General features: G+C 71.9%; 91 protein-coding genes, 1 pseudogene and 1 riboswitch (1 of these 93 running past the window's edge). Of the genes and pseudogenes, 62 read left to right on the top strand and 30 right to left on the bottom strand.

The window, feature by feature from the left end; genetic code table 11:
• Positions 1–577 carry the 5' portion of a TetR/AcrR family transcriptional regulator gene (locus ACFYOP_RS27410; protein WP_356895840.1) on the bottom strand. 44 nt of this gene lie to the left of the window's left edge, so the window shows 577 of its 621 coding nt (coding positions 1–577); it begins with the start codon at positions 575–577; its stop codon lies off the left edge, out of view.
• A gap of 86 nt (positions 578–663) precedes the next feature.
• On the opposite strand from ACFYOP_RS27410, the gene ACFYOP_RS27405 reads away from it, so the two are divergent.
• From ACFYOP_RS27405 to ACFYOP_RS27395, 3 genes are read left to right on the top strand one after another with little or no spacing between them, the layout of a single operon-like run.
• Positions 664–2439 carry an ABC-F family ATP-binding cassette domain-containing protein gene (locus tag ACFYOP_RS27405; protein ID WP_388453154.1) on the top strand — a complete coding sequence of 592 codons (1776 nt, stop codon included), beginning with the start codon at positions 664–666 and terminating at the stop codon, positions 2437–2439.
• 19 nt (positions 2440–2458) lie between these two features.
• Positions 2459–3118, top strand: coding sequence for a histidine phosphatase family protein (locus ACFYOP_RS27400; RefSeq protein ID WP_356895842.1), 660 nt, complete (start codon positions 2459–2461; stop codon positions 3116–3118).
• Between the two features lie 12 nt (positions 3119–3130).
• The gene (locus ACFYOP_RS27395; RefSeq protein ID WP_356895844.1) at positions 3131–4054 is read left to right on the top strand and encodes an ADP-ribosylglycohydrolase family protein; all 924 of its coding nucleotides are present in this window, start codon (positions 3131–3133) and stop codon (positions 4052–4054) included.
• Between the two features lie 183 nt (positions 4055–4237).
• On the opposite strand, the gene ACFYOP_RS27390 is transcribed toward ACFYOP_RS27395, so the two are convergent.
• Positions 4238–5791: an MFS transporter gene (locus tag ACFYOP_RS27390; RefSeq protein ID WP_388453112.1), complete on the bottom strand. Its 1554-nt coding sequence runs from the start codon at positions 5789–5791 to the stop codon at positions 4238–4240.
• A gap of 121 nt (positions 5792–5912) precedes the next feature.
• On the opposite strand from ACFYOP_RS27390, the gene ACFYOP_RS27385 reads away from it, so the two are divergent.
• The 3 genes from ACFYOP_RS27385 to ACFYOP_RS27375 all read left to right on the top strand — a co-directional run bounded on the left by ACFYOP_RS27385 (position 5913) and on the right by ACFYOP_RS27375 (position 8018).
• Entirely contained in the window at positions 5913–6560 is a 648-nt protein-coding gene (locus ACFYOP_RS27385) for a TetR/AcrR family transcriptional regulator (protein ID WP_356895848.1), read from the top strand.
• A 52-nt stretch (positions 6561–6612) separates the two neighbouring features.
• On the top strand, positions 6613–7314 hold the full coding sequence (locus ACFYOP_RS27380) for a ribonuclease HII (RefSeq protein WP_356895850.1): 702 nt from the start codon (positions 6613–6615) through the stop codon (positions 7312–7314).
• Positions 7315–7397: 83 nt separating this feature from the next.
• Positions 7398–8018, top strand: a complete 621-nt coding sequence (locus ACFYOP_RS27375; RefSeq protein WP_356895853.1) for a hypothetical protein — start codon at positions 7398–7400, stop codon at positions 8016–8018.
• A 67-nt stretch (positions 8019–8085) separates the two neighbouring features.
• Here ACFYOP_RS27375 and ACFYOP_RS27370 read toward each other — a convergent pair whose 3' ends face one another.
• The gene (locus ACFYOP_RS27370) at positions 8086–8715 is read right to left on the bottom strand and encodes a hypothetical protein (RefSeq protein ID WP_356895855.1); all 630 of its coding nucleotides are present in this window, start codon (positions 8713–8715) and stop codon (positions 8086–8088) included.
• Positions 8716–8953: 238 nt separating this feature from the next.
• On the bottom strand, positions 8954–11125 hold the full coding sequence (locus tag ACFYOP_RS27365; protein WP_356895857.1) for a RecQ family ATP-dependent DNA helicase: 2172 nt from the start codon (positions 11123–11125) through the stop codon (positions 8954–8956).
• A 110-nt stretch (positions 11126–11235) separates the two neighbouring features.
• Between ACFYOP_RS27365 and ACFYOP_RS27360 the strand changes: the two genes are divergently transcribed.
• The 6 genes from ACFYOP_RS27360 to ACFYOP_RS27335 all read left to right on the top strand — a co-directional run bounded on the left by ACFYOP_RS27360 (position 11236) and on the right by ACFYOP_RS27335 (position 19853).
• The gene (locus ACFYOP_RS27360) at positions 11236–12585 is read left to right on the top strand and encodes a DUF4192 domain-containing protein (protein WP_356895859.1); all 1350 of its coding nucleotides are present in this window, start codon (positions 11236–11238) and stop codon (positions 12583–12585) included.
• 247 nt (positions 12586–12832) lie between these two features.
• The gene (locus ACFYOP_RS27355; RefSeq protein ID WP_356895861.1) at positions 12833–13597 is read left to right on the top strand and encodes an NUDIX domain-containing protein; all 765 of its coding nucleotides are present in this window, start codon (positions 12833–12835) and stop codon (positions 13595–13597) included.
• 146 nt (positions 13598–13743) lie between these two features.
• On the top strand, positions 13744–15756 hold the full coding sequence (locus ACFYOP_RS27350; RefSeq protein WP_356895863.1) for an ATP-binding cassette domain-containing protein: 2013 nt from the start codon (positions 13744–13746) through the stop codon (positions 15754–15756).
• A gap of 160 nt (positions 15757–15916) precedes the next feature.
• The gene (locus ACFYOP_RS27345; protein ID WP_356895865.1) at positions 15917–16804 is read left to right on the top strand and encodes a FadR/GntR family transcriptional regulator; all 888 of its coding nucleotides are present in this window, start codon (positions 15917–15919) and stop codon (positions 16802–16804) included.
• Positions 16805–17165: 361 nt separating this feature from the next.
• On the top strand, positions 17166–18722 hold the full coding sequence (locus ACFYOP_RS27340; protein ID WP_356895867.1) for an RNA polymerase sigma factor: 1557 nt from the start codon (positions 17166–17168) through the stop codon (positions 18720–18722).
• A gap of 297 nt (positions 18723–19019) precedes the next feature.
• Positions 19020–19853 carry a serine protease gene (locus ACFYOP_RS27335; protein ID WP_356895869.1) on the top strand — a complete coding sequence of 278 codons (834 nt, stop codon included), beginning with the start codon at positions 19020–19022 and terminating at the stop codon, positions 19851–19853.
• A 127-nt stretch (positions 19854–19980) separates the two neighbouring features.
• Here ACFYOP_RS27335 and ACFYOP_RS27330 read toward each other — a convergent pair whose 3' ends face one another.
• Positions 19981–20211 carry a hypothetical protein gene (locus ACFYOP_RS27330; protein WP_100109587.1) on the bottom strand — a complete coding sequence of 77 codons (231 nt, stop codon included), beginning with the start codon at positions 20209–20211 and terminating at the stop codon, positions 19981–19983.
• A 434-nt stretch (positions 20212–20645) separates the two neighbouring features.
• On the opposite strand from ACFYOP_RS27330, the gene ACFYOP_RS27325 reads away from it, so the two are divergent.
• The 5 genes from ACFYOP_RS27325 (at position 20646) to ACFYOP_RS27305 (ending at position 26887) form a co-directional block, all read left to right on the top strand.
• Positions 20646–22763: a DNA topoisomerase IV subunit B gene (locus ACFYOP_RS27325; protein ID WP_356895872.1), complete on the top strand. Its 2118-nt coding sequence runs from the start codon at positions 20646–20648 to the stop codon at positions 22761–22763.
• Between the two features lie 113 nt (positions 22764–22876).
• Positions 22877–24037, top strand: a complete 1161-nt coding sequence (locus ACFYOP_RS27320; protein WP_356895874.1) for a sensor histidine kinase — start codon at positions 22877–22879, stop codon at positions 24035–24037.
• Positions 24034–24708 (top strand): response regulator transcription factor, encoded by a 675-nt coding sequence (locus ACFYOP_RS27315; protein WP_356895876.1) that lies wholly within the window; start codon positions 24034–24036, stop codon positions 24706–24708. The genes ACFYOP_RS27320 and ACFYOP_RS27315 overlap by 4 nt, the downstream gene beginning before the upstream one ends.
• A gap of 95 nt (positions 24709–24803) precedes the next feature.
• The gene (locus ACFYOP_RS27310) at positions 24804–25286 is read left to right on the top strand and encodes a DUF485 domain-containing protein (protein ID WP_356895878.1); all 483 of its coding nucleotides are present in this window, start codon (positions 24804–24806) and stop codon (positions 25284–25286) included.
• Positions 25283–26887, top strand: a complete 1605-nt coding sequence (locus ACFYOP_RS27305) for a cation acetate symporter (protein ID WP_356895880.1) — start codon at positions 25283–25285, stop codon at positions 26885–26887. The genes ACFYOP_RS27310 and ACFYOP_RS27305 overlap by 4 nt, the downstream gene beginning before the upstream one ends.
• 43 nt (positions 26888–26930) lie before the next feature.
• On the opposite strand, the gene ACFYOP_RS27300 is transcribed toward ACFYOP_RS27305, so the two are convergent.
• Positions 26931–27611: a response regulator gene (locus ACFYOP_RS27300; RefSeq protein WP_356895882.1), complete on the bottom strand. Its 681-nt coding sequence runs from the start codon at positions 27609–27611 to the stop codon at positions 26931–26933.
• A complete protein-coding gene (locus tag ACFYOP_RS27295; protein WP_356895884.1) occupies positions 27608–29305 on the bottom strand; it encodes a sensor histidine kinase in 1698 nt (565 codons plus the stop codon). The genes ACFYOP_RS27300 and ACFYOP_RS27295 overlap by 4 nt, the downstream gene beginning before the upstream one ends.
• 159 nt (positions 29306–29464) lie before the next feature.
• On the opposite strand from ACFYOP_RS27295, the pseudogene ACFYOP_RS27290 reads away from it, so the two are divergent.
• A pseudogene (locus ACFYOP_RS27290) lies at positions 29465–29913 on the top strand (substrate-binding domain-containing protein); the annotation flags it as partial.
• A 104-nt stretch (positions 29914–30017) separates the two neighbouring features.
• Positions 30018–31106 (top strand): CobW family GTP-binding protein, encoded by a 1089-nt coding sequence (locus ACFYOP_RS27285; protein WP_356895886.1) that lies wholly within the window; start codon positions 30018–30020, stop codon positions 31104–31106.
• A gap of 12 nt (positions 31107–31118) precedes the next feature.
• Here the strand turns inward: ACFYOP_RS27285 and ACFYOP_RS27280 are convergent, their stop codons facing one another.
• On the bottom strand, positions 31119–33569 hold the full coding sequence (locus tag ACFYOP_RS27280; RefSeq protein WP_356895888.1) for a DNA topoisomerase IV subunit A: 2451 nt from the start codon (positions 33567–33569) through the stop codon (positions 31119–31121).
• A gap of 243 nt (positions 33570–33812) precedes the next feature.
• On the opposite strand from ACFYOP_RS27280, the gene ACFYOP_RS27275 reads away from it, so the two are divergent.
• From ACFYOP_RS27275 to ACFYOP_RS27260, 4 genes are all read left to right on the top strand, one after another.
• On the top strand, positions 33813–35162 hold the full coding sequence (locus ACFYOP_RS27275; protein WP_356895890.1) for a pitrilysin family protein: 1350 nt from the start codon (positions 33813–33815) through the stop codon (positions 35160–35162).
• A 17-nt stretch (positions 35163–35179) separates the two neighbouring features.
• A complete protein-coding gene (locus ACFYOP_RS27270) occupies positions 35180–36547 on the top strand; it encodes a pitrilysin family protein (RefSeq protein WP_356896011.1) in 1368 nt (455 codons plus the stop codon).
• A gap of 240 nt (positions 36548–36787) precedes the next feature.
• Positions 36788–36950: riboswitch (cyclic di-AMP (ydaO/yuaA leader) on the top strand.
• Between the two features lie 12 nt (positions 36951–36962).
• Positions 36963–37745 (top strand): M23 family metallopeptidase, encoded by a 783-nt coding sequence (locus ACFYOP_RS27265; protein ID WP_356895892.1) that lies wholly within the window; start codon positions 36963–36965, stop codon positions 37743–37745.
• 235 nt (positions 37746–37980) lie between these two features.
• The gene (locus ACFYOP_RS27260; RefSeq protein WP_356895894.1) at positions 37981–38658 is read left to right on the top strand and encodes a GntR family transcriptional regulator; all 678 of its coding nucleotides are present in this window, start codon (positions 37981–37983) and stop codon (positions 38656–38658) included.
• 202 nt (positions 38659–38860) lie between these two features.
• On the opposite strand, the gene ACFYOP_RS27255 is transcribed toward ACFYOP_RS27260, so the two are convergent.
• Positions 38861–39142: an HPr family phosphocarrier protein gene (locus ACFYOP_RS27255; RefSeq protein WP_005310999.1), complete on the bottom strand. Its 282-nt coding sequence runs from the start codon at positions 39140–39142 to the stop codon at positions 38861–38863.
• A gap of 166 nt (positions 39143–39308) precedes the next feature.
• Here ACFYOP_RS27255 and ACFYOP_RS27250 point away from each other — a divergent pair, with 166 nt between their 5' ends.
• From ACFYOP_RS27250 to ACFYOP_RS27235, 4 genes are read left to right on the top strand one after another with little or no spacing between them, the layout of a single operon-like run.
• A complete protein-coding gene (locus tag ACFYOP_RS27250; protein ID WP_356895897.1) occupies positions 39309–42626 on the top strand; it encodes a GNAT family N-acetyltransferase in 3318 nt (1105 codons plus the stop codon).
• A 36-nt stretch (positions 42627–42662) separates the two neighbouring features.
• Complete coding sequence (locus tag ACFYOP_RS27245) at positions 42663–43247, top strand: DUF5998 family protein (RefSeq protein ID WP_356895899.1); 585 nt, start codon at positions 42663–42665, stop codon at positions 43245–43247.
• Positions 43247–44440: a nucleotide pyrophosphatase/phosphodiesterase family protein gene (locus ACFYOP_RS27240; protein WP_356895901.1), complete on the top strand. Its 1194-nt coding sequence runs from the start codon at positions 43247–43249 to the stop codon at positions 44438–44440. The genes ACFYOP_RS27245 and ACFYOP_RS27240 overlap by 1 nt, the downstream gene beginning before the upstream one ends.
• Positions 44441–44477: 37 nt before the next feature.
• The gene (locus tag ACFYOP_RS27235) at positions 44478–45182 is read left to right on the top strand and encodes a thymidine kinase (protein ID WP_356895903.1); all 705 of its coding nucleotides are present in this window, start codon (positions 44478–44480) and stop codon (positions 45180–45182) included.
• On the opposite strand, the gene ACFYOP_RS27230 is transcribed toward ACFYOP_RS27235, so the two are convergent.
• Positions 45154–45921 (bottom strand): VOC family protein, encoded by a 768-nt coding sequence (locus ACFYOP_RS27230; RefSeq protein ID WP_356895905.1) that lies wholly within the window; start codon positions 45919–45921, stop codon positions 45154–45156. The two genes, ACFYOP_RS27235 and ACFYOP_RS27230, sit on opposite strands and share 29 nt — an antisense overlap.
• 238 nt (positions 45922–46159) lie before the next feature.
• Here ACFYOP_RS27230 and ACFYOP_RS27225 point away from each other — a divergent pair, with 238 nt between their 5' ends.
• Positions 46160–46990 carry a sulfurtransferase gene (locus tag ACFYOP_RS27225; RefSeq protein WP_356895907.1) on the top strand — a complete coding sequence of 277 codons (831 nt, stop codon included), beginning with the start codon at positions 46160–46162 and terminating at the stop codon, positions 46988–46990.
• Positions 46991–47070: 80 nt separating this feature from the next.
• Here ACFYOP_RS27225 and sepH read toward each other — a convergent pair whose 3' ends face one another.
• From sepH to ACFYOP_RS27210, 3 genes are all read right to left on the bottom strand, one after another.
• Positions 47071–48120: a septation protein SepH gene (sepH, locus tag ACFYOP_RS27220; RefSeq protein ID WP_356895909.1), complete on the bottom strand. Its 1050-nt coding sequence runs from the start codon at positions 48118–48120 to the stop codon at positions 47071–47073.
• A 454-nt stretch (positions 48121–48574) separates the two neighbouring features.
• Positions 48575–49894, bottom strand: coding sequence for a D-arabinono-1,4-lactone oxidase (locus ACFYOP_RS27215; RefSeq protein WP_388453150.1), 1320 nt, complete (start codon positions 49892–49894; stop codon positions 48575–48577).
• Complete coding sequence (locus ACFYOP_RS27210) at positions 49854–51104, bottom strand: MFS transporter (protein WP_356895913.1); 1251 nt, start codon at positions 51102–51104, stop codon at positions 49854–49856. The genes ACFYOP_RS27215 and ACFYOP_RS27210 overlap by 41 nt, the downstream gene beginning before the upstream one ends.
• A 155-nt stretch (positions 51105–51259) precedes the next feature.
• Between ACFYOP_RS27210 and ACFYOP_RS27205 the strand changes: the two genes are divergently transcribed.
• Together ACFYOP_RS27205 and ACFYOP_RS27200 are read left to right on the top strand one after the other, a co-directional pair.
• Entirely contained in the window at positions 51260–52387 is a 1128-nt protein-coding gene (locus ACFYOP_RS27205) for a ferrochelatase (protein ID WP_356895915.1), read from the top strand.
• Positions 52388–52410: 23 nt separating this feature from the next.
• On the top strand, positions 52411–53211 hold the full coding sequence (locus tag ACFYOP_RS27200) for an inositol monophosphatase family protein (protein ID WP_356896013.1): 801 nt from the start codon (positions 52411–52413) through the stop codon (positions 53209–53211).
• A gap of 450 nt (positions 53212–53661) precedes the next feature.
• Here the strand turns inward: ACFYOP_RS27200 and ACFYOP_RS27195 are convergent, their stop codons facing one another.
• Positions 53662–53829, bottom strand: a complete 168-nt coding sequence (locus ACFYOP_RS27195) for a hypothetical protein (protein WP_189888452.1) — start codon at positions 53827–53829, stop codon at positions 53662–53664.
• Between the two features lie 313 nt (positions 53830–54142).
• Here ACFYOP_RS27195 and ACFYOP_RS27190 point away from each other — a divergent pair, with 313 nt between their 5' ends.
• From ACFYOP_RS27190 to ACFYOP_RS27175, 4 genes are all read left to right on the top strand, one after another.
• A complete protein-coding gene (locus ACFYOP_RS27190; protein WP_355106214.1) occupies positions 54143–54796 on the top strand; it encodes a response regulator transcription factor in 654 nt (217 codons plus the stop codon).
• 4 nt (positions 54797–54800) lie between these two features.
• Complete coding sequence (locus ACFYOP_RS27185) at positions 54801–56036, top strand: HAMP domain-containing sensor histidine kinase (protein ID WP_356895918.1); 1236 nt, start codon at positions 54801–54803, stop codon at positions 56034–56036.
• Positions 56037–56417: 381 nt separating this feature from the next.
• Complete coding sequence (locus ACFYOP_RS27180) at positions 56418–56714, top strand: DUF4193 domain-containing protein (RefSeq protein ID WP_005310959.1); 297 nt, start codon at positions 56418–56420, stop codon at positions 56712–56714.
• 10 nt (positions 56715–56724) lie between these two features.
• Positions 56725–57708 carry a hypothetical protein gene (locus ACFYOP_RS27175; RefSeq protein WP_356895920.1) on the top strand — a complete coding sequence of 328 codons (984 nt, stop codon included), beginning with the start codon at positions 56725–56727 and terminating at the stop codon, positions 57706–57708.
• A 55-nt stretch (positions 57709–57763) separates the two neighbouring features.
• Here ACFYOP_RS27175 and ACFYOP_RS27170 read toward each other — a convergent pair whose 3' ends face one another.
• The gene (locus tag ACFYOP_RS27170; RefSeq protein WP_356895922.1) at positions 57764–58222 is read right to left on the bottom strand and encodes a DUF3093 domain-containing protein; all 459 of its coding nucleotides are present in this window, start codon (positions 58220–58222) and stop codon (positions 57764–57766) included.
• A 58-nt stretch (positions 58223–58280) separates the two neighbouring features.
• On the opposite strand from ACFYOP_RS27170, the gene ACFYOP_RS27165 reads away from it, so the two are divergent.
• The 8 genes from ACFYOP_RS27165 to ACFYOP_RS27130 all read left to right on the top strand — a co-directional run bounded on the left by ACFYOP_RS27165 (position 58281) and on the right by ACFYOP_RS27130 (position 65996).
• Positions 58281–58901: a PaaI family thioesterase gene (locus ACFYOP_RS27165; RefSeq protein WP_356895924.1), complete on the top strand. Its 621-nt coding sequence runs from the start codon at positions 58281–58283 to the stop codon at positions 58899–58901.
• The gene (dut, locus tag ACFYOP_RS27160; RefSeq protein ID WP_356895926.1) at positions 58901–59413 is read left to right on the top strand and encodes a dUTP diphosphatase; all 513 of its coding nucleotides are present in this window, start codon (positions 58901–58903) and stop codon (positions 59411–59413) included. Before ACFYOP_RS27165 ends, dut begins: the two co-directional genes overlap by 1 nt.
• Position 59414: 1 nt before the next feature.
• The gene (locus tag ACFYOP_RS27155; RefSeq protein WP_356895928.1) at positions 59415–60182 is read left to right on the top strand and encodes a DUF3710 domain-containing protein; all 768 of its coding nucleotides are present in this window, start codon (positions 59415–59417) and stop codon (positions 60180–60182) included.
• 147 nt (positions 60183–60329) lie between these two features.
• Positions 60330–61061, top strand: coding sequence for an ABC transporter ATP-binding protein (locus tag ACFYOP_RS27150; RefSeq protein ID WP_356895930.1), 732 nt, complete (start codon positions 60330–60332; stop codon positions 61059–61061).
• A gap of 454 nt (positions 61062–61515) precedes the next feature.
• Positions 61516–64074, top strand: a complete 2559-nt coding sequence (locus ACFYOP_RS27145; protein ID WP_356895932.1) for a sensor histidine kinase KdpD — start codon at positions 61516–61518, stop codon at positions 64072–64074.
• Positions 64071–64754, top strand: coding sequence for a response regulator (locus ACFYOP_RS27140; protein WP_356895934.1), 684 nt, complete (start codon positions 64071–64073; stop codon positions 64752–64754). Before ACFYOP_RS27145 ends, ACFYOP_RS27140 begins: the two co-directional genes overlap by 4 nt.
• Positions 64755–64787: 33 nt before the next feature.
• A complete protein-coding gene (locus tag ACFYOP_RS27135; protein WP_356895936.1) occupies positions 64788–65213 on the top strand; it encodes an OB-fold nucleic acid binding domain-containing protein in 426 nt (141 codons plus the stop codon).
• Between the two features lie 3 nt (positions 65214–65216).
• Positions 65217–65996, top strand: a complete 780-nt coding sequence (locus ACFYOP_RS27130; RefSeq protein ID WP_356895938.1) for a DUF3159 domain-containing protein — start codon at positions 65217–65219, stop codon at positions 65994–65996.
• A gap of 434 nt (positions 65997–66430) precedes the next feature.
• On the opposite strand, the gene ACFYOP_RS27125 is transcribed toward ACFYOP_RS27130, so the two are convergent.
• On the bottom strand, positions 66431–67114 hold the full coding sequence (locus ACFYOP_RS27125) for a TrkA family potassium uptake protein (protein ID WP_356895940.1): 684 nt from the start codon (positions 67112–67114) through the stop codon (positions 66431–66433).
• Positions 67114–67782, bottom strand: coding sequence for a TrkA family potassium uptake protein (locus ACFYOP_RS27120; RefSeq protein WP_356895942.1), 669 nt, complete (start codon positions 67780–67782; stop codon positions 67114–67116). The genes ACFYOP_RS27125 and ACFYOP_RS27120 overlap by 1 nt, the downstream gene beginning before the upstream one ends.
• 215 nt (positions 67783–67997) lie before the next feature.
• Between ACFYOP_RS27120 and ACFYOP_RS27115 the strand changes: the two genes are divergently transcribed.
• The 3 genes from ACFYOP_RS27115 (at position 67998) to ACFYOP_RS27105 (ending at position 73680) form a co-directional block, all read left to right on the top strand.
• Complete coding sequence (locus ACFYOP_RS27115; RefSeq protein ID WP_356895944.1) at positions 67998–70046, top strand: APC family permease; 2049 nt, start codon at positions 67998–68000, stop codon at positions 70044–70046.
• A gap of 124 nt (positions 70047–70170) precedes the next feature.
• On the top strand, positions 70171–71499 hold the full coding sequence (locus tag ACFYOP_RS27110; protein WP_356895946.1) for a class I SAM-dependent RNA methyltransferase: 1329 nt from the start codon (positions 70171–70173) through the stop codon (positions 71497–71499).
• Between the two features lie 942 nt (positions 71500–72441).
• Positions 72442–73680, top strand: a complete 1239-nt coding sequence (locus ACFYOP_RS27105) for a nucleoside monophosphate kinase (RefSeq protein WP_356895948.1) — start codon at positions 72442–72444, stop codon at positions 73678–73680.
• Between the two features lie 171 nt (positions 73681–73851).
• Here ACFYOP_RS27105 and ACFYOP_RS27100 read toward each other — a convergent pair whose 3' ends face one another.
• A complete protein-coding gene (locus ACFYOP_RS27100) occupies positions 73852–75198 on the bottom strand; it encodes a pyridoxal-dependent decarboxylase (RefSeq protein ID WP_356895950.1) in 1347 nt (448 codons plus the stop codon).
• 276 nt (positions 75199–75474) lie between these two features.
• Between ACFYOP_RS27100 and ACFYOP_RS27095 the strand changes: the two genes are divergently transcribed.
• Positions 75475–76218, top strand: a complete 744-nt coding sequence (locus tag ACFYOP_RS27095; RefSeq protein ID WP_356895952.1) for an amino acid racemase — start codon at positions 75475–75477, stop codon at positions 76216–76218.
• 69 nt (positions 76219–76287) lie between these two features.
• A complete protein-coding gene (locus ACFYOP_RS27090; protein WP_356896015.1) occupies positions 76288–77970 on the top strand; it encodes a helix-turn-helix domain-containing protein in 1683 nt (560 codons plus the stop codon).
• 12 nt (positions 77971–77982) lie between these two features.
• Here the strand turns inward: ACFYOP_RS27090 and ACFYOP_RS27085 are convergent, their stop codons facing one another.
• Complete coding sequence (locus tag ACFYOP_RS27085; protein WP_356895954.1) at positions 77983–78570, bottom strand: isochorismatase family protein; 588 nt, start codon at positions 78568–78570, stop codon at positions 77983–77985.
• Positions 78571–78764: 194 nt separating this feature from the next.
• Here ACFYOP_RS27085 and ACFYOP_RS27080 point away from each other — a divergent pair, with 194 nt between their 5' ends.
• From ACFYOP_RS27080 to menC, 11 genes are all read left to right on the top strand, one after another.
• Positions 78765–80090 carry a serine hydrolase domain-containing protein gene (locus ACFYOP_RS27080; protein WP_356895956.1) on the top strand — a complete coding sequence of 442 codons (1326 nt, stop codon included), beginning with the start codon at positions 78765–78767 and terminating at the stop codon, positions 80088–80090.
• 23 nt (positions 80091–80113) lie between these two features.
• Positions 80114–81055 (top strand): serine hydrolase, encoded by a 942-nt coding sequence (locus ACFYOP_RS27075; protein ID WP_356895958.1) that lies wholly within the window; start codon positions 80114–80116, stop codon positions 81053–81055.
• Positions 81052–81969 carry a serine hydrolase gene (locus ACFYOP_RS27070; protein WP_356895960.1) on the top strand — a complete coding sequence of 306 codons (918 nt, stop codon included), beginning with the start codon at positions 81052–81054 and terminating at the stop codon, positions 81967–81969. Before ACFYOP_RS27075 ends, ACFYOP_RS27070 begins: the two co-directional genes overlap by 4 nt.
• Before the next feature lie 210 nt (positions 81970–82179).
• Positions 82180–83781, top strand: a complete 1602-nt coding sequence (locus tag ACFYOP_RS27065) for an ABC transporter substrate-binding protein (protein ID WP_356895962.1) — start codon at positions 82180–82182, stop codon at positions 83779–83781.
• Positions 83778–84821: an ABC transporter permease gene (locus ACFYOP_RS27060; protein WP_356895964.1), complete on the top strand. Its 1044-nt coding sequence runs from the start codon at positions 83778–83780 to the stop codon at positions 84819–84821. The genes ACFYOP_RS27065 and ACFYOP_RS27060 overlap by 4 nt, the downstream gene beginning before the upstream one ends.
• The gene (locus tag ACFYOP_RS27055; protein WP_356895966.1) at positions 84821–86638 is read left to right on the top strand and encodes a dipeptide/oligopeptide/nickel ABC transporter permease/ATP-binding protein; all 1818 of its coding nucleotides are present in this window, start codon (positions 84821–84823) and stop codon (positions 86636–86638) included. Before ACFYOP_RS27060 ends, ACFYOP_RS27055 begins: the two co-directional genes overlap by 1 nt.
• Positions 86635–87327 carry an ATP-binding cassette domain-containing protein gene (locus tag ACFYOP_RS27050; protein ID WP_356895968.1) on the top strand — a complete coding sequence of 231 codons (693 nt, stop codon included), beginning with the start codon at positions 86635–86637 and terminating at the stop codon, positions 87325–87327. Before ACFYOP_RS27055 ends, ACFYOP_RS27050 begins: the two co-directional genes overlap by 4 nt.
• A gap of 88 nt (positions 87328–87415) precedes the next feature.
• Positions 87416–88438, top strand: coding sequence for a membrane dipeptidase (locus ACFYOP_RS27045; RefSeq protein ID WP_356895970.1), 1023 nt, complete (start codon positions 87416–87418; stop codon positions 88436–88438).
• A 249-nt stretch (positions 88439–88687) separates the two neighbouring features.
• A complete protein-coding gene (locus tag ACFYOP_RS27040; RefSeq protein ID WP_356895972.1) occupies positions 88688–89770 on the top strand; it encodes a M20 family metallopeptidase in 1083 nt (360 codons plus the stop codon).
• Complete coding sequence (locus ACFYOP_RS27035) at positions 89767–90525, top strand: GNAT family N-acetyltransferase (RefSeq protein ID WP_356895975.1); 759 nt, start codon at positions 89767–89769, stop codon at positions 90523–90525. The genes ACFYOP_RS27040 and ACFYOP_RS27035 overlap by 4 nt, the downstream gene beginning before the upstream one ends.
• A gap of 35 nt (positions 90526–90560) precedes the next feature.
• Positions 90561–91673 carry an o-succinylbenzoate synthase gene (menC, locus tag ACFYOP_RS27030; RefSeq protein ID WP_356895977.1) on the top strand — a complete coding sequence of 371 codons (1113 nt, stop codon included), beginning with the start codon at positions 90561–90563 and terminating at the stop codon, positions 91671–91673.
• A 306-nt stretch (positions 91674–91979) separates the two neighbouring features.
• Here menC and ACFYOP_RS27025 read toward each other — a convergent pair whose 3' ends face one another.
• Both ACFYOP_RS27025 and ACFYOP_RS27020 read right to left on the bottom strand, forming a co-directional pair.
• Positions 91980–92231, bottom strand: a complete 252-nt coding sequence (locus tag ACFYOP_RS27025; RefSeq protein ID WP_356895979.1) for a hypothetical protein — start codon at positions 92229–92231, stop codon at positions 91980–91982.
• Between the two features lie 483 nt (positions 92232–92714).
• Positions 92715–93131: a hypothetical protein gene (locus tag ACFYOP_RS27020; protein WP_356895981.1), complete on the bottom strand. Its 417-nt coding sequence runs from the start codon at positions 93129–93131 to the stop codon at positions 92715–92717.
• A 36-nt stretch (positions 93132–93167) separates the two neighbouring features.
• Between ACFYOP_RS27020 and ACFYOP_RS27015 the strand changes: the two genes are divergently transcribed.
• Positions 93168–94175 (top strand): FAD-dependent monooxygenase, encoded by a 1008-nt coding sequence (locus tag ACFYOP_RS27015; RefSeq protein ID WP_356895983.1) that lies wholly within the window; start codon positions 93168–93170, stop codon positions 94173–94175.
• Between the two features lie 21 nt (positions 94176–94196).
• Entirely contained in the window at positions 94197–94883 is a 687-nt protein-coding gene (locus ACFYOP_RS27010) for an FMN-binding negative transcriptional regulator (RefSeq protein ID WP_356895985.1), read from the top strand.
• A 66-nt stretch (positions 94884–94949) separates the two neighbouring features.
• Here the strand turns inward: ACFYOP_RS27010 and ACFYOP_RS27005 are convergent, their stop codons facing one another.
• The gene (locus ACFYOP_RS27005) at positions 94950–95594 is read right to left on the bottom strand and encodes a TetR family transcriptional regulator (protein WP_123190087.1); all 645 of its coding nucleotides are present in this window, start codon (positions 95592–95594) and stop codon (positions 94950–94952) included.
• Positions 95595–95743: 149 nt separating this feature from the next.
• Between ACFYOP_RS27005 and ACFYOP_RS27000 the strand changes: the two genes are divergently transcribed.
• Both ACFYOP_RS27000 and ACFYOP_RS26995 read left to right on the top strand, forming a co-directional pair.
• The gene (locus ACFYOP_RS27000; RefSeq protein WP_356895987.1) at positions 95744–97240 is read left to right on the top strand and encodes an MFS transporter; all 1497 of its coding nucleotides are present in this window, start codon (positions 95744–95746) and stop codon (positions 97238–97240) included.
• Positions 97241–97459: 219 nt separating this feature from the next.
• Positions 97460–98695 (top strand): cytochrome P450, encoded by a 1236-nt coding sequence (locus ACFYOP_RS26995; RefSeq protein WP_356895989.1) that lies wholly within the window; start codon positions 97460–97462, stop codon positions 98693–98695.
• On the opposite strand, the gene ACFYOP_RS26990 is transcribed toward ACFYOP_RS26995, so the two are convergent.
• The 8 genes from ACFYOP_RS26990 to ACFYOP_RS26955 all read right to left on the bottom strand — a co-directional run.
• A complete protein-coding gene (locus ACFYOP_RS26990; RefSeq protein ID WP_356895991.1) occupies positions 98649–101474 on the bottom strand; it encodes an AAA family ATPase in 2826 nt (941 codons plus the stop codon). The genes ACFYOP_RS26995 and ACFYOP_RS26990 overlap by 47 nt on opposite strands.
• A 265-nt stretch (positions 101475–101739) precedes the next feature.
• The gene (locus ACFYOP_RS26985; protein WP_388453068.1) at positions 101740–103833 is read right to left on the bottom strand and encodes a HelD family protein; all 2094 of its coding nucleotides are present in this window, start codon (positions 103831–103833) and stop codon (positions 101740–101742) included.
• 384 nt (positions 103834–104217) lie between these two features.
• The gene (locus ACFYOP_RS26980; RefSeq protein ID WP_356895993.1) at positions 104218–105759 is read right to left on the bottom strand and encodes a prenyltransferase/squalene oxidase repeat-containing protein; all 1542 of its coding nucleotides are present in this window, start codon (positions 105757–105759) and stop codon (positions 104218–104220) included.
• Positions 105756–106586, bottom strand: coding sequence for a glycoside hydrolase family 16 protein (locus ACFYOP_RS26975; protein ID WP_356895995.1), 831 nt, complete (start codon positions 106584–106586; stop codon positions 105756–105758). The genes ACFYOP_RS26980 and ACFYOP_RS26975 overlap by 4 nt, the downstream gene beginning before the upstream one ends.
• A gap of 23 nt (positions 106587–106609) precedes the next feature.
• Positions 106610–109765 (bottom strand): amino acid adenylation domain-containing protein, encoded by a 3156-nt coding sequence (locus ACFYOP_RS26970; protein ID WP_356895997.1) that lies wholly within the window; start codon positions 109763–109765, stop codon positions 106610–106612.
• An 86-nt stretch (positions 109766–109851) separates the two neighbouring features.
• Positions 109852–110682 (bottom strand): hypothetical protein, encoded by an 831-nt coding sequence (locus ACFYOP_RS26965; RefSeq protein ID WP_356895999.1) that lies wholly within the window; start codon positions 110680–110682, stop codon positions 109852–109854.
• A 192-nt stretch (positions 110683–110874) separates the two neighbouring features.
• Positions 110875–111651: an alpha/beta fold hydrolase gene (locus tag ACFYOP_RS26960; RefSeq protein ID WP_356896001.1), complete on the bottom strand. Its 777-nt coding sequence runs from the start codon at positions 111649–111651 to the stop codon at positions 110875–110877.
• A partial coding sequence (locus ACFYOP_RS26955; RefSeq protein ID WP_356896003.1) for a beta-ketoacyl synthase N-terminal-like domain-containing protein occupies positions 111648–115343 on the bottom strand: 3696 nt, incomplete at its 5' end. The genes ACFYOP_RS26955 and ACFYOP_RS26960, both read right to left, overlap by 4 nt.

Raw genomic sequence — 115343 nt, 5'->3', positions numbered from 1 at the left:
CGGCGGCCGCGGCCGCTTGGTCCGCGAGCTCGTGGCCTATCGGCTCCCGGGTGATGAACAGTCTGAAGTAGATGGGCGCCGAGACGGCTCTGACCACCGCGCCCGCGTCTGTCGCCGGCTCGGCCTCCCCGCGCTCGACCGCACGGCACACGATGCTCTCGCAGCGCGAGAAGCGCTCCGTGTAGAAGGCGTGCAGCGCGTCTGCCGCTCGCTGGGACTGGAAGGCCGCGGCGATGATCGCGGTGGGCGCGGCGGACTGCGCGGGATCGGTGAACGAATCGGCCGCCTCGCGTGCGAGCGCCCGTAGATCGCCTTCGAGGCTGCCGGTGTCCGGTGGGCTCCAGTCGTCCTCACCCGCCAGGTCGAGCGCGTCCGCGACGAGGCCCTCGATATCGCCCCAGCGCCGGTAGAGCGTCGTCTTGTGCACACCGGAGTGCTCCGCGACGTATTCGACGGTCAGGCCGGGGTATCCATGCTCGCCCAAGCCCGTGAGGACGGCGTCGCGGACCGCGGCGCGAGTGCGGGCGGTGCGGCCGCCGGGGCGGAGCGTGCCCGGAGCGGACTGTGTGGAATTCAATTGCTACTCCTGTTGCGTTAGGTGGTGCGAGTCTGTCACGCTCGACGTAACGCGACAAGAGTAGCGTTAAATTCTCGGAGGTGCCTTTGCCCACTCAGATGTCGATGCGCGGTGTGACCCTGTCCCGCGGGGACAGGCTGCTGCTCGACGACGCCTACCTCGCCGTGCGCCCGGGTGAACGGTTAGGCATCGTCGGGGAGAACGGCGCGGGCAAGTCCACGCTGCTGCGCCTGCTGGCCGGTATCGAGCATCCGGACGCCGGAGACGTGGTCACCGTCATCGAGAACGGGGCGGGACACCTCGCCCAGACTCCGCAACTGCCGCCCGGCAGCACTGTCGGTGACGCCGTCGATGCGGCTCTTGAAGAACTGCGCTCGATGGAGAGGAGGCTGCGCGACCTGGAGCAGGCCCTCGGCTCGGGACGGGCCGATGTTCTCGACGAGTACGGTGACCTGCTCACGCTCTTCGAGCTCCGCGGCGGATACGACGCCGACGCCCGAGTCGGCAAAGCGATCAACGGACTGGGTATCGCCCACATCGGCCGGCAGCGCACCCTCAGCAGCCTGTCCGGCGGGGAGCAGGCGCGACTCGGCATCGCCTTCCTCGTGGCAGCGGCGCCCGAGGTCATGCTGCTGGACGAGCCGACGAACCACCTGGACGGAGCCGCGCTCGACTGGCTGGAGAGCGCCCTGCTCGACCACACCGGGACGGTGATCGCCGTTTCGCACGACCGCACCTTCCTGGAGCGGGTCACCACCGCCGTCATAGAGGTGGACGCCGACCGCCGCACCGTCGTGCGGTACGGCGGTGGCTACGCAGGCTTCCGCGCGGAGCAGGCCGCCGCGCGCAGACGCTGGGCGCAGGCATACGCGGAGTGGACCGAGGAGACGGCGCGCCTCGAGGCGTTCGCGGCGACCACCGCGCACGGCGTCGCGGCCGGCAGGTCCATGAGCGACAACAACAAGATGGCGTACGACCGGGCCGGTGCCAGGGTCCAGGCGTCGGTGTCCGGACGGATCCGCAAAGCGCAGGAGCGGCTGCGCCGGCTCCGCGCGGAGCCCGTCCCCAAGCCGCCGGAGCCGCTGCGCTTCACGGCGGGGCCGGTCTCCGGCGCGGCGTCGGGCGAGCTGATCACCCTGTCCGACGTGCGTGTGGGGGACAGGCTCTCGGTCGGCCGGCTCACCGTCGAGGCCGGGCAGAAGCTGCTGATCCACGGCGGCAACGGCGCCGGGAAGTCCACTCTGCTCCGGGTCATGGCCGGTCTGCTCGCACCGGACGCCGGCGCCGTGCGGCGCAGGGGGAGGATCGGATTCCTCGCCCAGGAGATACCGGTCAACCGGCCGGCGGAGTCGGTCCTGGAAGTCTTCGGGAGGGGCCTGCCGCTCACCGACGACGAGCTCGAGCCCCTGCTGCTGTCCTACGGGCTCTTCCGCCCGCAGGAGCTGCACGTCGCCGTGGGAGCCCTCTCGGCCGGGCAGCGTCGCCGCCTGGCGCTGGCCGGTCTGCTGGCACGCCCCGCCGATACGCGGGCGTCCAGCAGCCCGGCGTCGAGGACGACACGCGCGGCGAGGCGGCGCGTCGCCGTGTCCCAGGTGGCGTCCCCGGTGCCGTGGACGCCGTCGAGCGCGAGGGCCGGGGTGGCACGCAGCGCTTCCCCGAAGAGATCGCGCGCCCAGGCGCCCTCGTCCGTGCTGCTGCTCGACGAGCCGGCCAATCACCTGGCGCTCGGGCTGGTCGAGGAGCTGGAGGAGGCCCTGTTCGCCTGGACCGGCGCGCTGGTGGTGGTCTCGCACGACCGCCTGCTGCGCCAACGCTTCGAAGGGAGGGTGCACCGGATGGCCTCCGGCCGACTGCTCGACTGAATGGCCCTAGGGTCGTCCTATGACGCGACCGCGACGTATCGTCCTCGTCCGGCACGGAGAGTCGGTGGGCAACGCCGACGACACGGTGTACGAACGCGAGCCCGACCACGCCCTCCGGCTGACCGCCGCCGGTCTGGCGCAGGCCGCGGAGACGGGGGCACGGCTGCGGGAGCTCTTCGGAGGCGAACGCGTCAGCGTCTACGTCTCCCCCTACCGCCGCACGCATGAGACGTTCAGGGCGTTCGGCCTCGACCCGGCGCTCGTACGGGTCCGCGAGGAGCCGAGGCTGAGGGAGCAGGACTGGGGGAACTGGCAGGACAGGGACGACGTACGGCTTCAGAAGGCGTACCGCGACGCCTACGGCCACTTCTTCTACCGCTTCGCCCAGGGGGAGTCCGGCGCCGACGTGTACGACCGGGTCGGCGCGTTCCTGGAGAGCCTCCACCGGAGTTTCGAGGCTCCTGACCACCCGCCGAACGTGCTCCTGGTCACGCACGGACTGACCATGCGGCTGTTCTGCATGCGCTGGTTCCACTGGTCGGTGGCGGACTTCGAGTCGCTGTCCAACCCGGGCAACGGCGAGACCCGCACACTGCGGCTCGGCGAGGACGGGCGCTACCGCCTCGACCGGCCCTTCAAGCGCTGGCGGACCCCGGAGCCGTACGGCACCACCGGTTAGAGTGGCAGGGAGATGACCGCTGATTCCGCATCCGACCGGCGCTTCGCACGCGCTCTGGACAGCCTGCGAGGCCTGTCCGTGGGAGACGCCCTGGGCTCCCAGTTCTTCGTTCCCTCCAACTATCCGCTGCTGAAACGGCGCGAGCTGCCGCCTCCCGTCTGGCAGTGGACCGACGACACGGAGATGGCCTGCTCGGTCCTTGCCGTCCTCGTCGGTCACCACCGCGTGGACCAGGACGCCCTCGCCCGGTCCTTCGCCGAGCACCACGACTTCGACCGTGGCTACGGCCCCGCGGTCAACCGGCTGCTCCGGCTGGTCAGAGAAGGCGGCGACTGGCGCGAGCTGTCGGCGGAGCTGTTCCAGGGGCAGGGCTCCTGGGGCAACGGCTCCGCCATGCGGATCGCGCCCCTCGGCGCCTGGTACGCGGACGACCCGGAACAGGCCACGCACCAGGCCGAGATCTCCTCGTATCCCACGCATCAGCACCGGGAGGCGGTGGTCGGCGCCATGGCCGTGGCCGCGGCGGCCGCGCTGGCGGCGGACCCCGCGGGCCCGCCTTCACCGGCGGACCTGCTGGACGGCGTCGTCGCCCTGGTGCCGCGCAGCGCCGTGGGCGCCGGCCTGCGCCGGGCCCGGGACATGCTCGACTACGACGACGCCGGGACCGTCGCCGCCGTACTGGGCAGCGGGCGGCGTACCAGCGCCCATGACACGGTGCCGTTCGCGCTGTGGTCCGCGGCCCGGTCGCTCGGGGACTTCGAGCAGGCGTTCTGGACCACCGCCCAGGTCGGTGGCGACGTCGACACCACCTGCGCCATCGCCTGCGGTGTCGTCGCCGCGACGAAGGCCGGACAGCCGCCGACGCACTGGCTGGAGGGAACCGAGGCACTGCCCGCCTGGCTGCCCGGGGCAGCCGGCGCGGAGCGCGCGAGCTGACACCGGACGGGCGAGCGGGCGCCGGCCCGGAGGCCGTAACTGCGCCGGCCTGCCCGATGAGTCGGCGCCCGGGCGTGGGAGAGCCTGCGCGGCGGCTCAGTAGGGCCGCCGACAGGTGGCGCCGGGTGCAGGCCGTACCCCCGTGGACGGCCTGTACCCGGCGCGCTCATGCGGCGGAGCGCGTCACGCGGCGTGTCCGCCGGGTCCCGCCGCCCCGCTGAGCGCTTCGAGGTCGCTCTTGCGGACCCGCACGACGAACAGGGCCGTCACCACGGCGAGCGCGACCAGACCCACCCCTGCCCAGAACGCGGTCGCGATGCCTTCGGCGAGCACCTGGTGGCCCCACGGGGGCGGCAGTTCGTGGGTCTTGGCGAAGGCCTCCTGCTGAGCGGGCGTCGCCTCGGCGAGGAACGACGGCAGCTGCCGCTCGGCCTCGTCGCGGCTCGCCGTCCCGAACACGGTCATGAGGATCGACAGACCGAGGGATCCGCCGACCATCTGCGTGGCATTGAGCAGGCTCGAGGCGGCGCCGGACTCGTGCTGCGCCACGCCGGACACCGCGGTCAGCGTCGCCGTCACGAACACCAGCCCCATGCCGAAGCCGAACAGCAGCATCGGACCGAGCACGCCGCTCCCGTAGGAGCTGTCGGGGGAGATGAAGGTCAGCCACGTGATGCCGGTGCCCGTGAACACGGTTCCCGCGGCGAGGAAGGGCTTGGGCCCCAGCACCGGCAGCAGTCTCGAGGAGAGGCCGGCCGCGATCACGATCATCACCGTGACGGGAAGGAAGGCGAGGCCCGAGGTGATGGGGCTGTAGTTCAGCACGTTCTGCACGAACAGGACGATGAAGAAGAACATGCCGAACATCGCCGCCGCGAGGCTCATCATGATCACATACGTGCCCGAGCGGTTGCGGTCGGCGAACATGCGCAGGGGTGTGATCGGGTCGCGCGCCGTGCGCTCGGTCAGCACGAAGGCCGTCAGCAGGGCCACCGCGGCGGCGAACGCGCCGAGCGTGAGCCCGTCGCTCCATCCCTCCTCCGAAGCCCGGATGAAGGCGTAGACCAGCGACGCCATGCCCGCGGTCGAGGTGAGCGCGCCCGTGACGTCGAACCGGCCCGGGTTGCGCTCCGACTCGTTGATGTACACCGGGGCGAGGACGGCGATGAGGATGCCGATGGGCAGGTTCACGTAGAAGACCCAGCGCCAGTCCAGCCACTCGGTGAGCATGCCGCCCGCCAGGAGGCCGATGGCGGCGCCGCTGGCGGAGACGGCCGCGAAGATGCCGAACGCGCGGGTGCGTTCCGGTCCTTCACGGAAGGTCGTGGTGATCAGCGCGAGGGCCGTGGGCGAGGCGATCGCTCCCCCCACCCCCTGCAGCACGCGGGCCGCGAGCATCTGCCACGGTTCCTGGGCGACGCCGCACAGCAGCGAGGCGAGGGTGAACAGCAGCACCCCGGAGACGAACACCCGGCGGCGCCCGAGGATGTCGCCCGCCCTGCCGCCGAGCAGCAGCAGACCGCCGAAGGTGAGCGTGTAGGCGTTCACCACCCACGAGAGCTGCGTCGTGGTGAACTCGAGCGCTCCCTGGATGTGCGGGAGCGCGATGTTCACAATCGTGGTGTCGAGGACCACCATGAGCTGCAGGGCGGCGATGACGGTGAGCGCGATGCCGGGGCGCCCCTGCCGACGGGCCGCTCCTGGTGGAGAAGGTGCTGTTAACTGAGAGGTTGTCACTACGAGTCCCCCACACATGAGTTAGTGAACGAAGGCGTTCACTTTTTCGTCAACCGTAGAGAGTCCCCGTCAGTGAACGCAAGCGTTCACTGAACCTCCCGTCCCCAACGGAGATATGACGATGGCCACTTCGCGCTGGACCGGTGCCGCACAGGCGCCGCCGGGCCCGCTGCGCCGGCGAGGTCCCGTGCTCGAGCGAGCGATCCTCGAAGCCGCGCTGGAGCAGCTCAGTACGGTCGGCTGGAACGGATTCACCATGGAAGGGGTCGCCGCCCGGGCGCAGACGGGCAAGGCGGCCGTCTACCGGCGCTGGCCCTCCAAGGAGGACCTGGTCGTCGACGCTCTCGAGGCAGGGCTCCCACGGCTGGACGAGGCCGCCGACCACGGGTGCGTACGGGAGGACCTCTTCCACGTCTGCCGCCGGGTGCGTGACGCGATGTTCTCCCGCACCGGGATCGCGCTGCGATCGGTGCTTTACGAATGCGACGCGGTGGCGGCCGAACGCTTCCAGGGTGTGATCATCAGTCGGGTCGTCGAGCCGTCCGTCGAGCTCTTCCGCGCGGTGGTGCAGCGTGGAGTGGCCCGTGGTGACGTCCGGGCGGACGCGGTCTGCGAACTGGTCCTCGATGTGGTCCCCGGCCTGCTGATGTACCGCTCGAAGGTGTGCGGGAGCGAATGGCCCGACCAGGACATCGCCAAGATGATCGACCAGGTCATGGTCCCGTTGCTCCGGCCGCACAGCTGCCGCCCGACCGTCGGCGGATCGTGACCTGTATCCGGTTGTCATCAGGCCACCCGGGCGGCGTACCCTTGCTGGCGCCATGCCCTACGAACCACCCACCCACGCAGTCGAGCGCTCGATCCGGGCGACCACCGGCGCCAAGATCGTCGCGGGTATCGACGAAGTCGGGCGTGGAGCGTGGGCCGGGCCGGTGACGGTGTGCGCCGCGATCACCGGACTGCGCAGGCCGCCCGTCGGCCTGACCGACTCCAAGCTGATCACTCCCAAGCGCCGCGAGGAGATGGCAGAGGTGCTGGAGGGCTGGGTCACGGCTCACGCCCTCGGTCACGCCTCGCCGGAAGAGATCGACGAGCTGGGGATGACGGCGGCCCTCAGGCTGGCAGCCGGCCGGGCCCTCGAAGGACTGCCGGTCCGTCCTGACGCCATCATCCTCGACGGCAAGCACGACTACCTGGGAGTGCCCTGGCAGGTGCGTACGGTGATCAAGGGGGACCAGTCGTGCGTGGCCGTCGCCGCCGCGTCGGTGATCGCCAAGGTGCGCAGGGACGCGATGATGGCGCAACTGCCGGAGGACTTCGCCGCCTTCGGTTTCGCCGAGAACGTCGGCTACCCCTCGCCCGTGCACAAGGCCGCCCTCCGGGAACGGGGCCCCACGCCGTACCACCGGCTCTCCTGGGCCTATCTCGACGCGCTGCCCCGGTGGCGGCACCTCAAGAAGGTCCGCATCTCGCCGGAGGCGGCCGAACTGGAAAGCGGGGGCCAGCTCGGCTTCGACTTCTGAACTCGCCCTGCCGTCAATCCGGTCGCACTGTTCGTACCCACCCGCCGATGCCCTCCGCACCGGCGTTTGATAGACATCCACCCATGCCTCTCATTCCCGAGGAGCCTCAGATTCACGAGAGCGCCCAGGGTCCCCGCGTCACTCCGGCCACCGGCCGCACCGCGTCGACCCCCCGTCCCGTCCCCGGTCCCCGTTCCGCGGCGTCGCCGCGCCCCGGTCACCCGGGTCCCGGCCCGTCCACGCCCGCACCGCCCGCGCAGCGCGCGTCCGGTGCGGCCGGCAAACCGAAGCCGTCCCGGCCGGAGAATCGTTCCGCGCCGCAGATCCAGCTGGTTCCCGCGCCCGCCGACGGTGCGCTGGACGCCGCCGACGAAGCGGTCGACCTGCTGCTCGACTCGGGCCGCGCCCCGGGCGACGTGCTGGTGTTCACCACCGGTGACCAGCATCCGTGGGCCGCTCACGAGCTGTCCTTCGGCGAAGGCGCGTACTGGGCCCAGCACGACGCCCGCGACGACGTCTTCTACGCCGATGCCGCGTCGGTGGACCGGGCCGCGGCCCGGCCCGTGGTGGTGGTCGCCGTCAACGGCGGCACGGACGGCACCGCCGCCAGTGCGCTGCCGGCCGCGCTGAAGAAGGCTTCCGCGCTGCTCATCGTCTGCGGTGACCCTCAGCGCATCAACGCCGTGCTCGGCGCGGGCGTCTGATGCCGACCGCCTGAACGCGCTGTACGTCGTGCTCCGGCTGCCCGGTCAGGGGCAGCCGGCGGACGGCTCAGCGGGCCGCCGAGCGCCGGAGCGCGTCCACGGCGCCGCCCGCCGTACGCAGGGGCACCGGCTCGGCGTCGGTCCCCGCGTCCGCCAAACGGCCGGGTGACGACGTCGAGTTGGGGTGCCGGCCGCCACGCCCCTCGCCCAGTACCTGCCAACCGCCGCGCGTCAGCGTGATGTACGCGCCGCAGCGCAGCCCGTGCAGCGTGCACGCGTCCCGCAGGCCCCACATCCACGCCCCGTCCTCCTCCGTCCACCGCTCGTCGCCCTCACGGCAGTAGAGCAGCACGGCGGTGCGCACGGGCGTTCGCCGGCGGAGGTCGTGGGGGATCACCCGGCGCAGATGGGCCAGCAGCGCGTTGCGGAACTCCCAGCCGTCCGCCGGCACGGCGCGTCGGGAGAACGACGCGCTGGCCGCGAGCCGTTCCTCGTGATCGAGCACGGCGACGACCGCCGTCGCGGGTGCGGGACGGTGCCGGGCATGCAGTCCACCGACCACCTCGCGGGGGTTGCGCAGCAGCGGAATACCGGCTGCCGCCCATTCGGCCGGCTCGAGCAACCGGGCAAGGCGGTTGGCGGAATTGGCCGATGCGGTGATCGAGGTGGCTGCGGACGAAGCGAATCCGAAGGTCACGGTCCTCCCTTCGCATACGCGCCCACAGTGCGGGCAGGGTCGGGTGAGGGCGCGCCACGGCATGGCCCTTGGGGACCGCGGACGGGCCGTGCGGGGGAGCACTCCAATTCTTCCTGGCGCTTGGGAATGCGGCAACGAGCAATTCGGCACCACCGGTGGAAAACAGTGGGTATGACGCTCATATCCCTTCCCCTGTCCATCCGGGACGACCCCTGTACTTCAGGACGTGATGGCGACTTCAGGACTGGATGGCAAGGACCAGCGGGAACACCCCCTCCGCGCCCGCCCTGCGCAGCAGCCGTGACGCCACGGCCAGCGTCCAGCCGCTCTCCGAGAAGTCGTCGACCAGCAGCACCGGTCCACCCGCGGCGGCCAGCGCCTCCGCCAGCTCCGGCGGCACGACGAGGGACTCGTGCAGAGCCCGCACCCGCTGGGCGCTGTTGGTGCGCGACATCCCCGTCTCGAGCGCCTCTGGCGCGTACTCGAGAGACCCCAGCAGAGGCATCCGCCCGACCTCCCCGATACGGCCGGCGAGGGAACTGATCAGCCGGGGCCGGGTGCGGGACGCGACCGTGACCACGCCGGCGGGGCGTTGCGGCGCGTCAGACGCCCCTGACGCCCAGCCGCCGGGCCCCCTGGCCCAGTCGGAAAGCACGGTCACGACCGCGTCGGCCATGTCGTCGGGCACCGGGCCGTCCGGTTCCTGGGGCGCGAACATCGGACGGAGCCGGTTGCCCCAGCCGATGTCCGAAAGCCGCCCCAGCGCCCGCCCCGTGAAGGACTGCTCACTCTGCGGGATACGGCCCTTGAGATCGATGCCGACGGCGGCCAGCCCCGTCGGCCACATCTTGCGGGGCTCGACCTCCGCACCTGGCCTGCCCAGCTCGCCTCTTGCCGCGTCCAGCGCCGCGGTGGACACCTTGTCGCTGAATCGCGCGCCGGAGCAGTTGTCGCAGCGACCGCAGCGCGTCGCCTCCTCGTCGTCCAACTGGCGTCGCAGGAACTCCATCCGGCAGTCGGTGGAGCTCACGTAGTCGCGCATCGCCTGCTGCTCGGCGGCGCGCTGCCGCGCCACCCACGCATACCGCTCGGAGTCGTAGGACCAGGGCTGCCCGGTGGTGGTCCAACCGCCCTTCACCCTGCGGACGGCGCCGTCCACGTCGAGCACCTTGAGCATGGTCTCGAGGCGGGTGCGCCGCAGCTCCACCAACGGCTCCAGCGCAGGCAGCGACAGGGGACGCCCGGCCTGCGCCAGCACGTCCAGAGTGCGCCGCACGAGCTCCTCCGGCGGGAAGGCGACCGAGGCGAAGTACTGCCAGATCGCCTCGTCCTCCTTGCCGGGCAGCAGCAGCACCTCCGCATGCTCGACACCGCGGCCGGCGCGGCCCACCTGCTGGTAGTACGCGATCGGGGAGGAGGGCGAGCCGAGGTGCACGACGAAGCCGAGGTCAGGCTTGTCGAAACCCATGCCCAGCGCCGAGGTCGCCACCAGCGCCTTGACCCGGTTGGCGAGCAGATCCTCCTCCGCCTGCTGCCGGTCGGCGTTCTCCGTGCGTCCGGTGTACGAGGTCACGGTGTGGCCGCACTGGCGCAGATATGCGGTGACCTCCTCGGCGGCGGCGACCGTCAGGGTGTAGATGATCCCGGACCCGGGCAGCTCGCCGATGTGATCGGCGAGCCAGGCCAGGCGCGTCGCGGCATCCGGCAGCTGCAGCACACCGAGGCTCAGGCTCTCCCTGTCCAGCGGGCCGCGCAGCACCAGGGCGTCGGTGCCGGCGCCCGTGCCCAGCTGCTCCGCAACGTCCGCCGTGACCCGTGCGTTGGCCGTGGCGGTCGTGGCGAGGACGGGGACGCCCCCGGGGAGGTCGGCGAGCATGGTGCGCAGCCTGCGGTAGTCGGGCCGGAAGTCGTGGCCCCAGTCGGAGATGCAGTGGGCCTCGTCCACCACGAGCAGCCCCGTCGCCGCGGCCAGCCGGGGCAGCACCTGGTCGCGGAAGTCGGGGTTGTTGAGCCGCTCGGGACTGACGAGCAGCACATCCACCTCGCCCTCGGCGATCTCGGACTGGATGGTCTCCCACTCCTCCGGGTTGGACGAATTGATCGTCCGGGCGCGGATACCGGCTCGCGCCGCGGCCTCCACCTGGTTGCGCATCAGCGCGAGCAGGGGAGAGACGATCACGGTGGGGCCGCTGCCGCTCGCCCGGAGCAGCGAGGTGGCGACGAAGTAGACCGCGGACTTTCCCCATCCCGTCCGCTGGACGACCAGCGCCCTGCGCTTGTCCGCGACCAGGGCCTCGATCGCCCGCCACTGGTCCTCGCGCAGCCGGGCACGACCCGAGGTGTCGGAAACGAGCCGGGCCAGGACGGAATCGGCGGAAGCCCTGAGCTCCGCGCGGTCTGCGTTGGTCATGCCCCCATGCAACCCGATGGCACCGACAAACCGCGAACGAGCCGCCAAGCCTGTGGACAAAGTTATCCACAGGGGTCGCGCGGTCCGGATCTTCGCGGGACCGTCGTCGCATGAACAAGCACCACGACCTCAGCGGCACCGACCAGCAGATCACCCTGCGCGGCCCGGCCGAACTGGCCGACGCGCTCCCGTACATGATGGGGTTCCACCCGACCGATTCCATCGTTCTCGTCGCCCTGCACGGCAGCAGCGGACGCTTCGGCGGACGGCTGCGGCTCGGCATCCCACCCTCGCCAGGTGAATGGGGTCCCGTCGCCGCGCAGCTTGCCGACTCCCTCATCCAGGGCTGCCGGCACCGCGGCCGCGGACCCGACGGCGTCGTCGCCTTCCTCTGCCAGGAACCGGCGGAGGGCGAGAGTGGACAGCAGGTCATGGAACGGCTGCGCCCGCTGGCCCAGCGACTGCGCACTGCCTGCGGCAGCCTCGACGTGCCCGTGTACGAAGCACTGTGCATCTCGGACGGTCGTCTGTGGAGCTACTGCTGCCCCGACGCCCGCTGCTGCCCGCCCGATGGCACGCCCCTCGCGCTGCCCGGTACGTCGGTGATGGCGGCCGCGGCCGCGTACGCGGGAATCGGGGTGCGCGGCAGCCTGCGTGACATGGAGCAGCGGTACTCCCCGTCGAACGCTTCCGAGGCGCAGAACCAGGTCCGGGCACTCGACGCGGCGGGTGCGGCGATCACCACCAGGATCCTCGACGTCCAGGGACGGCAGGAGGTCGCCGCAGAGACCGTGACGCTCGCCCGCCGTCTGCTGGAACGGATGGCGGACGACCCACGTGGCGACGACGATCCCGGCGCCGACGCGGCGGACGACCGGCTGATCTCCGCGGACGAGGCCGCGGCGGTGATCCTCGGCCTGCAGGACCGGGAGACCAGGGACCGGGCGGCGCAGTGGATGGAGGGCGCGGAAGCGGCCCCGGCACTCCGTGTCTGGCGGGCCCTGTCGCGCCGGTGCGTGCCCCCGTACACGGAGCACGCGGCGGCACCCCTCACCCTCGCGGGCTGGGTGTCGTGGTCCCTGGGTGACGAACCCGGCGCTCGCGTCGCACTGGGGCTCGCTCTGAAGGCCGATCCCGAGTACGTGTTCGCGCGGCTGCTGCACCAGGCGTGCAACGAAGGGCTGGACCCGGAGACCGTGCGCCACTGCCTGCGACAGGCACGCGACGCCCCGCCGGCGGCGGCGCCGTCCGCACCGTCTGCCCGTCACCCCCGCACACGGACCCGGCGGCGTCGCGCCAGGCTCCTCAGGGCGTCCGCGGCCAAGAGGGAGCGGTCGGACTCCAGGACCGAGGGCGGCCGTCCCGCCTCTGGCCGCCCCCGCAACGGCACGGCCGCCGCCAGGGCCCGCGCGCGTGCCGGGCGGCGGAGCGGACAGCGCGGCACCAGGAGCGGGCGGTGACGGCCTCGAAGGCGGTGACGGCAGCGACGGCAGCGACGACGGTGACGGTGGAGGGAGCGGCCGTGCCGACGCCGAGGGCCGCGGCGGCGTACGTGCGGTGCCGCCTCGCTCCCGCGAGCACGCTGTGGTACGGCTCCAGTTGGAGGTGCGAGCCGCCGGCGCCGGGCGGCCGCAACCGGGTGAGGAATCCGCCCGTGCAGGTGGCGAAGGGTGTCTTTATCGTCAGGCAGACGACTATGATCGCGGCATGTCGCCCTACGACCCGTCGGCCTTTCCGCCCTTCGCCGTCACTGTCGATCTGGTCGTGCTCACCGTGCGTCGGCACGCGCTCTGCGCTCTGGTCGTGCGGCGTGGGGAGCCGCCGTTCCAGGGCAGGTGGGCGTTGCCCGGCGGCTTCGTCAGGGGCGACGAGGACCTGGCGGCGGCAGCGGCGCGCGAGCTGTCCGAGGAGACGGGCCTGTGCGCGCACGACCCGGCGTCCCCGGGCGCTGCCAACGGCGCCCACCTGGAACAGCTCGCCACCTACGGCGACCCCAGGCGTGATCCCCGCATGCGGGTGGTGAGCGTCGCGCATCTCGTGCTCGCTCCGGACCTGCCGGCACCCCGGGCGGGCGGGGACGCCAACAGTGCGCGCTGGGCGCCGGTCGAGGAGCTTCTCGCCCGTGACAGCGTCTTCGCGCGCGAGGAGGAACAGCCGGCACCGCTCGCCTTCGACCACGCGCTGATCCTGGCGGACGGCGTGGAGCGCGCCCGTTCCAAGATCGAGTACTCCTCGCTGGCCACCGCCTTCTGTCCGCCGGAGTTCACCGTGGGGGAGCTGCGGCGGGTGTACGAAGCGGTGTGGGGCGTCGCCCTGGACCCTCGTAACTTCCACCGCAAGGTGACCGGCACGCCGGGCTTCCTGGTTCCGGCCGGAGGCACGACCACCCGGCAGGGCGGCCGCCCTGCGCAGCTCTTCCGGGCCGGTGGCGCCACGGTGCTGAACCCGCCGATGCTGCGCCCTGAGGTCTGATCACGCGGAGGTCGGCGCATCGGTCGCGTTCTGACACCCTGGGCTGCCGACCATGCGCAAGAAGTCTGAAATGTCGCGTTATCTTGCTGCGGTACCCGTGCTGCCGCTGAGCGGTCTCACCTTCCGCGAGAGAGGCGAGAGAAGCGATGCTCCAGGCCGTCGGACTGACCAGTGCCCGCCGCCGGGAGCGTCGGCCCGCCGTCGACGACCTCACGTTCGAGGCCGGGCCGGGCCGCGTCACGGTGCTGCTCGGCGCGTCCGGCGCCGGGAAGACGACAGCGCTGCGACTTGCCCTCGGGCTCGAGGCCGGCCGGGGAGTCGCGTACTTCCGCGGGAACCCGCTGCATCGCATCGCCAACCCCGCATGCGAGGTGGGCGTCCTGCTCGGTGACGTGCCGGGGCACCCCGCCAGGACGGCCCGCAGCCAACTGCGGATGCTGAGCGCGGCCGTCGGGGTGCCGGCCTCCCGCGCCGACGAACTGCTCGACGTCGTGGGCCTCGGCGCTCTCGCGCAGGAGCAGCTGGGGCGGCTGTCTCTCGGCATGGACCGCAGGCTCGGTCTGGCGTCCGCCCTGCTGGGGGATCCGCAGACGCTCGTCCTCGACGAGCCGTTCCGCGAGCTGTCCCCGCGCGACCGGAGCTGGCTGTCCGCGCTGCTGCGGGCGCACGCCGCGGATGGTGGAACGGTCCTGTGCACGATGCGCGACCCCAAGGAGGCCGGGAAGCTCGCCGATCGGGTCGTCACGCTCCACGAGGGCCGCCTCGTGGCGGACCAGGAAGCCGCCGACTTCTCGCGGACCCGGCTCCGCCCCCGTGTCGCCGTCCGTACCCCGCACGCCGCCCGGCTCGCGGCCGTCCTGGCACGCGAGGCCCGGGCCTCGCGACGGTCGGTGGAAGTGGTCGCCGAACACGGTGGCGGGCTGGCAGTCTTCGGCAGCAGTTGCGCCGAGGTCGGTGAGGCGGCCTTCCGGCACGGAGTACTCGTCCACCGCCTCACGGACGAAGTCGGCGACACCAGGCCCGCCCTGGACCCGGCCCCCGGGGCGAGCCTGCCCGCCACGGCCACGGCCACGGCCACCGCCACCGCGGTCCCGGTCCCCACGCCCGCCGCCTCCGGCGAGCCGTCGCCCGCCCCCGACCGACCGACCACCTCCGACGCCCGCTCCAGTACCTCTGGCGAGCCGTCGCCCGCCCCCGACACCCTGCCGGGCACCCCGGACACCCTGCCGGGCACCCCGGACACCCTGCCGGGCACCCCGGACACCCTGCCGGGCACCCCGGACACCCTGCCGGGCACGCCCGACGTCAGGTCCCCTGCCACCTCCGACGCAGGACCCTGCCCCATCGATCCCGTCCCCGTCGCGCTCCCGAAGCCCGCCCGCCCGGTGCGCAGCCCGCGATGGCCGCTGCGCTACGAGGTCCGCCGCCTGCTGGGCGTCCGCACCGCCCCCGTGATCGCCCTCGCCGCGCTCGCCGCCTCCCTCGCCCTGTGCGTGCTGCTGGCCCGGACGGAAGGAGCTCTGCACCCCCGGGCCGTCGTCGCGTGGCCCGACTACCTGCCGCTGCCTCCGGCTGCGTTCGGGGCGGGTCTGATCGGGGCCCTCGCCTTCGGCGAGGAGTTCCGCTACCCCGCTCTCGCCGCCGCCCGGGGGACCGTGCCGCGCCGACTCGGCCTGCTCCTGGCCAAGCTCGGTGTGACCGCGGTCGCGGCCCTGGTCCTGGCGGGTCTCGTCGTGGCCGCCGACTTCCAGGCGCTGCGCCTCATGTACGGGCCCGACTTGATGGCCGTGCCCGGCAACTGGGCGGGCACGGCGGCTGGTTGGGGCGGTCTCTGCGTCGGCAGCGCCTGGTCCGGCCTGCTGGCCGCCGGCGTCTTCCGTGTCACGGCCGCAGGGGTGGCCGCGGTGCTCGCCGCACCGGTACTGGTGGCGCCGCTCGTGCACAAGGTGATCGTCGTACCGGCGGCCCGCTCGATCACCGGACTTCCCGGCAGACTGCGCGACCTGGCCTGGCTCGAGCTCCCTCAGCAGGCCGACCGATGGTTGATCGCCGCGGGGCGGCTGCTGGCCCAGCCCATGGGGGCCGCGATCGCGCTGTCGCTGGCGGCGCTCGTCTGCGCGTACGCCTTCACCGGTCTTCGCCGGAGGGCCTTTTGGTGACCGAGGGGTGACTGTCTGTTCGCGAACTGCCCACGACGACTTGGGTAATGCCCGTTTCCTTACGATAAGTCGTCAATTGAGGGGCGAGCGCCGATCACCCTTTCGTGTGCTTTTCACCAAAGACCTCAAGGGGCTCGGAAGCGGAGCCGACAAAGGATGCGTGAGTACCCTTGCGCACACCATGATGACCGCCGCCCGCCCCACCGAGAACGGCCTTGCCGGTCCGGGGGAACTCGACCGCTACGGCTACGGCGGATCGCCCGTCGCCGACCGCGTCGGCCCTCCCTCGTGGGACGGCTCGGACGCGGAGTTGGGCCGGGTCGGCCGCCGCAGCGCGGGCAGCCGCGGTCGCGGCCTGCACGGCCAACTCGTCCAGCAGCTCGGCCAGATGATCGTCTCCGGCGACCTCGGGGCGGACCGCCCGCTCGTACCCGAGGAGATCGGCCAGCGCTTCGAGGTCTCCCGCACCGTGGTGCGGGAGTCGCTCCGGGTGCTCGAGGCGAAGGGGCTGGTCAGCGCCCGGCCCAATGTCGGCACCCGCGTCCGCCCCGTCAGTGACTGGAACCTTCTCGACCCCGACATCATCGAGTGGCGCGCCTTCGGCCCGCAGCGCGAGGACCAGCGCCGGGAGCTGGGCGAGCTGCGCTGGACGATCGAGCCGCTGGCCGCCCGGCTCGCCGCCGGTCACGGCCGTGAGGACGTCCAGCAGCGCCTCGGCGACATGGTCGAGATCATGGGCCACTCCCTGGCCCAGGGGGACGCGCTCACGTTCTCGCGCGCCGACGCCGAGTTCCACTCGCTGCTGATCCAGCTCGCGAGCAACCGGATGCTGGAGCATCTGTCCGGAATCGTTTCAGCGGCGCTCCAGGTGTCCGGCGCCCCGGTCACCGGCTGTGACCGGCCCACCGAGGCGTCGCTGTCGCACCACGCCCGCATCGCGGACGCCCTCGCCTCCGGCGACGGGCCCGCCGCGGAATCGGCCATGCGTCAGCTGCTCACGGTTCACCCGGAAGTGGAGCGAGTGGTCCCCGCGCCGCGTGAGCACTGACAGCGTCGGCGGTCGGGGATGGGGAAGGCGTCCGGACCGCGGGTCACCGGATTCCGAGAGGATGTGTCGCCGGATTCCGAGGGGATCCGGCGACGCATCATGTCGCAAACTTCCCGCTTTGACCGTTCGGTCGCTTTTGGGGTGTGACTGGGGCCACGTGGATTGGGCGTAACACTCCTCGAGGCTGCGCGATGACCTAAGAGGTGACAGCCGAGGAGGGAATACAGCAGCCGCACACGGCGCTGTGACAGCTCCTGGGTTCCGCCCGCGCCACCGGCACATCCGCAGCCCGGTGGTCGTCGGCTTCGGCCCGATCATGGGCGGGGCCGGAAGCCGTTTCCATCGTTCCGAGAGGTTGTTCGTGTCGGCCAGCACATCCCGTACGCTCCCGCCGGAGATCGCCGAGTCCGAGTCTGTGATGGCGCTCATCGAGCGGGGAAAGGCTGATGGGCAGATCGCCGGCGATGACGTGCGTCGGGCCTTCGAGGCTGACCAGATTCCGCCAACCCAGTGGAAGAATGTTCTGCGCAGCCTCAACCAGATCCTCGAGGAAGAGGGTGTGACGCTGATGGTCAGTGCAGCGGAGTCGCCGAAGCGCGCCCGCAAGAGCGTCGCTGCGAAGAGCCCGGCCAAGCGCACCGCCACCAAGACCGTCGCGGCCAAGACCGCCACGGCGAAGACCGTCGCGGCCACCACGGCCCCGGCGGCCGAGACCGTCGAGGTCCCGGCCGACGAGTCCTCGGAGACCGCGCCTGCCAAGAAGACGGCCGCCAAGAAGACGACGGCCAAGAAGACGGCGGCGAAGAAGACCGCCGTCAAGAAGACGACGGCGAAGAAGACCGCCGCCAAGAAGGACACCGACGAGGCAGCCGACGGTGAGGAGCTGCTCGACGAGGTCCAGCCCGGCGCCAAGAGCGATGAGGAAGAGCCCGAGGGCGAGAACAAGGGCTTCGTCCTCTCCGACGACGACGAGGACGACGCGCCCGCGCAGCAGGTCGCGGTCGCGGGCGCCACCGCCGACCCGGTCAAGGACTACCTGAAGCAGATCGGCAAGGTCCCGCTGCTCAACGCCGAGCAGGAGGTCGAGCTCGCCAAGCGCATCGAGGCGGGCCTGTTCGCCGAGGACAAGCTGGCGAACTCCGACAAGCTGGCGCCGAAGCTCAAGCGCGAGCTGGAGATCATCGCCGAGGACGGCCGCCGCGCCAAGAACCACCTGCTGGAGGCCAACCTCCGGCTGGTCGTCTCGCTGGCCAAGCGCTACACCGGCCGCGGCATGCTCTTCCTGGACCTGATCCAGGAGGGCAACCTGGGTCTGATCCGCGCGGTCGAGAAGTTCGACTACACCAAGGGCTACAAGTTCTCCACGTACGCCACCTGGTGGATCCGTCAGGCGATCACCCGCGCCATGGCCGACCAGGCCCGCACCATCCGTATCCCGGTGCACATGGTCGAGGTCATCAACAAGCTCGCCCGTGTGCAGCGCCAGATGCTCCAGGACCTGGGCCGCGAGCCCACCCCGGAGGAGCTGGCCAAGGAGCTCGACATGACCCCTGAGAAGGTCATCGAGGTCCAGAAGTACGGCCGTGAGCCGATTTCGCTGCACACCCCGCTCGGCGAGGACGGCGACAGCGAGTTCGGTGACCTGATCGAGGACTCCGAGGCGGTCGTCCCGGCGGACGCCGTGAGCTTCACCCTCCTGCAGGAGCAGCTCCACTCGGTGCTCGACACCCTGTCCGAGCGTGAGGCCGGCGTGGTCTCGATGCGCTTCGGCCTCACGGACGGCCAGCCGAAGACCCTGGACGAGATCGGCAAGGTCTACGGCGTGACGCGCGAGCGCATCCGCCAGATCGAGTCGAAGACGATGTCCAAGCTGCGCCACCCGTCGCGGTCGCAGGTTCTCCGCGACTACCTCGACTGAGTCCAGTCCCCACAGAACGCCCCCGACCTGCGAATCCGCCGGTCGGGGGCGTTTTCGTGCCGCCGGACGGGCGACGCGGGGCCACGATCCTGCCTGGTCCGGATCGTCGCGGGCGCGGGCGTCGTCGGCGGTCCGCGGCCGGTCCGTACACGGTCGAACAGACGTCGGCCCGAGAGCCCGTGACGAAGGACCCGGATCACCCTGGAGGCCGGGTCGTTCGTCGTGCCATGGAGTGCGCGGGGCGGCCGGTTGGCGGACTCTGAGTTGGACCGGATTCACGCAGAGTCAGGAGACCATATGCGTCGGCCCACTGCCCGAGCCCTGGCCGGGGTGCCGGCCCTGATCGCAGCAGCGGTCGTGACACCACTGGCGACGCCCCTGCCCGCCGCCGCGGACAGCGTGGTCATCGGCGGTTACGAGGTGCGTGCCGAGGAGACCCCGTGGGTCGTGGCGCTTGCCAGCCGTGACCGGTTCGGCGCAACGCGCGGCGGACAGTTCTGCGGGGGCGTGGTCGTGGCGCCGACCACGGTGATGACGGCCGCCCACTGCCTCAGCACGGCCGTGCTCGGCGAGGACGCCGCGTCCGTGCGCGACCTGCAGATCATCGCGGGCCGCTCGGAGCTGACGGGCGGTGGCGGGCAGGAGGTACCGGTGCGGGAGACCTGGGTGACGCCCGAGTACGACCCGGTGACCAACAGCGCCGACATGGCGCTGCTGACGCTGGCCGAGGCCCTGCCCGCGGATCACGTGCTGCCGGTGGCCGAAGCGGGTGACCCGGCGTACGAGGCCGGCACCGCCGCCACGGTCTACGGCTGGGGCGACACGAAGGGTGACGGCAGCTACGCGTCCGCCCTGAGGGCGGCGCGGGTGTCCGTACTGCCGGACGAGACGTGCGCGAGCGCGTATCCCGGCGGGCGGGGCAGCAGGTACCAGCCGTCCACGATGCTGTGTGCCGGGGACCCGCAGGGCGGCCACGACGCCTGCCAGGGGGACAGCGGAGGTCCGCTGATCGCCGAGGGCAGGCTGATCGGCCTCGTCTCCTGGGGCAGCGGCTGCGGACGGCCCGACGGGCCGGGGGTCTACACGAGGGTCGCGGCGGTGGCTCCGCCCCTGACAGGGGCGGGCGACTGATCGTCCGCACCGGCCGGCACGGCCGGGATCGGTGACGGAACGAGAGCGGGCGGCTTCCCCCGGTGTCCGGGGGAGCCGCCCGTCGGCCGGTCCAGGACCGGCTACTGGCTCGTCGGGATGTGAGGCGTCAGTGGTCCTCTTCACCGGCGCCGGCCGGCACGGCCGTCAGGCGGTCCGTCTCATCCTGTATTTCCGCGGCGATCTTCTTGAGTTCCGGCTCGAACTTGCGCCCGTGGTGGGCACAGAAGAGCAGTTCACCACCGCTGATCAGTACGACGCGCAGATACGCCTGGGCGCCGCAGCGGTCGCAGCGGTCAGCGGCCGTCAGCGGGCTCGCGGGGGTCAGAACAGTAGTCACGTCGCCTCTTCTCTAGCTCGACGAGCTGTCGTACCAGGGTCAACATCCAACCAGCCCGAAAACGTTCCCGCTCGTGGCTTTTCCTCGAAACTTTTTCCCGAGGTGGCTGTCTGCTGCCGGTTGGCGGCGAATGAGCCGTATTGCTTCGCTCTACGGATTTCGCGTTGCTTGTCTCGTTTGGCCCTCCCGGCTGGGTTGCCGGTTGTTCATGAGGACGTGCCCGGAGCCTAAATGGTTCATGCCTGGAAGGGAACGTGATGTGCACGTCACCCCATCGAGGGATCGAACACCTTTGCGACTCTGGACTAGCATGAGTTTTCACGTGGGTGGCGTTACATCGGCTCTACCAGGCCTCTGTACGCTCTGACCCGGTGACAGACGCCAGGCCTATACCCCCACAGGCCACTTTCCAAATTCAGCGAGGAGCGAACCGCGTGACCGCCGAGACGTCCGTGCCGTCCAGTGCGCTGCTGACCGCAGACCGTGACGGTTCCAACTACACCGCGCGGCACCTGCTCGTACTTGAGGGGCTCGAGGCGGTTCGCAAACGCCCTGGCATGTACATCGGGTCGACCGACAGCCGGGGCCTGATGCACTGCCTCTGGGAGATCATCGACAACTCGGTCGACGAGGCTCTCGGCGGGTACTGCGACCACATCGAGGTCATCCTCCACGAGGACAGCTCCGTGGAGGTCCGCGACAACGGCCGCGGCATCCCCGTCGACGTTGAGCCGAAGACCGGCCTCTCCGGCATCGAGGTCGTCATGACCAAGCTGCACGCCGGCGGCAAGTTCGGCGGCGGCTCGTACGCCGCGTCCGGCGGTCTGCACGGCGTGGGTGCCTCCGTGGTGAACGCCCTGTCCGCCCGGCTCGACGTCGAGGTCGACCGCAACAGCTCCACGCACGCCATCAGCTTCCGCCGCGGCGTCCCCGGGATCTTCACCGAGTCCGGTCCCGACGCCCCCTTCGACCCCGCCAACGGACTGCGCAAGATCAAGCGCGTGCCGAAGGCCCGCACCGGCACCCGCGTCCGGTACTGGGCGGACCGGCAGATCTTCCTGAAGGACGCCAAGCTCTCCCTGGACCACCTGCACCAGCGCGCCCGCCAGACCGCCTTCCTGGTGCCCGGCCTGACCATCGTCGTGCGGGACGAGCGCGCCCTGGAGGGCGCGGGCAAGACAGAGGAGACGTTCCGCTTCGACGGCGGCATCAGCGAGTTCTGCGAGTACCTGGCCCAGGACAAGGCCGTCTGCGACGTGGTGCGGCTCACCGGCCAGGGCACCTTCAAGGAGACCGTCCCCGTCCTCGACGACCGCGGTCACATGACGCCGACCGAGGTCACCCGCGAACTCGGCGTCGACATCGCGCTGCGCTGGGGCACCGGGTACGACACCACGCTCAAGTCCTTCGTCAACATCATCGCCACCCCCAAGGGCGGCACCCATGTGAGCGGCTTCGAACGCTCCGTGACGAAGACGATGAACGAGGTGCTGCGCTCCGCCAAGATGCTGCGCGTCGCCGAGGACGACATCGTCAAGGACGACGCCCTGGAGGGCCTCACCGCCGTCGTCACCGTCCGGCTGGCCGAGCCGCAGTTCGAGGGACAGACCAAGGAGGTCCTGGGCACCTCGGCGGCCAACAGGATCGTCGCGGCCGTCGTGGCCAAGGAGCTCAAGGCGTTCCTGACGTCCACCAAGCGGGACGCCAAGGCCCAGGCCCGCGCGGTGCTGGAGAAGGCCGTCGCGGCCGCCCGTACGCGCATCGCCGCCCGCCAGCACAAGGAGGCACAGCGCCGGAAGACGGCCCTGGAGTCCTCCTCGCTGCCCGCCAAGCTCGCCGACTGCCGCAGCGACGACGTGGAGCGCAGCGAGCTGTTCATCGTCGAGGGGGACTCGGCGCTCGGCACCGCCAAGCTGGCGCGCAACAGCGAGTTCCAGGCGCTGCTGCCGATCCGCGGCAAGATCCTCAACGTTCAGAAGGCGTCCGTCTCGGACATGCTGAAGAACGCCGAGTGCGGCGCGATCATCCAGGTCATAGGAGCCGGCTCGGGCCGTACGTTCGACATCGACGCCGCCCGGTACGGGAAGATCGTCCTGCTGGTCGACGCCGACGTCGACGGCGCCCACATCCGGATCCTGCTGCTCACGCTCTTCCAGCGCTACATGCGGCCCATGGTGGAGGCCGGCCGGGTCTTCGCGGCCGTGCCGCCGCTGCACCGGATCGAGCTGGTCCAGCCCAAGAAGGGCCAGGACAAGTACATCTACACGTACTCGGACAACGAGCTGCGGCAGACCCTGCTGGAGTTCCAGCGCAAGGGGGTCCGCTTCAAGGACTCGATCCAGCGCTACAAGGGCCTCGGAGAGATGGACGCCGACCAGCTCGCCGAGACCACGATGGACCCGCGCCACCGCACGCTGCGCCGGATCAACATCGGCGACCTGGAGGCCGCGGAGCAGGTCTTCGACCTGCTCATGGGCAACGAGGTCGCGCCCCGCAAGGAGTTCATCACCAGCTCGGCGGCCACCCTGGACCGCTCGCGCATCGACGCCTGACGGCCCAACCGCCGGGCCCTGCCCACCCGGGGGTGGAGACGACGGCTCCACCCCCGGTCCGATCCGCGGCGCCGCCGCCCTCCGTAGCATCGGCCCGGACCGAGGAGGCGGACGTGCGCGGTGGCGAGTGGACCCGGTGGCCCACCCGGGAGGCGCTGTCCCGTATCGGCGTCCCACGGGCCCGGATGGCGCTCGACATCGCCCTGTTCGTCGCGCTGGCCACCTGGGCCGTCGCCAGCGCCTACTCCTCGGACGTGTTCCACGGCCGGGGCGCCGTGCTGCCGCCCGCCGCCCTCGCGGCCTGCGTCGCCGCGGGAGCGCGCTACCGCCTGACCACGCTCGCCCATCGTCTGGCGCCGTCGCTGGCGCTGCTCGCCGTCTTCGCCGCCGTCGGATGGGGCGCCTGCCTCGCGGAGGCGTACGTCGCGGCGGTGGTGGTGTGGATCGGCGTCTGTGTCATGGCCGTGGAGCGGCTCCCGCTCCCCGCCGCGTTGGTGGTGGTCGCGGTCATGATGCCGGGGTTCGCGCTGATCGACGGCAGCGACTGGGGGGACGCCGTCACGCTGGCCTCGGTCTCGCTCGGCGGCTACGCCCTGCGACTGGACGCGGAGGCCCGCGGGGCGGGTTTCCGGCTGCTGGCCCAGGAACGGGCCGCCCGTGAGGCGGAGGCGGTCTCGGCCGCTCTCGCCGAACGGGCCCGTATCGCCCGGGAGATCCACGATGTGCTCGCGCACAGCCTGTCCGCGCAGCTCGTGCATCTGGAGGCGGCCAGGCTGCAGATCGAACGGGAACCGGAAGGGGCCTTCCGGGACCAGATCCTGGAGCGCGTGGTGGCGGCGCGCGGGATGGCCCGGGAGGGGCTCGCGGAGACGCGGCAGGCGCTGTCCGCGCTGCGCGGCGAGATGGCTCCGGTCGAGGACTTTCTGCGCGAGCTGGCCGCCAACGACGGCGTACGGACCGAGGTCTCCGGCGAACCGCGGCGGCTTCCGCCGGAGGCGTCGCAGGCCGTACGGCGGGTGGCGCAGGAGGCGCTGACCAATGTGCGCAAGCACGCGCCGGGGGCCGAGGTGCGGCTGCTGCTCGCGTACCGCGAGGGTGAAATCTCCCTGGAGGTCCGGGACTTCGGAGCCCGTCGCAAGGCCGGCGACCTGACGGCGTCCGGTGCCGGGTACGGTCTGCTCGGGATGCGGGAGCGCGCCGAACTGCTCGGCGGCACGCTGGAGGCGGGACCGGACGGGAAGGGGTTCGTGGTGCGGCTGCGGGTGCCGGCGTGAGCGGGGAGGCGGCCAGGGTCGTCGTCGCCGACGACCAGGCGGTGGTACGCGAGGGCATCGTGATGCTGCTGGGACTGCTGCCCGGCATCGAGGTCGTCGGATCGGCCAGGGACGGCGCGGAGGCGGTCGCCCTCGTCGCCGAACTCGCCCCCGACGTCGTCCTCATGGATCTGCGAATGCCGCGGGTCGATGGGGTGGAGGCCACCCGCCGGATCCGCGAGGAGCATCCCGCCACCCAGGTCGTCGTGCTCACGACCTACGCCGACGACGGCTCGCTCTTCCCCGCGCTGCGGGCCGGGGCCCGGGGCTACCTCACCAAGGACGCCGACGGCGACGAGATCGTCCGGGCGATCCAGGACGTCGTCGCCGGGCGGGCCGGACTCTCCCCGGTGGTCCAGAGCCGGCTCATCGAACAGGTCACTGCGGAACCCGCTCACTCCAGCCCCCGGCTGCCCGACGGGCTGACCGCACGCGAGGGCGAGGTGCTCACGCTGATCGCCGAAGGGCTGGGCAACGCCGACATCGCGCGGCGCCTCGGCATCTCCACCGCCACGGTGAAGACCCACATCAACAACCTGTTCGCCAAGGCGGGACTCCACGACCGGGCCCAGGCCGTCCGGTACGCCTATCGGGAAGGGCTCGCGCAGCCTCCTGGGAGGAACGTCACCTGATGGGGTGAAGACCTCAAGAGAAGAGTCCTGGATCTTCCCACTCTGTCCATCCTTGGGCAGGCGGCCGGAACGGTTCGCCGCGGCGAGGAGTGTCGATGGTGGAGAAGCAGCAAGACCGGGATGTCGCCCCGGTACGGCTCGACGACCCGTGGTGCGACGCACTGGCCTCCGGCTGGAGCGACCGGGACGGCACCGGAGCTCCTGCCCCCGACGGGCCGCCCGACCCGGGCGACGGCCCCGCGGCCGCGCCCAGCGCCGCGGACATCTACCTGGAGGTGCAGCGCAGCGAGGCGTTCCAGGAAGTACGCGCCCGCTACCGGCGGTTCGTCGTCCCCGCTTGCGCGGCCTTCCTCCTCTGGTACCTGGCCTACGTCGTCGCGGCGACGACGACGCCGGGCCTGATGGCCAGGCCGGTCGTCGGCGCGGTCAACGTGGCGATGGTCGCCGGGCTCGCGCAGTTCCTCACCACGTTCCTGCTGACCTGGGCGTACGTCCGCCACGCCAGGCTGCGCCGCGACCGGGCGGCACTGGATCTGCGGTGGGACACCCAGGAGATGACCAGGGGGGCCAGGCGTTGACGGGGGATCACCAGGCGCTCGCACTGCTGCTGTTCAGCGTGTTCATCGCGGTCACTCTCGCGATCACCACCTGGGTGAGCCGCAACAGGCGCGGTTCCGCAGAGGAGTTCTACGCGGGCGGGCGGCTGTTCTCCCCGATGGAGAACGGATTCGCCATCGCCGGCGACTACATGTCCGCCGCCTCCTTCCTCGGCATCTCCGGCCTCATCGCGCTCTACGGCTACGACGGCATGCTCTACTCCGTGGGCTTCCTGGTCGCCTGGCTGGTCGTCCTCCTGCTCGTCGCCGAACTGGTCCGCAACTGCGGCCGGTTCACCCTCGCCGACGTCGTCGCCGCGCGGATGAGGGAACGGCCCGTCCGGATCGCGGCGGGGACCTCCTCGATCACCGTCTCCGTGCTCTATCTGGTGGCGCAGATGGTGGGAGCCGGCAGCCTGGTCGCGCTGCTGCTCGGTGGGACGAGCGGGGCCGCGCGCTCGTGGACCGTCGTCGGCGTCGGGGCCCTGATGGTGATCTACGTGTCGCTGGGCGGGATGCGGGCCACCACCTGGATCCAGATCGTCAAGGCCGTGCTGCTGATGGCCGGCGCGATCGCACTGACCGTGCTCGTACTGGTGCGCTTCCACGGCGACTTCGACCAGCTGCTCAACTCCGCCGCCGCCCGCAGCGGTCACGGCACGGACTTCCTCGCCCCCGGCCTGAGGTACGGCGGGGACTGGACCGCCCGCCTGGACTTCATCAGCCTGGGCCTGGCGCTCGTCCTCGGCACGGCCGGGCTGCCGCACATCCTGGCGCGCTTCTACACCGTGCCGACCGCGCGGGCCGCCCGCCGCTCGGTCGTCTGGTCCATCGGGCTCATCGGCAGCTTCTATCTGATGACGATCGTGCTCGGCTTCGGAGCGGCCGCCGTGGTCGGCACCTCGGAGGTCCGGGCGTCCAACGCCGCGGGCAACACCGCCGTCCCCCTGCTCGCCCTCGATCTGGGCGGCGGCGCCGGCTCCACCGGCGGCACCGTGCTGTTCGCGGTCGTGGCGGCCGTGGCGTTCGCGACGATCCTGGCCGTCGTCGCCGGCATCACCCTCGCCTCCTCCACGTCCGTCGCCCACGATCTGTACGCCACACTGCGGAGCCGTCGCCCCTCCGGCCGGCGGCGGCAGTACGGCGAGGTCGCCGTGGCCCGCGTCGCCGCCATCGGCATCGGCGCGGTCGCGATCGCCCTCGGGCTGCTGGCCCGCGACCTGAACGTCGCGTTCCTCGTCGGCCTGGCCTTCGCCGTCGCCGCCTCCGCGAACCTTCCGGTCCTGCTCTACTCGCTGTTCTGGCGGAACTTCACCACGCGCGGTGCGGTCTGGTCCGTCTACGGGGGGCTCGTGCCAGCCGTGCTGCTGGTCGTCCTGTCACCGGTCGTCTCCGGCGGTGAGCGGTCGCTCTTCCCCGGTGTGGACTTCCATGTCTTCCCGCTGGAGAACCCGGGGCTCGTCTCCATCCCGCTCGGCTTCCTCGCCGGCTGGATCGGCACGGTCGTCTCCTCCGAGCCACCCGACGCGGCGAAGCACGCCGAGACCGAGGTACGGGCGCTCACCGGAGCCGGCGCGGTCTGACCGGCCCTGGTGGCGCGCGAACGGGCCGGCCCGCCCACGCCCGTCAGACGCTCGACGCCCACACGTAGCGGTGCTCCGGGCGGCCCGTCTCGCCGTACCGGAGCGTCAGCCGGACCCCGCTCGACCGCTCCAGGAGCTTCAGATAGCGCTGCGCGGTCTGCCGGCTCACCCCCGCCCGGTCCGCGATCTCCTGGGCCGACAGCGGGCCGTCGGCGGCCAGCAGCACCTGCCGCACGAGTTCCGCCGTGGTCGGCGAGTGTCCCTTCGGCAGCTCCGGGGCGATCACACCGGCCGACAGGGTGCCGAAGATCCGGTCCACCTCCGCCTGTTCGGCCTCGCCGCCGCCGTCGAGGGTCCGTCGCAGCGTCGCGTACGCCTCCAGCTTGGCGCGCAGCCCGGCGAAGTTGAACGGCTTGACGAGGTACTGCAGCGCTCCGTGGCGCATCGCCGCCTGGACGGTGGCCACGTCCCTGGCCGCCGTCACCATGATCACGTCCGTCTGGTGGCCGAGCGCACGGAGGTCACGGACGACCGACAGTCCGGTCTCGTCCGGCAGATAGTGGTCGAGCAGGATCAGATCGACGGGCACCTCGGCGACACGGGCGAGCGCCTCGGCGGCCGAGTGGGCCCGTGCCACGACCCGGAAGCCCGCGACCTTGGCGACGTAGGCGGCGTTGATCTCCGCGACCCGGACGTCGTCGTCCACGACCAGTACGTTGATCATCGTGCCTGCCGGAACTCTCGTGTGCGGGGCGCCGGCGCCCCGGTCCCGGCTTCTTCCGCCGGTGCGCCGTCCGAGGCGCCGGGCTCGGTCAGGGCGTCCGGCAGTACGACGCTGAACTCGGCGCCGCCCGCAGCCGCCGCGCGGACCGCCGCGCTGCCGCCCTGCCGCTCCGCGAACCTGCGCACCAGCGGCAGACCCAGGCCGCGCTTGCCGTGGGCCGGCAGCTCCTTGGTCGACCAGCCCTCCGTGAAGATCAGCTCGCGCTGTCCGTCCGGGACACCGGGGCCGCTGTCCGAGACCCGCAGGACCACCGTGCTGCCCTCCGCGCGCAGCTCGACCTCGACCCTCGGGTCCGATGTGCCCGTGGCCGCGTCCAGCGCGTTGTCCACGAGGTTGCCGACCACCGTCACCAGTCCGCGCGGATCCACCAGCCGGTCGGGCAGCAGGGTCGCCGGGGCGACGCCCAGCGAGACGCCGCGCTCCGCGGCGACCGTCGCCTTGCCGACCAGCAGCGCCGCGAGCAGCGGGTCGTGGACCTTCTCGGTGACCTGCTCGGCGGTCGTCCGGTGCACCCCGACGACCTCCGTGACGAAGTCGGCCGCCTCCTGGTGCATCTCCAGTTCCAGCAGGCCCAGCAGGGTGTGCAGCCGGTTCGCGTGCTCGTGGTCCTGGGCGCGCAGCGCGTCGATCAGACCGCGGGTGGAGTCCAGCTCCCGGCCCAGCTGCTCGAGCTCCGTCCGGTCGCGCAGCGTGGCGACGGCGCCGCCGTCGCCGGTCGGCATCCGGTTGGCGACGAGGACCCGGCTGCCCCGTACGGTCAGCAGATCGTCCCCGCTCACCCGGCCCGCCAGCACATCGCTGGTACGCCCTTCGCCGAGGACCTCCTCCAGCGGCCGGCCGATGGCCTCGGGGCCCACGCCGAGCAGCCGCTGCGCCTCGTCGTTCAGCAGCCGGACGCGCCCCGCGTCGTCCAGCGCCACGACGCCTTCCCTGATGCCGTGCAGCATCGCCTCACGCTCGGCGAGCAGCGCGGAGATGTCGGAGAAGGCGAGGTCGTGGGTCTGGCGCTGGAGCCGGCGGGAGATGAGATAGGCGGCGAGCGCCCCGACGGCCAGCGCGCCACCGGCGTAGGCGAGCAGCCCCGGGATCGCGGCCAGCAGCCGCGCCCGCACGCTGTCGTACTCGATCCCGACGGACACCGCGCCGACGATCGTCCCGTCCGTGTCGCGCAGCGGCACCTTGCCGCGGGCGGAGCGGCCGAGGGTGCCGCTGTCGATCTCCATCACGTCCTGCCCGGCCAGCGCCTCGCTCGGGTCGGTGGAGACGACCCGGCCGATCCGCTCGGGGGACGTGTGGGACCAGCGCACCCCGCGGCCGTCCATGACCACGATGTACTCGGCCCCGGTGGCCAGCCTGATCCGCTCGGCCTCGGCCTGCACCGGTCCGTCGGCGGTCGGCCGGGAGGCGGTCAGCTCCTCCGCGAGCTCCGGTGACGCCGTCGTCTCCGCGATGGCGAGCGCGCGGCGCATCGCCTGGTCGTCGAGCTGGGCGCCGAGCGGGGCGAGGAACAGGCCGGTGGCCAGTGCGGTGACCCCGGTGACGATCGCCAGCTGCATCAGCAGCACCTGGGAGAAGACCCGCCGCGGCCAGCCGAACCGCCGTCGCCGGGCGGGGGCGGTCGGTGCGGGACTCATGCCTACGAACGGTAAGGGGGGCGGCTCCATTCCGGAAATGCGGTGCCCACGCAAGCCGCTTGCGGTGCTTGCGGCGGCCTTGCGACCGGGTGTGGGATCAGTCGTCCCGGTGTGGGATCAGCGCAAGCCGCTTGCATGGCTTGCGCTGGTCTTGCGCGCGTGACGCGACGACTTGCTCAGGTGGCGAAGAAGGTGGGGGTCAGCGAGGCCACGGTCAGCCGTGTCCTCAACGGCAAGCCGGGAGTCTCCGAGGCCACCCGCCAGTCCGTGCTGACGGCCCTGGACGTCCTCGGCTACGAGCGGCCGACCCAGCTGCGGGGCGAGCGCGCGCGGCTGGTCGGGCTGGTGCTGCCCGAGCTGCAGAACCCGATCCGCGGCGGCGCGGGCTCGGCGTGCCCGGTGACGTGTCGGTGGTGGGCTTCGACGACTCCGCGTTCATGAACTGCACGGAGCCGCCGCTGACGACGGTCCGCCAGCCGATCGAGTCCATGGGGCGGGCGGCGGTCGAACCGCTCTGCGCCCAGATCCAGGGCGGCGAGGTGCCGCCGGGGGAGCTTCTGTTCGAACCGGAGCTGGTGGTACGGGGGTCGACGGGCAGGCACGGCAGGGGTGACGGGGCCGGCGGCGGAGTCCCACCTGCCCGAAAGGACCGTCACGTGGCAGCCCCCCATATCCTGGGGCCCGCAGCCGTCGCAGTCCCGGAGGTGCCGTCTTGAGCAAGCCGCAGATCCCCGTCATCGTCCTCGCGGGCTTTCTGGGATCCGGCAAGACGACGCTGCTCAACCATCTGCTGCGCACCAGCCGCGGGACCAGGATCGGGGCGATCGTCAACGACTTCGGGTCCATCGAGATCGACGCCATGACCGTGGCCGGACAGCTCGGCGACTCCACGGTGTCGCTCGGCAACGGCTGCCTGTGCTGTGCGGTCGACGCGAGCGAGCTCGACGTGTTCCTCGACCGGCTCACCCGGCCCGCGGCCGGTCTCGACGTGATCGTCATCGAGGCGAGCGGCCTCGCCGAACCGCAGGAGCTGGTCAGGATGGTCCTGGCCAGCGACAACGAGCGGATCGTGTACGGCGGCCTGGTCGAGGTCGTCGACGCGGCCGAGTTCGAGCGGACCCGGGAGAAGCATCCGGAGACCGACCGCCACCTGGCCGTCGCCGACCTCGTCGTACTGAACAAGGCGGACCGGGTCGGCGACGCGGAGCGGCGCGCGCTGCGCGAGACGGTCACCGGGCTCGCCCGGGGCGCCGCCGTGATCCCGGCGTCGTACGGGCGCGTCGACCCGGAGCTGTTCTTCGAACCGCGGCCGCGGACCGAGCGGGTCGGCCAGCTGTCCTTCGAGGACCTCTACGACGACGACCACGACGGTCATGATCATCACGACGGCCATCTGCACACCGCCTACGAGACCGCCTCGTTCGTCTCGACGGACCCGCTGCACCCGCGCCGGCTGCTGGACTTCCTCGACTCCCGCCCCGAAGGGCTCTACCGCATCAAGGGGTTCGTCGACTTCGGCGCGCTCGACCCGGGAAACCGGTACGCGGTCCACTCCGTGGGCCGGTTCCTGCGCTTCTACCCCGAGCCCTGGCCGCCGGGCGACACCGCTCGCCGGACCGAGCTGGTGCTCATCGGTTCCGGTGTCGACGCCCCCGCCCTGGTCGCGGAACTCGACTCAGCCCGTGTCACCGGAGCCGAGGACACCCCGGAGGAGCACAGCCTGTGGGGCGTCCTGCGCTACGTACCGAAAAGGTCCTCGGACGACCCGTCCGAGGACCCCTTCGACAGCTACGCGCTCTAGCCTTGCGTCGTCCTAGCTCGCCGGGCCCGCGAGCACCGCGACCGGCGAGGTGAGAGGCGTGCCTGAGCCGTCGCGGCGCGGGTCGATCTCCGGGAGCTCGGCGGGGGAGCCGTTCTTCTGCGCCGCTCTGGCCGGCGCCGCGCCGGCCCAGGCCAGGACCAGCACGTCCTCGCCCTTCAGGAAGCGCTGACAGCGCACCCCGCCGGTGGCCCGGCCCTTGCGCGGGTACTGGTCGAACGGCGTCAGCTTCGCCGTCGCGATCGAGTCGTCCAGCGTGCCGTGAGAACCCGCCACCGTGAACACGACCGCGTCCCCGGCCGGGTCCACCGCGGTGAAGGAGATGACCTCCGCGCCCTCCGCCAGCTTGACGCCGGTCATACCGCCCGCCGGACGGCCCTGCGGGCGCACCTGCGAGGCCGGATAGCGCAGCAGCTGGGCGTCCGAGGTGATGAAGACCAGGTCCTCCTCACCGGTGTGCAGCTCGACGGCGCCGACGATCCGGTCGCCGTCCCTGAGCGTGATGACCTCCAGCTCCTCCTTGTTGGAGGGGTAGTCGGGCACCACTCGTTTGACCACGCCCTGCAGTGTGCCGAGCGCGAGCCCCGGCGACGACTCGTCGAGCGTGGTGAGGCAGACGACCGTCTCGTCGCCCTCCAGCGACAGGAACTCCGAGATCGGCGCTCCTCCGGAGAGGTTGGGCGCGGTCGCCGTGTCCGGCAGCTGCGGCAGGTCGATCACGGACAGCCGCAGCAGCCGCCCGGCCGACGTCACCGCGCCCACCTCGCCGCGCTGGGTCGTGAGCACCGCCGAGACGATCACATCGTGCTTGGTGCGTCTGCTCCGGCCCTCGTCGAGCGGCTCGCCCGTGGCCGTGCGCGCGAGCAGACCGGTGGAGGAGAGCAGCACCCGGCACGGGTCGTCCGCCACCTGGAGCGAGGCCGCCGGCGCGGGTGAACCCGCGGACTCCAGCAGGACCGTGCGCCGCGGGGTGCCGAACTTCTTCGCCACAGAGGCCAGTTCGGCGGAGACCAGCTTGCGCAGCTCGGAGTCCGACTCGAGGATGCCGGTCAGCTCGTCGATCTCACCGTTGAGCCGGTCGCGCTCGCTCTCCAGCTCGATGCGGTCGAACTTGGTGAGCCGGCGCAGCGGGGTGTCGAGGATGTACTGCGTCTGGACGTCGCTCAGGGAGAAGCGCTCGATCAGCCGCTCCTTCGCCTGCGCCGAGTTCTCGCTGGACCGGATGAGGCGGATGACCTCGTCGATGTCGATGAGGGCGACGAGCAGCCCCTCGACCAGATGCAGCCGGTCGCGGCGCTTGGTGCGCCGGAACTCGCTGCGTCGCCGGACGACCTCGAAGCGGTGGTCGAGATAGACCTCGAGCAGTTCCTTCAGACCGAGCGTGAGCGGCTGTCCGTCGACCAGCGCCACGTTGTTGATGCCGAAGGACTCCTCCATGGGAGTCAGCTTGTACAGCTGCTCGAGCACGGCCTCCGGGATGAAGCCGTTCTTGATCTCGATGACCAGGCGAAGACCGTGCGAACGGTCGGTGAGGTCCTTGACGTCCGCGATGCCCTGGAGCTTCTTCGACCCGACCAGATCCTTGATCTTGGCGATGACCTTCTCCGGGCCGACCGTGAAGGGCAGTTCCGTGACGACCAGGCCCTTGCGGCGCGCGGTGACGTTCTCCACGGACACCGTGGCGCGGATCTTGAACGAACCGCGGCCCGACTCGTAGGCGTCCCTGATGCCGCTCAGGCCGACGATGCGGCCGCCGGTCGGCAGGTCGGGGCCCGGCACATGGCGCATCAGCGTCTCGAGGTCCGCGCCGGGGTACCGGATGAGGTGGCGCGCCGCGGCGACGACCTCGCCCAGATTGTGCGGAGGCATATTGGTCGCCATGCCGACCGCGATCCCGGACGCGCCGTTGACCAGCAGGTTCGGATAGGCGGCGGGCAGCGCGACGGGCTCGCGCTCCTGGCCGTCGTAGTTGGACTGGAAGTCGACCGTGTCCTCGTCGATCGACTCGGTCATCAGGCTGGTGGCGTCGGCCATCCGGCATTCGGTGTACCGCATGGCGGCGGGCGGGTCGTCGTTGCCCAGCGAGCCGAAGTTGCCGTGGCCGTCGACCAGCGGAAGGCGCATGGAGAACGGCTGCGCCATGCGCACGAGGGCGTCGTAGATCGACGCGTCACCGTGCGGGTGCAGCTTTCCCATGACCTCGCCGACGACGCGGGCGCACTTCACATAGCCGCGGTCGGGACGCAGTCCCATCTCGTTCATCTGGTAGACGATGCGGCGGTGCACCGGCTTCATGCCGTCGCGTGCGTCCGGCAGGGCCCGGGAGTAGATCACCGAGTACGCGTACTCGAGGAAGGAGCCCTGCATTTCGTCCACCACGTCGATGTCGAGGATCCTCTCCTCGAAGTCGTCCGGCGGTGGGGTCTTCGTGCTGCGGCGGGCCATCGCGGCTGCTGCTCCTTCACGTACCAGGTGGGCGTCTGACGCCGACCATTGTGGACCGTCCCGCTGACAACGCCGACCGCGACCCGTGTTCCGCACCGCGCCGGGGGCGGAACACGGCGCTCCGGCAGGGGGAAGAACGCGGCTGCCGGACCCGGGAACTTCGCCAGGTGTCGGCACGCTTGCATACAGTGGCAGGTCTGGCAGCACTTTCACGTTTTCGCGATCGAAGGGACGTACATGCCCATGGGTCACACGGCCACAGCGCAGGCCGGTTCCGGCGGCCTGACAGCGACCGAGCACCGCCTGGCGAATGGCCTGCGCGTGGTGCTCTCCGAGGACCACCTGACCCCGGTCGCCGCGGTCTGCCTCTGGTACGACGTCGGTTCACGCCACGAGGTCAAGGGCCGTACAGGACTCGCCCACCTCTTCGAGCACTTGATGTTCCAGGGCTCGGCGCAGGTGAAGGGGAACGGCCACTTCGAGCTCGTGCAGGGAGCCGGCGGTTCGCTGAACGGCACCACCAGCTTCGAGCGGACCAACTACTTCGAGACGATGCCCACCCACCAGCTGGAGCTGGCGCTCTGGCTCGAGGCCGACCGGATGGGCTCGCTCCTGACCGCCCTCGACGACGAGTCGATGGAGAACCAGCGCGACGTCGTCAAGAACGAGCGCCGCCAGCGGTACGACAACGTGCCCTACGGCACCGCGTTCGAGAAGCTGACCTCCCTCGTCTACCCGGAGGGCCACCCCTACCACCACACCCCGATCGGCTCGATGGCCGACCTGGACGCGGCGACCCTCGAGGACGCGCGCGCCTTCTTCCGCACGTACTACGCGCCGAACAACGCGGTGCTGTCGGTCGTCGGCGACATCGACCCCGAGCAGACGCTCGCCTGGATCGAGAAGTACTTCGGGTCCATCCCCTCCCACGACGGCAAGCAGCCGCCCCGTGACGGCGCCCTGCCGGACAACATCGGCGCCCAGCTGCGCGAGGAGGTCGTCGAAGAGGTCCCGGCCCGCGCCCTGATGGCCGCCTACCGTCTGCCGCACGACGGCACCCGCGAGTGCGACGCCGCGGACCTGGCGCTGACCGTCCTCGGCGGCGGGGAGTCCTCCCGGCTCCACAACCGCCTGGTGCGCCGCGACCGGACCGCCGTCGCGGCCGGGTTCGGCCTGCTGCGGCTGGCCGGCGCCCCGTCGATGGGCTGGCTGGACGTCAAGACCTCCGGCGGCGTCGAGGTCCCCGGGATCGAGTCGGCCGTCGACGAGGAGCTGGCGCGCTTCGCGGCCGAGGGTCCGACGGAGGAGGAGATGGAGCGGGCCCAGGCCCAGCTGGAGCGCGAGTGGCTGGACCGGCTCGGCACGGTGTCGGGCCGCGCCGACGAACTCTGCCGCTACGCGGTGCTGTTCGGCGACCCGCAGCTGGCGCTCAGCGCCGTCACGCGGGTGCTCGACATCACCGCGGAGGAGGTGCGGGCGGTCGCGAAGGAGCGCCTGCACCCCGAGAACAGGGCGGTGCTGGTCTACGAACCTGTCGCCGCGGAAGAGACCGAAGCGGCCGACGGACACGAGCACGAAGGGACGGACCAGTGAGCGACGCTGCCGTGACCATGGACTTCCACCCGCAGCCGGCTCCGGGCACCGCCCGGCCCTGGGCCTTCCCGGCCCCCGAGCGCGGCACGCTCGACAACGGCCTGACGGTGCTGCGCTGCCACCGGCCCGGCCAGCAGGTCGTGGCGGTCGAGGTCTGCCTCGATGCCCCGCTGGACGCCGAGCCCGAGGGCCTCGACGGCGTCGCCACGATCATGGCGCGCGCCTTGTCGGAGGGCACCGACCAGCACTCCGCGGAGGAGTTCGCCGCCGAACTGGAGCGCTGCGGCGCCACTCTGGACGCCCACGCCGACCACCCCGGCGTCCGGGTGTCGCTGGAGGTCCCGGTCTCCCGGCTCCCCAAGGCGCTGGGTCTGCTCGCCGAGGCGCTGCGGACCCCCGCCTTCGCGGAGAGCGAGGTCGAGCGGCTGGTCCGCAACCGCCTCGACGAGATCCCGCACGAGACGGCGAACCCGGGCCGCCGCGCCGCCAAGCAGCTCTCCAAGGAGCTCTTCCCGGCCGCGCTGCGCGTCTCGCGCCCCCGCCAGGGCACCGAGGAGACGGTGGCCCGGATCGACGCCGCGGCCGTGCGCGCCTTCTTCGAGGCCCATGTGCGCCCCGCGACGGCGACCGCCGTGATCGTCGGCGACCTCACCGGCGTCGACCTGGACGCCGTGCTCGGCGACTCGCTGGGCACCTGGACGGGCGACAAGGCCGCGCCGCACCCGGTGCCCGCGATCACCGCCGACGACACCGGCCGCGTGATCGTCGTGGACCGTCCCGGGGCCGTGCAGACCCAGGTGCTCATCGGCCGGGTCGGGGCGGACCGCCACGACCGCGTCTGGCCCGCCCAGGTGCTCGGCACGTACTGCCTCGGCGGCACCCTCACCTCCCGCCTCGACCGCGTGCTGCGCGAGGAGAAGGGCTACACCTACGGCGTACGGGCCTTCGGCCAGGTGCTGCTCTCCGCGCCGGACGGCTCGGGCGCGGCCATGCTCGCCATCAGCGGCTCCGTGGACACGCCCAACACCGGCCCCGCGCTGGAGGACCTGTGGAAGGTGCTCCGTACGCTCGCGGCCGAGGGCCTCACCGACGCCGAACGTGACGTCGCCGTGCAGAACCTGGTGGGCGTCGCCCCGCTGAAGTACGAGACGGCGGCCTCCGTCGCGGGCACCCTGGCCGACCAGGTCGAGCAGCACCTCCCGGACGACTACCAGGCCCAGTTGTACGTACGGCTGGCGGAGACCGGCACGGTGGAGGCGACCGCGGCCGTGGTCAACGCCTTCCCGGTGGACCGGCTGGTCACGGTGCTCGTCGGCGACGCGTCGCAGATCGCCGAGCCCGTCAAGGCGCTCGGCATCGGCGAAGTGACGGTTGTCACGGGCTGAACGGAAGCCGCCGATCGGGCAGAAGGCGGAAAGCGGCGGATCGCCTGTCAGGCGCGGACAAGTGGAACCCCGGCTTCGGAGCGTTTGCCGGGGTTCCGTCGTATGCCCGTTTTGCGGGAGAGGTTGTCTGTCTGCCCTGTGGCATGCGCTACAAAACGGGCTGTTGGTTTGGCGATTGACGGACGAGATGCCTAGCGTCGGTCCGGCTGTTCGTCTGAAGATCGTCGCGCCCGCGGCGTCGGGCAGTCATCGCCGAGTCCCCGTCAGGCGCGAGCCTGGGGAGCCGGGGACCCAATCAGTCCCTGGGGTGAATCGGACGCCTTCGCCCGAGCGGAGGCGCCCGTAGGAGACCTTCCTGCTCCGAACCCGTCAGCTAACCCGGTAGGCGAGAAGGAAGGAAAGGATCAGCCTCTCCATGGCGTTCACCCGTGCCACCGGGAAGCATCGTGCCCAGAGCCGCCTGACGCGCAGGAGCGCGAAACTGGCCGGCGCCGCCGCACTCGCCACCACCGGCGTCGTCGGAACCCTCGCCTCCCCGGCTCTCGCCGCAGACGCTGCCGCCCTCTCCGTCGAGGACACCGGCCTCACCCAGATCATCACCATGGGCTCGCTCGCCGACGAGATAGCCGACCAGGCCGCCGCGCAGAAGCAGGAGGCCGAGGAGGCCGCCGCCCAGGCCCGTGCGCGGGAGAAGGCCGCGGCGGAGGCCAAGCGCAAGGCGGAGGCGCGCGCCAAGGAGGCCCGCGAGGCCGAGGAGCGCGCCGCCCGTGAGGCCGAGCGCAGGCGGCTGAACTCCTTCCAGCTCCCCATCGCCGGCTCCTTCGTGACCACCGGCTACAAGACCGGCGGCGCCCTGTGGTCCTCCGGCTCCCACTCCGGCGTCGACTTCCGCGCCCCGTCCGGCAGTTCCGTCGTGGCCGTGGGCTCCGGCACCGTCGTCGAGGCCGGCTGGGACGGCGCGTACGGCAACAGCGTCGTGATCCGGATGAACGACGGCACCTACACGCAGTACGGCCACCTGTCGTCGATCGGCGTCTTCGCCGGCCAGCAGGTCACGCCCGGCCAGCAGATCGGCCTCTCCGGCTCGACCGGCAACTCGACAGGGCCGCACCTGCACTTCGAGGCGCGGACCACGGCCGAGTACGGCTCCGACATCGACCCGGTCGCCTATCTGCGCTCGCACGGCGTCGCCGTCTGACCCCGGCGCCCCCCCGTGCGGCCGGCCCGTCGCACCCGCTCGCAAGGCCCCCGGCCCCCCGCCGGGGGCCTTCGGCCTATTCCGTGCCGTTTCCGCCATTCCGTGATTGCCGTGCGTGCCAAGAGATTTCCATGGTTTTCCGGCCGCCGTCGGAAAACGGCGCACATTGCAATAGAGTCACGGGAAGACACGTCCAACGGCTGCGTTTCGCTCGGATCAAGGCGGAGGTTCGGTCATGCGTATTCCCGCGCACTCGGTATGCACGGCGATCCGCGACGACATCGTCTCCGGTGTCTTCGAACGCGGCAGCCGGCTCACCGAGGAGCAGCTCGCCCGCCGCTACGGGGTCTCCCGGGTCCCGGTGCGCGAGGCGCTGCGCACCCTGGAGTCGGAGGGGTTCGTCGTCACCCGGCGGCACGCGGGCGCGTGCGTCGCCGAGCCCACGGAGCAGGAGGCCGCCGACCTCCTCGAGGTCCGCATGCTGCTGGAGCCCCTGGGGGCGGCCCGCGCCGCGCAGCGCCGCACGGAGGCGCACCTGAAGGTGCTTCGCGGCCTGGTCAGGCTGGGGCAGGAGAGGGCGCGCCGGGGCCAGGGCGAGGATCTGCGCTCCCTCGGCAACTGGTTCCACGAGACGCTCGCCCAGTCCTGCGGCAGCCCGGGACTGACCGCGCTGCTCACCCAGCTGCGGCACAAGATCGCCTGGATGTACGCGGTGGAGCAGCCGGCCGCGCCGGTCGAGGCGTGGGCCGAGCGCGGCGCGATCGTCGACGCCGTGGCGCGCGGTGACGCCGAGCGGGCGCGGGCGCTGACGGCGCTGCACGCGGAGCGGTCCGCCGGGGCGCACCGGCTGCGGCGCACCGTGCGGGTGAGGACTTCGCAACATCCCGTAAACACCACGAGCGGCCGGAATTAACAGACGGCGTATACAAAAGTGGTGCGGTGCTGTTTCTTTTGTGGATTTCTTTTCCCGGCGGCGTCCGTGAATTCGTGGTGCTCGCGGAATGCGCGTGGGCGGTTCCGGGAAAGCGGTGGTCGGGGAATGCGGAACCGCGGTGCCCCCCGTATCGGGGCACCGCGGTCTGTCGTACTGGGGGCCGGCTCGGCTCAGAAGGGAGTCAGACGGTCTCGGGGAGCTCGTCGAGACCCTCGGCGACCAGCTTGGCCAGCCGGTCCAGGGCGGCCTCGGCGCCGTCCGCGTCGGAGGCGAGGACGATCTCCTCGCCGCCCTGCGCGCCCAGGCCGAGCACGGCGAGCATGGAGGCGGCGTTGACCGGGTTGCCGTCGGCCTTGGCGATCGTCACGGGGACGCCGGCAGCCGTCGCGGCACGGACGAAGATGGACGCGGGGCGGGCGTGAAGGCCCTCGGCCCAGCCGACATTGACGCGGCGCTCAGCCATGGTGTTGCCCTTCAAGTCTTAGCGGGTTGTCTAGACCAGTCTCTCATGTGTTCCGGCGTGCTCTCCGACCGGTCCGAGGCGGTGGCGGACCGCCCGTGCGGCCTCCTCAGACTGCCCGCCGGCAACCGGCGGCGCGACCGCTGGGCCGCGCCGTAGGCTTTGCACCATGCAGACCTCGCAGGAGCACGCCTACCCGGCTCACTGGGAAGCAGACGTGGTGCTGCGCGACGGCGGCACCGCCCGGATCAGGCCCATCACGACCGAGGACGCCGACCGGCTGGTCAGCTTCTACGAGCAGGTCTCCGACGAGTCGAAGTACTACCGCTTCTTCGCCCCCTACCCGCGGCTGTCCGCCAAGGACGTCCACCGTTTCACCCACCACGACTACGTGGACCGGGTCGGGCTCGCGGTCACGGTCGGCGGCGAGTTCATCGCCACCGTCCGTTACGACCGGATCAACGCGCAGGGCCGCCCCGCGAGCGCCCCCGCCGACGAGGCCGAGGTCGCCTTCCTCGTCCAGGACGCCCACCAGGGGCGCGGCGTCGCGTCCGCCCTGCTCGAACACATCGCGGCGGTCGCCAGGGAGCGCGGCATCCGGCGGTTCGCCGCGGAGGTGCTGCCGGCCAACTCCAAGATGATCAAGGTCTTCCGGGACGCGGGGTACACCCAGCGGCGCAGCTTCGAGGACGGGTCGGTCCATCTGACCCTCGACCTCGAACCGACGGCGGAGTCCGTCGCCGTGCAGCGCGGCCGCGAACAGCGCGCAGAGGCGCGCTCGGTCCAACGGCTGCTCGCCCCCGGCTCCGTCGCCGTCGTCGGAGCCGGCCGGCTGCCCGGCGGCGTCGGCCGCACCGCGCTGCGCAACCTCCTCGGAGCGGGCTTCACCGGCCGGGTGTACGCGGTGAACCGCGCGTTCCCGGAGGGGCGTGGCGAGATCGACGGTGTGCCGGCGGTCCGCTCGGTCGGCGACATCGGCGAGCCCGTCGACCTGGCGATCGTCGCCGTCCCGGCCGAACGCGTGCCGGAGGCCGTCACCGACTGCGGCGAGCACGGCGTCCAGGGCCTCGTCGTGCTGAGCGCCGGCTACGCGGAGAGCGGCCCGGCAGGCCGGGAGCGGCAGCGCGAACTGGTGCGGCAGGCGCGCTCGTACGGGATGCGGATCATCGGGCCCAACTCGTTCGGCGTCATCAGCACCTCGGACACCGTCCGGCTCAACGCCTCCCTCGCGCCGGAGGCCCCGGCGCCCGGCCGGATCGGGCTGTTCACCCAGTCCGGCGCGATCGGCATCGCCCTGCTGTCCGGACTGCACCGGCGCGGCGCGGGCGTGTCCTCCTTCATCTCGTCGGGGAACCGGGCGGACGTGTCCGGCAACGACTTCCTCCAGTACTGGCACGAGGATCCCGACACCGACGTCGTCCTGATGTACCTGGAGTCCATCGGCAACCCGCGCAAGTTCACCCGCCTCGCGCGGCGCACCGCCGCCGTCAAGCCGGTCGTCGTCGTCAAGGGCGCGCGGCACAGCGGCAGCGCGCCGCCCGGGCACGCCGTGCCCTTCACCCGTATCCCGGACGCGACCGTCGGGGCGCTGCTGCGACAGGCGGGCGTGATCCGCGTCGACACGGTCACCGAACTCGTCGACGCGGGCCTCATGCTCGCCGGGCAGCCGCTGCCGAGGGGGCCGCGGGTCGCCATCCTCGGCAACTCCGAGTCCCTCGGGCTGCTCACCTACGACGCCTGCCTCGCGGAAGGGCTGCGCCCGCTCCCGCCGCGCGACCTCACGACGGCGGCCACGCCCGCCGACTTCCGCGCGGCGCTCGCGCAGGCGCTGGTGGACGACGCGTGCGACGCGGTGATCGTCACGGCGATTCCATGGGTCGGGGAGAACGGCGTCACGGAATCGGGCGACGGCGAGGTCCTCGCCACGGCCCTCCGCTCGGCCTCGGCCACGGCGCCGGCGAAGCCGGTGGCAGTGGTCCATGTCGAAATGGGCGCCCTGGCCGACGCCCTCGCCGCGGCCTCCAGCACGGCCCCGCCCGCGGACGGGGGCGCGGGCCGGGCTGGGACGGGGGCTGTCCGGGCCCCGGCTGCGGCCGCGCAGACCTCGGACGCCCGTGACGGCACGGCCGGGCCCGGCCCGGCTCCGGCCGCCGCAGGTGGGCCCGGCGCGGGTGCGTCCGGCGCTGCCGACTCGCCGCCCCCGGGCGACCCCGCCGCCACAGGCACCGGCTCCGCCGGTGACGGGCCTGCCCAGGGTGCGGCCGAGGGCGGGCCGGCGGGCCCTGGCCTGTCACCGTCGGGCAGCCCCGACGGCGCGGGCGTCGCCCCGGAGGGGCCGACCCGTGGCCCGGTTGCGTCGGCCGACGCCGCGCAGGCTGCCGGCGTCGGCGCTGGCCGGGGGGCGTCCGGTCACGGGGGTGCGGCGGGCGCTGATGGTTCACCGTCGGACGCCCCCGCCGGCACGGGCGCCGGCCCGGAGCCCGCGTCGGGCGGCGGCGTCCCGTCCGCCCCCAGCCGCGCCGCGCAGAGCGCCCCCGGCGCGCAGACCGGCACCGCCGCCACGGCGCCCGCCCCCGACGCATCCGGGTCCGCCGGGTCCGCCACCGGCAGGGACACCCGGCGGATTCCCGCGTATCCCGCCGCCGAGCGGGCCGTGCGGGCGCTCGCGGAGGCCGTGAAGTTCGGGCAGTGGCGGCGGCAGGCCGCCGAGCCGGGGCGGGTGCCTCAGTACGAGGACATCGACGAGTCCGGGGCCGCCGCGCAGATCGAGCGGATGCTCGCGCAGGCCGCGGACCGGAGGGGCTTCGCGCTCGGCGCCGCCGACGCGCACGCGCTCCTCGCGCGCTACGGCATCCATGTGCGGCCCACCCTCCCCGCGCCCGACCCCGGCGCCGCCGTGCAGGCGGCCGCGCGGCTCGGCTACCCCGTCGCGCTCAAGACGACCGCCCCCCACCTGCGCCATCGCGCCGATCTCGGCGGCGTACGCCTCGATCTGGCCGACGAGACCCAGCTCCGTCAGGCGTACCGCGAGCTCACGGACCTGCTGGGCAAGCCCGCCGAGCTGCAGCCCGTGGTGCAGGCCATGGTGCCGCGCGGCGTGGACACCGTCGTGCGCGCCGCGATCGACCCGGCCGTCGGGGCCGTGCTCTCGTTCGGGCTGGCCGGCGCGGCGTCCGAGCTGCTCGGCGACACGGCGCACCGGCTGGTCCCGGCCACCCACCGGGACGCGGCCGAGCTGATCCGCACCGTCCGCACGGCGCCGCTGCTCTTCGGCTGGCGCGGCTCCGCGCCGGTCGACACGGCCGCGCTGGAGGAGCTGCTGCTGCGCGTGTCACGGCTGGTCGACGACCACCCCGAAGTCGTCGGGGTCAGCCTCGAGCCCGTCGTGGTCGCCCAGCACGGCCTCAGCGTCCTGGACGCGTCCGTGCGGCTCGCGCCGCCCCCGCCCCGCAGCGATCTGGGCCCCCGCAGGCTGCCCAGCTACTGAGCACCGGCGCCTTCCGGGGCCCGTAGGATGGACCGCATGGCGAAGACCGGTACGACGACCCAGGGGCTGCGCGCGGCGATCGAGCGCAGCGGCTACTACCCGGCACTCGTGGCAGAGGCGGTGGAGGCCGCCGTCGGCGGCGAGCCCGTCGCGTCGTATCTGGTGCACCAGGAGACCACGTTCGACGCGAACGAGGTCCGCCGCCATGTCACGGTCCTCGTCCTGACGGCCAACCGGTTCATCGTCAGCCACACCGACGAGCAGGCCGCCGACTCCAGCTCCCCGACGCCGTACGCCACGACCTCCACCGAGTCGGTGAAGCTCAGCCGGATCTCGTCCGTCGTGGTCAGCCGCGTCGTCGCCAACCCGGAGGCGTACACCCCGGGCACCCTGCCCCGCGAGGTCGTCCTGACCATCGGCTGGGGCGCCGTCTCGCGTCTCGACCTGGAGCCCGCCGCCTGCGGCGACCCGAACTGCGACGCCGACCACGGCTACACCGGCAACTCCACGGCCGACGACCTGAGCCTGCGGGTCAGCGAGGCGGGGGACGGTCCGGACACCGTGCGCCAGACCCTGGTCTTCGCCCAGGCGCTCTCCGAAGCCACGGCAGCCACCCGCTGATGGCCCAGCCCGCAGTGTGGCCGGACGACCCCGTGTCGCTGGACGTGCACGCCGCGCCCGCGCCCGAGTACGGCAGCGGCTCGCTCGCCGATCTGCTGCCGACGATCGCCGCCGGCCAGGGCGTGCCGGGGCTCGCGCCGTCGATCGCGGAGCTCACGCCCGCCGACCGGAACTGCGTCTTCCTGATCGACGGTCTCGGCTGGGAGCAGATCAGGTCGCACCCCGAGGAGGCCCCGTATCTGACGTCCCTCCTCGGCACCTCGCGCGGCGGCACGGGAGCGCCGATCACGGCCGGCTTCCCCGCCACCACCGCCACCTCGCTCGCCTCCGTCGGCACCGGCCTGCCGCCCGGCGCGCACGGTCTGCCCGGCTACACGGTGCGCAACCCGGAGACGGGCGAGCTGATGAACCAGCTGCGCTGGCGACCGTGGACGCCGCCGAAGACCTGGCAGCCGTACCCGACCGTCTTCCAGCTCGCGGACCGGGCGGGGGTGCACACCGCGCAGGTGTCGTCGCCCACGTTCGAGCAGACGCCGCTCACCAAGGTCGCTCTCAGCGGTGGCACCTTCCACGGCCGGCTGACCGGCGAGGAGCGCGTGGACCTCGCCGCCCAGCAGCTCGCCGCCGGCGACCGCTCGCTGGTCTACACGTACTACAGCGAGGTGGACGGCAAGGGTCACCGCTTCGGCATCGACTCCGACGCCTGGCGCGGTCAGCTCATGTACGTCGACCGGCTGGTCGAGCGGCTAGCCGACCAGCTCCCGCCCCGTGCCGCGCTGTACGTCACGGCCGACCACGGCATGATCGACGTCCCCTTCGACGAGCAGTCCCGTATCGACTTCGACGAGGACTGGGAGCTGCGGGCCGGTGTCGCCCTGCTCGGCGGCGAGGGCAGGGCCCGCCATGTGTACGCCGTGCCGGGCGCGGAGAGCGACGTGCTCGCCGTGTGGCGCGAGGTGCTGGGCGAGCAGTTCTGGGTGGCGAGCCGCGACGAGGCGATCGCCGCCGGCTGGTTCGGCCCCCGGATCGACGACCGGGTGTACGGGCGGATCGGCGACGTCGTCGCGGCGGCACACGACGACGTGGTGATCATCGCGTCGGTCAACGAGCCGAACGAGTCCGCGATGGTGGGCATGCACGGTTCCATGACCCCCGCCGAGCAGCTCGTGCCGCTCCTAGAAGTACGCTCCTGACTCCCTTCAGCCCAGACCCGAAAGGTCGCAACCTCCCATGCCCGAGCTGGTGTTCTTCTCCGGAACGATGGACTGCGGAAAGAGCACCCTCGCTCTTCAGATCGAGCACAACCGGTCCGCCCGGGGCCTGCAGGGCATGATCTTCACCCGTGACGACCGGGCCGGGGAGGGCAAACTCTCCTCCCGCCTGGGCCTGGTGACCGACGCGGTCGAGGCCGCGGAGGGCTTCGACTTCTACGCGTTTCTCGTCGACCGCTTCTCCAAGGGCGGCCGCTGCGACTATGTGATCGCCGACGAGGCGCAGTTCCTCGCGCCCGAGCAGATCGACCAGCTCGCCCGGGTCGTCGACGACCTGGAGCTGGACGTGTTCGCCTTCGGCATCACCACCGACTTCCGCTCCAAGCTCTTTCCCGGCTCGCAGCGGCTCGTCGAGCTGGCCGACCGCGTCGAGGTGCTGCAGGTCGAGGCGCTGTGCTGGTGCGGCGCCCGGGCCACGCACAACGCGCGCACCGTCGGGGGCGTGATGGTCGTCGAGGGCGCCCAGGTCGTCGTCGGCGACGTCAACCACTCGCCGGACGAGATCGGTTACGAGGTCCTGTGCCGGCGCCACCACCGCCGCCGGATGACGGCGGCCTCTGCCAGGGCGGCCGCGCTCTCCCCGGACGTGCTGCCGGTCGAGACCGGCGCCGAGGAAACCCCCGGTGCCGGCCGCCTCAACGGGCGTCCGACCGTACGATCGTGAAGACCGCGCCCTCCGGGTCGCAGACGGTGGCCTCCCGGCCGCCGGGGCCCGGCCCGGGCGCCTTGATCACATGGCCGCCGAGCTCCACCACCCGGTGGGCCGCGGCGTCGGTCTCCTCGACCTCGAAGTACGTCATCCAGTGCGCCCCCCGGCCGCGCGGCAGCGCCTGGCCCATGCCGTGCACGGACGCCACCGGCCGGCCGTCGAGACGCAGGGTGAGGCGGTCGGCGGAGTCGGCCGGCTCGGTGTCGTAGCCGAAGACCGCGTGGTAGAACTTGCCGACCGACGAGGTCTCCATGGTCAGCAGTTCGTTCCAGACCGGCGTCCCGTGCGTGCCGTACACGGCCGTGCCCAGGTGCGCCGCCGCCTGCCAGACGCCGAACACCGCGCCGGCCGGGTCGGACGCGATCACCAGACGGCCCGCGTCGGCGGCGTCGAGCGGCCCGACGCCGACGGTGCCGCCGCAGCTGCGGATCGCCTCCGCGGTCGCACCGGCGTCGTCGCTCGCCAGATACGGGGTCCAGGCGACGGGAAGATGGCGGTCGGCCGGGAGACGGCCGATGCCGGCGACCTCCTTGCCGTCGAGCATCGCGCGGACGTAGGGCCCCAGCTGCGCGGGTCCGGGGGAGAACTCCCAGCCGAACAGCGCCGCGTAGAACTCCTGTGTCGCGTCAAGGCCGTGAACCATCAGGCTCACCCAGCACGGAGTGCCGGGCGTGTGCCGAGTCGCCTCGGTCATCGTCACTCTCTCCTCGGACCATCGTGGTGGCCGTACGGGGGGACCGGGCGCGTCGCAGGTCGCGGCGAAGGCCGTGCGGAGGCCGTCGCGCCCGAGCAGATGGTGCCATCACCCGACGCCCGCGGCGCCGGGCCGCGCCGGATATGGCGCGTTCCCGCCGGAGGTTGCCCGTTTTGAAGCGGCTCATCCCCTTCGGGAGCGTTACGGTGCGCCAGGCCGGTGCGCGAGGATGGCACCCATGAATCCGATCATCTCCGCGGCGGATCTCGCCCACGAACTCGCCGGCCCCACCCCGCCGGTCCTCCTGGACGTCCGCTACCGGTTCGGCGGGCCCCACGGCCGGCCCGAGTACGAGGCCGGGCACATCCCGGGCGCCGTCTTCGTCGATCTCGAGGCGGAACTGGCAGGACCTCCCGGGGAGGGTGGGCGCCATCCGCTCCCCGACGTCGCCGCGTTCGGCGCCGCGATGCGCCGCGCGGGCGTCTCGGCCGGCACGCCCGTGGTGGCGTACGACGCGGACAAGGGCTGGGCCGCGGCGCGCGCCTGGTGGCTGCTGCGCTGGGCGGGGCACGACGACGTACGGGTGCTGGACGGCGGGCTCGCCGCGTGGCCGGGACCGCTCGAGGCCACCGTCCCCGCCTCCAAAGAGGGAACGTTCGAACCGAAGCCCGGCGGCCTGCCGCTGCTGGACGCCGACACCGCGGCGGCCACCGCCCGCGGCGGGCTGCTGCTCGACGCCCGCGCGGGTGAGCGCTACCGCGGCGAGGTGGAGCCCATCGACGCGGTCGCCGGGCACATTCCGGGCGCGGTCTCGGCGCCGACCTCGGAGAACCTGGACGAGCAGGGCCGCTTCCTGGCGCCCGGGCTGCTGGCCGCCCGCTTCCGCGCGCTCGGGGCGGGCGAGGACACCCAGGAGGTGGGCGTCTACTGCGGCTCCGGGGTCTCGGCCGCCCAGCAGGCGGTGGCCCTGGAGCTGGCGGGCTTCCGGCCCGCCCTGTACGCGGGCTCCTGGTCCGAGTGGTCGCGCGACCCGGAGCGCCCGGTCGCGACGGGCCCCGAGCGGGGCTGAACCGGCATGGCGCGAGGGCCGGTTCCGCACAACGGAACCGGCCCTCGGGCACCACGTCTCTCACCGCTGCGAAACGTTTCTCACTCCTGCTTCTTGCGGCGGGTGCCGAAGACGATCTCGTCCCAGCTCGGCACGGCGGCGCGGCGGCCCGGGCGGACGCCGTCCGCCTCCGCCTGCCGGTCCGTCGTGCCGGTCAGCCGGTCACGGTGGCCGGCCACGGCGCGGGGCATCAGCACGTCCGCGTACGCCGATCCGGCGCCGGCGGACGCGGCGGGCGCCACCGACTCCTCCTCGGACTCCGGCTCCTGCCCGGGCTCGACGGCGGGCGGCTCGACCGGCACGGGCCGTTCGGGCACGACCATGTCGCCGCGGAAGTTGGGCACGGCCTCCAGCAGGCTGGTCAGCGAGTCCCGCTCGTCGTTGCCGTCGCCCTCGGCCGGGGATACGGCGGGCCGCTCCATCTGGCGGTCGAGGGCGCGGTCCAGCGGCCGGTCCCTGGGCAGCCGTGCGATGCGGGGGACGAACGGGAAGCTCGGCTCCTGCGACGACGTGATCGTGTCGTCGGTCTCGCCGATCAGCGCCCGCGCCTCGTCGTCGACGGCCTGCACGAGCCGCCGCGGCGGGTCGTAGGTCCAGCTCGCCGAGTGCGGTTCGCCGGCGACCCGGTAGACCAGCAGGACCTCCCAGGTGCCGTCGTCGCGGCGCCACGAGTCCCACTGGGCGGTTTCCTTCTCGGCGCCGCGCAGCAGCAGCCGTTCCTGCACGGCCTCGCCCAGCTGGGGGCCGGTGTTCTCACCGGGACGGCGTACGGGGGTCTTGCGGGCCCGCTCCGCCATGAAGGCGCGCTCGGCGAGGACCGGGCCCTCGAAGCGGCGCACGCGTTCGACGGGGATGCCGGCGAGCTGGGCGACCTCTTCCGCGGAGGCGCCTGCTCGTATCCGCGCCTGGATGTCACGGGGGCGGAGGTGGCTCTCCACCTCGATCTCGATCTGCCCCAGGCGGGCGCGGTCGTTGCGTACGGCGGCACGCAGCCGCTCATCGATCGGAAGCGTGTATTCCGTGCTGTCCGCAGCCTTGAGCACCAGTCGTGTGCCGTCGTTGGAGACGGCCACGACACGCAGTTCGGGCATGGGGACCTCCCGGGTGGTGCCTGCCGACGTCACCTGCGTCGCCGCTTCCGCTAGTCGAGTGTGGCCTGCCCGGGTGCAGCCTGCCACAACCTTGCCGAGATGCCCGGCGTGTCGGGCACCTGCCCTGGATCGCCGTTATGGCACGGTTATCCATTCGCCACTCAGTGTGATCGGTCGGTCACTCTGAGCAATAGATCTCCGTGCTTCACCGCGGCGCCCCCGGATCGAGCGCCGTTTTCGGCCCCCAACCTGGGGTCCGGACACCACGAGGGAGGCCGGTCCCAGGGCTCGCCACAGTACTCCATTCGGGCCATCAGGGTGGACCGCCGCGCCGCCGAAGTTCCGCGGCGGGGCGGTAGTTGTGTGCCCGAACAGGGGGTGGCGGGGGCCGGCGCTTCACCGAAACGTCACAAATGGATCCATCTGTCTCCCTCGCGCGGCAGGTGACGCCCGGTCAGTCGCCCAGCACCCGGCGCAGGTACGCGTTCTGGAACACCCGGTCCGGATCCAGCCGGTCGCGCAGCGCCGTGAACTCGCCGAACCGGGGATACGCCTCGGCGAAGTACGCCGCGTCCCGCGTGTGGATCTTGCCCCAGTGCGGACGCCCGCCGTGCGCCGTCATGATGCGCTCCACGGCGGTGAAGTACGAACGGTAGGGCGTGCCCCGGTACATGTGCACCGCGATGTACGCCGTCTCCCGGCCCGAGGCCGTCGACAGCGTGATGTCGTCCGCCGGAGCCGTACGCACCTCCACCGGGAACCCCACCCGCAGCGGCGAGCGTTCGAGCATCGCCCTGACCTCGCGCAGCGCCGCGACCACGGCCTGCCGTGGAAGCGCGTACTCCATCTCCACGAACCGCACCCGGCGCGGAGATGTGAAGACCTTGTAGGGAATGTCCGTGTAGGTGCGCGCGGACAGCGCGCGGCTGGAGACCCGGGCGATCGCGGGAACTGCCGCGGGCACCGCGCGGCCGAGCGAACAGGCAAGCTGGAAGGCCCCGTTGGACAGCAGCTCGTCCTCGATCCAGCCGCCGACCCTGCCCGGCGGGTCCGGCGGACCGGCGCTGCGGTTGTTCCGCTTGGTGTTGCAGTTGCCGGTGTGCGGGAACCAGTAGAACTCGAAGTGCTCGTTCTCCGCGTGCAGCTCGTCGAACTCGGCCAGCACCCGGTCGAAGGCCATCGGCTCCTCACGGGCGGTCAGCAGGAAGACCGGCTCCACGGCGAACGTGATCGCCGTGACGATCCCCAGGGCGCCCAGACCGATCCGGGCGGCTGCGAAGATCTCCGGATTCTCCTTCTCGGAACACGTGAGCACGCGGCCGTCCGCCGTCAGCAGCTCGAGGCCCTTGATCTGGGCGGCGATCGAGGCGGAGTCGCGGCCCGTGCCGTGCGTGCCGGTCGACGCCGCGCCCGCGACGGTCTGCTCCATGATGTCGCCCATGTTCGTGAGGGACAGCCCCTCACGGGCGAGCGCCGTGTTCAACCGCTTGAGCGGGGTGCCCGATTCCACGGTGACCGTCATCCCTGAGCGGTCGATGCGCCGGATCCCGGTCATCAGATCCGGCCGGATCAGCAGCCCGTCGGTGGCCGCGATGGCCGTGAACGAGTGGCCCGTGCCGACGGTCTTCACCCGCAGGCCGTCCGCGACCGCCTGCCGCACGGCGTCCGCCAGCTCCTCCACGGAAGCAGGGCGCGCCTCTTTCGCCGGCCTCGATGCGACCGTCCCCGCCCAGTTACGCCACGGGCTGCCTTCGCCCCTCCGGGTCCTGATCACACTGCTCACGCTGCCCCTCCCGCGTCGGCACCGGCCTGCGCAGCCGGCGGTACCCCAGGAACGCCACCACGGCCGCGACCCCTCCCGCCACGCCGGGCACCGCGTACCCCGCCGCGGCGCCCCGGGAGTCGACCACCCAGCCGGCGGCCGCGGAACCCAGCGCGACGCCGACCGCAAGCCCTGTACCGGTCCAGGACATGCCCTCGGTCAGCTTGCTGCGCGGTACGTGCGCCTCGACGAGGGCCATGGTCGTCACCATCGTCGGCGCGATGGCAAGGCCCGCGACAAAGAGCGCCACGGCCAGGAACGGCAGGCTCCCGGCCAGTTGGAGGGGGATCATACTCACGGCCATCGCGCAGACGCCCAGCACCCACCTCCGGGCGGGATCGCCCTTGAGGTGCAGCAGACCGAAGACGGCGCCGGCGAGGCAGGACCCGAGCGCGTACACCGCGAGCACCCAGCTCGCCGCGGCCTTGTGCCCGCTGTCCTCCGCGAACGCCACCGTCACCACGTCCACCGCGCCGAAGATCGCCCCGGTCGCGACGAACGCGGCGACCAGCACCTGGAGACCGGGGGAGCGCAGCGCGCTGCCGCCGGTGTGCTGCTCCACGGGATGCGGCCGCGGCTCCGTCGCACGCTGAGAGGTCAGCCACCAGACGCCGGCCAGCAGGAACGCGGCCGCCAGCAGCGGACCGGCCTGCGGGAACCAGAGGGTCGACAGCCCGATGGAGACGATGGGGCCGAAGATGAAGCACACCTCGTCGATCACCGACTCGACCGAGTAGGCGGTGTGCAGCTCGCGCGGCGACCCGCGCAGCAGCGAGGCCCAGCGTGCCCGGGTCATCGCCCCGACGCTCGGCACACATCCGGCGGCGGCCGTGAAGGCGAACAGTGTCCAGTCGGGGGCGCCCTGCCGCGTGCAGACCAGCAGCCCGATGACGGCCGCCAAGGAGATCAGGGTGGCGGGACGCAGCACCCTGCGCTGTCCGTGGCGGTCCACCAGGCGGGAGATCTGCGGGCCGAGCACGGCCGCGGACAGCGCCAGGGTCGCGGTGAGCGTGCCGGCCAGTCCGTACCGGCCGGTGATCTCCGAGATCATGGTCATGATGCCGATGCCCATCATCGCCAGCGGCATCCGGCCGAGGAGGCCGGCGGCGGTGAATCCCAGGGTGCCGGGGGTGGCGAAGATCGTGCGGTAGGGACTGGGCAACGGGGACTCCGGGTCGGGCGCCGGTGAGGCCCGTGGCGCGGGCGAGGCGCCGGGCTCCGGTAAGGCGTATGGACAGCCTTCACAGATTACGCGCCGGGGGCCGCGGACGCACCGCGGGTTTTCCGGTGTCAGCGCCTGGTGGCAGGATCGGCCTCATGTCCGATCTGCGCGATCCAGCTCCTTACGACGCCCTTCTGCTGCTCTCGTTCGGCGGCCCCGAAGGCCCGGACGACGTGGTCCCGTTCCTGGAGAACGTGACCCGTGGCCGCGGCATCCCCACGGAACGGCTCAAGGAAGTGGGGCAGCACTACTTCCTCTTCGGCGGCGTCAGCCCCATCAACGACCAGAACCGCGCCCTGCTGGACGCCCTGCGCAAGGACTTCGCCGAGCACGACCTGGACCTCCCCGTGTACTGGGGCAACCGCAACTGGGCGCCCTACCTCACGGACACGCTCCGCGAGATGAGCGACGCCGGCCACCGGCGCATCGCCGTCCTCGCCACCAGCGCGTACGCCTCGTACTCGGGCTGCCGCCAGTACCGGGAGAACCTCGCCGACGCGCTCGCCACCCTGGAGGAGGAGGGGCGGGAACTGCCGCGCGTCGACAAGCTGCGGCACTACTTCAACCACCCCGGGTTCGTACGGCCCATGATCGACGGCGTTCTCGCCTCGCTCGCCGACCTCCCCGAGGACGTCCGCGCCGGGGCGCACCTCGCCTTCACCACGCACTCCGTCCCCACGTCCGCCGCCGACTCCTCCGGCCCCGCCGCCGAACACGGCGACGGCGGCGCGTACGTGCGCCAGCACCTCGACGTGGCCCGCCTGATCGCCGAGGCCGTCGCCCGGGAGACCGGCGTCGAGCACCCCTGGGAGCTCGTCTACCAGTCGCGCAGCGGAGCCCCGCACATCCCCTGGCTGGAGCCGGACATCTGCGACCACCTGGAGTCGCTGCACGGCTCCGGCGCGCCCGCGGCGGTCATGGTCCCCATCGGCTTCGTCTCCGACCACATGGAGGTCCTGTACGACCTCGACACGGAAGCCACCGCCAAGGCCGCCGAACTGGGACTGCCGGTCCGCCGCTCCGCCACGGTCGGCGCCGACCCCCGGTTCGCCGGCGCGGTGCGCGACCTGCTGCTGGAGCGGGCCGCGACCGAGCGGGGCGTCCCGGCGGAGCGCTGCGCCCTGGGCGCCCTCGGCGCGAGCCACGACCTCTGCCCCGTCGGGTGCTGCCCGGCCCGCGCGCCGAAGCCCGCGGCGGCCGGCGCCGACAGCGCTTACGCGTGAAGGAGACCCCTGTGACCGCCCCCGTGAACGACCCGCTCGCCCATGAACTGCTGTCCCTCGCCCTGGAGGCCGCCCGCCGGGCGGGCGCGCTGCTGAGGGACGGCCGGCCGGACGACCTGGGCGTCGCCAGGACCAAGTCCAGCCCCATCGACGTCGTCACCGAGATGGACATCGCGGCCGAGAAGCTGATCACCGGCTATCTCACCGAACACCGCCCGGACGACGGTTTCCTCGGCGAGGAGGGCGCGGCCACGGTCGGCACCAGCGGAGTGCGCTGGGTCATCGACCCGCTCGACGGCACGGTCAACTACCTGTACGGGCTGCCCACCTGGGCGGTCTCCATCGCCGCGGAGGTCGACGGCGAGACCGTGGCCGGCGTGGTCGAGGCTCCGATGCGGCGGGAGACGTTCCGCGCGGTACGGGGCGGCGGGGCGTTTCTGAACGACCGGCCGGTACGGTGCCGGCCGGCGCCGCCGCTGGATCAGGCACTGGTCTCCACCGGCTTCAACTACGTCCACACGGTCCGCAGCCACCAGGCGGACATCGCCCAGCGCCTGATCCCGCGGCTGCGGGACATCCGGCGCAGCGGCTCCGCGGCGATCGACCTCTCGGACGTCGCGGCCGGCCGCCTCGACGGCTATTACGAGCGGGGCCTCAGCCCGTGGGACCTGGCGGCCGGCGACCTGATCGCCCGCGAGGCCGGCGCCCTGACCGGCGGCCGCCCCGGGGACCCGCCGTCGGGCGACCTGACCGTCGCGGCGACGCCAGGGGTCTTCGAGCCGCTGCAGGGGCTGCTGGAGGAACTGGGGGCGTGGCACGACTGAGCGGTGACGCGCGGGGGCGCGGCGGGCGTGCGAACCGTGGCAGGCCCCGGGTCCGGTACCGCCCTCTGGGCGGCAGTTGGGGGCTCCGCCCGAGGCTGCGTGCCGCTGGGCCGGCGGGCCGGGCTTCGCCCGGGTCCGGTACCGCGCTGCGCGCGGTGGTCTCAACCGCCGGCCGCGCTTGAGTTGCCGGGCACATCCAGCCCCGCCGGCGTTTGAGGCGCGGGGTTCGGAGATGAGCCCCGACCGGACCGGCCGACCCAGCCCCGCCTGGGGGCACCTCCCACGGCCGCCAGGCCGTAGGGGGAGATTGAGGCGCGGGTCCGGGCGGAGCCCGGTTTCGGCGTGCGCAGCGGCTCCGCGCCGCCACAGCCGGAGGCCCGGCACCGCGTAAGCGTCGCTCAAGCGGTGCCGGGCCTCCGGCGGCGCGCGCGCAAGCGCACGCGCCCAGCCTCACGCAGCCGTGAGGTTCACCCCATGCTCGGCGGCCAGACGGTGGAGATCGTCCAGTTCCGCCTGCTCGACGTCCGCGAGGAAGTCGTCACCCGTCTCCCGGGCGATCGTGAGGTCGGTCTCGGCGGCCTTTATGCGCTGAAGCAGTCCGGCGGTGAAAGCGTCCATGGTGCGCCCCCTCGTCGTGGGTCGGTGGCACGGGGGTGTGCCGACGGTGGGTTGATCAACCCTGGAACAGGTCGTGGTGTGCCACATACAGGGCGTGATCGGGATGTGCAGTCGTCCTCCCCCCACCTACCCGCGTGGAAACCTCAACCCACACGCGAATCCGTCTTATTCCGCGGCGCCCCTCCCGGCCCCCGCCCGTAGCCCTTTCGACTTACCGCCGGTTTACGCGCGTAACGGGCAGGATGGATCCGCACAGTCAGTGCACAGACCTGCCCTGTCACATCACCGGGGCTCGTGAGAGAGGAACAGCGACGTGCGCGTACTCGTCGTCGAGGACGAGCAGCTGCTCGCCGATGCGGTGGCCACCGGACTGCGCCGGGAGGCCATGGCGGTCGACGTCGTGTACGACGGCGCCGCCGCCCTGGAGCGCATCGGGGTGAACGACTACGACGTGGTGGTGCTCGACCGGGACCTGCCGCTGGTCCACGGGGACGACGTGTGCCGCCGGATCGTCGAGCTGGGCATGCCCACCCGGGTGCTGATGCTGACGGCCTCGGGGGACGTCAGCGACCGCGTGGAGGGCCTGGAGCTCGGCGCCGACGACTATCTGCCCAAGCCGTTCGCGTTCACCGAGCTCACCGCACGGGTGCGCGCCCTGGGGCGTCGTACGACGGTGCCGCTGCCGCCCGTCCTGGAGCGCGCGGGCATCAAGCTCGACCCGAACCGTCGTGAGGTCTTCAGGGACGGCAAGGAGGTCCAGCTCGCCCCCAAGGAGTTCGCGGTGCTGGAGGTGCTGATGCGCAGCGAGGGCGCGGTCGTCTCGGCCGAGCAGCTGCTGGAGAAGGCGTGGGACGAGAACACGGACCCGTTCACGAACGTCGTGCGGGTGACCGTGATGACGCTGCGCCGCAAGCTCGGCGAACCGCCCGTGATCGTCACGGTGCCCGGTTCCGGCTACCGGATCTGATCGCGTGGCCACCGTCCCCGTGCCGCCAGAGGCGCCGCCCAAGCCCACCTGGGACCCCCGGGACCCCGTCCGCCCGTGGCTGCGCCCGACCATCCGGATACGGCTCACCCTGCTGTACGGCGGGATGTTCCTGATCGCGGGCATCCTGCTGCTCTCGATCATCTACCTGTTCTCCGCGCAGGCGCTGAACGTCGGCGTCACGGAGCTGCCCTTCAAGATCGTCGAGGGCAAGGTCCAGCCCACCACGGACTGGTGCACGCTCCCCGAGGAGGGCTCGGGCGAGCAGTTCAGCCAGGCCGTCTCCACCTGTCTCCAGTACCAGCGCGAGCTGGCCCTGGACGACCTGCTGCGCCGGTCGCTCTTCGCCCTGCTGGGCCTGAGCATCATCGCCTTCGCCTTCGGTTACGCGATGGCCGGCCGGGTCCTGTCGCCGCTCGGCCGGATCACCCGGACCGCGCGCCGCGTCGCCGGGTCGGACCTGTCGCGCCGGATCGAGCTCGACGGACCGGACGACGAGCTCAAGGAGCTGGCCGACACCTTCGACGAGATGCTGGACCGCCTGGAGCGGGCCTTCACGGCCCAGCAGCGGTTCGTGGCGAACGCCTCCCACGAGCTGCGCACCCCGCTGGCGATCAACCGCACGTTGCTGGAGGTCCACCTGTCCGATCCCGGAGCCCCCGTGGAGCTTCATCAGCTGGGCAAGACGCTGCTGGCCACCAACGAGCGGAGCGAGCAGCTCGTGGAGGGCCTGCTGCTGCTCGCCCGCAGCGACAACCAGATCGTCGAGCGCAAGCCCGTCGACCTGGCGGAGGTGGCCTCACGCGCCATTGACCAGACCCGTACGGAGGCCGAGGCGAAGGGCGTGGAGGTGCGGGGCCGGCGCGAGCCGGTCGTCGTGCAGGGCAATGGCGTCCTGCTCGAGCGGATTGCCCTTAATCTGGTGCAGAACGCGGTCCGGTACAACGTGCCGGAGCAGGGATGGGTGGAGGTCACCACGTCGGTCGAACACGGTCAGGCGGTCCTGCTGGTCTCCAACACCGGGCCGGTCGTCCCGGCCTACGAGATCGACAACCTCTTCGAGCCGTTCAGACGGCTCAGGCAGGAGCGGACGGGCAGTGACAAGGGCGTCGGCCTCGGGCTCTCCATCGCCCGGTCCGTGGCCCGGGCACACGGCGGCCGTATCTCGGCAGTGCCCCGGGAGGGCGGCGGCCTCGTGACGCGCGTCACTCTCCCGGTGTGAGGCCCGGAATCACTGTTCGCTTTAAGCGGAATTTTCGGAAACGGCATCCGGCGAATCCATGTGCGATCGATCACATGGGTCACCTCGGGTGCCTCTACGCTCCGTGATCGATAATCCGGTGGAAAGTCGGGAAAAGCCCGGGTTTCCCAGGGGTTGCATCACGGGAAGTACACGGGGTGGCGCTCGCGAAGCGCCTCCGCGGACCGTGTACGGTCCCCATCGCCATCCAACCCGATCACTCTCGAGGGCTCCGGTTGGGTGTCGATTGAGTAACAGACCTTGATGTGAGGCAAAATCTCCGCCTCAGGTCGGGCACAAGTCCGGCCTCTCACGCGTTACGTGCGCTGGAGACACCGAAACCACCCAGAGGGGGAGAGCGACATGGCAACGGACTACGACACCCCACGCAAGACCGATGACGACGTCGATTCGGACAGCCTTGAAGAGCTGAAGGCCCGCCGGAACGACAAGTCCACCTCGACCGTCGACGTCGACGAGTTCGAGGCTGCCGAGGGCATGGAGCTCCCGGGAGCCGACCTGTCCAACGAGGAGCTCGCCGTCCGGGTCCTGCCCAAGCAGGCCGACGAGTTCACGTGCATGAGCTGCTTCCTCGTGCACCACCGCAGTCAGCTGGCGCGCGAGAAGAACGGTCAGCCCATCTGCCGCGACTGCGACTGAGGAGTCGGCAGTGGCAGGCGGGACACCGTCCGGGAAGCGGCGCTTCCGGCGCAGTGAACCGCCGGAGGCGCACCACGGCGGTACGGACCACGGACCGGACGCCACGGCGTCCGCCGAGGACCGGGCCGCTCTACTGCCGCACGACGCGATCGAGGGTATGGAGCGAGGCCTCGCGGCCTCGCTCGAGACGGCCGGCCAGGCCGGGCCTCCGACCAGGGCCCGTCGCCTGGCAGCTGTCAGAAGGGGCGTCGTCGCGGGCGGCCGGAGCGCACGGGCGGGCCTCGCCAGAGGCGGCCACGGCGCCCGTACGGGGCTCGTGAGGAGCAAGGAGAGCGCCAGGACCGCACTGGCCCACCTCGCCGACGCCCTGATCGACAACGCACCGCGGATCCCGGTGCGCGACCTGGAGAAACTGCGCCGCCAGTTTCCCGGCCTGCCCCCCGAGCAGCTTGCCGACAAGCTGGTCGCGGGTGCGGCGAACGCCACGTCCACCGTCGGGGCCGGCATCGGCGCCGCCGCGATGATGCCCGTGCCGCCGGCGATGCCTACCGAGCTCGCGGCGGAGATCGCGGGCGTGGCCGCGATCGAGCTGAAACTCATCGCCGAACTGCACGAGGTCTACGGGGTGCGGCCGCCCGGCGGCCTCAAGGACCGCAGCACCGCCTGTCTGAACTCCTGGTCGCAGGAGCGCGGGATCGAGTTCACCAAGCCCTCGACCTTCAACGCCTCGATGAGCGGCCAGCTCAAGCGCCAGCTGCGTCAGCAGATCATGAAGCGCATGGTGCGCAACCTGCCCAACCTGCTGCCGTTCATGGTCGGAGCGGCCGTCGGCGCCGTGATGAACCACCGTGACACCAGGAAGCTCGCCGAACGCATCCGCGCCGATCTGCGGCGCAGGCAGGTCCCCTGGGACGCCCTTCCCGCGCTTCCCCCGCTGGAGCAGCCAAAGAACCCGCTGGAGCCCCGCGGGCTCCCGCCCGGGCAGGACGCCTGACCGGGCCCGATCGAGCGCCCGGTCGACGAAGGCGACGAAGGCGACGAAGGCCGGCTCAGGCAGTACGGACGGCCGTCAGCGCCGCGGCCAGCGCCTCGGGGTTCCGGGTCGACAGGTAGACGTACGGCGTCGGATCGTCCGGGTCGCTGACCTCGATCCGTACGGCGGTCGGCACGTAGCTGCGCAGCAGCATGAACGCCCGGGGATCCGCCTTGTGGAGACGCCAGTCCCGCGCCTGCTCCGCGTCCAGCACCTCCGCCTCGCCCAGCGCCGAGACCGGAATCCTCGCGTCGCCCGCGACCAGCGACCCGGCCACCACCCGGATGCGGGCCGACCCGTACGAGCTGACCAGCGCCGACGCCAGTGCGCCCGCGGCGATCACGCCGCCGAGCATCGGCAGGAGACCCAGCGGCAGCATGATCAGACCGCCGGAGAGGGCGACGAGTGCGGTGACGGCCCACCACGAGCGCGGCGCGGTCAGACGTTCTGCGTACTGCGGGGCGGAAGGCTGCATGAATCCAAGCTTGGCACGGTGCGACCCGCGGGTAGCCGCGCGGGTAAGGTCTGCGGCTGTGAGTAACGCGAACTCCCGGGCGGCGACCCCCGGACCCCCCGCCGGTTCCTCGGCGCTGACTCCGCCGGCCGACGCCACGGCGCCGGTGCGGCACCCCGACGCGCCCGCCCCGGGTGAACTGCTCGGCGCCCACTACGGGCACTGCTTCGGCTGCGGAGGACAGCAGCCGCACGGCCTGCACCTCGCGGCACGGGCCGAGGACGGCGTCCGCGTCACCGCCGCGTTCACCGTCAAGGCCGCGCACCAGGGCGCCCCCGGTCTCGCGCACGGCGGCGTCCTCGCCTCCGCACTGGACGAGACGCTCGGCTCGCTGAACTGGCTGCTGCGCGTCATCGCCGTCACCGGCAAGCTCGAGACCGACTTCGTGCGCCCCGTGCCCGTCGACACCGTGCTGCACCTCGACGCCGAGGTCACCGCGGTCGCCGGACGCAAGATCTACTCGACCGCGACCGGCCGGATCGGCGGCCCCGACGGCCCGGTGGCCGTGCGGGCGGCGGCCCTGTTCATCGAGGTCAAGGTCGACCACTTCATCGAGAACGGCCGCCCCGCCGAGATCCAGGCCGCGATGGCCGACCCCGACCAGCTCAGGCGCGCCCGCGCCTTCGAGGTGAACCCGTGATGCGTGAACCCGTCGACGTACTGCTCCGCCGCGTGGACCCGGAGGTGCCGCTGCCCGCGTACGGGCATCCCGGCGACGCGGGAGCCGATCTGGTGACCTGTGAGGCGGCCGAACTCGCCCCGGGGGAACGCGCGGTGCTGCCCACCGGGGTCTCCATCGCCCTCCCCGACGGCTACGCGGCCTTCGTGCACCCCCGGTCGGGGCTCGCGGCCCGCTGCGGAGTCGCCCTGGTGAATGCCCCAGGGACGATTGATGCCGGGTACCGTGGGGAAATCAAGGTGATCGTGGTCAACCTCGATCCACGCGAGAGCGTGCGGTTCGAAAAGTTCGACCGGATTGCCCAACTTGTCGTCCAGCAGGTCGAGAAGGTGCGCTTCCACGAGGTCGCGGAGCTTCCCGGCTCGGCGCGGGCCGAGGGGGGCTTCGGGTCCACCGGCGGCCATGCCGCCGTGGACGGCTCTACGGGTGGGAATCGATACGCTTCGGTCGTATCCGACCGGGAAGGACAGTGACGTGTTCGGACGTCGCAAGAAGAGTGGTTCCGCCGAGGACGCGGCGGACGCAACGGGCGAGGCCGAGCAGGTCGACGAGCTCGGTACCGACGCCGAGGAGAGCGAAACCCGCAGGGTGAACCTCCCGCCGGCGCCCCGGCCCGACGGCCCCTGGGACGTGTCGGAGGTCTCCAGGCCCGGCGAGGGCCGCGTCGACCTCGGCGGCATCTTCGTGCCCGGGGTCGAGGGCATGGAACTCCGTGTCGAGGTCGCCGGCGACGCGATCGTCGCGGCCACCGTGGTGCTGCGTGACAGCGCCGTGCAGCTCCAGGCGTTCGCGGCCCCCAAGAAGGAGGGCATCTGGGGCGAGGTCCGTGAGGAGATCGCCTCGGGCATCACTCAGCAGGGCGGCATCATCGACGAGGTCGAGGGCCCGCTCGGCTGGGAGCTGCGGGCCCAGGTGCCCGTACAGCTGCCCGACGGCACGGGCGGCGTGCAGCTGGTGCGCTTCGTCGGCGTCGACGGCCCGCGCTGGTTCCTGCGCGGCGTGATCTCCGGGCAGGGTGCGGTGCAGCCGCAGGCGGCCGGTCTGCTCGAGCAGATCTTCAAGGACACCGTCGTGGTGCGCGGCGACGGCCCGATGGCCCCGCGCGACCCGATCGTCCTCAAGCTGCCCGAGGACGCGCAGATGGTGCCCGAGGGTGTCCAGCAGGAGGAGCAGGAAGGCTCCCGCTTCTCCGGCGGCATGGGCCAGCTCCAGCGCGGACCGGAGATCACCGAGGTCCGCTGAGGCGCCGTCCGGGCGACCGGGCGATGGGCCGCGTTCCCCTCGGGGGAGCGCGGTCCGCCTGTTTCCCCAGCTCGTCGCGTGACCGTTGCCCGTCCGCGTGCCCCTGCACATACTGAGCGCTACACGATCCACAGCGGGGGGACTCAGATGAGCGAGAGCAGCGGCGCGCAGTCCGGTACGGCCGTCGTCGACGATCCGGCCGGCGCGCCCATGGTGCGCGTCGAGAATCTGCACCGCTCGTTCGGCACGGGCGCGGCGGCCGTCCACGCGCTGCGCGGCGTCTCCTTCGACATCCCGCGGGGCGAGCTGGTCGCGCTCAAGGGCCGCTCGGGCTCCGGCAAGACCACACTCCTCAACCTCGTCGGCGGCCTGGACTCCCCGGACCGGGGACGTATCGGCGTCGACGGCGTCGAGCTCTCCGGACTGGGCGAGGACGGGCTGCTGGAGCTGCGGCGCGACCGGCTCGGTTTCATCTTCCAGTCCTTCGGGCTGATCCCCATCCTGAGCGCCGCGGAGAACGTGGGTGTGCCGCTGCGGCTGCGCAGGGCGGACCCCCGGGAGCGGGAGGAGCGCGTCGCGCTGCTGCTCGCCCTGGTCGGCCTCGCGGACCACGCCGCCCAGCGCCCCGGTGAGCTCTCCGGCGGCCAGCAGCAGCGCGTCGCCATCGCGCGCGCGCTCGCCAACCGCCCCAAGCTGCTCATCGCGGACGAGCCGACCGGCCAGCTCGACGCGGAGACCGGCCTGGCCGTGATGGAGCTGCTGCGCGCGGTCGTACGCAGGGAGGGCGTCACCGCACTCGTCGCCACGCACGACCCCCAGCTCCTGGGCCTCGCGGACCGTGTACTGGAACTGCGCGACGGCGAGATCGTCGAGCAGTGACGGGCCCCCGGGGGCACCTGCCCTGCCCGAAGGGCTATGGGGGAGGGCGGCGTCTCGGGCGTGGCCCGGTTCCCGGGCGCTTGCGGGCGTGCACCCGGTTCGTGTCCCGGCCTCCTGGTGCCGCTCCGGGGCCGTGGCCGGGACCGCTTTCCCGTCCTCGCCGCGCCCTGCCGCACGACGCCCCACGTCCCGGACACGACCTCCGCGCGTCCCCCTGGCCCCGGACCGGCGGGTCCGCTCCCGCAGGTGGGGAGCCGTACCGGCCGGCGGCCGGACCACCGGGGGTGCGTTCCCGGACCGGGGACGCGTCCCGACCCGGGCCCGCATCAGAGTCGCGTCAAAACGCACCGCGGGGTCCCGGCCTGTCCGACTCGCCTGCTTCGTTCGGCGTAGGGTCGACGCTGCGCGAAGCGGTGCACGGAGGACGAGGTGCACAGAAGAAGACAATGAGGCCATGGGACGCGGCAAGCTAAGGATCTATCTCGGCGCGGCGCCGGGCGTCGGCAAGACGTACGCCATGCTCTCCGAGGCGCACCGCCGCGCGGAACGCGGGACCGACTGCGTGGTGGCCTTCGTGGAGACGTACGGCCGCCCCCGGACCGCCGGGCTGCTGCACGGTCTCGACCAGGTTCCTCGGCGGGAGACGGTCCACCTCGGCGCCGTCCTCACCGAGATGGACGTCGACGCCGTGCTGGCACGCCGCCCCGCCGTCGCCCTCGTCGACGAACTCGCGCACACCAACGTGCCCGGCTCGCGCAACGGCAAGCGGTGGCAGGACGTCGAGGAACTCCTCGCCGCGGGCACGGACGTCATATCCACCGTCAACATCCAGCATCTGGAGTCCCTGGGCGACGTCGTGGAGACGATCACCGGCGTCCCCCAGCACGAGACGATCCCCGACGAGGTGGTCCGCCGCGCGGACCAGATCGAGCTGGTCGACATGGCGCCCCAGGCGCTGCGCCGCCGCATGGCCCACGGCAACATCTACCAGCCCGACAAGGTCGACGCGGCGCTCTCCAACTACTTCCGCCCCGGCAACCTCACCGCCCTGCGCGAGCTCGCCCTCCTCTGGCTCGCCGACCGGGTGGACGAGTACCTCCAGGAGTACCGCGGCGAGCACGGCATCCGCTCCACCTGGCAGGCCCGCGAACGCATCGTCGTCGGCCTCACCGGCGGACCCGAGGGCCGCACCCTCATCCGGCGCGCGTCCCGGCTCGCGGAGAAGGGCGCCGGCGGCGAGGTCCTCGCCGTCTACATCGCCCGCAGCGACGGACTGACCTCGGCCTCGCCCAAGGAACTCGCCGTCCAGCGCACCCTCGTCGAGGACCTCGGCGGCACCTTCCACCACGTCATCGGCGACGACGTGCCCTCCGCACTGCTGGAGTTCGCCCGCGGCGTCAACGCCAGCCAGGTCGTGCTCGGCTCCAGCCGCCGCAAGACCTGGCAGTACCTCTTCGGGCCCGGCGTCGGCGCGACCGTCGCCCGCGACTCCGGGCCCGACCTCGACGTCCACATCGTCACCCACGCCGAGGCCGGCCGGGGCAGGGGCCTGCCCGGCGCACGGGGCGCCCGGCTCGGCCGCGCCCGGATCGCCGGAGGATGGCTCGTCGGCGTCGCCGGACCCGTACTGCTCGCGCTGCTGCTCACCAGCATCCACCACCACGGGCCGGGGCTCGCCAACAACGTGCTGCTCTTCCTCTTCCTGACCGTGGTCGCGGCCCTGCTGGGCGGCCTGCTGCCCGCGCTGGCCTCCGCCGCCGTCGGCTCGCTGCTGCTGAACTACTACTTCACCTCGCCCACCCGCACCCTCACCATCGCCGAGCCGAGGAACCTCGTCGCCATCGTGATCTTCTTCGCGGTCGGCGTGGCCGTGGCCTCCGTGGTGGACCTCGCCGCGCGCCGCACCCAGCAGGCGGCCCGGCTGAAGGCCGAGTCCGAGATCCTCTCGTTCCTCGCCGGCAGCGTCCTGCGCGGCCACACGGCGCTGGACGCCCTGCTGGAGCGGGTGCGCGAGACCTTCGCCATGGAGTCCGTCGCACTGCTCGAACGCGACAGCGACGTCGACCCGTGGACCTGCACGGCGAGCGTCGGCCCCCGCCCCGCCACCCGCCCCGACGACGCGGACGTGGACATGCCCGTCGGGGACCACATGGCGATGGCGCTCTCCGGCCGCGTCCTGCCCGCGGAGGACCGGCGGGTCCTCGCGGCGTTCGCCACCCAGGCCGCCGTCGTCGTGGACCGGCAGCGCCTGGTCGGCGAGGCGGCGCAGGCCAGGGAACTCGCCGAGGGCAACCGGATACGCACCGCCCTGCTCGCCGCCGTCAGCCATGACCTGCGCACCCCGCTGGCCGGCATCAAGGCGGCCGTCACCTCGCTGCGCTCCGACGACGTCGCCTGGTCGGAGGCGGACGAGGCCGAACTGCTGGCCGGCATCGAGGAGGGCGCCGACCGCCTCGACCACCTGGTGGGCAATCTGCTCGACATGTCCCGGCTGCAGACGGGGACCGTCACCCCCATGATCCGCGAGACCGGTCTCGACGAGGTGATCCCCCTCGCGCTCGCCGGCGTCCCGGCCGAGAGCGTCGAACTCGAGGTCCCCGAGACGCTGCCGATGGTGGCCGTGGACCGCGGACTCCTGGAGCGGGCCGTGGCCAACATCGTCGAGAACGCCGTCAAGTACGGCCCCGACGACATCCCCGTCACCGTCGCGGCCAGCGCCCTCGGCTCGCGCGTCGAACTGCGCGTCGTGGACCGCGGCACGGGTGTGCCCGACGACGCGAAGGAACGGATCTTCGAGCCCTTCCAGCGCCACGGCGACGCCCCGCGCGGCGCGGGCGTCGGCCTCGGCCTCGCCGTCGCCCGCGGATTCATGGAGGCGATGGGCGGCACGCTCACCGCCGAGGACACCCCCGGCGGCGGCATGACGATGGTGCTCACCCTCGCGGCCGCCCCCGGCCCCACCGGAACACTCCCAGCAGCGGCCCGCACGGGCGGAAAGGCGGGCAGCTCATGACCCGGGTGCTCGTGGTCGACGACGAGCCGCAGATAGTTCGCGCCCTCGTGATCAACCTGAAGGCGCGCAAGTACGAGGTGGACTCGGCCTCCGACGGCGCCACCGCACTCGAACTCGCCGCGGCCCGCCACCCCGACGTGGTCGTGCTCGACCTCGGACTGCCGGACATGGACGGCGTCGAGGTGATCAAGGGGCTCCGCGGCTGGACGCGCGTCCCCATCCTCGTCCTGTCCGCCCGTCACTCCTCCGACGAGAAGGTCGAGGCGCTGGACGCCGGCGCCGACGACTACGTCACCAAGCCGTTCGGCATGGACGAGCTCCTCGCCCGGCTGCGTGCCGCGGTCCGCAGGGCGGAGCCCGTCGGCGGCGAGCAGGAGGTGAGCGTGCTCGAGACCGACGGTTTCACCGTCGACCTGGTCGCCAAGAAGGTGCACCGCGACGGCCGTGACGTGCGGCTCACCCCGACCGAGTGGCATCTGCTGGAGGTCCTGGTGCGCAACACCGGGCGCCTGGTGAGCCAGAAGCAACTGCTCCAGGAGGTGTGGGGGCCCTCGTACGGCACCGAGACGAACTATCTGCGGGTCTACATGGCGCAGCTCCGCCGCAAGCTCGAGGCCGACCCGTCGCATCCCCGGCATTTCGTCACCGAACCCGGTATGGGATACCGCTTCGAACGTTGATCCGGTGCTGGTGGCGGCCGGTAGGCTGGCTGTATGAGTGCTCGACCCCGTTCCGCGAAGGCGGCGAAGGAGGATTCGGTGGCCAGAACGGCCGGCCGCTTCCGGCGCATGCTGGACCGGCTCTCCAGCTCCCAGCAGGACCTCGAGTCCGAGGAGCTCCAGGAGGACGCACAGGCGTCGGGGTGCACCCGGATCTGCGACTGCGGTGACCGTCAGATCGTCAGAGTCGCTGGTACGTTGCGCACGGTCACCCTGCGTCCGGTGGCCGGCGTGCCCGCGCTGGAGGCGGAGCTCTTCGACGGTACGGCCCCGCTGGACGTGGTCTGGCTCGGCCGGCGTTCCATCGTCGGCATAGAGCCCGGCCGCAGACTGATCGCCTCCGGCCGGGTCTCGATGAGTCAGGGCCGCCGGGTGCTGTTCAATCCCAAATACGAACTCCGACCACTCGGACAGGAGTAGCCGGTGCCGTCTGTCGACAAGCCGACCCCCACTACCACGACCAGCGACGCGCAGGAGCCTTCCCTTGGCTCCGGCGCCGGTCCCGACGCCGCTTCCGGGGTCGCTTCCGCGTCCGACGATGTGAAGACGGTCACGGAGGCGGCTCTGTTCGAGGCCTTCGGCGGCGTCCGCGGCATGGTGGAGACGGTCCTGCCGGGGCTGCTCTTCGTCTCGATCTACACCGTCAACAAGGACCTGCACCTCTCGGCGATCGCGGCCCTGGGCGTCGCCCTGGTGATGGTCGCGGTCCGGCTCGTCCGCAAGGACACCGTCAAGCACGCGTTCAGCGGCGTCTTCGGCGTGGCCTTCGGTGTCGTGTTCGCGATGATGACCGGCAACGCGAAGGACTTCTACCTGCCGGGCATGGTGTACACGCTGGGCCTGGCCCTGGCGTACATCATCACGGCGATCGCGGGCGTACCGCTGATCGGCCTGATCCTCGGCCCGGTCTTCAAGGAGAACCTCTCCTGGCGGACGCGCAACCCCGGCCGCAAGAAGGCGTACACCAAGGCGAGCTGGGCGTGGGGCCTGATCCTGCTCGGCAAGTGCGCGATCCTCTTCCCGCTGTACTGGTGGGCCGACACGACGCAGCTCGGCTGGGTGCTGGTGGCGCTGAAGATCCCGCCGTTCCTGCTGGCGGTCTATCTGACGTGGGTCTTCCTGGCGAAGGCTCCGCCGCCGATCGACGTCTTCGCGGAGATGGAGGCGGAGGAGGAGCGGCGCGAGGCCGAGAAGTCCGGCTGACGGGCGGGGGCCTGCCCCCACCCCGCCCCTCCCCGAACCCGGAGCTCCGCCCCGGACCCTCTGCCGGCCAGGGGGTTTGCCGCTCCCGGCGGCTCCGGCGGGTTGCATGGTGCTGCAGGCCGGGGCTCCGCCCCGGACCCCCGGGGCGGAGCCCCGGCCTGCCCGGCGGGCCGGGCCGTACGCTCGGGGCGCGGCACGCCTCAGGGCCGTATGCCTCTTGAGGCTTGCTCACACCCGTACAGGACGCGCCGCCGGGGCCCCTGGGGAGGCCCGGCCTGCCCCCGGCCGAGGTGCCGACCCGGCCGCACCGCCGGGACGACGCCCTCGCGTCAGCGGTCGGCCTCCGGGACGACGCACCCGGCAACGGGGACCCGAGAGCACGCCCCCGGCAGGGGCGCGGGCCACGACCGTGACGGCGTGGCCCGCGGCGGGACTCAGCCCGCTTCCGGCGGGCCCTCGCGGCGGACCGAGAGGAGGTCCTCCAGTTGTTCCTCGCGTGCCTGCGCCGCCACGAACAGGAGCTCGTCGCCCGCTTCGAGCGTCTGCTCAGGGCTCGGCGTCAGCACGCGGGAGCCGCGGATGATCGTGACCAGTGAGGTGTCCTCGGGCCAGGCGACGTCGCCGATCAGCGTGCCCGCTAGTGCCGACTCCGGCGGCAGCGTCAGCTCGACGAGGTTCGCGTCGCCGTGGCTGAAGCGCAGCAGGCGGACGAGGTCGCCGACGCTCACCGCCTCCTCCACCAGCGCCGACATGAGGCGCGGCGTGGAGACGGCGACGTCGACGCCCCAGGACTCGTTGAAGAGCCACTCGTTCTTCGGGTTGTTGACGCGCGCGACGACCCGCGGCACCCCGTACTCCGTCTTGGCGAGCAGCGACACGACCAGGTTCACCTTGTCGTCGCCGGTGGCGGCGATCACCACGCTGCAGCGCTGCAGCGCCGCCTCGTCCAGGGACGTGATCTCGCAGGCGTCGGCGAGCAGCCACTCCGCCTGCGGCACGCGCTCCACCGAGATCGCGGTGGGGGTCTTGTCGATGAGGAGGACCTCGTGCCCGTTCTCCAGCAGCTCTCCGGCGATGGAACGGCCCACCGCACCGGCGCCCGCGATAGCGACACGCATCAGTGACCGCCCTCCTCTGGACCCTCCGCGAAGGCCTCCTCGACCTTCGCGATCTCGTCCGTGCGCATCATCACATGCACGAGATCACCTTCTTGCAGCACGGTCTGGGAGGTCGGCAGGACCGCCTCGCCCAGCCGGGTCAGGAAGGCGACCCGTACGCCCGTCTCGTCCTGCAACCGGCTGATCTTGTGGCCGATCCAGGCCGGTGAGGTGTGGACCTCGGCCAGCTGCACGCCGCCGCTCGGATCGCGCCACAGCGGCTCCGCGCCGGACGGCAGCAGCCGCCGCAGCATCTGGTCGGCGGTCCAGCGGACGGTGGCGACCGTCGGGATGCCGAGACGCTGATAGACCTCGGCCCGCTTGGGGTCGTAGATACGGGCGGCGACGTTCTCGATGCCGAACATCTCGCGGGCCACCCGGGCCGCGATGATGTTGGAGTTGTCGCCGCTGCTGACGGCGGCGAACGCGCCCGCGTCCTCGATGCCCGCCTCCCGCAGCGTGTCCTGGTCGAAGCCGACCCCGGTGACGCGGCGGCCGCCGAATCCGGATCCCAGACGGCGGAAGGCGGTGGGGTCGCGGTCGACCACGGCGACCGTGTGCCCCTGTTGCTCCAGGGTCTGCGCGAGAGCGGCTCCCACTCGCCCGCATCCCATGATGACGATGTGCACGACCGTCCTTCCGGCTATGTCTTCTGCGGTACCGGCCTGAGGCACCGCGAGTGCGCGTGCCAGTGCACGCTGTGCACCACAGGGTCTCAGACCACGGCCCGGACAGGGTACGCACGGCTCGTCAAGAGGGCCCGGCGAGGCACCCGCGTTAAGATCCCGCAGGTTCTGCCCCGCTGGTTGTGCCTGGCTCATATCGAGCGCTTACGATCCTCAGCGTGTCCAAACTGACCGACGTTCCCAAACGGATCCTGATCGGCCGGGCGCTGCGCAGTGAAAAGCTGGGAGAGACGCTTCTCCCGAAACGCATCGCTCTCCCCGTCTTCGCTTCCGACCCCCTGTCCTCCGTGGCATACGCGCCGGGCGAAGTGCTGCTGGTCCTGTCCCTCGCGGGTGCGTCGGCGTACCACTTCAGCCCGTGGATCGCGGCCGCTGTCGTCGTACTCATGTTCACCGTCGTGGCCTCGTACCGGCAGAACGTGCGCGCGTATCCGAGCGGCGGCGGCGACTACGAGGTCGCCAACACCAACCTCGGCCCGAAGGCCGGACTGACCGTCGCCAGCGCCCTGCTGGTCGACTACGTCCTCACGGTGGCGGTGTCGATCTCGTCCGGCGTGGAGAACCTCGGCTCGGCGATCCCGTTCGTCGTGGAGCACAAGGTGTTCTCCGCCATCGCGATCATCGTTCTGCTCACCCTGATGAATCTGCGGGGCGTGAAGGAGTCGGGGAAGCTCTTCGCGATCCCGACCTACGTCTTCGTCACCGGCGTCTTCATCATGATCATCTGGGGCGCGTTCAAGGGGATCGTCCTCGAGGACACCATGCGCGCCCCGACCGCCGACTTCGAGATCAAGGCGGAGCACGAGGGCCTCGCCGGTTTCGCGCTGCTCTTCCTGTTGCTGCGCGCGTTCTCCTCCGGCTGTGCCGCGCTGACCGGCGTCGAGGCCATCAGCAACGGCGTCCCCGCCTTCCGCAAGCCGAAGAGCCGGAACGCCGCGACGACCCTGCTGATGATGGGCGCCCTGGCCGTCACCATGTTCTGCGGCATCATCGGCCTGGCCCTGGCCACCGACGTCAAGATGGCCGAGTTCCCGGCGAAGGACCTGATCGCGAACGGCGCCCCCGTCGGCCCCGACTACGTCCAGAACCCGGTGATCTCGCAAGTCGCGGCCGCCGTCTTCGGCGACGGAACGTTCTTCTTCGTCCTGCTCGCCGCCGCCACCGCCCTGGTGCTGTTCCTGGCCGCGAACACCGCGTACAACGGTTTCCCGCTGCTCGGCTCGATCCTCGCGCAGGACCGCTACCTGCCGCGCCAGCTGCACACCCGCGGCGACCGGCTCGCCTTCTCCAACGGCATCGTGCTGCTGGCCGGCGCCGCGATCCTGCTGGTGTGGGTCTACGGGGCGGACTCCACCAAGCTCATCCAGCTGTACATCGTCGGCGTCTTCGTCTCGTTCACCCTCAGCCAGATCGGCATGGTCCGGCACTGGAACCGGCACCTGAGGACCGAGCGGGACAAGGCCAGGCGCCGCCACATGTACCGCTCCCGGGCGATCAACACCTTCGGCGCCTTCTTCACCGGCCTGGTGCTGGTCGTCGTGCTCGCCACCAAGTTCACGCACGGCGCGTGGGTGGCCCTGCTGGGCATGGTGATCTTCTACGGGACGATGAGCGCGATCCGCAAGCACTACGACCGGGTCGCCGAGGAGATCGCGGCGCCCGACGAGCCCGGCGAGGACAGCGTCCGGCCGTCGCGCGTCCACGCGATCGTGCTCGTCTCGAAGGTCCACCGGCCGACGCTGCGCGCCGTCGCCTACGCCAAGGCGATGCGCTTCGACCGGCTCGAGGCCATCAGCATCAACGTCGACCCGCCCGAAACCAGGGCGCTCCAGCAGGAATGGGCCCGGCGCGGCATCAACGTCCCGCTGAAGATCCTGGACTCCCCGTACCGCGAGATCACCCGCCCCGTCATCGAGTACGTGAAGGGCCTGCGCCGCGAGAGCCCGCGCGACGTGGTCACCGTGGTGATCCCCGAGTACGTGGTGGGTCACTGGTACGAGCAGCTCCTGCACAACCAGAGCGCCCTGCGGCTGAAGGGCCGGCTGCTGTTCACGCCCGGCGTGATGGTGACCTCGGTGCCGTACCAGCTGGAGTCCTCCGAGGCCGCCAAGGAGCGGGCCAAGAAGCGCCAGGACTGGAACGCCCCCGGGTCGGTGCGGCGCGGCCTGGTGGACGACCGGCCGAAGGAGCCGACCGGGAAGGCGTGAGACGCTTCGCGGCGGACGTAGACTGGTCGGTCGTTGTCCCGTGTGACGCGGCCGCCGGGAGCACACCTGCTTCCGGCCGCTCGCCGAGTCCCGCACACCCCTTGATCTCTGGAGTCACCCCACCATGCAGAACGCACCTGAGTCCTCGCTGGTCGGGCAGGAGTACGAGGTCGAGGTCGGCCCGGTCGCCCACGGCGGCCACTGCGTCGCACGCACCGAGGACGGGCGGGTGCTGTTCGTACGGCACACCCTGCCCGGCGAGAAGATCGTGGCCAGGGTCACCGAGGGCGAGGAGGACTCCCGCTTCCTGCGCGCCGACGCGGTGCGGATCCTGGAGCCCTCCAAGGACCGGGTCGAGGCCCCCTGTCCGTACGCCGGCCCCGGTATGTGCGGCGGCTGCGACTGGCAGCACGCCAAGCCGGGCGCCCAGCGCCGCTTCAAGGGCGAGGTGATCGCGGAACAGCTGCAGCGCCTCGCGGGCCTCACCCCGGAAGAGGCCGGCTGGGACGGCACCGTCATGCCCGCCCCGGGCGACAAGCTTCCCGCGGGCGAGGTGCCCGGCTGGCGCACCCGCGTCCAGTACGCGATCGACGAGGACGGCCGGGTCGGACTGCGCAAGCACCGCTCGCACGACGTGCAGCCGATCGACCACTGCCTGATCGCCGCGCCCGGCGTCAGCGAGCTGGGCATCGAGAAGCAGGACTGGCCGCAGATGGAGACGGTCGAGGCGATCGCGGCGACCGGCTCGAACGACCGCCAGGTCGTCCTCACCCCGCGCCCCGGCGGCCGGCTCCCGCTCGTCGAGCTCGACAAGCCCGTCTCGGTGCTGCGGGTCGAGGAGCGCGACGGCGGAGTGCACCGCGTCCACGGCCGCGCCTTCGTCCGCGAGCGCGCCGACGACCGCACGTACCGCGTCGGCATGGGCGGCTTCTGGCAGGTCCACCCGCAGGCGGCCGACCTGCTGGTCAAGGCCGTGATGCAGGGCCTGATGCCGCGCAAGGGCGACATGGCGCTCGACCTCTACTGCGGCGTGGGCCTCTTCGCGGGCGCCCTCGCCGACCGGGTGGGGGAGAAGGGCGCGGTGCTGGGCATCGAGTCCGGCAAGCGCGCGGTGGAGGACGCCCGGCACAACCTCCAGGGCTTCGACCGGGTCCGCATCGAGCAGGGCAAGGTCGATTCCGTACTCCCGCGCACCGGCATCGAGGACGTCGACCTGATCGTCCTCGACCCGCCCCGCGCCGGCGCCGGCAAGCAGACCGTCAAGCACCTCGCCTCCCTCGGCGCCCGCCGCATCGCCTACGTCGCCTGCGACCCGGCGGCACTGGCCCGCGACCTGGCGTACTTCCGCGACGGCGGCTACAAGCCGCGGACGCTGCGTGCGTTCGACCTGTTCCCGATGACCCACCACGTGGAGTGCGTCGCGATCCTTGAGCCTGCCGAAAAGGGCCGCTGACCTGCGGCTTCGTCGAGTGTGCATTACGTGCGTTACGGGCGATATCTTGACGCATATCTGACGCACGTGACGCACGTTTGGCGCACGAATGGCGCGTTGTCTGATGGGTCGTCATGCGTGGTTTAGGCCTGCCATGCGGGGGCGCTCGCCCACGTGGGGATGGCCCACGGGGTGGGATGGTGAGACCGGCTGCTGAGTGGTTGGCCGGCCCCACTTCCTCGCTTCTCGGCCGTGACGTTCCGTGATGCCGGGGCGAGTGTCGGGCGGATGCCGTTTTCGGGACTGTGGGGCCTCCCGTGTCTCAGGAAGGGCATCCTGGCTGGCGCCTCGCCGCACTTGAACCCGTCGAAGATACTCGTCGAGGCATTGCCCGTAGGGCCGGCCCCCACGCCTGAGTCTGCTCAGGGCCGTGGTTGACGGGCTCCCCCTCGCTCAGGCCGGACGGGTGCGAGCGCCGCGGCCGGATATCGCTTCCCCCGTCCCCAGGGTAGGAAAAGGGCCAGCGCCGCCAGCACTTGGCCCAGGCCAGGAAGGATGTGCGGCAGGTCCTCAGGGCGGGCCTTCGCCACCACAGCACGGGCGATGATCGCGACCACCGTGAACAGCATGACCATGACCGCCAGAGCGGCAAGTAGGACGTAGGCAGGTACAGAAGCAAGATCCATCTGTTGGATGAACGCCATTGCTGGTGCGGTCTCCAAGGTTCAGGTCCCGGTGATCGGAACAGTCGAGTGCGTGGCACCAATGAGACTCGCCGACAACAGGGTCCTGCGAGTCAAGCGACCAGACCCGGAAAAGCCCGGACAGCACTGGCAGAAGACTTCGTTCGAGCGTACGGCGCAGGACCGCGCCGAACAGGCCATCGTTCGGCGGTATTCGGCAATGGTCGGCGAAGTTCGCAGATGGGCTTCTAGGCTGGAAGTCCGCCGAGGGAGGGGACGAGTGGCCGATCAGACCGATGACCAGCACCAAGCCGTCGACGCGTATGCCCGAGAACTGACTGCCTTCGCGGACGCCCTGCACGTTCTGCACGTCGACTGCGGATCACCGTCGTACCGAGAGATCGCCACAGCGGCACGAGCTGCGGGTCGTGTGTCTCTGTCCTCGTCCGCAATCTCTGAAGCCATCAGCGGCAAGCGCCTGCCATCGCTGGACTTCACCCTTGAGCTGGTTCGACAGCTGGCGAAAACTGATCAAGGCGTACTGGACCAGTGGCGCGAGCGGTGGAAGCGAGTCAAGCTCCACCAGCGACAGTCCGGCGCCCACAGAAAGCGGTCTGGGACTCGAAGCCGGATCGAGGGAGCGCCCGATCAGCCACTCCCGGGAGGGGGTCAGGGAGTTCTGTCCGCAGCCCACCTCGAAGCAGAAGTCATCGTCAAGAATGCGCAGGCTCAGGCAGAGTCAATCATCGAGAATGCGCGAATTCAGGCGGACGAGATGACAGCATCAGCAACACAGATGCTCCTTGACGCCACCGAACGAGGAACAGTCCACGTGGCCGCACAACTGAAACTTCGGGAGCATTGCCGGATCGCCCTGGTCGGCCCCCCTGGCAGCGGAAAGGGGACCCAGTCCCCATTCCTGAGTAAGCTGCTGGAAGTTCCCGTCCTGCACCTTGGGGAGCTGTTTCGGGACAACATCAGAGGCGGTACACGACTCGGACGTAAGGCCCGTCGGCACATGGAACGCGGAGAACTCGTGCCCGACGAAGTAACCCTGGGGATGCTAGAAGTCCGACTCCAAGACCGTGACACCCAACACGGCTTCATTCTGGATGGCATCCCCAGGACGCTCGGTCAAGCGGAGGCAGTAGATAAGCTGCTAGCGAGGACCTCAGAGAAGATCGACGCCGCGCTGAACTTCGAAGTGGGGCGCGATGAATCTTTTCGGCGTCTTGTCGGTCGACGGATATGTAAGAACGACAGCTCCCACGTTGCGCACATCATGTATGCCGCCCCTCAAAAGGATGGGATCTGCGACATCTGTGGCGGACCTCTCTACTTGCGTGAGGACGACAGTCGAAACGTAATCGCCAGTCGATGGGACGCATGGAATGTCCAGTCGGAGCGCGTCGTGAAGAAATATGGCTCCGAGCGGCGCCTGGTCACCATTTCCGGCACAGGAACTGTCTCCAGTGTCACCGAGCGCGCAATTTCTGCACTCAATGCATATTTCGGCTAGATTGATGCACGGGCTTACGGGCTGCCGTTTCACTCGCGGCCCATCGGCGGTGGGCAGGGTCCGGGGAAAACCGGACACCGATGAGACCGGTTGGCACCTGTCGTGCCAAGTGCCGTACGGGCCCCAGAACCCGAGAGCTGGCCGGAGACTGTCGGCTTGCAGGTCCGTGGCTCAAACCATGGTCCCTACGATTTCCTCGACGATTTCCATGGTCGTCTCCGGATGCAAGAACGCGAATCGGGCGACGGTCTCGCCCTCCCAGCCCGTCGGGGCCACGAACGCTGTCTGGCCGGCGAGGAGGCGGGTTGACCATTCCGTGTAGTCCTCGGTGTTCCAGCCGGTGCGGCGGAAGAGGACGGCGGAGAGCTCGGGTTCGCGGATGAGTTCGAGGTACGGGGTGCTTCGGATGAGTGCGGCCGTGTCTCGAGCCAGGGTGAGGGCCTTCTCGATGGCCTCGCTGTAGGCATGGGTGCCGTGGACGGCGAGGGAGAACCACAGCGGGAGGCCGCGGGCGCGGCGGCTGAGGTGGTGGGCGTAGTCGCTCGGGTTCCACTGGGTGTCGTCGTCGGTGTGCAGGGCGTCGAGGTAGGAGGCGTCCTGGGTGTGGGCCGCTCTGGCCAGGTGCGGGTCACGGTAGAGGAGGGCGGCGCAGTCGAAGGGGGCGAAGAGCCACTTGTGGGGGTCGATGACGAGGGAGTCGGCGTGCTCGATGCCCCGGTAGCGGTCCCGCACGCTCGGGGCGAGGAGGCCGGCGCCTCCGTACGCGCCGTCGACGTGGAACCACAGGTTGAAGTCCCGGGTCACGGAGGCGATTCCGGCGAGGTCGTCGATGATTCCGGCGTTGGTCGTGCCGGCCGTGGCCGCCACCCCGATGACGTCCGACGGGTCGGCATCGGCGAGAAGGGCGGCGCGCAGGGCGGGGCTGGTCAGGCGGTGGTCCACGGTCGGCACCACGAAGGGTTCGACGCCGATGATGCGCAGGACATTGCCGATGGACGAGTGGGCCTGGTCCGACACGGCGAACCGGAGGCGTTCGTACGGGCCGAGGCCACGGAGACGCCGGGCCGTGTCGCGGGCGGTGACGAGGGCGGAGAGGTTCCCGGCCGAGCCGCCGGAGACGAAGCAGCCGCCGACCTCGGCGGGCATTCCGGCGAGGTCCGCGAGCAGGCGCAGGACCTGGTTCTCGGCGGCGATGGGCCCGGAGGCGAGCAGCCACGAGACGCCCTGGATCGACGAGCACGAGACGAGCATGTCGAAGAGGACGGCGGCCTGTGTGGGGGCGGCGGGGACGAACGACAGGAAGCGGGGGCTGTCGACCGCGATCACGGTGGGCGCCAACTGCTCGGTCCACAGCCGCAGGACCTCCCCCGGATCGTTGCCCTCCGGCCCGATCAGCCCTGCCAGGACCCGGTCGAGCTTGTCCGCCTCGCCCGGGTGGTTGAGCCCGGGCTGGTTCAGGAGGCGGTCGCGCAGCGAGGCGACGACGAGGTCGGTGAGGGCAGGGTCGTACGTGTGCATGGTGGACCTTTGCGTTGACGATCGGCAGGCCATGACGGGGCCGGTGGTCAGTGAAACCCAGCGCCCGTGTCAAGGAGTTCGGTCGCCACCACAGCTCTGACGTGCCCACTTCGTCCGCGCGGCCAAATGCTCCTGCCAGGGAGGAGCCGTCCGGTTCTCCGTACCAAAACGGACGGGGGTTTGTGGAGCCCGCGACGACACCCGGCGCATCCCGGCGGGCCACGATCACGGGAGGCCCCGCGGACGACGGCGGGAACGATCGAAAGGCCGCCCCGCATGCGTCACGTCACCCGCCCGATCCTCGGCATCCTCGGTGGGATGGGGCCGCTCGCCACGGCAGATTTCTACCGTCGGGTCGTCGAGCGCACCCCGGCCGGCTCCGACCAGGCGCATCTGCCCGTCGTGATGTGGGCCGATCCCGCCGTCCCCGACCGGACGGCGGCGTTGCTAGGGCAGGGGCCGTCCCCTGTCCCCGCCCTTGTGGAGGGCGCCCGCTGGCTGCAGCGCGCGGGCGCGACTTGCATCGCCGTTCCGTGCAACACCGCGCACGCCTATGTCGAGCAGCTGTCCAGGGCGACCGGTGTCGAGGTCCTCGACATGATCAGGGTCGCGCTGGAGGCGGCGGCACGCCGCACACCGGGGCTGGAGCGGGTGGGAGTCCTGGCGACCCGGGGGACGCGGTTGACCGGGCTGTACGAGCGGGCCGGCGCCCCGCTCGGGCTCGACGTGGTGCAGGTCCCCGCCCCCGTCCAGGGGCAGTACGTCGACGCCGCCATCCACGCGGTCAAGGGAGGTGCGGACCCCGCCGAGCCCGAGCGCTGGATCGCCACGGCCGCCGAGAGCCTCAAGGAACAGGGCGCTCAGGCGGCGATCGCCGCCTGTACGGAGATCCCGCTGATCAGCGAGGCGGCCGCTCGCCTGCTCCCGCTCGTCGACTCGACCGACGCCCTCGCCGAAGCCGCCGTCGCCCGCCTGTGGCTGCCCGCCGATGCCGTTCGTACCGGGGTACGAACAGGGTGACGTACCCTCGTTCGTACGCACCACATCGCAGGGCTGCGCACGTCCTAACCTGCGGAGATGATCAGGCACATGTCGACGCACCCCGCCCGGAGCCTCAGTCGGGTGCTGGAGGACTTCGGCCACACGCTCCTGGATCTGGTGTACGGCGACCCCGACGCGGCCGGTGAGATCGGCGGCGTCGGCATCCACGATCCGTACGACGAGCAGCACTATCCGGAACACGCCATCGTGCTCGGCGTCGGTGTCCACGGCGCGGACGAAACCGGCCAGCTGCTCCGGTACCTCGCCGCGCTCGGGGCCACCGCCTTGGTCGTGCGCGGCCCGGTCGACGACGCCGACGAGCTGGAACCGGTCGTGAACCAGACCGGTGTCGCGCTGCTAGCCCTGACCCGGGGCGCCTCCTGGTCGCAGCTGGCGGCGATGCTGCGCACCCAACTCGCCGAGGGAGACGTGGGCGACGCTCGCGAGGGCGAGGAGCAGACCCTGGGTGGAGTGCCGTCCGGGGACCTCTTCGCCCTGGCCAACGCCATCGCCACCCTCCTTGACGCACCGATCACCATTGAGGACCGCCGCTCGCGCATCCTCGCCTTTTCCGGCCGACAGGACGAGGCGGACGCCCCCCGGGTGGAGAGCATCCTGGCCCGCCAGGTGCCCGAGCGCTATCTGCGCCACCACGAGGAGCACGGCGTCTTCAAGGAGCTGTACCGCAGCGAGGGCCTCGTGCACGTCCCCCCGCCGACCCTCGGCGAGGAGGTGGCGCTGCCGCGGGTGGCGGTGGCGGTCCGAGCCGGGGACGAGTTCCTTGGCTCCGTCTGGGCGGCGCTGCGCAAGCCCCTCACCCCGGAGCGGGAGCAGGCGTTCCTGGAGGCGGCGAAGCTCGTGGCCCTCCACATGCTTCGCTTCCGGGCAGGTACTGACGCCGAGAACCGGCTGCGCGCCGACCTCGTCACGACCGCGCTGGACGGCGGGGCCGGGGCGGTGGAGGCGCTCGGCCGGCTCGGGCTTGTCGACGAACCGACCCTGGTCATGGCCATGGGCCTCGCTCCCGAGCGCGGCGAGGACCACGCCCACGTCACGGCCGAGCGCCAGCGCCTGGCCTCCGCCCTGGCCGTCCACCTCACCGCCGTACAGCCGCGTTCCGCCGTGGCCCTGCTCGGCGACGTGGCGTACGCGCTCTTCCCAGTCACGGGCGACACCGCCCACGCCCGCGAGCGTGCCCTGCAGGTGGCCTCGAACTTCCTGGCCCGCACGGGCGAACGGCCCGGCGCCGTCATCGGGATCGGCTCGGTCGCCGAGGAGCCCGCCGCGCTTCCGCGTTCACGCGCCAATGCTGACCGGGCGCTGCGCGTGCTGTTCACCGGACAGACGGGGAAGCGTGCCGCCTCGATCGCCGATGTGTACGTCGACGCCCTGCTGATCGAGATGCGGGATCTGGCCGTCGCCAACCGCGACGAGCTCTCGGGGCCACTCGCTCGCCTCATGGCGTACGACGCCAAGCACAATGCCCACCTGGTCGAGACCCTGCGGGCGTGGCTGGACGCCTTCGGCGACGTGATCACCGCCTCCGCGAGCGTGTTCGTCCACCCCAACACCTTCCGCTACCGGATCCGCAGGGTGTCCGAGGTGGGCGAGATCGACCTTCAGGATCCGGCGGCGAGGTTCGCCGCGATGCTGCAGCTGCGCCTGCTGGGCCCGGGGCAGACGCAGAACGGCGGCGAGACCGAAACGGGCCCCGCCGCCAGGCTCGACTGAGGGCTGCCTCGGTCAGAGCCGCACGCCCGGCGGGACCGTCAGGTCCTTGTGGGTGTCGTGGAAGGCGTCCGCGTCCTGGATGGTGCGCACCCAGTCGTAGAACAGCTCCTTGGTGGACAGCGTCTCGATGCCCCGGCCCGCTAGGCGCCGCAGGCCGCGCTCGTGGGCCTGGCCGGGGGAGTAGGCCGCGTCGTCCACGACCACCACGCGCTTGCCGGCGTGGTGCAGCTGAATTGCCGAGTGGGCCACGCAGATGTCGGTCTCGATGCCGACGAGGATCATGCTCGTGCGGCCGGTGGCCTCGATCGCGGCGGCGATGTCGGGGTTGTCCCACACGGCGAAGGCGTTCTTCGGCAGGGTGACCGCCTTGGCCGGCAGCACCTCGAGGATCTCCGGCACGGTGTGGCCGCTGGTGTCGGGGTCCTCCTCGGTCACGACGACCGGGATGCCCAGGCGGTCGGCGACGGACGTGATCCAGGCGATGCGCCGCACCATGTCGTGGAGCCGCTGCCGGTCCACGTCGAGCCGCGTGGGCGGGTAGAAATCGGTCTGCACGTCGATGATCACCAGGGCGCAGTCGTCGCGGTCGATCAGAGGCATCGTCGTCTCGTCTCCTCATATCCTCGTATGTCGGGTGCTCGCCACCCTAGGAAGGCCCACCGCCCCCGGAGTCGTCCGCAGGGCCAAGCTCCGACCTGCATCTTCGTATCTGAGGACGAACCGTTCAGGGGTGCTCCGCACGTACGATTCCCGCCAAGTTCAAGGAGCCGCATCGAGCCACCCGGAGGACGTGCGTGAAGGCCGACATCGAGCACTGGGCGCGTCGCCTGGCGGCGCTGGCCGCCGACTCCGAGGTCCCCGGCGCGAGCGTCGCGTTCTGGTACGACGGTGAGGTGTACGAGTGCGCCACCGGCGTCCTGAACACCGCAACCGGGGCGCCCGTACGCACCGACTCGCTGTTCCAGATCGGTTCGGTCACCAAGGTGTGGACCGCGACCCAGTTGATGCTCCTGGTCGAAGACGGCCGCGTCACCCTGGACACCCCCGTCGCGGAGATCCTGCCGGAATTCCGAGTACTGGACCGGGAAGCAACGGCCGCCATCACCCTGCGCCACCTGCTCACCCACACCTCGGGCATCGACGGCGACCTGTTCCTGGACACCGGACGCGGCGACGACTGCCTGCGGCGCTACGTCGAGGCGTGCGCCGACCTGGAGCAGACCTTCCCCGTCGGGGACTCCCACTCGTACTGCAACTCCGGCTTCGTCATCGCCGGCCGGGTCGTCGAGCGGCTCACTGACACGGTCTGGGACCAGGCCCTGCGGGAGCAGATCTGCGAGCCGCTGGGACTGACCCACACCTGGACGCTGCCCGAGGACGTCCTGCGCTTCGGCGCCGCCGTCGGCCACGACGAGCAGGGCGCCGTGGTGCCGCAGTGGGGACTGCCCCGGTCCGTCGGTCCCGCCGGGCTGATCTGCGCGCGGGCCGCCGACGTGGTCGCCTTCGGCCGCGCCCACCTCACCCCGGGGGCTCTCCTCACCGACCCCGCCGCGCTGCGACAGGCGCAGGTCGACCTGCCCAATCCGCATGCCGGCGGGCGCCAGTGGGGCATCGGCTGGAGCCTGGACGAATGGGACGGCCACCAGGTCGTCTCCCACACCGGCGACACCATCGGCCAGCATGCCGCCCTCTGGGTGCTGCCCGAACTCGGGACCGTCGTCGCAGCGCTGATCAACGGCGGCCGGAGCGTCGAGTTCCAGCACCGGCTCGCCAGCGAGCTGCTCCAGGAGCTCCACGCGATCGACGTCCCCGCCCCCATCGCCCCGCCCGAGCAGCCCGTCCCCGTCGACGCCGCCCCCTTCACCGGCGTGTACGAGCGCGCCGGCAGCAGGATCCACGTGACCGCGCACGAGGCAGGGCTGCGCCTGCGCACCGAGCCGACCGGCATCCTCGTCGGCCTCGCCCGCTCCCGCACCCTCGACCTCGTCGCCGTCGACGCGACCACCTTCGTCGGCCGCGACGAAGGGGACTCGATCTGGGACGCGGTGGTGTTCGAGCAGCGCCCCGACGGCCCCTCGTACCTCCACTACAGCGGCCGCGCCACACCGAAGACCAGCTGACCCACGCGCGATTGGAACCCCCCATGGCACCACCCTCCGCCGCTGACGAGGCCACCGCAGCCCTCCAGGTGGTCTTCGACGAAGCCGGAGTCGAGGGCTTCGTCCACGCCCGCGACATCGACTGTGACAGCGACGCCCGCGAGGTAGCCTTCCGAGCCGACGCCCCTGTAATCGTCGCCTCCCTCCGCAAGATCGCCGTCGCGGTCGCCTACGCCCGCGAGGCGGCGGCCGGAGCCCTCGACCGGGCCGCCCGCCACACCATCACCGCCGCCAACCGCGAAGGTGGCGGCATCGGCACCGACAGCTGCCGGCACGACGTCACCATGAGCACCCGCGACCTCGCCTTCTTCATGCTCTCCATGAGCGACAACGCGGCCACCGACAAGCTCATGGAGATCCTCGGCACGGACCGGGTACGCGCCGTGGCCGCCGAACTCGGCTGCCCGAACCTACCGGTCGGGCGCTACCGCGACCTGTGGGATCCGGTCTGGGCGGAGCTCGGCCTCGACCCGGACGGCGACATCGACGCCCAGCTGGACCGGGTGAGCGAGGACCGGATCAGGGGCCTCGCCATGCTCGACCCCACCCGCTCGGCCTCCAGCACCCCGAGGGAGATCACCTCCCTGCTCACGGCCATCTGGCGCGACCGGGCCGGTCCCGCCGACGCCTGCGCCGAGGTCCGCGAGCTCATGAGCCACCAGCTGTCCACCCACCGCCTCATCGCGGGCTTCGACGACGACGTCCGCGTCGCGGCCAAGAACGGCTCTCTGTGGGGCGTCCTCAACGAAGCCGCCGTCGTCGAGTACCCCGACGGCGGCCGCTACGCCGTCGCGGTCTTCCTGCGCACCCCCGCCCTCGGCGGCCGCAACCCGGCCGCCGACGCCGCGATCGGCCGTGCCGCACGGACCGCCGTCGACCACCTGCGCCGGGCACCAGCCGCCACCACACCCGAGGAGACGACATGACCACAGCCGCAGCGCGGTCGGCCGGTGCCGAACAGACCCGCACCCTGCTCTCGCAGACCTTCACCCAGGCGCGGGTCGACGGCTTCGTCCACGCCCGCGACCTGGACACGGGTGCGGAGTTCGGCCACGGCGCCGACATGCAGGTCGTGCTCGCCTCCGTCTTCAAGATCCCCATCGTCCTCGAGTACGCCCGGCAGGTGGCGGCGGGGGAGCTCGACCCGGCCCGGCGCCACACGGTCACGGCCGCCTATCGGGCCGGCGGCAGCGGTACGGACGGCTGCGCGTACGACGTCGAGATGAGCGCCCGCGACCTGGCCTTCATGATGATGACGATCAGCGACAACGCCGCGACCGACCTCCTCCTGGACGTCGTCGGCCCCGACCGGGTCCGCGCGACGCTCGACGACCTGGGGTTCCCCGGCTTCGGCTTCTCCTCCTGCGCGGCCCTGGACGACGACATCCGCCGGGAACTCGGGCTCACGCCGGACCTGTCCCTCGACGACCAGTTGGCCGGCGTCCCCGACGAACGGCTCCTGGCTCTCGGCGCCTGCGCCCCCGGCAGCAGCCCGTCGAGCACACCCCGCGAGGTGACCGCGCTCCTCGCCGCCATCTGGCGTGACGAAGCCGGCCAGGCCGACGCCTGCGCCGAGGTCCGGGACATCATGAGCCGGCAGGTGTGGCAGCACCGTCTGGTCTCCGGCTTCCCCGAACCGCGCGTGCGGCTCGCGGGCAAGACCGGCACGGATTTCGCCGTACGCAACGAGGCCGGCGTGATCTCGTACCCCGATGGCAAGCGGTACGCCGTGGGCGTCTTCCTGCGGACCTCGACCGCGGCCACCCGGCAGCCCCTTGCGGACCGTGCGATCGGCCGCGCCGCCAGGATCGCCGTCGACCATCTCCGCACCCGGACGTGAACGAGCCACCCGTGCCGTCCGCCCCTCCGTGCGGACATGCCACACCCGGACCGCTTCCCTCGCGGTCCGGGGCTGTCGTGTCTTCGAGGCCGTCGCCCGGCTTGGGATCCACCACCCAACAGGCTCGGCGGCTTTCGTCGCCCCGACTGAATCATTTCCGGCCATCAGCCGCGACTGTGGGGCAACTCTCCCGCCCCAAGGAGTCTCCCTATGAAGCCCCCGATGCCCTCGATGAAGAGAGCCAAGGCGATCGCCGCCTGTCTGGCGGTGTCACTGCTGGCGGCCGGCTGCGGCAGCGGCGCCCAGGCCGGATCGTCCGGCGGTGACGCCTTCAGCTTCGCGATCAAGAGCGACCCCGGACTGCTCGACCCCGCCCAGGTCCAGAACACCACCACGTACACCGCGCTGTCGCTGGCCTACGACACCCTGGTGCACGCCGGGCCCGACGGCCGGATAGTCTCCGGACTCGCCGAGAAGTGGGAGGTCAAGCCCGCCTCCGTCATCTTCACCCTGCGCCGGGGCGTCACCTGCGCCGACGGCAGCCCCGTGACCGCGAGCACCGTCGCCGCCAACGTCGCCCACATCACCGACCCGGCCACCAAGTCGCCCGCATACGGCGTCGTGGTCCCCGAGGGCATCACCGCCACGGCGGACGACACCGCCCGCACCGTGACGCTCTCCACGCCGGAGCCGTTCGCCTTCACCCTGCAGAGCACCCGCTACCTCTTCATCGTCTGCGGAGCCGGCCTCAAGGACCGCGATCTGCTCCGGACCGGCACCTCCGGGTCGGGCCCCTTCCGGCTCACCTCCGCCGAGCCCAACCAGAGCTACGCCTTCGCCAAGCGTGACGACTACACCTGGGGACCGGACGGGGCGACCACCGCCGATCCCGCCACGCCCGGTTCCGTCGTGCTCAAGGTCGTCGGCAGCGAGGCGACGACCGCCAACCTCCTGCTCTCCCACCAGCTGAACGGCGCACAGCTCGCCGGCCCCGACCGCGCCCGCGTCACCAACATCCCCGGGGTGACCACGACCGACCAGGCCAACGGCACGCAGGAGTTCTTCTTCCACCAGGGCGAGGGCCACCCCGGCAGCGACCCTGCCGTCCGCAAGGCCCTGCTCCAAGCCGTCGACTTCGACTCCCTCGGAGCGATCGCCACCGGCGGGACCGGCCGTGCCCCCACCGGCCTGGTCATGGAACCGAAGCCCTGCCCCGGCGACACCGTCACCGGCCACCTGCCCGACTTCGACCCGTACGCGGCCGGATCGGCGCTCCATGCCGCAGGGTGGCGTCGCGGTCCCGACGGCTTCCGCATGAAGGAAGGGAAGCGGCTCACTCTGCGCATGATCTACGGCACGTCGTCGGGCGAGACGATGGCCGCCGCGGCCGAGTACCTGGCCGAGTCATGGAAGAAGGTCGGCGTCGACGTCCGGCTGCGGGCCGTGTCCGACGCCGCGTACGGCGAGGTCGAGGCGGTCACCCAGGACTGGGACGTGAACTGGGCCCCGCTCGGAGTCACCCTCCCCACCCAGCTGCTCGGCGCGCTTTCCGGCCCCTTCACCCCCGACGGCGGTAACTTCGCCCACCTCACCAACAAGACCTACGAGCGGCTCACCGCCGAGGCGAGCAGGCTCCCCGGCGCCGCCGGCTGCGCCCTGTGGGAGAGGTCGGAGCACGCGCTCCTCGACAGTGCGGACATCGTTCCCGTCGTCGACAAGACCGTCACGATCGCGGCCCACAACGCCACCTTCCGCATCACGTCGGGCCTTTTCGACCCGACGTCGATCCGGATGACGGGAGGACAGAAGTGACCACCCCCGCCACCCCGCCCGACGTGCTCACCCCGCACGAAGGGCCCGCCGCCCCTGCCGCATCGCCGCGCCGCTCCCGGCGGCTGACCACGCGCTTCTTCGCCCGGCACCTGCTCCGCCTCGCCGGTTCCCTCGCCGTGCTCGTCGTCGCCTCGTTCGCGATGATCCACCTCATCCCCGGCGACCCGCTGCGCCAGATGCTCGGCCCGACCGCGCCGAAGGAACTCGTCGACCAGCGCAGAAGCGAACTCGGGCTCGACCAGCCGTTGCTCACCCAGTTCGCCGATTACGTCCGGCAACTCTTCTCCGGCGATCTCGGCACCTCCTTCTTCAGCTCCCAGCCGGTGGCCGACATCATCGGCCAAGGGCTCCCGAACACCCTGGCCCTGGCGTTCCTCGCCACCCTCGTCGCCCTCGCCGTTGCCGTACCGCTGGGACTGTGGGCCGCCGTCCGCACCCACAACGGACGCCGACGGGGTTCCGAGAGCGCGTTCACCACCCTCACCGGTGCCGCCGTCGCCATCCCCGAGTACCTGTACGGTCTGGCGTTGCTGCTCGTCCTCGCTCTCGGGCTCGGCCTGTTCCCGCCGGCCGGTCTCACCGGGCCCGCCTCCTTCGTGCTGCCGGTGACGGCTCTCGCCATCGCCCCGGCGGCGATGATCGCCCGCCTGGCGCGCGTCGAGACCCTGCGCGAACTCGACACCGACTACATGCGCCTGGCCCACGCCAAGCGGCTGCCCGCCTGGCGGCTGTACGCCGTCCACCTGCTGCCCAACACCCTGACCGCGACCCTGACCATGGGCGGCCTGTTGCTCAGCGGGCTGATCACCGGCAGCGTGCTGGTCGAGAACGTGTTCGCCTGGCCCGGACTCGGCCTGCGCACCGTCGAGGCCATCACCCAGAAGGACTACCCCGTGGCGCAGGCGATGATCCTCGTCTACGGCGCGCTCGTCCTCGTCGTCAACTTCCTCGTCGACATCCTGCTCGGGATCCTCGACCCCAAGTCGTCCCTGTCCGCCTCCACCCGCAGGGAGGGCTGATGAGCCGTCTGCTGAGAAACCCCGCCGGTCTGCTGGGCGCCGTGATCGTCGCCCTCATGGTTCTCCTCGCCATCGTCGGCCCGCCGATCTGGGAGGACGCCGCCACCCGGATGAACCCGAAGGAGATCAGCCAGGGAGCCTCCGCCTCGCACCTGCTCGGCACCGATGCCCTCGGCCGTGACCTGCTCGCCCGGACCCTGGTCGCCACCCGGCTGACCCTGAGCCTCGCCTTCCTGGCCACTCTGATCGGTACGGTCACCGGCATCCTGCTCGGCACCCTGCCGCAGATCCTGCCCCGGCGCGCGGGCCGCGCGGTGATCGCCGCGGTCGACCTGCTGGTGGCCTTCCCCGCCCTGCTGCTCGCCATGTTCACCGCCGTCGTCGCCGGCCTCGGCGCACAGGGCGCCGTCCTCGGCATCGGCGTCGCCCTCGCACCGACCTTCGCCCGGCTCACCCACACCATGACCGCGTCCGTCGCCGGATCCGACTACATCGCCGCGGCCCGCATGCTGCGCGTGCCCCGCCACCGCATCCTCACCCGCCACATCCTCCCCAACATCGCCGAACCGCTCATCCTCAACACCGCCCAGGCCATGGGCGGCGCCCTGCTCGGCCTGTCCGCGATGTCCTTCCTCGGCATGGGCGTCCAGGCGCCGTCGTACGACTGGGGCCGGCTGCTCAACGAAGCCTTCGGGCACGTCTACGTCACCCCGTCCGTCGTCGTCGCCCCCGCCCTCGCGGTCAGCCTCTCCGGCCTCGGCTTCATGTTGCTCGGCGACACCTTCGCCAAGGCCGCCGCCCACACCCGTGAAACGACCGGAAAGTCCGTCGCTCCCGTCGTGGCCCCCGCCCGGGACGAGCCCGCGGCGGACGCCGTCCTGGAGGTACGGGACCTGACCGTCGCCTTCCCCGGCGGCATCACCCCCGTACGGCAGGTGTCGCTGACCGTCCGCGCCGGCGAAATCGTCGGCCTGGTCGGCGAGTCGGGCAGCGGCAAGAGCATGACGGCCGCCGCCATCGGCCGGATCGTGCCCTACCCCGGCCTCGTCGGCAGCGCCCGCCTGCGGCTCGGTGGGGTCGACCTCGACGGCCTGACCGACTCCGAACGCCGCAAGCTGCTCGGGTCGTCGCTCGCGATGGTCTTCCAGGACCCCACCGCCTCCCTCAACCCGGCCCTGCGGGTCGGCGGCCAGCTCGCCGAAGTGGCCACCCTGCACGACGGCGCCACCCGCACCGAGGCTCGGGCCCGAGCCGTCGAACGACTCGACCGGGTCCGGATCAAGCAGCCGGCCGACGTCGCCAAGCGGTATCCGCACGAACTGTCCGGCGGCATGCGCCAGCGCGCCGTCATCGCCATGGGGCTGATGAACACGCCCCGTTTGATCATCGCGGACGAGCCCACCACCGCCCTCGACGTCACAGTCCAGCGCGAGGTCCTGCGGGTCCTGCGCGAAGCCGTCGACGACACGCAGGCGGGCGCCCTGTTCATCTCCCACGACATCGCCGTCGTCAGCGAACTGTGCGACCGGATCGCCGTCATGTACGCGGGTCGCATCGTCGAGGAACTCCCCGCCGACGCCCTCCACTACGCCCGCCACCCCTACACTCGCGCCCTCGTCGGCTCTCTCCCCGACATGGACACCGACCGGTCCGGCCCCCTCACCACCATCCCCGGCCGTCAACCCGCGCCCGGCGACGTCGGCGACGGCTGCGCCTTCGCCGACCGGTGCGCCTTCGCCACCGCCCGCTGCGCCATCCGCCCCAAGCTGCTCGCCCGCACGGACACACACTCCGTGGCTTGCTGGGAGGTCCTGTGAACATCAGCGAACTTACCGTCCGCTTCGGCTCCTTCACCGCCGTCGATCGCGTCAGCCTGGACGTTCCGAAGGGCTCCGTCACCGGGCTCGTGGGGGAGTCCGGCTCCGGGAAGTCCACCCTCGCCCGCGCCGTGGTCGGCCTGACCCCGTACAGCGGAACCGTCTCCGGGGTCGCACGCGGCCGCGTCCAGATGGTCTTCCAGGACCCGTACTCCTCGCTCAACCCGCGCATGAGCATCGGCGACGCCATCGCCGAGGGCACCCGCGTCCCCCGCGCCCAGCGGCCGGCGGAAGTCGGACGGCTCCTCGAACTGGTCTCCCTCCCGCCCACGTACGCGGGCAAGTACCCGCGCGAGCTCTCCGGCGGCCAGCGCCAGCGCGTCGCCGTCGCCCGCGCCCTCGCGGCCGAGCCGGAACTCCTCATCGCCGACGAGATCACCTCCGCCCTCGACGTCTCCGTCCAGGGCGCCGTCCTCAACCTCCTGCGCGACCTGCGCGGCGAACTCGGCCTGACCATGCTTTTCATCTCGCACAACCTCGCCGTCGTGCGGTACGTCTGCGATGCCGTCGCCGTCATGCACCACGGCCGGCTCGTGGAATCCGGCCCCGTCGAGGACGTGATCGGCGCGCCCCGGCACATGTACACCCGCACCCTGCTGGATGCGGTCCCACGCCTGGCCCGCGCCTGAGCCACTCGCTCCTCCTCCCGAGCGTCCGGTGGCCCCACACCCCCTTCCAGGGCCGCCGGACGCCTCCTCACCGCCCGAAAGGACCGCCGTGTCCCACGACCTCCACCACCGTGCCGTCGTCGCCGACGCGCACAACGACCTCCTCATGGCCGTCGCCGCACGCCCCCCGAAGCGCTGGGGCTCCTTCTTTCGAGAACGCTGGCTGCCGCAACTGAGCGAGGGCGGCATCGACATCCAGGTCCTGCCCGTGTTCATCGACGACCAGTACCGGCCCGAGGGCGCGCTCCGGCAGACCCTCCGCATGATCGAGTGCGCCCACGTCCTCGCCGAGGCCAATGCCGACCGGGTCGCACTGTGCCTGAACGGGGCCGACATCGACGCTGCCCTCGCTGAGGGGAAGATCGCCCTCGTCCTCGCCTTGGAGAGTGCCCCCGGCATCGACGCCTCCGTCGAACTCTTTCCCACCCTCTTCCGGCTGGGCGTACGGATCGCCTCGATCGCCCACTGGGGCCGCACCCCGCTCGCCGACGGCAGCCGCGAGGACGCCACCGGCAGCCGGCTCACCGTGCCCGGCGTCGAGGCGCTGCGCGAGATGGAACGCCTCGGGATGCTCTTCGACATCTCCCACCTGGGGGCGAGCGGCGTCGCACATGTCCTGGAACTGGCCACCCGGCCGCTCATCGCCACCCACTCGTGCGCCCGCACCCTGCGCGACCACCACCGCAACCTCACCGACGACCAGATCCGCGGCGTCGCCGCCACCGGTGGAGTGGTGTGCGTGAACTTCGTACCGGACTTCCTCACCGACGACCAGGCCAAGGTGAGCACCGACCGGATCGTCGACCACATCGAGCACATCGTCTCCGTCGCCGGGATCGACCACGTCGGCCTCGGCTCCGACTTCGTACGCGAGGTCATGCACGACGTCACGCCACCCTGCTGCGAGAGCCTCGACGACGAGGACCCCATGTTCGGCTTCCCCGGGCTCGAGGGCCCCGTGGGCATGCCACTGGTGACCGCGGCGCTGCTCCACAGAGGTCTGCCGGAGGCCGACATCCTCAAGATCCTCGGCGGGAACATGCGGCAGCTCATGGCCAAGCACATGGGCTGACCTGGGCTTGGCACCTGGAACGGTGCCCGGCCGGTCGGACGACCGGCCGGGCACCGGCCGTTCCGGCGGGCGTTGGGTCCGCAGTACGAACCGGACGTCCAGCTTGTCACCACGGCACCAACCGGGCCGCGACCAGCCTGCCTAGCGTGGCGGTCATCCCAACCTGGAGGACCCACCGTGCCGGTTGACCAAGAACCCAGCCCCCCGCGAGCGGACGCCGCGCCCGCCCCCACGTTCGACCTTGGCGCCATGCTCGCCGACCTCGAAGAACTCGTCACCTGCGAGTCGTACTCCGCCGACCACGCCGCCGTCGCCCGCAGCGCACAGGTGGTCGCCGACCAGGGCAGCCGCCTGCTCGGCGCCCGCCCGCAGACGCTGGTCGTCGACGGCGTCGCCCACGTCCAGTGGACCTTCGGCACCCCGCGCGTCCTGCTCCTGGGCCACCACGACACCGTCTGGCCGATCGGCTCGCTCGCCACCCACCCGTGGTCGGTGGAGCAGGGCATCGCCCGCGGCCCGGGCGTCTTCGACATGAAGGCCGGCCTGGTCCAGATGTTCCACGCCCTGGCCTCCCTGCCCTCCCTCGACGGCGTCTGCGTCCTGGTCACCGGCGACGAGGAGGTCGGCTCGGACACCTCCCGCCACCTCATCGAGGACCTGGCACGTCAGTGCGCGGCCACCCTCGTGCTTGAGCCCTCCGCCCCGGGCGGAGCGCTCAAGACCGGTCGCAAGGGGGTCTCCCTCTACGACGTCACCGTCCACGGCCGCGCCGCTCATTCCGGGCTCGAACCCGAGAAGGGCGTCAACGCGGCGACCGAACTGGCACACCAGCTCCTGGCCCTGAGCCGGGTCGCCGACATGGTCAGCGCCCAGACCGGACCCGGGACGACGGTGACTCCGACGCTGGTGTCGGCCGGCACCGCGAGCAACACCGTGCCCGCCCGCGCCGACCTCAGCGTGGACGTACGCGTCCCGAGCACTGCGGCCCAGGAAGCGGTCGACCAGCTGGTCAGGAGCCTGCGACCGGAACTCCCCGGCGCGCGCCTGCACATCTCCGGCGGCCCCAACCGCCCGCTGCTGGACCCGGACGCCTCCCACAAGCTCTTCGCCCTGGCCGACGGCATCGCCTCACGGCTCGGCCTCGACCCGCTCCGGCAGGCGTCCGTCGGCGGCGCCTCCGACGGCAACTACACCGCCGGAGTCGGCTGCCCCACCCTCGACGGCCTCGGCGCCGTCGGCGACGGCGCCCACGCCGACCATGAACACGTCGTCACCGCCACCATGCCGGACCGAGCCCGGCTGCTGGCCCACCTCGTCGGAGCGCTGCAGTGACCGCACTCGACCTGAGAGAACTCCACACGATGGAGGACCTCGACACCGTCGGCCGACTTTACGCCGACATATGGGGCACGGACGCCGACAGCCCGCCCGTATCCGCCGAGGTGATGCGCGCCCTGTCCCACGCGGGCAACTACGTGGCCGGCGCGTACGAGAACGGCCGCCTGGTCGGCGCGTCCGTCGCCTTCTACGGCGATCCCATCGGCACCACCCTGCACTCCCACATCACCGGCACCGCCGTGGGGCGCGGCATCGGCCTCGCCCTCAAGCTCCACCAGCGCCAGTGGGCCCTCGCCCGCGGAATCAACCGCATCACCTGGACCTACGACCCGTTGATCCGCCGCAACGCGTACTTCAACCTCGTGAAACTCGGCGCGCGCCCCGAGGAGTACCTGACGTCCTTCTACGGCGCCATGGACGACGCCATCAACGGCGGCGACGAGTCCGACCGCGTCCTGACCGCCTGGTACCTGACCGCGCCCGCAGGGCCGTACACCTTCGACCTGCCCGCCGACGTCACCCGCGGCGTCCGCAACGACGACGGCCGCCCCGTGATCGGCCCGACCGACGCCGCCACCGTCCTCATCGACCTTCCCGACGACATCGAGTCCCTCCGCCGTACGGACCCGGGCGCAGCCCGGGAATGGCGGCTGGCCGTCCGGCACACCCTCGGGGGCCTGCTCGCTGAGGGAGCCCGCGTGGTCGGCTTCCACGATCGCCGCAGCTACGTCGTCCACCGCACGACCTGAACACCCCTGAACACCCCACCAGGAGCCACCGCAAAATGAAGACCACGATCTCCGGCGTCGAACTGCGCCGCATCGCGATGCCGCTCGTCGCCCCCTTCCGTACCTCCTTCGGCATCGAGACCAGCCGCGACGTCCTGCTCGTCCGCGTCGTCACCTCCGACGGAACGGAAGGCTGGGCGGAGTGCGCGGCCATGTCCGAGCCGCGCTACTGCTCCGAGTTCGTCGACGGCGCCCAGGACGTCCTGCGCCGCTTCCTCGTCCCGGCTCTGCCGAAGAAGGGCGTGGACGCGGCAACCGGCGGCCGCGCCCTGGAACCGTTCACCGGTCACCACATGGCGAAGTCGGTCCTGGAGACGGCGGTGCTCGATGCCCAACTCCGCCTTGCGGGAGAGTCCTTCGGCTCCTACCTGGGTGCGTCACGCGACCGCGTCCCCTGCGGCGTCTCCGTCGGAATCATGGACTCCATACCTGAGCTCCTCGACGCGGTGGAGGGCTACGTCGCCGAGGGCTATGTCCGGATCAAGCTGAAGATCGAACCCGGCTGGGACGTCGAACCCGTCCGCGCCGTCCGCGAGCGCTTCGGCGTCGACCTGCTCCTCCAGGTCGACGCCAACGCTGCCTACACACTGGTCGACGCTCAACAGCTCGCGAAGCTTGACGACTTCGGACTCCTCCTCATCGAACAGCCCCTCGCCAACGACGACATGGTCCAGCACGCCCAGCTCGCCAAGCTGCTGCGCACCCCGATCTGCCTGGACGAGTCCATCGAGTCCGCGGCCGATGCCGCCGCAGCCATCTCGCTGGGCGCCTGCTCGATCATCAACATCAAGCCGGCCCGCGTCGGCGGCTACCTCGAAGCCCGCCGCATCCACGACATCGCCCGCGCCCACGGCGTCCCCGTCTGGTGCGGCGGCATGCTGGAGACCGGCATCGGCCGCGCCGCCAACGTCGCCCTCGCCGCCCTCCCCGGCTTCACCCTCCCCGGCGACACCTCCGGCTCGCACCGCTACTTCGCCACGGACATCACCGAGCCGTTCGTCCTCACCGATGGCCACCTCGATGTCCCGACGGGGCCGGGCCTCGGCATCGAGCCGCTCCCGGACGTTCTCAAGGAGGTCACCACCTCCACCGAGTGGATCGCGCTCTAGCCTCTGCACAGGACAGCCGCCCCTCCCGCAAGCTCCCTGAGCGCATCACGCCCAGGGAGCTTTGCTGCACCTCGTCGCTTGCGACGGAACGGCCCTGTGGGATTCAGCCTCGGGGACGAACGCCGGGGACTTCCACTCCGGCACAGTGGAACCACCGCACCGCGTGAGAGCAGGAGCCCTTACACCCGCAAAGCCTCCATGGCGCCACGCAGCCCGCCCGCACCGTCGACCCGGCTGAACCACCCCTCCCGGCGCGACGGTGGGCGGGCGCCCCGACTTCGACGGCAGCCCGCCGCACCCGTGGGCTCATCTGGAGCCTCCCGTCATGCGGATCGTGGTGGGTGCGAACATCCCCGAGGAGATCCGGAAGGTGGCACTGTAGGCGGCCACAGTCTGAGTCTTGTCCACGACCGGGATCAGGTCGGCGTTCTCGAACGAGGCAGTCTCCGCCTTGTTCCACAGCGGGCAGCCAGTCTCAACCGGAAGGGTGGCGGCCTTCGCCGTCAGGCGGTCGTAGGCCGTGTTCCTGATGTGGGCGAAGTTGTTGCCGTCGGGCATGAACGGACCGGAGAGCAGAGCGGTCAGCTGTGAGGGAAGGGTGACCCCGAGCGGGGCCCAGTTCAGGTCCCAGTTCTGCTTGACGGCCTCGACCTGGAAGTAGGCGGCGTCGGAGAGCCTCGGACGCCCTTCGAGTGTGCGTCAGGAAGCGCACTTAGCGCCCATGGTGCACGTAATGCACATTGATCTTGAGTCCGCTTTATGCTGAGTGGGTCGGTGACCTGCGGCTTTCTTATACCTGTTTTGTATAGACCTGTTTCTTGTGACCCATCATGTGGAGTGCGTGGCGATTCTCGAGCCTGCCGAAAAGGGCCGCTGACGTGCGGTTTCGCTGAGTGTGCGTTATGGGCGTTACGTGCGTTACGGGCGATATATTGACGCACGTTTGACGCACGAACGGCACGTTTGACGCACGAACGGCGCGACTTCTGACGGGTCGTCACGCACAGTTTGGTGGCTGCCAGCGAAGCTCGCAGCCGGTGGTTAATGGGCCCCGGAGGGGGCGGGGGGACGGCCGCCGAGCCGTCGGCTGACCTCGCCCTCGCGCCTCTCGATGCTGACGTTCCGTGACGCTGGGTGGAGCCTCAGTCGGGCGGCGTGTCGTGGGCTGTAGGGGCTCCAGTGCCCGAGGAATGGCTTCAGGTCGTCGGCTCGTGGTTCGGGGATGTCGGGCAGCCGGGGCGGCGTGCTCAGGAGGTCGAGGTGCTCCACGGTGGCTGACGTCCGGCTGATCCATGCTTCGGCTTCGGTCCTGGCCTGGCTCGGCAGCATGGCCTCGACTCGCGTGCGTACCGCGCTCATGTATGTGGTCAGTCGGGTGGCGTGGCGCCATGCCGCTTCCTGCGCTTCGAAGTGTCTGAAGCGGTACGCCTCGGCGTACTGGACGCGGGCTTCTTCCATGGCGGCTTCCCAGCGGATGCGCTTGACCCGGACCAGGTGACCGCCACCCTGGCAACCGCGCAGGGCACCGAGCAGGTGTCGGCCGCCTACCTCGTCGGTTGCGACGGGGGCCGCAGCCTGGTGCGCAAGCGACTCGGCATCTCCTTCGAGGGGTTCACCGAGACGGAGAAGCAACTGATCGTCGGGGACGTCGAGATCGGCGGACTCGCGCCCGACGCCTGGTACCAGTGGCTGGACCTCGACCTCGGTGTGGTCATGCTGTGCCCGCTCAGCGGCACGCGCTCCTGGCAGATCCAGGCCTCGCCCCCCGTCGACGCGGACGGCCGGCCCATGGAGCCGTCGGTGGAGGCCCTCCAGCGGGCCGTCGACCGGGCCGCGGGCATGCCGATCCGGGGCCATGACGCGACATGGCTGTCGACCTCGCGGATCAACGTACGCATGGCCGACCGGCTGCGGGTGGGCCGGGTGTTCCTGGCCGGGGACGCCGCGCACGTCCACCCCGTGCTCGGGGCGTTGGGCGCCAACGCCGGCGTGCAGGACGCCTACAACCTCGGCTGGAAGCTCGCGCTGGTCCTCGCCGGGGCGGCACCGGAGCTGCTCGACACCTGCCAGGAGGAGCGGCTCCCGGTGGCGCGCTGGACGCTGGACACCAGCGTGGCCAGCACCAGGGCCGTGTTCGAGGAGATGACCGGCGGCACCGGCGGCGCCGAGGCCGGCGACCGCGCCCCGGACTCGGTGTGCCTGGACATGGCCACCCGGCTCCTCCGGCTGTTCGACGTGTTCCGCGGCCCGCACTTCACGCTGCTCGGTTTCGGCGCCGACTGCGAGGCGGCCCTGCTCGAGGTGGCGTCCGCCGGCCCGGACGACCTCAGGACCTGCCTGCTCGGCGAACGACCGGCGGCCTACGGACTGCGCGCCGACACGCTGGTCCTCGTCCGCCCGGACGGCCACATCGGGCTCACCGCGCCGGCGGGGGACGGAGCGGCGGTGCTCGGCTACCTCGGTTCGTTGCTCGGCGGCGCGGTGTCCGCCACCACCGCCTGATCAGGCCCCATGGAAAGGAGAGTGCAGATCGTCTACCGCCCCGACTACTTCCGGCCGCCGGACCTGGGGACGCAGTGGGACCTCATCGAGGAGCACCCGCTGGGCCTGATGGCGCTGTCGGTGGAGGGCAGGCCCGCCGCCGTCCACATCCCGTTCGTGCTCGACCGGCACGCCTGGCCCTACGGCAAGCTGCGCGGGCATCTCTCGCGGGGCAACCCGATCTGTGAGGCGCTGGCCTGCAACGTCGAGGTGGTGGTGGCGTTCCTGGGCCCCAGCGCCTACATCTCGCCCGACCACTACGCCTCCCAGCCGCACTTCCCGACCTGGGCGTACGCGGCCGTGCACGTCACGGGCCGGCCGCGGCTGGACGAGGTGCGCACCATGCGCCAGCTGGACGACCTGATCGAGGACCAGGAGAGCTGGCTCGCGCCGAAGCGGCCCTGGTCGCTGCCGCGCCGGGCGAGCGCGCTGTTCGACGAGTACCTGCGGCTCATCGAGGGGTTCGAGATCCCGATCGGGCGCATCGACGGCGTGTACAAGCTCGCCCAGAACAAGTCCCCGGCCGACATGGCCTCCCAGGCACGGGCCTTCCGGGAGCGCGGCACGGACAGCATGGACCGGCTGGCCGACTCCATCGAGCGGCACAACAACCTGCCCAGGCAGGAGCCCGGGCATGGCCCGGATCAGCCGGCGGACGCGGCCGGCTGATCCGGCGTACGTCGGCAGAACGACGACGGCGCCGCCTCTTCGGAGGCGGCGCCGTCGTCGTCGGTTTCACTTCTGGGCGGCTGCCCCCGCCAGGCCCTGGCGCAGCAGGGCGTAGGCGTGGTCGGCGTCGGCCACCGCCTCGGGGTAGACCTCGTCAGCGGACCGGCCGGCGACGATGCGCTGCCAGTTCACCGACGCCAGGATGCGCTCGGTGGCGATGACCTGGCCGGCCAGCAGGGCGGCCGTGATCTCGCGGTCGGAGTCCAGCGCGTCGACCAGGGCCTGGGCGAGCGCCTCCTCGGCCTGGGCCAGGTACTGGCTGACGCGTGCCACCAGGCTGGGCGTGGAGTACACGAGGTGGTGGAAGGCGAGGACGTCCTCGTCGTCGTTGAGCCCCGTGATGGGGTCCCGGGCCGCCAGCCCGTCCAGGAAGTGCTGGTGCAGGGCGTCGATCGCGGACACCCCGGGCGGCCGCTCCGCGACGACGGTGCTGCTCACCGTCTGGTGGTCGGCGAAGCGGTGGACGACCAGGTCTTCCTTGGTGGGGAAGTACTTGAACAGTGTGGGTTTGGAGACCTCGGCGACGGCCGCGATGTCGACGACTGAGACCTGGTCGAACCCGTGTTCAAGGAAGAGCGTGATCGCCGTGTCGGAGATCGTCTCTCGCGTTCGCTGTTTCTTGCGCTCCCGCAAGCCCATCGGCGCATTCACCAGGCCACCCTAGCACATCCCCTTACCCGGGCAATCAGGTGACCGAGTCCGTGAATTGACTCGGTTAAGTAATCTGCTCTAGTGTCCGCCAGCGGAAGACGGACGGGCCGGACCGAGCGCCGCCCGCTGTGAGGGAAGGACATCAGGACATGGCACAGGCAACAGCGGCCTCCACCGAGAGGTCGGTGCGCTACCGGTGGTGGGGGCTGGGGGTGATCGCCCTGGCTCAGCTGATGGTCATGCTGGACATGACCATCGTGAACATCGCCCTCCCGTGGGCCCAGCAGGACACCGGGATGTCGGACGCGAGCCGGCAGTGGGTGGTCACCGCCTACACCCTCGCCTTCGGTGCCCTGCTGCTGCTCGGCGGACGGGTCGGCGATCTCGTGGGGCGCAGGCGCGCCTTCGTGGCCGGCGCCGTCGGCTTCGCCGTCGCCTCGGTGGCGGGCGGCGCCGCGCCGAACGCCGAGGTGCTCGTCGGCGCCCGCGCGGCGCAGGGCGTGTTCGCCGCGCTGCTCGTGCCCTCGACCCTGGCCATGCTCGCCACCACCTTCACCGAACCGCGCGAACGCGCCAAGGCGTTCGGTGTCTTCAGCTCGGTCGCCAGCGCCGGTGGCGCCATCGGCCTGCTGGGCGGCGGCGTGATCACCGAGTACCTCGACTGGCGCTGGTGCTTCTACGTCAACGTGCCGATCGGCGTGGCCGTGGTGGCCGGGGCCTTGCTGTTGCTGCCGGCGATGCCCGCCAACCGCCAGCGCGTGGACGTCCCCGGCGCGGTGCTCTCCGCCTGCGGCATGCTCGCCCTCGTCTACGCCTTCGACCAGGCGGCGACCCACAGCTGGACCTCGCCCCGCGTCCTCGGCTGCCTCGCGGCCGCCGTGGTCCTGCTCGCCGCGTTCGGCCTCACCCAGGCCAGGGGGCCGGCTCCGCTGCTCCCGCTGCGGCTGGTCGCCGACCGCAACCGGGCGGGAGCGAGCCTGACCATCGCCCTGGCCATGGTCAGCCTGTTCGGCCTGTTCCTGATCCTCACCTACCAGTTGCAGGTGGTGATGGACTTCTCGCCGCTGCGCACGGGGCTGGCGATCCTGCCGGCGACCGTGGCGACGGTGCTCACCTCCACCCAGATCGCCGCCCGGCTGGTGCCCCGCGTCCCGCTGCGCCTGCTGGTCGTGCCGGGCCTGTTCATCGCCATGCTGGGCCTGCTCAACCTCGGCCGGCTCACCCCCGACAGCTCCTACGCCTCGACGCTGATGCCCACCCAGATCTTGCTCGGCATCGGTGTCGGACTGGTGATCTCGCCGTGCATCAGCGCCGCCACCTACCGCGTGCCGCCGCAGGAGGTGGGCGTGGTGTCGGCCTTCGTCTCCACCTCCCAGCAGCTGGGCGGCTCCATCGGCACGGCCCTGCTCAACGCCATCGCCACCAGCGTGACCGCCGACCGGATTGCGGGCGGCGGCCGTGGTGAACGGGCCGTGACCGAGGCGACCGTCCACGGCTACGCCGTCGCGAGCCTGTGGGCCGCGGGCATCACCGCCCTCGCCGCCGTACTCGCCGGCCTGCTGATCACCATCGACCTGCGCAAGCCCGCCCAGGCTCCCCCGGAGCAGGCGCGTGCCACGGAAGGCGACCTGGCGTCCAGCAACTGACCGTGCCCCCACCGGACCAGCAGTCGCCGGGTGACCTCCCCCGGCCTGGTGGCTGCTCCGGCCGCCCGCCGGGGCTCACACAACCAACCGGCGGGCGGCCCCTATTAGGCCCCTAGACCCCCTCTTCTCGCCGTGGATCGGCTTCGGCCCGCCAAGGGCGTACATAGGCTCAGCGCGACCCGCGAACGGCCCGGAGCCGTCATTTTCGAGGATGTGCCCATGCTTCAGGATTCAGCCCCTCTGGAACTCGACGACGCATTCATGCAGGACCCCCACTCCGTGTACACCCGGCTCAACGCCGAAGGCTCGGCGCACCGGGTGATGATGCCTCCCGGGGTCCCCGTGTGCGGCGGACTGCCGGTGTGGCTGATCACCGGATACGAGGAGGTGCGCTCGGCGCTCGCGGACCCCCGGCTGAGCACCGACCTCAACAGGACGGACCGGCTGTTCGCGCAGAACGAGCCCGACCGCAACAAGCGCGGCGCGTTCTCCTCCGCCCTCGCCACCCACATGCTGCACTCCGACCCGCCGGACCACACCCGGCTGCGCAAGCTGGTGAACAAGGCGTTCACCAGCCGGGCCATCGAAAAGCTCCGGCCGGAGATCGAGCAGATCACCGGCGAACTGCTCGCCGCCCTGCCGGACGAGGACCCGGTGGACCTGCTGGACGCGTTCGCGTTCCCGCTGCCGATCCGGGTGATCTGCCTGCTGCTGGGCGTGCCGCTGGAGGAGCAGGAGAACTTCAAGTCCTGGTCCAAGGCGCTCGTCTCCGGCGACTCGCCTGCGGCGACCGCCGCCGCGTCGACCGCGATGATCGAGTACCTCGGCGACCTCATCGAGCGCAAGCGCCGTACGCCCACCGACGACGTGCTCGCCGCGCTGGTCTCGGCGCGTGACGTCGACGACCGGCTCACCGAGACCGAACTGGTCTCGATGGCCTTCCTGTTGTTCATCGGCGGCCACGAGACCACCGTCAACACCCTCGGCAACGGCACGCTGCACCTGATGCGCAACCTGGACCAGTGGGAGGCGCTGCGCCAGGACCGCTCCCTGCTGCCCGGCGCCGTGGAGGAGTTCCTGCGGCTGGAGAGCCCGCTGAAGCACGCCACCTTCCGGTGCGCCACGGAGGACCTGCGCATCGGCGACACCGAGATCCCGGCCGGCGACTTCGTGCTGCTGGCACTGGCCTCCGCCAACCGGGATCCGGAGCGCTTCGGCGATCCGCACACGCTGGACGTCCGCAGGCCCACCGGCGGCCATGTCGCCTTCGGGCACGGCATCCACTACTGCCTCGGGGCGCCCCTGGCGAGGATGGAGGCGCAGATCGCCTTCGGCGCGCTGCTGGACACCTTCCCCGCCATGCGGCTCGCGGTCGACCCCGAGGACGTGCGGTGGCGCACCAGCACGCTCATCCGCGGGCTCCACTCACTGCCGGTGCGGCTGAACCGCCCATAGTGTCCAGGCTCTGCGGCAGTTCGTCACGGCGGGACAGGCTGAGCTTGCGCAGCACACGCGTCATGTGCTGCTCGACCGTGCTGACCGTGATGAACAGCCGCCGGGCGATTTCCCGGTTGGTGTGCCCCTCCGCCGCCAGGGCGGCGACCCGCAGTTCGGCCTCGGACAGCACGTCGTGGACCTGCTCGGAGGCCTCGTGCCCGGCGGCGCACACCCGGCCGTCGGCCGACCGCTCCGCGTCCGGCAGCAGGCTCTGGCTGAGCGGCTGCGCATGGCACTTCTTCGCCATCCGGTAGGCGCGGCGTACGATCACCCGGGCCCGGTTGGACTTGCCCAGCAGATGGTAGACACGGCCCAGATCGCCCAGCGCGTGCGCCAGCAGCAGATCGCACCCGGAGTCCTGGAGTTCGTCCACGGCCTCCCGCAGCGCCCGCAGCCGCTGCTGGGGCTCCATCGTCGAAGCCATCAGACGCAGGGCGTTGCCGTGCACCCGGGGGTGGCCCTTGTGCCGGGCCAGTTCCTCCCGCAGATACGTCACGGCCTGGTCCGGCTCGCCCAGGCGCAGCCGGGCCTCGGCCACCCCGGAGCGCCACGGGATGAGCGTGGTGTCGGCCACCCCCCAGCTCTCCAGGGCCTTGCCGCACGCCAGGAAGTCGCCGAGCGCGGCCTGAAGTCTCCCGGTGGCCAGGTGGAACTGGCCCCGGGCGTACAGGTAGTGCTGGCCGAAGAGGGTCTGGAAGACCGCCTCGGGCACCGGCCGGCCGAGCCGGGCCCGCGCCTCGTCGTAGCGGCCCATCGCAGTCAGCGCGTACACCGAACTCGCCAGCGGCAGGCCGATGCTGATCCCCCAGCCCCGGGACGACATCCGCGACAGGGCCAGGTCGCTGTGCCGCTCGGCCTCCAGCAGCCGGCCCTGCCGGATGAGGTTCGCCGCCCGCAGCGAGGACAGCAGCGCGTCCCGGGTGGGGATGTTGCGCTCGCGGGCCGCCTCCAGCAGCGTGGTGCACCAGGCGTCGACCTGCTCGGTGCGGTCGGCGTAGAACAGCGTCATCAGCGCCAGCGGGATGGTCTCAAGCGTCGGCGTCAGACTGGACATCTCCAGCACATGGGCGGCGCCGACCACGGCCGGCCCGGGTTCGCCGCCCCGCAGGACGACGGACAGGGCGGTGGCCGCGTGCAGCCGCGGCTGCTCGGCAATCGCCGCGGGGGCGATCTCGTGCGTGACGTCGACGGACACCTCGCCGAACATGCGCCGGTGGAACGGCGGGCACAGCACGGACAGCCACCGCTGCAGCGCCCGCACCTCGGCCACGCCCTCCTCGCCCGGGTCGTCGGCCAGCTGCCGGTCGACCAGCTCCAGCACCTCCGCGGCCTCGTCCACATAGCCGTGCCAGACCAGGTTCTTGATCAGGGACATCGCGCCCGACGTGGCCGTGAGATGCCCGGCCTGGAGCGCCTCCTTCAGTTCCGGGAGCCGCCGCATCGCCTTGGCCGGGTCGACCTGCCAGGCAGACAGCGTGCGCTGGAACAGGATGGACGCCCGCAGCGGCCCGTCCGGGCAGATGGCGTGGGCCAGGTCGAACAGCCGCATCGCCTTGGGGAACTCGTCCTGGGCGATCGCGTCGGCCGCGGCTTCCCGGAGCAGTGGCGGCGCCCAGGATTCCGCTATGCCTCCCGCCGCCACGATGTGCTCGGCCACCGTGGCCGGATGTGCGCCGTTGTCGTGCAGCAGTACGGCGGCCCGCCCGTGCAGCCGCGCCCGCTCCTCGGCGGAGACCTCGCCTCCCAGCACGGTGTGCATCCTCGGGTGGCGGAAGCCCGGCCCCGCCAGCAGGCCGGCCTGGGTCAGCTCCTGAAGGTGCCGGGTGGGCGGGTTCGTGCTGTTGCGGTCGAGCAGCACCGACAGCGCGTCCGGCCCCAGCACCGCCAGGTGCCGGGCGAGATCGGCCGCGGGCGCGCTGACCCGGTGGGCGCAGTCGACCACCGCGGAGTCGAACATCTCCCCGGCGACAGGCCGTAACGCGGCCGCGCCCGTGTACGTGCCCTGCAGGGCGTTGCAGGTGTCCTCGACCAGCGCCCGCGTCAGCAGCGGGCTGCCCCCGCTCGCCGCGTGCAACTCCGCGGCGCCGGCCTCGTCGGCGGGCATGTCCAGCCGCTCGGTGAGCAGCAGCCGGATGTCGCCGGCGGTCAGCGGGCCGACCCGCAGCTGATGGAATCCGGGCTGCCGGGCGAACTCGGCCCGCGCGGCGGCGTACGGGGGCAGGGCCTGCGGCCGGTCGGTGAACACCGCCAGGACCCGGGAGGCGACCATGCGGCGGGCGAGGTGCCCGAGGCAGCCCAGCGACTCGGGGTCGGCCTCGTGGATGTCGTCGACGGCGAGGACGAGGGAGTGGTCGTCGGCCAATTCCATGACGGCCGCGCAGAATTCATCCATGGCCTTCTCGCGTTCACCTTCCGGTGCCCGGGTGACCGCCGCAAGGCTGCGGCCGACGGCTGCGAGCGTGTCACTCGTACGCTGTGAAGCTCCTTTGAATCGCCCTGTGCGCCACAGGAGTTGATGGACCACGCCCCAGGAGTTGGCGCGCTCCCTCGGGGAGCAGGCCGCTCTCAGGACGAGGGAACCGGACTTCGCCGCGCTCTGGGTGAATTCGTGGAGGAGGGCGGTCTTGCCGATCCCCGCAGGGCCACTGACCAGGGCGATCGGACCCGCTCCGCGGTCGCGTGCGGTCAGCAGGTCATGCAATCGGGTGAGTTGTATGTCCCGTCCGACGATGGACATCCGCAGGTGCTCCTAAGGTGCCGAGGCTTCGGTATGTCTTCAGCCATCCTGCAACTTCAGACAGTCCGCGGGATCTTCAGTGATCATCGCCACAGGGATTTGGCGCAAGTGTCACCGTCGACAACGGCAATTCGGCCAACTCCGAAAGCCAGGGCAATTTTCCGCCTTGGGGTTCTTCAAAGAGGCGTAAAGAAAATGCGGCCCGGGGGAATCCCCGGGCCGCACCTCTCGGACAGGTCTCGACCGTTCTCGGACGGTCCGCGCCTCAGGCGGCGAGCGGCTCCGGCAGCGGCCGGGCGTGCAGGACGTCGAGACGGGACACCGCACGCGTCACCACGACGTACAGCCGGTGCAGTCCGCGCGGCTCGGACTCGACGATCGCGGCCGGCTCCACCACGACGACATGGTCGTACTCCAGGCCCTTGACGACCGTCGCGGGCAGCACGGTCACCCGGGCGGCCGTGCCGACCTGCTCGGCCGTCGCCGTCTCGATGCCCGCCCGGCGCAGCGCCGCCGAGGTGGCGGCGACCGCGTCGTCGGCGGCGATGACGGCGACCGACCCCTCGCGGTCGAGGGCCGCGCGGACGGCGGACACGGTGGCGGACGCCAGGTCGTCGACGGCGCTGACCGTCAACTCGCCGTCATGGCGCAGCGAGCGGGCCGGCGGCACGTCCACGCCCAGGGCGCCCACCAGCCGGTTGGCCAGCTCCATCACCGCGGCGGGCACACGGAAGCCGGTGGTCAGCGGGACGACCGTGGCCTGCGCCTTGCCCAGGTGCGTCAGCTGCTCCTGCCAGGTCCGCGCCGACCACGGCGCCGTCGCCTGGGCCAGGTCGCCCAGCACCGTGATGGAGCCGAACGCGCTGCGCCGGGCGATCGCCCGGCACTGCATCGGCGACAGGTCCTGGGCCTCGTCCACGACCACATGGCCGTAGCCCTCGGGGCGTTCGATGAGCCCCGCGACCTCGTCGAGCAGCAGCATGTCCTCGACCGACCAGGTGGCGCTCTTCTCCGACCGCGGAGGCTTCGCCCACAGCAGGGCCCGCTGCTCGGCGGCGTCGAACACCCCGTCCGCCGCGGCCTCCATCACCGCCGGATCGCTCAGCAGCGTGGCCACGACCTCCTCCGGCCGCGCCACCGGCCACGCTGCCTCCAGCAGCGCGGCGACCGGCTTCGAACGGCCGATCTTGCGCGCCCAGGTCACGCTCTTCGGGCCGGCCCGCCGCTCGGCCTGCTGCTGGATCAGCGTGACCACCCGCGAACGCACATGCTCGCGGCCGATCCCGTACGGCACCCCCATGCCCCGCACCTCGTCGATGACCCGGGCCAGGTCGTACGAGTCCACCCGCCAGCGGTACGAGCCGTCGGTGACCGCGATGGACTCCTCCGAGTGCCTCACCCGGGCGTACAGCGCGCGCTCAAGGACGGTGGCCATACGGTCGCTGTGCTTCAGGGCGCTGACGTCCTCGGATTCCGCCCGCCGCACCGGGTGCCGTGCGACGACGTCCTCCACCGTCAGCTGGGCGATGTCGATCTCGCCCAGCGACGGCAGCACCTCGGAGATGTAGCGCAGGAAGGTGCGGTTCGGGCCGATGATCAGCAGACCGCTGCGCTGCAGCCGCTCGGGGAACGTGTAGAGGAGATACGCGGCGCGGTGCAGGCCGACGGCGGTCTTGCCGCTGCCCGGGGCGCCCTGCACACAGACCGACTCGTTCAGCTCGCTGCGGACCAGGTTGTCCTGTTCCGGCTGGATGGTGGCGACGATGTCGCGCATCGGGCCGAGGCGAGGCCGCTCGATCTCGGCGGCGACGATCGCGCTCGCCGCGTCGGCGCCGTCGTCGCCGCGGGCGTGGTCGAGGTGCTCGTCCTCAAGTCCGGTGAGGTCCTCGGGAGCGCCGTGGCTCCACGGCGCCCACCCGAAGCGCCGCCGTACCGCGACGCCGTGCGGCTCCAGGGCGCTCGCCTGGTAGTAGGTGCGGGAGACCGGCGCACGCCAGTCGATCACCAGGGGCGGTGCGGCCGGGTGTTCCGAGATCCGCCTGCGGCCGATGTAGTACCGCTGCCGCCGGTGGTCCCCTGCCTCCTCGGCGTCCTCGAAGTCGAGCCGGCCGAAGAACAGCGGGCTGTCGGGCTCCTCCGCCATCTGCTGTGCGCGGGTGCGCAGGTAGCGGCCGAGCGCCTCGGCACTCGCGCCGTCACCCGACACGTCCTCGCCCGCGACGACCTGGTACTGGGCATCGTCCACCTGCCGGGTCATCGCCTCGCGGCACACCGCGACGTACGCACGCCCCAGGGCCAGCTCGTCGTCGAGTCCGACGGCCTCCTGGGTGCCGTACGTGTCCTGGACGTGTGACGTCATCGATCGACCTTTCCGAAGTGACGGCCTTGCGCGCCGCCCGACGAGGCCGGACGGCGAATTCCGGGTCCCAGCATAACTGAACCCGGTTAATAGACTGGCTGAGTTGTGTTATTGCTGGCCGGATACCGACGGCCTACGCGCAGTGCTCCGAGCGGGCGCGTACGGCTGGGCGCGACCAGCGCTCCGCGCGGCCGGTGTCGACCGGGCCGCGGCCGGAGTTGCCGGGGGTCTGCTGCCGCCGGGTCGCGGTCACGTTCCGAGCGGCCGGTTGTCGCCGGGCGTGCCTAGTGCTTCGAGCGGCCGGGCATCGCCGGGTGGGACCAGCGGTGCCGGCGCAGCCGGCGGCTGGTGACCGCCGGCCGCCGGCAGCGCTTCGGTGGCCCGTTACCGCCTGGCCGCGATCAGTGCGCCCAGCACCGCCGCGTGGACCAGATGGCCGGGGGCGTACAGCTCCTTGCCGATCCACAGTGGGGGGTGGTGTTCGGCGTCCAGGCCGTGCTTCAGGAGGAAGGCGCAGCCTCGGTGTACGGCCTGGGTCGTCTCCTCGGAGCGGGCGTCTCCGTCGGCGGTGAGTTCCAGCAGGGTGCGTACCGCGTAGGCCGTCTCCTCCGGTGTGCCGTCCCAGCGGCCCCAGGAGCCGTCCTCGTGCTGCCGGTGCAGGAGCCAGTCGACGGACCTGCCGAGGGCTTCGGCCGACGCCGGGCCGGCGTACCGGTGCAGGGCCAGGGCGCAGCGCATCGTCGCGAAGTAGGGCGAGGCGTGCCACTTGTCGGACCAGCTGCCGTCCGGCCCCTGGCGGTCGCGCAGCCACGACGCGATCCGGGCGACGGCGTCCCGGTACCGGTCCCCCTCAGCAGGAGGACCGTCGGCCAGGTGGCAGCCCAACGCCTCCAGGATGTGCGCGTTGGTGGTCGTGGACGGCTCGTGCTCCGGGATGGTGGACATGAAGTGGCTGCCCGCGTCGTACTGCCACAGGTACTCCGGCTCCTGCGGCGCCCCCAGGCGGGCCAGGGCCGTCAGGACGATCGCGCTGGTCTCCGCCTCGTACGCGAACCCCGGCGCGGTCGGCGCCCCGGACCGGCCGACGTCACCCGGCAGCTCCTTCAGCAGCGGAGCGAGCACCTCACGCTCCACCCCAGCCGTCGCCAGGTTTCCGGCGATCCACGCCCGCTCGTAGTACACGATCGAGGTCATCGCGGGGACCGCGCCGGATCCCCGCTCCTGGGCCTGCCGCAGGAAGCGCACCGAGGGGTGCGGGGGGTCGGCCGGCTCCTGCGGGCCGAGCCAGGCGGCGGTCGCGGCAGCGGAACAGCCGACGACCCCGTCGACCGGCTCCATCTCGGCGGCGCCGACGGCCGCCGGGCCCACGATCTCCAGGTAGTGACCGGCGAGCGGGTTGCGCCAGGCACCCCCGCGCAGCCCACGCAGCGCCCCGTCGGTCAGCCCGTGCGGCAGCGCCAGCGGCTGCACCGGTCCGTCCCCGAGGACGGCGAGCCGGGCGTTGATCCCCTCCACCAGAGCGGGGATGACCATGAAGAACACGACCGTCGACGGCACCGGCTCCTCGGCGCTGCGCGCCACCAGCGCGGCCGCCGCCGCGAGCCCCCGCCGCGCGGCCTCGACGAGCGCCGCGGGCGGCAGCGGCAACTCGCCGCCCTCCCGGCCCAGCACGGCCAGCAGCGCCTCCGTCGCGCTCAGCGTCGGCACGAGGGCGTACCCGCCGGGGCCGCCCCAACTGTCGTCGGACCGCTGCTCGTCGAGGAGATACCGGACCCGGGCGGCGTCCCCGTCCAGCCACGGGGCCAGCGACACCAGCCGGGCCGTCTCGTACACCGAGGGACCCAGCGCGCCGGTCGGGTCGTCCAGCACCCGCTCGACAAGCTCGGCGACGAGCCTGTCGAGGTCCACGTCCGTGGGCGCGCTCACGCGGGGAGCTCCTCGGAGACGGTGATGCTGTCGACGAGCAGCGACGACGGCAGCGTCGCCGGGTCGGGGTCGCCCGGCAGGACCGGGCCGCCGGGGCTGCCGATGATGATCGCCAGACAGAAGTACACGGGCTGGTCGAACAGCCAGCCCTTCGGAGTGGTGTCCTGCGGGGTCAGCTTCAGGTACTCGCGGCCGTCCAGGTACCAGGTGATCGAGTCGGGGCCGCGCCGCCAGACCGCCGAGTAGGTGTGGAAGTCCGCGCTGAGCGGGCTGCCGTCCTCAGTGGTCGTACGGGCGCCCATGCCCAGGGACGGGATCTGGTGGCACTCGGGGGAGTGGACGGCACCCCACACCGAGTCCGGCTCGGAGCCGAGCGCCTCCAGGACGTCGATCTCCCCGGCCCGGTACCACGCCTGCACCGGGTCCTCGTCACCCCGGTGCCGCAACTGTGTGCCCCAGGCCCACAGCGCGCAGTCCAGGCCCGGACCCGCAGCGGTCTTCACCCGGGCGTCCAGGCGCAGCGCGCCGCCGGGCCGCGGCACGAAGTCCTCGCGCCGGGTCTCCAGCCACGCCGCCCGGTACTCCCCGTCCTCGTGCGTGGCGGTGATCCGCAGGTGCCCGGCGCCGTCGAGGCCGACGTTCGCGGGGTCGTCCGTGTGGAACTCGATGCCGGCGCCGAACGGCTGCCCGGTGACGACCTGCCACAGGGCGGGGTCGGGTGGGGACCCGGCCGGGCCCTCGAACGTGTCCTGCCACAGGACCTTCCACGACGGCGGCGCGGTCGCGGCGGCCGGGGCGGTGGCGTGCTTCTCGTTCACGGTCTCCATGTCTTTCTCGGGCTCCGTCTTCCTCAGTTGCCCGGGGCCGACGGTGCGGCGGCGTCCGGATCGAGATGCTCGGCCATGGCGAGCGGGGTGGGATGGGCGAACAGGTCGGCCAGGCGCACAGGCATACTCAGCGTCTTCTCGATGCGCTGCACGAGCTGCGCGCCGAGCAGCGAATGCCCGCCGCTGTCGAAGAAGTTGGCGTGCGGGCCGAGGTCGGTCCGGCCGAGCGTGCTCTGCCACAGGGCGAGCAGCCGCCCGGCCGTCCCCGACTGCGCCTCGGGCGAGGCCGCTTCCGCCCCCGCGGCCGCACTGCGCTCGGAGCGGCGCTGCTCGGCGAGGCGGGTCAGCGCGAGATGGTCCCGCTTCTCGTTGGCGGTGGTCGGCAGCGACTCCAGCACGACGATCTCCTGGGGTACGGCGGCGGAGGGCAGCAGGGACCGGGCATGGGCCGTCAGCCCGGCGGTGTCCACCTCGGCCACGCCGTCCCCTCCCTCCGCTCCTTGCGCCGGTTCCACGAACGCGACCAGGGCGGCGTCCGGCCCGCCGCGCCCCACCACGACGACGGCGACGTCCCGTACGTCCGGACGGTCGAGCAGCACCGCCTCCACCTCGCCCAGTTCGATCCGATGGCCGCGCAGCTTGATCTGGCGGTCGGTCCGGCCCAGCAGCTCGACGCTGCCGTCGGGCCGCAGCCGGGCCAGGTCGCAGGTGCGATAGTGGCGCCCGTACGCGGGATGGTCGCGGAAGCGGTCCGCCGTCAGCTCGGGGCGGTTGTGATAGCCCAGCGCGATGCCCGCTCCGGCGATGCACAGCTCGCCCTGCACACCGACCGGCAGCTCCCGGCCGTCCGGGTCGACGACGAACACCTGGGTGTTGGCGATCGGACGGCCCACGTCCGCGCGGACCACCTCGTCCGGCACCGGCCCCGAGGTGGACCAGATGGTCGTCTCGGAGGGGCCGTACACATTGAGCAGTGAGTCGCCCGAGGCGGCCAGCGTGCGGGCCAGCGTCGGCGGCAGCGGCTCCCCGCCGCAGACCAGGCGCCGGCCGGCGAGCTGCCCGTCCGCCGCGTCGGCGACGACCCGCCAGGTCGTCGGGGTGGCCTGCACGATGCCGACGTCGTGCGCGACGACCTCGGCGAGCAGGGCGCGGCCGTCGGTGCGGGCCTCGTCGGAGGCCACGACCAGCCGTCCGCCGCACACCAGCGGCAGGAACAGCTCCAGGGCGGAGATGTCGAAGGCGAAGGTCGTCAGCCACAGCACGGCGTCGTCCGCGGTGACCTTCAGCTCCTCGGCGAAGTGCTGGACCACGTTGGCGAGGCTGCGGTGGCCGACCAGGGTGCCCTTCGGCTTCCCCGTCGAGCCGGACGTGTAGATCAGGTAGGCGCAGCAATCCGGATCGGGGCCGCCGGCACCGGGGTCCGGCGGCGGGCCGGAGCCGTCCCGCGCGAGCGGCTCCAGCGGAACGACCCGCGCCCGGACCCCCTCGGGCAGCTCCACGTCCGGCGCCGTGAGCACTGCCTGCGCGCCGGAGTCCTCCAGGACGTACGCCAGGCGCTGCACGGGGTGCTCCGGATCGACGGGCAGATACACCGCTCCGGCCAGCCACACCCCGAGGGCCGCGGCCGCGAGTTCGGGACCCCGGGGCGCGGCGAGCGCGACGATGTCACCGGCCCTCACCCCGGCGTCCGCCAGGACGTCCCGGGTGTGCTCGGCGGCCCGCCACAGCTCGGCGTACGTCGTGCTGCGACCGTCGCCCACGACGGCCGGCGCGGACGGCGTCAGCGCCACCCGCTCCCGCACCGCCGCGAGCACGCTGGGCGGATCCACCGGGCGCGCGGTGTCGTTGCTCGCGGCCAGCACGGCGAGGTCGGAGGGCCCGGCCAGCGGCAGTTCGCCCATCGGCCGGTCCGGCCCCTCCGCGGCCGCGAGCAGCAGCGCCTCGAAGCGTTCGAGCAGCCCCTGTACGTCGGCCCGGTCCAGCACCTGCGTGTAGTACGCGGCCCGGACGGTCACCTTGTCCGCCGAGGACAGGAAGAAGAACTCCAGGTCGAACTTGCTGAAGCCGTTCTCCACCGGGAGCCTGCGGGCCGTGGTGTCGCCGAGGGGGAAGCTCGTACGGCCGTCGTCCGGAACGTAGTTGAACAGATGGCGGAAGACGGTGTTGCGCCAGGAGGCGCCGCCGTCCCTGCGCAGTTCCGGCAGCAGGACGTCGACCGGCACATCGGCGTGGGCGACCGCCCCGAGGAACGCGTCGCGGGCGGTCCGCACCAGGTCGCGGAAGCCGCCGCCGAGGTCGACGGGTATGCGCAGCGGCAGGGTGTTGACGTGGTAGCCGACGGCCCTGGACGCCTCGCGCGCCCGGACGTTGACCGGGGTGCCCACCACCAGGTCGGGACCCGCGCCGTGCCGGGCCAGCAGCAGGCCGTACGCAGCCAGCAGCACCACCGCCTCCGGCGCGCGCAGCTTCTTCTGCAGCCGGCGCAGTACCTCGGTCGCCCGCGGGGACAGGTCGGCCGTGATCTGGTCACCGGTGAGGGTCGGCTCGGGAAGATCCTCGCTGCCGCACCACAGGGCGAGGCCCGCGGCGTCAGCCCCGGCCAGCTGCCCGCGCCAGTACTCCACGGCAGCCGCGCGGGGAGCGGGCTCCCGGTACGGCGGCTGCGCGGCCAGCAGCTCCGCGGGTGGCGCGGCACCGGCCGCGAGCGCCGTGTACCCGGCGGTGAACTCCTCCAGCAGGACCGCGCCGGAGACCGTGTCGAAGACCAGGTGGTGGACGGCGAGACAGAACGCGTCGCCGTCCGCGCACCTCACCCGCGCGGCCCGCACCAGCGGCCGCCCGTCGATGTCGAAGGGACGCGCGATGAACTCCCCGACGACAGCGGCGACCTCCCCCGGCTCCGCCGCCAGCTGCTCGGCCTCGATCCGCAGAGCAGCGGGGTCGAGCACCTCCTTGACGAGGCCCGCCTGCTCCTGCCGGAACACCGTGCGCAGCGCCTCGTGCCGGCGCAGCAGCAGATCGACCGTGCCCTGGAGTGCCGGGCCGAGCAGCGGCCCGTCGGCCTGAAGGGCGACGGAGAGGTTGTTGACCCCCTTGACGGGCACCAGCTCGTCCAGGAGCCAGAGGGCGTGCTCCTTGCTGTCGGCCGGGCGGGACCGGACTTCCGTTGCTTCTGGCATTCCAACCGTTCCGTGGGTTCGCGGGAATTCGCGGTGGGGCGTACGTACGGGATTCGCGCGTACGGGACTTGCGCGTAGGTGACTTCTCAGGCGGGCCTGTCCGCGCCGAGCAGCTCGGTCACCGTGCAGGTGACACCGGGGTCGCGCAGTAGGTCGACGTGCGGGACGTCGACGCGCAGTTCCCGGCCCACGGCGATGTCCTGGCCGGCCGCGCGGGAGCCGTTCAGACCGCTCGTGGGCGACGAGGACGTGACGGCGACGGCCTCCCGCCACGCGGGCAGAGGGTCGATGTCCGCGGCCGCGATCAGATAGCCGACGAACGACGCGAAGACCGCGGTGATCTCCTCCGTCCGCTTGGCGTCCAGCTCCAGCCGGTCGAAGGCGGGCTTGGCGGTACGCCGGTACACGTCGAGGAGTTCGGCGCCCAGCGCGGCCATCGTCGTGTGCTGCTCGTGCGCCCGCCGCGCCTCGTCCGCCGCCTGCGCGGTCTCCTCGGCACTCAGCAGGGCGGACATGGAGTCGAGGACCTTGTAGAACTGCGAGTACAGGGTCAGCGGGCCGGACTGCTCGGGGTCGAACAGCACCAGCGCGGGCGCCTGTTCCTGCCGGGCGGCGAGGCGCTGCGCGATCGCGCCCGCGTAGACGCCGCCGACACAGAAGCCGAACACCGCACGGACCGGGCGGCCGTCGGCCGCCACCTCCTCCAGCCACCGCTCGACGGGGTCGGCATCGCCGGCACCGGTCCCGGCCTCCTGGGGAATCGTCTCCCAGATCGAGCAGGGCAGCAGGTCACCCAGACCCGAGGCCAGATCGGTGAAGCGGCCCTCGGCCCGGCCGGTGGCGTCGAAGTCCACGGCGAGCACGAGCTCGTGCGCGTCCGCGTTGCCGAGAACCCGCCACGTCTGCGGATCGGTCATGGTTCGGGATCCCCCATGGTCTGTGGAAAACACTGCGTTCGGTTCGGTGGAAAACGGTGAACTCGCGTTCGTGGAGAACGGTGAATGCACGTCCGAGGACAGTGGATTCGTGTTCGGGGACGGTGAATTCGCGTCCGTGGAATACGGAGAATGCGCGGTCACGCTAACTTCGCCTCCTGGCTCGGATAACCCCTAGCCGACCCCTGCGACCCCCAGCCGCGTGGCCAGCACCTCGGCGACCGCGTCGGTCTGCTCCGAGACGTAGAAGTGACCGCCGCCGAAGACCCGCAGGTCGAACGGGCCGGTGGTGTGCTCCTGCCAGGCCCGGGCCTCCTCCACGGTGGTCTTCGGGTCGTTGTCGCCGGTCAGCGCGACGACGGAGCAGCCGACGGCCGCGCCCGGCGCGCTGCGGTAGCGCTCGATCGCCTTGTAGTCGGCCCGCAGGGACGGCAGGAACATCCGGACGATGTCCTCGTCGTCCAGCGCCGCCTGCGCGGTGCCGTCCAAGGCGCGGATCTCCCGCAGCAGCGCGTCGTCGCCCTTGCGGTGCAGGTCCTCGCTGCGGTGCCGGGAAGGGGCCCGGCGCCCCGACACGAACAGGGACACGGGCGTCACGCCCGCCCGCTGCTCCAGCCGCGCGGCCACCTCGAAGGCGACGGACGCGCCCATGCTGTGCCCGAACAGGGCGAGCGGGCGGTCGGTGCCGACGGCCTCGACGACCGCGTCGAACGCGGCGTCGGCCAGCTCGTGCAGGTCCTCGAAGGCGGGCTCCCGATGCCGGTCCTGACGGCCGGGATACTGCACGGCCACCACGTCCAGCCGCCCGGCGAGCGCCCGGGACAGTGCGTGGAAGGACGTGGCCGAGCCGCCGGCGTGCGGGAAGCACACCAGGGTGACACCGTCGGCGGGCGCCGGCTGGTAGCGGCGGATCCAGGGGCTCTCGATGGGTGCGGTACGTGTGGGGGTCATGACGCGGTCCTCTTCATTTCCTCGTGCAGGTGCGCGGCGAGCTCTGCCGGCGTGGGGTGGTCGTAGATCAGCGTGGGCGGCAGGTCGAGGCCCGTCACCTTGGTGAGCCGGCCGCTCAGCTCGACGGCCGTCAGCGAGGCGAACCCGGCGTCCAGGAAGTCCTGTCCGGCCGGCAGCGCGTGCGGGTCGGCGTGCCCGAGCACCGCGGAAGCGGCCGACCGCACGGCCTCCAGCAGCAGCGCCGGCAGCTCGTCCTCCGGCGCGTCGGCCAGGGCCCGCGCCAGGTGCCCGTCGTCCTCGGACGGCTGGGCGTCCTCCGGCGCGTCCATGGCGGTGGTGGCGCGGCTGTGGTCCCAGGCCGACAGCAGCGACAGCACCGCGTTCAGGGAGTCGGCCTCACGGGCAGAGTCGACGTCGAGCAGCGCGGCCAGAGCGCCGACGTCCCGGCTGCCGACAGCGCGCCAGAACCGCCGCTCCAGGTCGCCGCCGCCGGCCGGCGTCTGCTGCGGCCCGGACGGCAGCCAGTACGCTGTGCGCTGGAAGGCGTACGTCGGCAGCTCGACCGTACGGGCGCCGGTCGGGGCGAACACCGCCGCCCAGTCCGGGGACACGCCATGGACGTACAGTTCGGCGACGGCCGTGGCCAGCGCCCGGGCATCGGTGCGGTCGCGCCGCTGGACGGGTACCACCAGCGCCTGACCGCCGAGGCATTCCCGGGCCATCGCGGCCAGCACCGCGTCCGGGCCGACCTCGACGTACGCGGTCACGCCCTCCTTTTCCAGACGCGTCAGCTGATCGGCGAAACGCACCGCCTCCCGCGCGTGCCGCACCCAGTAGCCGGGGTCCTGGAACAGCCCGTCCGACGCGGTCTCCCCGGTGACGTCGGAGACGACGGGGATACGCGGCGCCCGGTACGACACCTCGCGCGCGACCGCCGCGAACTCGTCGAGTACCGGATCCAGCAGCGGCGAGTGGAAGGCGTGACTGACCCGCAGCCGACGGGTCCTGCGGCCCAGAGCCCTGAAGTGCGCGGTGATCTCCTCGACCGCGCCCTCGCGGCCCGACACGACCACGGCCGACGGCCCGTTGACCGCGGCCACCCCCACCTCGTGCGTCCGCCCGGCCAGCAGCGGCAGCACCTCGTCCTCGGCCGCCTGCAGCGAGGCCATGGCCCCGTCGGCGGGCAGCGACTGCATCAGCCGGCCACGGGCCGCCACGAGGCGCGCCGCGTCGGGCAGGTCGAAGACCCCGGCGACATGGGCCGCCGCCAGCTCACCGATCGAGTGCCCCGCCAGCAGCTCCGGCCGCAGCCCCCACGCCTCAAGCAGCCGGAACAGCGCCACCTCGACGGCGAACAGCGCGGGCTGGGCGTAATCGGTGCGGTCCAGCAGCTCTGCCTCCGGGGTGCCGGACTCCGCGAACACCACCTTCACCAGGGGCCGTTCCAGCAGCGGCCCGAACTGCGCGCAGACCTCGTCGAACGCCGCCGCGAACACCTCGGACGAGGCGTACAGCTCCCGGCACATCCCGGGCCGCTGGGTGCCCTGCCCCGAGAACAGAAAGGCGACCTTGTGACCGCCCGCGGCGGCACCCGTCACCACGGACGGCGAACCCTCGCCACGGGCCAGCGCCTCGAGCGCGGCGAGCCGCTCCGTCGGGTCCTCACCGAGAACCGCACCCCGGTACGCGAACGCGGACCGGGTCGTGGCCAGCGACAGCCCGACCTGCGCGGCAGTCAGCTCCGGCCGCGCCTGTACGAAGTTCCGCAGCCGCGCCGCCTGGGCGCGCAGGGCCTCCGGACTCCTGCCGGACAGCACCCACGGCAGGGCGACGACCCCGCCCGGCTCGCCCTCCTCGGCCCCGGCCTCGTCCGGCGCGGCATGCTCCAGGACGACATGGGCGTTGGTCCCGCTGATCCCGAATGACGACACGGCCGCCCGCCGGGCACGGCCGGTCTCCGGCCACTCGGTGGTCTCCGCCAGCAGCGAGACGGCGCCGGAGTCCCAGTTCACATGGGTGGAGGGAGTGTCGACGTGCAGCGTCCGGGGGAGCAGGCCGTGGGCCATGGCCATGACCATCTTGATGACGCCGCCGACGCCGGCGGCGGCCTGGGTGTGGCCGATGTTGGACTTCAACGACCCCAGCCACAGCGGCTGTTCGGCGGTGTGCTCCTGCCCGTACGTCGCCAGCAGCGCCTGCGCTTCGATGGGGTCGCCGAGGATCGTGCCGGTGCCGTGGGCCTCCACCGCGTCGACGTCCGCGCCGGTCAGCCTCGCACTGGACAGGGCCTGGCGGATCACCCGCTGCTGCGCGGGCCCGTTCGGGGCGGTGAGGCCGTTGCTCGCGCCGTCCTGGTTCACCGCGCTGCCCCGCACCACCGCCAGCACGGGGTGGCCGTTGAGGCGCGCGTCCGACAGCCGCTCCAGCAGCACGACGCCCGCGCCCTCGCCCCAGCCCGTGCCGTCCGCGGAGTCCGCGAACGCCTTGCACCGCCCGTCGCGGGCCAGCCCCCGCTGCCGGCTGAACCCGATGAACGTGCCGGGCGTGGTCATCACGGTCACGCCGCCCGCGAGCGCCAGCGAGCACTCGCCGTTGCGCAGCGACTGCGCGGCCAGATGCAGGGCCACCAGCGACGAGGAACAGGCCGTGTCGACCGTGATGGCCGGGCCTTCCAGACCCAGGTGGTACGCCACCCGGCCAGAGACGATGCTGCCGGAACTGCCGTTGCCGAGGAACGCCTCCAGCCCCTCCGGCACCTCGGTGACCTGCGTGCCGTAGTCGTGGTACATGACGCCGGCGAAGACGCCCGTACGGCTGCCCCGCAGGGTCCGCGGGTCGATGCCGGCCCGTTCCACGGCCTCCCAGGAGGTCTCCAGGAGCAGGCGCTGCTGGGGGTCCATGGCGAGCGCCTCACGGGGCGAGATGCCGAAGAACGCCGGGTCGAAGTCGGCGGCGTCGTACAGGAATCCGCCTTCCACCGCGTACGTCGTGCGGGGGTGGTCCGGGTCCGGGTGGTACAGCGCCTCCGTGTCCCAGCCGCGGTCGGCGGGGAACCCGGAGATCGCGTCGCCGCCGGAGCGCACCAGCCGCCACAGGTCCTCCGGAGTGCGCACCCCGCCCGGATAACGGCAGGCCATGGCCACGACGGCCACCGCGTCCTCGTCGGGGTCCAGTTCGCTGCGCCGAGCCGGGCCGGCCGCGGTGCCGGGCTCGTCACCGAGGGCCTCGGGGACCAGATACCGGGCCAGTTCGACCGGGCTCGGATGGTCGAACACCAGCGTGGCCGGCAGCCGTAGCCCGGTGGCCGAGGCCAGCCGGTTGCGCAGCTCGATGCCCGTCAGCGAGTCGAACCCGAGGTCCTTGAAGCTGAGTTCGGCCTCGACACCCCCGGCGCCCGCGTACCCCAGGATCCCGGCGGTGTGCTCCCGCACCAGGCCGAGCATCGACGCCATCCGCTCGGTCGGCTCCAACTCGCCCAGCCGGGCGACCAGAGACCGGCTCTGCGGTTCGGCTTCCGCCCGGGCGGCGGCGCGGCGCACCTGGCGGCGTACCAGCCCGCGCAGCAACGCCGGCACGGGCTCCTCCGCGCCGAGGGAACGCCGCAGCGCCGCCACGTCGAGCCGGATCGGCAGCAGGTGCGGCTCGCCCGCCGCGCACGCGGCGTCGAACAGCTCCAGCCCCTCGTCCGCGGA

The sequence above is a fragment of the Streptomyces sp. NPDC006294 genome, assembly GCF_042870895.1.
Lineage (GTDB): Bacteria > Actinomycetota > Actinomycetes > Streptomycetales > Streptomycetaceae > Streptomyces.
Note: the sequence above shows the minus strand (reverse complement) of the source record. Positions and strands in the feature narration are given on the sequence as shown.

What these genes read in the sequence shown, in the direction of transcription:
- ACFYOP_RS27400 (WP_356895842.1), top strand. Translation starts at nt 2,459, where the DNA reads ATGACGCGACCGCGACGTATCGTCCTCGTCCGGCACGGAGAGTCGGTG.
- ACFYOP_RS27395 (WP_356895844.1), top strand. Translation starts at nt 3,131, where the DNA reads ATGACCGCTGATTCCGCATCCGACCGGCGCTTCGCACGCGCTCTGGAC.
- ACFYOP_RS27385 (WP_356895848.1), top strand. Translation starts at nt 5,913, where the DNA reads ATGGCCACTTCGCGCTGGACCGGTGCCGCACAGGCGCCGCCGGGCCCG.
- ACFYOP_RS27380 (WP_356895850.1), top strand. Translation starts at nt 6,613, where the DNA reads ATGCCCTACGAACCACCCACCCACGCAGTCGAGCGCTCGATCCGGGCG.
- ACFYOP_RS27375 (WP_356895853.1), top strand. Translation starts at nt 7,398, where the DNA reads ATGCCTCTCATTCCCGAGGAGCCTCAGATTCACGAGAGCGCCCAGGGT.
- ACFYOP_RS27365 (WP_356895857.1), bottom strand. Translation starts at nt 11,125, where the DNA reads ATGACCAACGCAGACCGCGCGGAGCTCAGGGCTTCCGCCGATTCCGTC.
- ACFYOP_RS27360 (WP_356895859.1), top strand. Translation starts at nt 11,236, where the DNA reads ATGAACAAGCACCACGACCTCAGCGGCACCGACCAGCAGATCACCCTG.
- ACFYOP_RS27355 (WP_356895861.1), top strand. Translation starts at nt 12,833, where the DNA reads ATGTCGCCCTACGACCCGTCGGCCTTTCCGCCCTTCGCCGTCACTGTC.
- ACFYOP_RS27350 (WP_356895863.1), top strand. Translation starts at nt 13,744, where the DNA reads ATGCTCCAGGCCGTCGGACTGACCAGTGCCCGCCGCCGGGAGCGTCGG.
- ACFYOP_RS27335 (WP_356895869.1), top strand. Translation starts at nt 19,020, where the DNA reads ATGCGTCGGCCCACTGCCCGAGCCCTGGCCGGGGTGCCGGCCCTGATC.
- ACFYOP_RS27310 (WP_356895878.1), top strand. Translation starts at nt 24,804, where the DNA reads ATGGTGGAGAAGCAGCAAGACCGGGATGTCGCCCCGGTACGGCTCGAC.
- ACFYOP_RS27300 (WP_356895882.1), bottom strand. Translation starts at nt 27,611, where the DNA reads ATGATCAACGTACTGGTCGTGGACGACGACGTCCGGGTCGCGGAGATC.
- ACFYOP_RS27295 (WP_356895884.1), bottom strand. Translation starts at nt 29,305, where the DNA reads ATGAGTCCCGCACCGACCGCCCCCGCCCGGCGACGGCGGTTCGGCTGG.
- ACFYOP_RS27280 (WP_356895888.1), bottom strand. Translation starts at nt 33,569, where the DNA reads ATGGCCCGCCGCAGCACGAAGACCCCACCGCCGGACGACTTCGAGGAG.
- ACFYOP_RS27275 (WP_356895890.1), top strand. Translation starts at nt 33,813, where the DNA reads ATGGGTCACACGGCCACAGCGCAGGCCGGTTCCGGCGGCCTGACAGCG.
- ACFYOP_RS27270 (WP_356896011.1), top strand. Translation starts at nt 35,180, where the DNA reads ATGGACTTCCACCCGCAGCCGGCTCCGGGCACCGCCCGGCCCTGGGCC.
- ACFYOP_RS27265 (WP_356895892.1), top strand. Translation starts at nt 36,963, where the DNA reads ATGGCGTTCACCCGTGCCACCGGGAAGCATCGTGCCCAGAGCCGCCTG.
- ACFYOP_RS27260 (WP_356895894.1), top strand. Translation starts at nt 37,981, where the DNA reads ATGCGTATTCCCGCGCACTCGGTATGCACGGCGATCCGCGACGACATC.
- ACFYOP_RS27255 (WP_005310999.1), bottom strand. Translation starts at nt 39,142, where the DNA reads ATGGCTGAGCGCCGCGTCAATGTCGGCTGGGCCGAGGGCCTTCACGCC.
- ACFYOP_RS27250 (WP_356895897.1), top strand. Translation starts at nt 39,309, where the DNA reads ATGCAGACCTCGCAGGAGCACGCCTACCCGGCTCACTGGGAAGCAGAC.
- ACFYOP_RS27245 (WP_356895899.1), top strand. Translation starts at nt 42,663, where the DNA reads ATGGCGAAGACCGGTACGACGACCCAGGGGCTGCGCGCGGCGATCGAG.
- ACFYOP_RS27240 (WP_356895901.1), top strand. Translation starts at nt 43,247, where the DNA reads ATGGCCCAGCCCGCAGTGTGGCCGGACGACCCCGTGTCGCTGGACGTG.
- ACFYOP_RS27235 (WP_356895903.1), top strand. Translation starts at nt 44,478, where the DNA reads ATGCCCGAGCTGGTGTTCTTCTCCGGAACGATGGACTGCGGAAAGAGC.
- ACFYOP_RS27230 (WP_356895905.1), bottom strand. Translation starts at nt 45,921, where the DNA reads ATGACCGAGGCGACTCGGCACACGCCCGGCACTCCGTGCTGGGTGAGC.
- ACFYOP_RS27225 (WP_356895907.1), top strand. Translation starts at nt 46,160, where the DNA reads ATGAATCCGATCATCTCCGCGGCGGATCTCGCCCACGAACTCGCCGGC.
- sepH (WP_356895909.1), bottom strand. Translation starts at nt 48,120, where the DNA reads ATGCCCGAACTGCGTGTCGTGGCCGTCTCCAACGACGGCACACGACTG.
- ACFYOP_RS27205 (WP_356895915.1), top strand. Translation starts at nt 51,260, where the DNA reads ATGTCCGATCTGCGCGATCCAGCTCCTTACGACGCCCTTCTGCTGCTC.
- ACFYOP_RS27195 (WP_189888452.1), bottom strand. Translation starts at nt 53,829, where the DNA reads ATGGACGCTTTCACCGCCGGACTGCTTCAGCGCATAAAGGCCGCCGAG.
- ACFYOP_RS27180 (WP_005310959.1), top strand. Translation starts at nt 56,418, where the DNA reads ATGGCAACGGACTACGACACCCCACGCAAGACCGATGACGACGTCGAT.
- ACFYOP_RS27170 (WP_356895922.1), bottom strand. Translation starts at nt 58,222, where the DNA reads ATGCAGCCTTCCGCCCCGCAGTACGCAGAACGTCTGACCGCGCCGCGC.
- dut (WP_356895926.1), top strand. Translation starts at nt 58,901, where the DNA reads ATGCGTGAACCCGTCGACGTACTGCTCCGCCGCGTGGACCCGGAGGTG.
- ACFYOP_RS27150 (WP_356895930.1), top strand. Translation starts at nt 60,330, where the DNA reads ATGAGCGAGAGCAGCGGCGCGCAGTCCGGTACGGCCGTCGTCGACGAT.
- ACFYOP_RS27145 (WP_356895932.1), top strand. Translation starts at nt 61,516, where the DNA reads ATGGGACGCGGCAAGCTAAGGATCTATCTCGGCGCGGCGCCGGGCGTC.
- ACFYOP_RS27140 (WP_356895934.1), top strand. Translation starts at nt 64,071, where the DNA reads ATGACCCGGGTGCTCGTGGTCGACGACGAGCCGCAGATAGTTCGCGCC.
- ACFYOP_RS27135 (WP_356895936.1), top strand. Translation starts at nt 64,788, where the DNA reads ATGAGTGCTCGACCCCGTTCCGCGAAGGCGGCGAAGGAGGATTCGGTG.
- ACFYOP_RS27125 (WP_356895940.1), bottom strand. Translation starts at nt 67,114, where the DNA reads ATGCGTGTCGCTATCGCGGGCGCCGGTGCGGTGGGCCGTTCCATCGCC.
- ACFYOP_RS27110 (WP_356895946.1), top strand. Translation starts at nt 70,171, where the DNA reads ATGCAGAACGCACCTGAGTCCTCGCTGGTCGGGCAGGAGTACGAGGTC.
- ACFYOP_RS27100 (WP_356895950.1), bottom strand. Translation starts at nt 75,198, where the DNA reads ATGCACACGTACGACCCTGCCCTCACCGACCTCGTCGTCGCCTCGCTG.
- ACFYOP_RS27095 (WP_356895952.1), top strand. Translation starts at nt 75,475, where the DNA reads ATGCGTCACGTCACCCGCCCGATCCTCGGCATCCTCGGTGGGATGGGG.
- ACFYOP_RS27090 (WP_356896015.1), top strand. Translation starts at nt 76,288, where the DNA reads ATGTCGACGCACCCCGCCCGGAGCCTCAGTCGGGTGCTGGAGGACTTC.
- ACFYOP_RS27085 (WP_356895954.1), bottom strand. Translation starts at nt 78,570, where the DNA reads ATGCCTCTGATCGACCGCGACGACTGCGCCCTGGTGATCATCGACGTG.
- ACFYOP_RS27075 (WP_356895958.1), top strand. Translation starts at nt 80,114, where the DNA reads ATGGCACCACCCTCCGCCGCTGACGAGGCCACCGCAGCCCTCCAGGTG.
- ACFYOP_RS27070 (WP_356895960.1), top strand. Translation starts at nt 81,052, where the DNA reads ATGACCACAGCCGCAGCGCGGTCGGCCGGTGCCGAACAGACCCGCACC.
- ACFYOP_RS27065 (WP_356895962.1), top strand. Translation starts at nt 82,180, where the DNA reads ATGAAGCCCCCGATGCCCTCGATGAAGAGAGCCAAGGCGATCGCCGCC.
- ACFYOP_RS27055 (WP_356895966.1), top strand. Translation starts at nt 84,821, where the DNA reads ATGAGCCGTCTGCTGAGAAACCCCGCCGGTCTGCTGGGCGCCGTGATC.
- ACFYOP_RS27040 (WP_356895972.1), top strand. Translation starts at nt 88,688, where the DNA reads ATGCTCGCCGACCTCGAAGAACTCGTCACCTGCGAGTCGTACTCCGCC.
- menC (WP_356895977.1), top strand. Translation starts at nt 90,561, where the DNA reads ATGAAGACCACGATCTCCGGCGTCGAACTGCGCCGCATCGCGATGCCG.
- ACFYOP_RS27025 (WP_356895979.1), bottom strand. Translation starts at nt 92,231, where the DNA reads ATGCCCGACGGCAACAACTTCGCCCACATCAGGAACACGGCCTACGAC.
- ACFYOP_RS27020 (WP_356895981.1), bottom strand. Translation starts at nt 93,131, where the DNA reads ATGGAAGAAGCCCGCGTCCAGTACGCCGAGGCGTACCGCTTCAGACAC.
- ACFYOP_RS27000 (WP_356895987.1), top strand. Translation starts at nt 95,744, where the DNA reads ATGGCACAGGCAACAGCGGCCTCCACCGAGAGGTCGGTGCGCTACCGG.
- ACFYOP_RS26995 (WP_356895989.1), top strand. Translation starts at nt 97,460, where the DNA reads ATGCTTCAGGATTCAGCCCCTCTGGAACTCGACGACGCATTCATGCAG.
- ACFYOP_RS26990 (WP_356895991.1), bottom strand. Translation starts at nt 101,474, where the DNA reads ATGTCCATCGTCGGACGGGACATACAACTCACCCGATTGCATGACCTG.
- ACFYOP_RS26985 (WP_388453068.1), bottom strand. Translation starts at nt 103,833, where the DNA reads ATGACGTCACACGTCCAGGACACGTACGGCACCCAGGAGGCCGTCGGA.
- ACFYOP_RS26975 (WP_356895995.1), bottom strand. Translation starts at nt 106,586, where the DNA reads ATGGAGACCGTGAACGAGAAGCACGCCACCGCCCCGGCCGCCGCGACC.
- ACFYOP_RS26970 (WP_356895997.1), bottom strand. Translation starts at nt 109,765, where the DNA reads ATGCCAGAAGCAACGGAAGTCCGGTCCCGCCCGGCCGACAGCAAGGAG.
- ACFYOP_RS26965 (WP_356895999.1), bottom strand. Translation starts at nt 110,682, where the DNA reads ATGACCGATCCGCAGACGTGGCGGGTTCTCGGCAACGCGGACGCGCAC.
- ACFYOP_RS26960 (WP_356896001.1), bottom strand. Translation starts at nt 111,651, where the DNA reads ATGACCCCCACACGTACCGCACCCATCGAGAGCCCCTGGATCCGCCGC.